The organism is Anaerostipes hominis (ex Lee et al. 2021) (assembly GCF_002270485.1).
GTDB classification, from domain to species: domain Bacteria; phylum Bacillota; class Clostridia; order Lachnospirales; family Lachnospiraceae; genus Anaerostipes; species Anaerostipes hominis.
In genome coordinates this window covers 1-110339 of the sequence record NZ_NQOG01000009.1, presented here as the reverse complement: position 1 = coordinate 110339, position 110339 = coordinate 1, and the positions used below count along the sequence as shown (strand labels likewise).

Here is a 110339-nt window from a genome sequence, read left to right as displayed (position 1 = left end):
CTACGATTTCGCTATCCCTTCTTCTCGCCCACACCTCACGATGCAAACCTTGGGAGTCGCTTACAAGTTCGTCGGTAGCTACGCCTATGTGGACTTGCACCACAGAACACGGACATGCCCGTCATACTTAAAAAAACCGCATATATATGCGGTTTTCAAAACTGCACCAGGCAGGAGTCGAACCTGCGACCAACAACTTCGGAGGCTGTCACTCTATCCACTGAGTTACTGATGCAAAGTAGTATATTAAATGTCCGTGTTATATATTACAACAATTCCAAATCATTTGCAATCATATTTTTGAAATTTTAGGACATTTTCTACATTAAATCCGGCATTCCTGACTTTTCCGTTGAGCCTGTTTTCTTTATCATAATGCTCCGCCATGTGCAGTGAGGTACGGTCCAAATTTCCATTGACCTCCGCAGAGCGCATCATACTGACTAAAAGGACCGGGAACGTCCTCCCCTGTTCCTCCATCGCCTCTGAGAAAGGAAATTCAGGGAGTGAACCAATGAGACTCCTTCATCTTTCTTTTGATTTATATTTATATTTCGGCATATATAATTTCCCTCCTCAAGCATCATCTCACGGCAAAAGTCCAAAATACCAGCCGAAGATCTCATTTCCCCAACAAATGGCTGCCCAGATGCCCACACATAAAAACGGTCCGAATGCAAAATGATCTTTGCCTCCTTTTTTCTTTCCGGCCAGCAGGTAGATTCCGTACAGCCCTCCGGCTAACATAGAAAAGAAAAATGCGGCGCCGGTAAGCTTTGCCCCCAGCAGGATTCCCGCTGCGGCCATCAGCTTAATATCACCGCCCCCGAAAGCTCCAGGGATCAGTACCGTAAGCAGCAGCATCGGAACGCTGACCGCAAAACATCCGGTCACCCTCACAGGCAGAGAAACTTCCGGAAACACAAAAAGAGACACGGCTCCAAGACACGCTAACGCCAGTACAAAGCCATTGGGAATTTCCATTGTGTCAATATCTACAAATGTCACTGCAGTCAAAAGAGCCCCAGTCATTAATAAAAAAACTGTTTTAAAAAGGTAGATGCCTGCTCCCGTCTCATCCAAAGGAACGGCTGCCGCACACTGAACAGCTAAAATTCCTCCCAGTAATTCTACAAAGAGGCAGCGGACCGGGATCTTTGATTTACATTTTCTGCATCTGCCTTTAAGGAGAATATAACTGAATACTGGTATCATATCGTATAGTTTTAGATTGGTCCTGCAGGACGGACAAAAACTTCTGCCGCCGACAAAAGAAATCTTCCTGGGCACCCTATAGATCAAGACATTCACAAAAGAAAAGACGGATGCTCCGATCCAGAAGAATATAAAATATACAAGTCCCATGTTTCCCCCTTTTGCAAAAGAAAAGGATACCCCAGAAATAAAAATACTTTTGGGACACCCTTTTACTTAAATCTCTTATGAATCCCCTATCATCCGGCTCAATCGCTACACTTTCCTGACTGGTTTTCCCTTCATTTCTTTGTAGCTTACGATGTAGCCATCCTCAATATATACAAGTTCTGTCACTTTTACATCCCGTCTGTCATAGGCAATGGTGTCGATCCTTCCATAACTCCTGGCAGTTTTTAAAATGTCCTTTTCCACATCCCCGGAGAACACCTGGCGTTTTCCCGCGTCAGGAACTTCTTCCCCTTTTGCATATTCTATGAACTTGTGATTTTTAAACCTTCTTCGTGTGCACAGGTTATACCGTCCGAAATGTAATAGAAACACTATCATATTTGCTTGCCTTTACCTCTGAAAGTTTCTCAACGAACGGGCAGCAGCAGCTGTACCAGCGGCAGAAAAGTAACCATCAATTCCACATGGGTCATTCCGCTTCCGTATTTTTCTCATGCAATCACTCCTGCCATTTTGTCGCCCAGATCCACTGCTCCGGCTCGCCAGTGTTTAGCTTTAAAGAATACCTGGTCGTTATATGATATTCCTGCTTTCTGGAACTTGCACTTACTTTTGTCACAAGTACAGCCTGGTCAAGGGATTCATCCTTTTAAACTCCCAGTAGACCGTAACCTTTATGTCTCCCAGTGTATCTTTCGCCGATTGGATCATCTCAATATCCAGAGTGCGGAAAGCTTCTTTTTTGCCGTAGCCTTCTTCTTTCTCATTGTAGTAGACCCGCTTATCGTTTTTCATCCTTTTAGTTCATGCCGTTATAATAGCCATTGATCGTGCGCTCGATTTTAGCATAAAAATCTTTTATATTTGCTTCTGAAAGCTGCGTCGGATCTACAGTAAAATTGCTGATCGTAACTTTCCTGCCTTCTTCAGTTCCCGATGTCCTGTAATTCTGAGTTCCCTGTCTTTCCACCGTCAGAGGGATACCGATCCCCACATTGCCTTCTGTCTGATCCGCAGAAATAAGGATGGCAAAAATAACCAGTGCCGCCATGAGCTCTACCAATGTATACCCTCTGTTGCTTTCAGCCTGTTTTTTATAGAAGCTCTCCTTGCTTTCTTTTCTGCTGTCTGTTTCTTTTATGATACAATATAAATCTAAGAAATTCAACGATTCCATGAAAGATGGGTTAGACATATCAGGACGTTTTATTATATACTGGTAGAATTGACAAAGCTAAGAAAGGATGATTTTATGTACACATCAAAAATCGTTGTAAGATACGCGGAAACAGACCAGATGGGGATTGCTCATCACAGTAATTATCCAGTCTGGTTTGAGGTTGCAAGAACCGATTTTATCAAAGCCTCAGGAATCAGCTACACAGACGTGGAGAAAGCCGGCATTATCACACCTCTTACCGGCCTTACGGTCAGGTATAAACAGGCCGCTTTTTATGAAGACGAACTTTCCATCCGGATAAAACTGACAAGGCTTACACCGGTGCGCCTGGAATTCTCCTATGAAGTCATTCGGGAAAATCCCCGCGCCCTGATCGCCACCGGCACCACCTCTCACGGGATGGTCGGCAAAAATCTGGTGCCGGTCAATGTAAAAAAAGAACATCCCGAGATCTACCGGATGTTTGAGGAAAGTCTGGACAAATAGAGTTCAGGCCATACTTCTGTCCTCCTGTTCAGACAAAAAGAATTTCATTTTGGCCGGCTGTGGACAGTGAAAATTTGGGTATGTTCCCTGCACCGGTTCATACCCTGATGTTCATAAAATTTAAAATTACAGCTTGTGTCTGTAAACAGATAAATACTTTGAATCTCTTCATTTTTCATACAGGTTTATACATCCAAAAATCTTGATAACCTGAAGTCTGGCTGCAGAGGCAGCTGTACAGAAAAACTCTTGCCAATTTAGATGCTGTCTCTGTCCATGTATTCTCTTATCCTGATTTGTTCTTTCATTTGATTGCTCCTATTCTAATTAAACTTATTGGTATATAATTACCTTAAAGTATTCAGTAAGCGTGAAGTCAAGGAGGAAATATCATAAATCGCCGCTCAATAAAAATGACAACTTCACAGTTTGCAAAAATCTACGCAATCACCAAGCGGACTCTGCACTATTATGATACGATCGGTCTGTTCTCACCACACTCTAAAGGAGATGATTTTGTGATTTCCAGTGCAGACGAATACATCACACAGATGATGATACAGTCAGAAACTAAAGAGAGGTAAGACATGAAATTAATTTTATTTCTTGTAATTATAGGCGTGAAATCCTTAATCACAAAGCTGGCCGCGCTGGGACTTATTTTTTTTATATTTTTGATGAAAGACAGATCTCTATGCTTCGCTCCCGGCAGATGGATCGGGTTTATTCTCAGTCTCTCGAAAAAGCAGATAAAGACATACGCTGTTTTCCTTTACACCGTATCGGCATTGCTGTCGACGGTTTTTATCTGGTATGCCTTGTCTTTGACAGGATTCCGGTACACATCCGCCATTGCAGTCCTTGTATTTTTCTCAGGGTTTGCTGCACGCGGCTTTCAATTTTATAATCTGTGGAACCGTTATATCCTGGATGAATGGAATAAGTATCATCCGTCAGAAGGAAGTTCGACATAGATCCACAGCCAGCCGTCCTTTTTTCTGGCCCTGACAGTTCCCCCCATCTGTTCTGCCAAAAGTTTTACAATGGCAAGGCCCATACCTCCCGGCCGGCTTGTTGATCGGTCTTCCCTGTAAAACCGGACAAACAGGCGATCCGGGTCTGCTGTTACCGTTGTCCGGTTTCCAAATGAAAAAACCGCTTTTTTTGTTTTTACTACCCTGACCACAGCATCGGATTCTGCATAGGCAAGACAGTTACGAATCAAATTCTGAATAATTCTGATGAGCATTTCCTTATCCGCTTTTGCATAAACCAGATCTGTTTCTTTCATCCGGATGGAAAGTTTATGTTCTTCCAGCACCGGAACCATTTCCGCAATACATTCGGCGATCAATGCCCCAAGATTAATCCGTTCACATTTTGGCTCTGATGCTTTATAAGAAAAAAGAGAATACTCAAAAAATTGTTCGATCATCTTCCCCAGTTCATCTGCATGTTTCTGAGCGGTCCGGAGTCTTTCTCTCTGTCCTTCCTCCGTTAGTGTAGCCATGAGCAGCTGCTGGTATCCCTTGATTGCCGTCAGAGGTGTTCTGAGATCGTGGGATAAGTCTGCTATCATTTCCTTCTGCTCCTTTTCCCTGCGCACAGTCTCTTCCCTCAGTTTTTCCTCACTTTTCAGGCATCGGTTGATATTTCCCGCAAGGCTTGTAAGCCCGGAATCTATCAATTCCAGGCTTATCGGCTGTCTCGTATTTTCTTTTCTGCGTTTTTCCAGCTGGCGGTTTATTTTATTGACCTGCTTCCGGAGCAAAATCACATATCCGACCAGAATTACGATCACCGCTGACAATATAAGAACCATCTGTACATCTCCTGTATGTTTATTTGATCTCGGCTCTCCTGAAAATGAGCATGGCCGCCAGGATCATCAGAACGGTAAAACCGACTCCGGTTCCGACACTCTTCAAAAACATTTCCGGTTCTGCGTCCATAGAAAGCCGGGTTAAATTTTTAAAGTGGAACGGCGTCATACTGATCATTTTTTCAAATACTTTAAATACTTTGTTTCCTCCTGCCTGAAGCATTCCGCAGGTCATTGATACCAGATATCCAATCCCGATGACCGGCACCGGCCTGCGAAAAATAAACGCCAGCGGAAGACAAATGCTCAGCTGTCCCGCGTAGACCACACATACCGCCGCCGTGATCCCAAGAATTTTCAATACAGAATATAGTGTGAGCGCATTTCCTGATTCTCTGCAAATCAAAGTGAGAAACACAGACGGGATATACAGCTGATACTGGCTGTCTATAAAAAATGCCGTGATCGTGACTGCGAAATACGGAAGAATCAATAGAAAGAGGATCAAAAAATAAGAAAGTGCTTTCCCCAGAACCAGCTGACTTCTTCCGATGCCTCCGGACACTGCATCGTGAACAGTCTTATTTTCAAAATCCCCGCAAAGAAACATTCCTGCGGCCACTGTTCCCAAAAGGGCCACCATCTGAGGATCTGCCAGGAAGGATGCATTGCCGGCAGCGTTCATGCCAAGAGTGCCGTTCCCGAACAGACGGGCCACGATCAACATGAGGACTGCTCCTGCCCCGGAGATCAAAAAGATCACTTTTAAAGCCAATGACTTTTTCAGCTTTAACATATCAGCCCTTAAAACATTCATCATTCTGACCGCCCCCTATCACAGATATAAAATAATTCTCCAAACTATCACCTTCCACGGAAAATCCTTTCACTGTCAATCCGTTTTGATATAAAGTTTCCACAACCTGCTCCTGCCGTTCCAGGCAATCATACAGCTTTGCAGAGCCGTCCGGCATCACTTTATAATTCGACGTATGAAGGCTCTCTTCTAAAACCGCTGCCAGCCTGGATGTCTCCGCACACCGGATTCTGATGTGACGCTTACACTTTTCATCCAGTTCTTCCTGGTTCAGCGTTTTTACGACTTTTCCCTCATGGATAATAATATAATCTGTTACCGTCTGGTAGAGTTCCGGCAGATTGTGGCTGGAAATCAGGATCGTTATATGATTTTCCCGGCACAGTTTTATCAGAAGACGGCGGATTTCCACCACACCAAGCGGGTCCAGCCCATTGACGGGTTCATCTAAGATGAGCAGTTCCGGACTGCCGATCAGTGCATCTGCGATGCCGAGTCTCTGCTTCATACCCAGGGAAAAATCTTTTGCTTTTTTCTTCCCTGCCTTTGAAAGGCCTACCAGTTTGAGCAGTTCATCTTCATTTTCCTCGTTTGGTATTCCCTTTAAGACTCTGCGGACTCTCAGGTTCTCTTTGGCATTCATGTTTCCGATAATGCCCGGATATTCGATCATACAGCCAATCCGTTTCCGCTCCTCCTGCAGGGCTTTTTCACCCCCGCGCCCAAACAAAGAAATGCTTCCTTCTGAGGGGAAGCTGAGTCCTGTCGCAAGACGCATCAGTGTGGTCTTCCCGGCTCCGTTCCGGCCGATCAGCCCATAAATTTTCCCGGGCTCAAGTTTTACTGAGACCCGGTCAAGCGCACGGAAACTGCCGAAATCTTTCGTCAGATTTTCTGTCTCCAATACATAATTCATGTTTCTCACCTGTCCTTTCCTTTTGTAAGTACAGTATAGCTGTCAATCGTAAAGAAAAGGTTAAGTTCATACTATCAATGGTAAAGAATTTGTCGGTTTATTCCTTGTACATCCGATATCCGATGCCCCACACCGTCTCAATATACTGTTCTAAGGGATTCGCATTTTTTAATTTGTTCCTTAAATTGCTTATATGGGTCTTTACTGCATTATCATCCCCCAAATATTCATCTTCCCATACAGTCTCGTATAAATTTGCTTTTGTGTAGACCTTCTTCGGATACTCCATCAGCAGTTGAAGGATTGCATATTCCTTTGCGGTAAGTTTCACATCCTGGCCTTCCAGCAGTACACTTTTTGCATCTTTCGACAGTATCAGATCTTTGTATTGAAGCGTCTGTTCTTTGACTTTGGAAGAACTTTGCCGTCTTAAATTCGACAGGACCCTGGCCTCTACCTCTCCCATATCAAAAGGCTTCGTAATATAGTCGTCGGCCCCCAGCTTTAAGAGATCGATCTTTGTTCCCACCAGGTCCTTTGCCGAAATGACGATCACCGGAATATCCGAAAATTCCCTCAGTTCCCTCAAAACCTGATCTCCGCTTTTATAGGGAAGCATCAGATCCAGGAGCACCAGGTCATAGCAGTGTTCTTTCAGTTTTCTAAGCCCGTCCGTTCCGGAAAAAGCTGACTCTGGCTGATAGCCGGACTCTAAGAGAAACTCCGACAGCATCCGGCTGACATCCTGATTGTCCTCTATGATCAATATTGATCCCATCATTCCTCCTTCATCCCTGCCGCATATACAAGCTGTTCCAAGAGGATCAGCCTCATCAGCTGATGTGGAAATGTCATTGCACTGAAACTCAGCTTAAATGTCCCCCTCCTCTGGACCGCACTGCAAAGTCCCAGAGATCCTCCGATAACGAATACAACCTCTGCATCCCTCTGCCTGTTCCATTTCTCCCACTTGTGCCTGAGTTCGTCTGAAGTCATTTGTTTTCCGTCAATACAAAGCGGGATCACAATGCTTCCTTCCGGAATCCGGTTTAAGATCCTCTTGCCCTCGATCTCCCGGATGCGCTCCTCCTCCTTCTCACTGGCTCCGTCAGGTGTTTTTTCATCTTTCAGTTCAATGATCTCCAGACGGCAGCTCCTGTTCAGTTCTTTCACACAGCGCTCGATCAGTTTTCTTAAATATGGCTCCTTAATCTTCCCCACACAGATAATCTTTACGTTCATTTTGGGGCTCCTGCGGCCTTTGTCACATCCACCCACTTCACGGCTTTTGCACATTGAAAGAGTTCTTCCGGTTTGAGCTCAATCGCAGAATTTGCGCTGCCGCAGGCAGGAAAAACAGTTTCAAACTTTCCCAGCGACTCATCCAAAAATACTTCTGTATGCTCCGGATTTGCAAATGGGCAGACACCGCCCTTTTCATGTCCGGTAAGCTTTTTTACATCGTCTCCTCTCAGCATCTTTGCCTTTAACCCGAACATATTTTTAAATTTTTTATTGTCGATCTTTACGTCTCCGGCGGTTACCACAAGGATACAGCACCCATCCGGCCCGTAAAAGGATAACGTCTTGGCGATCCTCGCTTCTTCCACACCCAGTGCTTTGGCCGCTAGCTCTACTGTGGCACTGGAAGCTTCAAAATCCTTCATTCTGTCAGCCATATTAAATTCTTTTAAATAACTCCTGACCTCTGTTACAGACATGTCAATCATCCTTTCTCTTCCTGAATACTTACTCTTCACTATTTTAAGCTTTCTTTATTCAGTTGACAAGTTTTGCTTTCCGTGATCCGTGCATCCAGACTTTTCCCGAAACAAAAGAAGACAGCCAGGTTTGTTTCTCCCGGCTGTCCACTCCTCCATCTTCTTTTTCTTAAACAGACAGACTGCTGCTCCCGTCAATCGTATCACGCATCCAAAAATCCACGGCGTCTTATGTTTATTCCCAGTCTTTGCAACACGGTGTCTTTATCTTTATAAGAACTTTGGATACAGCGAAAAGACGGGCTTTTCAAAACCGAATGCAGAAAATCGAGAAAATCTCTTTAATTTATTAATCGTCTCTGCCGCCGCCGAATAAAATCACCAGACGCAGCAGACTCAAAATAGCTGCAGCCGCAGATGCTACATAGGTCAATGCAGCCGCAGATAATACTTTTCTTGTATCTTCCACTTCATCATCATACATCATCGCAGAGTCTTTCAAAACTCTCAGCGCACGGCTGGATGCGTTGAACTCTACCGGAAGAGTTACTAACTGGAAGATCACGGCCAGCGAGAACAGGAGTATCCCGATATTCAGGAGTGTCTGATTGGCCCCCATGATGATACCCAGGATAATAAAAACCCATGAAAGATTAGAGCCAATATTAGCTACAGGTACTAGACTTCCGCGGAGTTTGAGCGGTGCATACGCCTCTTTGTCCTGCATAGCATGACCGCACTCATGAGCGGCGACACCGATTGCCGCTACCGATGTGGCATTATACGTAGCGTCGGACAATCTTAATACTTTACTTCTTGGATCATAGTGGTCGGTCAGGTTACCGGACACACGTTCCACTACTACATCATAGATTCCCGCATAATTCAAAATTTTCGTAGCTGCCTGTGCTCCTGTCAGCCCTGAGTGACTGCGGACCCTTGAGTACCTCCTAAAAGCCGAATTCATCTTGGCAGATGCCGCAAGCGTAATAATAACACCTATTATAATCAAAATATAAGTCGGATCAAAAAATCCATACATCGGAAACATAAGTCATCCCTTCCTCTTCAAAAAGTTTATCTTTTCTTTACAGTAACATGCATTATATCTTCAAGCTGTTATAAAATCAATAGATTTTATAGTTATTTTAGAAAAAATCACAGGATGTTCACAAAGAAAATTCGTCCTGTCTTCTTTCATATAATCCTGAAATATTAAGGTTATTAGTATCTCATAGGAGATCAAAATCCATACAAAGTTTACTTTCTGATTTTTAAATTCTGAGTTGGACGCTGTACAGATCTCATAACCGCTTGGCCTTTTATCCTTTTTCCAGCTGATCCTTAATTTTTTCCCTTTTATATTCTTAATGCTGAATGAAGGACGCTTCGGTGCCGCTTTGACCGTAATATTTTTAGAAGCACTGCTATAAATGCCCGATTCAGGAACAGATACTTTGATCACAGCCCTGCCGGTTCCCCTGATGGCACCTTCCCGGATCTGCATGATATATCATCTTCTTAATTATATCATAAAAAGACCCTTCATCATGACATAAATGCATAATGAAAGGTCTCTGTTCGGTCTGTACAGTCTATTCGTTCCAGTTATGCCAGACATCCTGGACGTCATCATCTTCTTCCAGCAGATCCAGCGTCTTCTGCAGATTCTTGATATCATCCTCAGAAACCAGCTCTACCATGGTGTTCGGGATCATGGTGACTTCCGCACTGGCCATCTCGATGGACTCCGCTTCCAGAGCCTCCCTGACTTTAGAAAAATCATCCGGGTCCGTAACGATCTCATAGCTGTCTTCCTCTGCGGCAAAATCCTCTGCTCCCGCATCCAGCGCAGTCATCATGAGATCGTCCTCATCCATCTGACAATCCTCTTTTGCGATAATGATCTGGCCCTTTTTCTCAAAATTGTAGGAGACACAGCCCGGTGTCCCGATGCTTCCGTTTCCTTTGGTAAAGGCACTCCGGACATTGGAGGCAGTCCTGTTTTTGTTGTCTGTCAGAGCCTCTACGATGATCGCAACTCCGCTCGGGCCGTATCCTTCATATGTAATAGCCTCATAGTTGACGGCGTTTGCATCGCCCGCAGCTTTTTTGATGCTTCGGTCAATGGTGTCATTGGGCATATTGTTGGCCTTTGCCTTAGCGATAATATCACGGAGCCGGCTGTTATTTTCCGGGTCCGCACCGCCTTCTTTCACCGCCACAGCAATCTCTCTTCCGAGTTTGGTAAAGATCTTGCCTTTTTTCGCGTCATTTTTTTCTTTCTTGTGTTTAATGTTTGCAAATTTACTATGTCCTGACATAACTGTATTTACTCCTTCTCTGAATCATTTTCTTCTTTTTTTGTATGCTTTTTCTCCACTTTTACCTGTTTGATCACGTTGTCGTGAATATCCACGGATTTAAAAGACCATCCTTCATAAATGATCTCCACTTCTTCTCCCTGTTCCGGAAGATGGCCCAACTGGTCTACCAAAAATCCGCTCAGCGTTTCAATCTCTTCTACTTCAAACTCGATGCCGAGCACTTCCTCGATCTTTTCAAGTCTCGTGCTTCCCCGCATCAGGAAAATATCGGCCCAACCAAGCTTTGTGATCTCCCTGTCTTCCACATCATACTCATCCAGGATATTTCCAACGATCACTTCCAGCATATCTTCCATTGAAACAATGCCTTCTGTCTGACTGTATTCATCCACAACGATCGCCATATGGATCTTTTTTGTCTGCATTTCCTGAAACAACACAGACAGATTCATGGTCTGGTGTACATAGAACGGCTCCCTGGCAATCTCATAGAGCTCCAGATCTTTATTATTTATAAAGGCGTCGATCACATCCTTGAGATACAGGACACCGATGATATGATCGATATCCTCCTCATAGAGAGGAAATCTTGAATATGGCTCATCCAGCATAAAATGCAGGGCTTCTTCCAGAGACATGGTGCAGTCGATCCCATCGATTTTCTTTCTGGAAGTCATGACATCGGTTACATCTTTGTCCCCGAACTCAAAAATATTGGTGATCATCTTGGCTTCATCTTCCAAAATGGCCCCCTGCTCATGCCCCTGGTTGACAATGTTCATGATCTCTTCCTCATATTCATTGTCATTATCGTCATCCGCTTCCCGCTCTGTCTGATCGTTTTGCTTACCCTTGGGCTTATTTTTGCTTTTCGTTCCAATTATGTAGCCGAAGACGGCACCTAATACCAACGTAAGCAGCGGTATCAGGATCATCGCGGCACTTAAATCTTCCATATACATCTCCTTTATTCATCAGTCGTAATAAAATATACCATTTTACGAAGAAAAGGTCAATCTGTCCATCTATGTATCAAGACTTAAACTGATCTTTAATGCCCTGTCAACTTTCTCCAATATAAAACTGTTCAGATGACAGACCTTTTCTCTCAGCCGGCTTTTATCGATCGTCCTGATCTGTTCCAGCAAGATAACCGAATCTTTTTCCAGCTGGCATTTCCTGCAGTCCACCGGCACATGGGTCGGAAGTTTTGCCTTGTTCATCTTGCTCGTGATCGCTGCACAGATGACCGTGGGGCTGTATCGGTTGCCCGCGTCGTTCTGCAAAATAATGACCGGGCGGACGCCTCCTTGTTCTGAGCCGACAACAGGCCTCAAATCCGCATAAAAAATATCTCCTCGCTTAATTACCATAAGCCTAATCACTCTCCATCTCTTTCATAATAGTTTATGAAGAGTATTGACATTTCTTTCAGAAGTATTCAACTTAATCCTATTTTCCAAACGATTTTCGTCCGGCTTTAGAATACCTCAGTCTTCCAGATAGTCCACTGCCTCTTTTGCCTTTCCATCCTGGAAGTATACTCTGGGAACCCTTTTTCCGATCCCGCAGACAAATTCATAGTTAAAGGAACCTGCCAGATCTGCCGCCTCTTCCACCGTGATATTTTTATCTCCGTCTGTCCCTACCAGGGTGACCCGGTCCATGACGCTGACGCCTTCGATATCGGTCACGTCCACCATAAACTGATCCATGCAGATCCTTCCAATAATCGGCGCATACTGTCCCCGGATAATGACCCTTCCCCTGGAAGATAAGGCCCTCGGATAGCCGTCAGCGTAACCTACCGGTATCGTCGCGATCCTGGTCTTCCTGTCCGTAACGAACGTTGAGCCGTAACTGACCCCTTCTCCCGGTCCCACTTCCTTTACATGGATCACATGGCTGATCAGGGAAAGTGCCGGCTTTAAATCAATGGCCGACTTATCCACTTCTTCGGATGGGTACAGTCCATAGGTGATGATGCCGGAGCGCACCATATCCATGCGGCATTCACAAAGGTCCATGATGGCTGCGCTGTTGGAGACGTGCTTGACCGGGATCTTGATCCCTTTTTCTTCAATCTTTGAGACAAACTGATCAAACAGTTCCTTCTGGTGTCTGGCTGATGTCTTCTCCTCCTCGTCCGCACATGCAAAATGAGTAAAAATCCCCTGGATCTTAATATTCGGAAGCTTCCGGATACGCTGTACCTGCCCGACAGATTCTTCCGTGGGCTTAAAACCGATCCTGTTCATTCCGGTATCCACTTTGATATGTATCTTGGCTTCCTTCTTCATCGTAACCGCAAATTTAGAGATCGCCTCCGCCATCTCATAAGAAAATACCGTCTGTTCAATTTCGTGCTGGATCAAAGAAGCATACTGATATTCCGAAGTATATCCAAGAATTAAGATCGGTTTTGTGATCCCCTGTTTTCTCAGTGCGATCCCTTCCTCAATGATCGCCACCGCAAAACCGTCGACGCCGATCTTATTCAATGCCTTCGCCACCGGGACTGCCCCGTGTCCGTAGCCGTCGGCCTTGATCACCGGCATGATCTTTGTATCCGGCCCCACAATTTTCTTTATCTCGCTGATATTTTGGCAGATCGCATCCAGGTCGATGGCTGCATATACTCTATAATATTGATTCATTGCTGATTCCTCCTAAAACACTGCTGACCGCGTCGATGATGTCTGATGCCAGCATGCTGTCGTATCCCAAAATTTCTGCAGCATGGTCTCCTGCAAGCCCATGGACATAGACGCCCAGAACCGCAGCTTCCAAACATCCCATGCCTCTCCCGAGGAGACTTGCGATCATGCCGCTTAACACGTCTCCGCTCCCCCCTGTGGCCATTCCGTTGTTGCCGCTGCTGTTATAATAAACGGGCCGGTCGGCTGACACTACGAGCGTCGCCGCATCCTTCAGCACAGCAGTGCCGCGGAATCTGTCTGCCAGCCTCTGCCCCGCATCCGTCAAACTTTCTTTCACCTGCTCTGCGGATATTCCAAGAAGCCTTGCAGCTTCCAGGAGATGCGGTGTGAGAACACACCCTGCCGGATAATCGATCTCCATTCCATAACGGCTGACCGTATTCAGGCCGTCGGCATCCAGCAAAAGAGGTTTCTTTCCACACTGTAAAACCTCTTCCAATAATTCTTTGGTCCGCTCTGAGACTCCCATTCCAGGTCCGAATAAGATACAGTCACACCATTCAAGGGCTTTTTTTACATTCTCATATGTTCCGAACAGTACTTCCGGAAGCATAGACTGCAGAATCGGACGGTTGGCTTCACAGGAAATCACCTTTACCAGTCCGCTGCCCATGCGCAGAGCACTCTTTGCCGAAAAAAAAGCAGCCCCTGACATCGTCTCATTTCCTGCTATGATCAGGACTTTTCCGTAGGTGCCCTTGTGAGAATCCGCAAAACGGCCCGGAAGCCTCTTTAGATCTTCCCTGTCGTATGTGAATCCCCCTGCATGCTTCTTTAAAACGGAATCAAAGAAACCGATCTTTTCTACATACAGCCGTCCCGCATATTCTCTTCCCGGATAGAGCAGATGTCCTGCCTTGGGCCCGCCGAACGTCACCGTAGCGTCTGCCCTGACGGCGCATCCAAGGACTTTCCCCGTATCCCCGCTGATGCCGGAGGGAATATCGACTGACATGACTCTGGCTCTGCTTTCATTGATCCTCTCCACAACGGTCCGATATATCCCCGCTATCTCCCTGGAAAGGCCTACGCCGAACATTCCTTCCAAAATCCAGTCATAGCCGTTATAATCTATTTCTTTTTTTTGCTCATACCCAAGACGGGTAAGGATATCATACTGCGTCTTTAAATCTCCGGATGCCTTGGACAGCTCCCCCACGACTGTGAAATCCACAGAATATCCTTCCTCCAGAAGGATTCTGGCCGCAGCCAGCGCATCTCCCCCGTTATTTCCGCATCCTGCCACAGAAAGTATCCTGTCACTTTTTCTGACCGTTTCCATGAGCCTTCGGGCAATTTTTTCGCTGGCCCGCTCCATCAGCACAAGACCCGGCATTCCGATCTGCTGTATGGTCTCTTTATCAACATCCTGCATTTCCTGATTTTTCAAAACATATTTCATAGACACTCTCCTATGACAAAAGCCTGTGCCAGCCCCCCTGTGTTCGTAACCGACACATGAAATTTCGTAATCTGCATATCCGATGCCAGCTTTTCGGCTCTGCCTGTCAGTTTCACATAAGGCGCTCCTTTTGAATCCCGGAACACTCCGATCTCATAGGGCTCCAATCCGAAGAAGCCGGTTCCAAATACTTTGGAAACGGCTTCTTTAACTGCAAAATTACCAGCAAGAGTCGTACTGTTTAAACCTGCGTATGCCAGTTCCTCTTCTGAAAAAATCCGGCTTAGGCGGTTCTTTCTCTCCACCATCTTCTGTACCCGCCCGATTTCTATCAGGTCAGTTCCTATACCGACAATCATGGCGTTCCTCCCGTCTTTACTCCGCGCCCTCGCCGTCTTCCCTGCTGTGAATATTGTAAGTCAGCGTCATGAGACTTTCTGCCAGATGGACATTCTCCACGGTCACACTGTCTGGCAGCGTGAGATCCACAGGAGCAAAGTTCCAAAATCCTTTGATGCCCCAGGACACAAGATCTTTGGCAATCTTCGGCGCCTGGTCCTGCGGAAGCGTGAGGGCTGCGATCTTGATCTCATGATTCTTTATAAACTCTTCCATATCGTCAATATCGTGCACTTCTACTCCGTGCACCGTGATGCCGATCAGCTTCGGATTTACATCGAACAGTGCGATCACCTGAAAACCAATGCTGTTATTGTTGAAATCCTGATAATTGGCCAATGCCTGCCCCAGATTTCCGGCACCGACAATGATCATCTGATTGCTCTTGTCAAGCCCCAGGATCTTGCCGATCTCCACGTAAAGGTTTTCTACATTGTAACCGTATCCCTGCTGCCCGAAACCTCCAAAGTTATTCAGGTCCTGTCGGATCTGGGATGCAGTTACTTTCATTCTCTCGCTCAGCTCTTTGGATGAGATCCTCGTAATATTTTTTGCTTTCAAAGCCCCCAAATAACGGTAATATCTAGGTAATCTCTTTATAACTGCCGGTGATATATTCTTATCCATTGATGACATTATTACCCTCCCACTTATTTTATTAACTACTCAAATTAAATAAATTATATAAGATTGTCTAATAACTGTCAAACTTTTCGGTGCGTTTTTTCAGAAATTATGTTATGCTTAAAAGGAATTTTTACAGCTTAGAAATTTTGAAGGAGTGCACTATGGTTTTATCTTGTCAGAATATACATAAAACATTTGTCGACCAGGAAGTCCTGAAAGGAATTTCCTTTCATATCAATGAGAAGGACCGGCTCGCCGTCATCGGCTTAAACGGCGCCGGAAAGTCCACCCTGCTCAAGATCATCATGGATCAGATGACACCCGACGAAGGGGAGATCCACAAAAAGAAGGACGCCGATATCGGCTATCTCGCACAGCATCAGGACCATACTTCTTCCCGCACCATTTATGAAGAGCTTTTGACCATAAAACAAGATGTGATCGAACTGGACAAAAAACTCCGCTCTCTGGAGCATATGATGAAGCATTTAAGCGGCGCAGAGCTCGAAGAAAAGATGGAGGAATACACCAGGACCACTCATTTATTTGAACAGAAAAACGGTTTTGCCTATGAAAGTGAGATCGCAGGAATCTTAAAAGGACTCGGGTTTAAAGAGGAAGACTTTCAAAAAATGATTGAGACACTGTCCGGAGGACAAAAGACAAGGGTAGCTCTCGGAAAACTTCTGCTGATGAAGCCCGAGATTCTTCTCCTGGATGAGCCTACCAATCATCTGGATGTTGAGTCAATCCAATGGCTGGAAAACTATTTAAGCCACTATGAGGGCGCTGTCATCCTGGTCTCCCATGACCGGTATTTCCTGGACAAGATCGTCAACAAGGTGATGGAGATCGAGGCGGGGCATGCGATGCTCTTTGACGGCAACTACACTTCTTTTATTAAGAAAAGGGATCAGGTAAAGGCGATCCGCTTAAAGGAGTACGAAAACCAGCAGCAGGAGATCCGGCACCAGAAGGCGGTCATCGAAAAACTAAAGCAGTTTAACCGGGAAAAATCCATCCGCCGGGCCGAGAGCCGTGAAAAGATGCTGAACAAAATTGATGTCATCGAAAAGCCTGTGGAGATCGACGGGAAAATGCGCTTTGCTATCGAACCGTCGGTTGTCAGCGGAAACGATGTCTTAACGGTGGAACATCTGGAAAAAAGTTTCGGGCCGCATACGCTGTTTTCCGATATAAATTTTGAAATATTCCGCGGCGAGCGCGTGGCATTGATCGGCGCCAATGGAACCGGAAAGACTACGATGTTGAAAATCATCTGCAAACAAATGCCTAAAAACAAAGGACTGATCAGGCTCGGTTCCCAAGTATCCATCGGATATTACGACCAGGCACAGGACAACCTGCATCCGGATAAGACAATCTTCGAGGAGATATCTGATTCCTTTCCGGAACTGACCAACACAAAAATCAGAAATACACTGGCCGCTTTCCTTTTTAAGGGAGAAGATGTATTTAAACTTGTTTCTTCCTTAAGCGGTGGGGAAAAGGGGCGGGTATCTCTTGCGAAACTTATGTTATCCCATGCCAATTTCCTGATTCTTGACGAGCCTACCAACCACTTGGACATTCACTCCAAGGAAATCCTGGAATCCGCCCTGACCCAATACACAGGCACGGTTCTTTACGTATCCCATGACCGGTATTTCATAAACAAAACGGCTACAAGAATTCTTGAACTCTCTCCGAAAGACGGTCTTCACTCTTATCCGGGTGACTACCAGCACTATCTTTTAGAAAAGGAAAAGGAAGGCACGAAAGAGGTACAGGATGCTGAAACTGAGTCTGTATCCGATACGAAGCTGATCTGGCAGAAGCAAAAGGAGAAAGACGCAAAACGGCGGAAAAGAGAAAACCGCCTGAAAAAAATAGAACAGGAAATCGAGGAACTGGAGGCGGAAAACACAAAACTTGACGAAGAAATGTGCCTGCCGGAGAACGCAGTCAATACAAAGAAACTGCTGGAACTCTCCACTGGAAAAGCCCGGAATGAGGAACATCTGGAAACCCTTTATGAAGAATGGGAGACCTTGTCAGAAGAAACCGAGTGAAAATGCCATGGTATTTTTACAAATATTTGTTATAATAGACTAAGTACCATTTTTAGGAGGTAACAAGATGAAATTAATATCGTTTGCTGTGCCATGCTATAATTCCCAGGAATATATGAGACACTGCATAGATACATTGTTGACCGGAGGTGACAAAGTTGAGATCCTCATCATCGACGATGGTTCCACGGACAATACCGGCATGATCGCCGATGAATATGAAAACAAATATCCCGGTATCTGCCGGGCGATCCATCAAAAGAACAAAGGCCACGGCGGTGCGGTAAACACTGGTATCGCTCATGCCAAAGGGATTTATTTTAAGGTCGTGGACAGTGATGACTGGGTCAGCGAACATGCTTATGAAGAAATCTTCAATCAATTAGAGACATTTTACCGTCAGGGAACCATCATAGACATGTTTATGTCCAACTATGTCTATGAGAAACAGGGTGTAAAGAGAAAAACCGTGATTCATTACCGCCATACGATCCCGGTTGAACAGATTTTTACATGGGACGATGTAAAGCGTTTTCCTCTGAGCCAGTACATTCTCATGCACTCCGTCATTTACCGTACTTCTCTTCTCCATGAGTGCCGCCTGTGCCTGCCGGAACATACTTTTTATGTAGACAACCTTTACGTTTTCAAACCACTTCCATATGTGAAGACCATTTACTATCTGGATGTAAATTTTTACCGCTACTTCATCGGAAGGGACGACCAGTCTGTCAACGAAGCCAATATGATCAAACGGATCGACCAGCAGTTTTTTGTCACCAAAGCCATGATCGATTATATGAGCAGCTTTGAACTGGTGAACAAGCCGTTATACCGCTACATGAAACACTATCTGAGTATCATCATGACTGTGTCATCTGTCATTGCCATCAAATCCGGCATACCGGAGCATCTTCAGATGAAAAAAGAACTCTGGAAGTACCTGAAATCAAAAAATACAAAACTGTACCGCCAGATCCGGGGCTCTCTTGTTGGAAATGCAGTCAATCTCCCGGGCTATGGAGGCCGGAAAGTTGTCATCGCAGCTTACAAAGCAGCCCGGAAGTTCATTGGATTTAATTAAACGGACATGTCTGCCGGCGCAGACATCCCCAATCAGATCAGATAAAAATGACATTGGAAACAATAAAACCAATGTCATTTTTTATTCCATAAGAAAATTATAATGTGAAATCCAAAACCCTCCACTATATCACCATACTTCTGATCTGTGTTATTCTAAAGCTATGAATGGAGGTTTTTTCATGAAAACTTATAAAACATCTGAGGTTGCAAAACTCATAGGAATTCATCCCAATACCGTCCGGCTGTACGAAAAAGCGGGACTGATCCCAAAACCGGAGCGGCAGAACAATGGATACCGCATTTTTACCGATCTCCATATCGAACAGTTCCGACTGGCCCGTCTGGCTTTTCAAATGGAGGTACTGCAGAACGGGCTGAGGAAAAAGGCTGTCCAGATCGTAAAAACAGCGGCATCCTGTGATTTTTCCAAGGCTCTGGTACTGGCAGAAGAATACCTGGCACAGATCAGAAAGGAACACGCCAATGCCGAAGAGGCAGTTGAAATTGTAACAGAGATTTTAGCCGGAGAATCACAGGAACATACTCATCCCATGAAACGCAGGGAAGTATCCCGGTATCTCGGCATTTCTATGGATGCTCTGAGAAATTGGGAAATGAACGGCCTTTTGACTGTAAAACGCAGGCAAAATGGCTATCGCATATATACGAGTCAGGATATACAGAGGCTCAAAATCATTCGCTCCCTGCGGTGTGCAAATTATTCTTTGGAGTCTATTCTGCGTCTGCTCGGCCGCCTGTCAAAAAATCCCGGGATTGATATCAAAGAAGTTTTGGATACTCCCAATAAGGATGACGAAATTATTGCTGTGTGCGACAAACTGGTTACTTCTCTACGGACTGCCGAGAATAATGCCCTGGAAATGATATGCAAACTGAAAAGAATGAAAAAACAATTTTCTTAAACCCTCCACTTTACCACCAATGTTTCCGTTGGTGGTATTCTTTTTTTATACAAAAAAAGGAGGTATCCTTCATGAATGAAGTGATAAAATCAGAAAAATTATGTAAAACCTATAACAAAACGCCTGCGGTAAACAATATCAGTTTATCCGTAAAGCGCGGAACGGTTTTCGGCCTGATCGGGGCCAATGGTGCAGGCAAGAGCACAACGATTGAATGCATTTTAGGTACAAAGACGGCAGACAGCGGAGAAATATCCATTCTTGGAATGAATCCGCAGACATCCAGAAAGCAGCTGTTTCAAAAGGTAGGAGTCCAATTTCAGGAGGCAACTTATCAGGATAATATCACCGTTTCGGAACTTTGTGAAGTCACCGCTGCCCTCTATAAGGAATCCGCAGATCCAGAAAAATTACTGCAAAAGTTTGGAATTGCCGGCAAAGCAAAAAGCCAGATCAAAGATTTATCCGGCGGCGAAAGGCAGAGACTTTTTGTTATACTTGCACTCATACCCAATCCTGAAGTTGTCTTCTTGGACGAGCTGACGACCGGGCTGGACGCTAGGGCCAGACGACAAGTGTGGAATATACTCTCCTCACTCAAGGAAAATGGACTGACGATTTTCCTGACGTCCCATTTTATGGATGAGATCGAGAACCTGTGTGACTGTATCTGTATTTTAAAAAAAGGAAAAATCATATTTTACGGTACGGTGGCGGAGGCAGTTGAATCGAGTCCTTTTGATCATTTTGAAGACGCTTATCTTTGGTATACAGACGAGGAGGAATGAATCCATGAAAACTTTTAAGACAATGCTGAAAACAGAATTAAAATTATCTCTGAGAGGAATGGATATGTTTATATTTGCGATCTGTGTGCCTCTTGTGGTACTGGCAGTTATAGGAATTATTTATGGAGACAGGCCCGCATTCGGCGGTGCCGGATACTCTTTCCTGGAACAGTCGTTCGGAGCCGTCACCACCATATCCATCTGTGCGGGAGGTGTGATGGGACTGCCGCTGGTCGTCTCTGATTATCGGAGCAAGGGTATATTAAAGCGCTACAAGGTTACGCCGGTCAGCCCTTCCATGATCTTAGCGGTACAGGTGACAATTTATACTTTATATGCGGCTGTTTCTCTGGTCCTTCTCTATACCGAAGCAGTCGTTTTCTTTGGATATCAGTTCCGCGGATCTTTTGTGAGTTTTCTGGGATGTTATCTCCTGGTCATTGTGTCTATGTTCAGTATCGGCATGTTGGTAGGCGGTATTGCTCCGAATACTAAGATAGCGAGTGTCGCTGCGAGTCTGCTGTACTTTCCGATGCTGATTTTTTCAGGCGCAACGCTGCCCTATGAAATCATGCCCAAAGTGCTGCAGAAAGCTGCAGACATCATGCCGCTGACCCAGGGAATCAAGCTGCTGAAAGCCGCTTCTCTGGGAGAAGAATTTGGCAGTGTTATTGTTCCGGTTGTCACCATCGTCTGCATCACAGTAATCTGTACCTCTGCCGCCCTCAAATTCTTTCAGTGGGAATAGCCTGCGCAAAATGTCATGTCTTTTCTGTATTTTGGGCGTATCTTATACTATAACACTTATTAGGAGACAGTATTTTATGAAGCTTATATCACAGATAATCCATGCGGATATCGCCCATAAACATGGCTTCCTGGGGAAGAATATAGGGATTGCCTTCCTGGATACCGGTATCTATCCCCATAAAGAATTTTATCCGGCCGATCAGCGGATCGCCGGATTCATAGATTATGTACACCACAGATCATATCCTTATGACGACAATGGACACGGAACCCATATCACGGGTATTGCCGCATCTGCAAGCTGCGGCATTGCACCTGCAGCACATATCATTTCCCTCAAAGTTCTGGATGCTCTGGGCAACGGAAATCAGCGCACTTTCCTAAACGGACTGTCCTGGATTCACCATTTTCACAAGCAGTATGGAATCCGGATTGTAAACATATCCATCGGCACTCCTGCCTCCGGAAGCGATGAAGCTGCCAATGCGATTGTGAAGCAGGTCAATCAGCTGTGGGATGACGGGCTGGTCGTCTGCATCGCCAGCGGAAATAATGGCCCCAGGGATAATACCATCACCGCACCGGGCAACAGCCGTAAGATCATTACCGTAGGTTCCAGTGACGATGCCAGCCGTCCCATGGGCTCTCAGCGCTTTGCAAAGAATTATTCCAGCAGGGGGCCTACCTCTTCCTGTGTCATGAAGCCGGACGTAGTAGCTCCCGGAACAAATATTTATTCCTGCGGCCTGAACGGAGGACACAGCATCAAGAGCGGCACTTCTATGGCAACACCGGCAGTTTCCGGAGCCATCGCCCTGCTTTTGGAGCGGTATCCGTATTATACGAACAAAGATGTAAAAATGAAACTGCGGTACAATTGTGACAAACTTTCCACTCCGAGAAATCATCAGGGATGGGGACAGATCAACGTTCAGAAACTTCTGGATCTATAAAAGAAACTCCATCATTACCTGATTGCTTAAAAACAGGGCCTGTTGTGGGATCCAAATTCTTTCGGCATCCTGTTTTAACAGACCTTTTCCAGAGAGTTCTTGGATAGGTTTCCGGTAAACATCCAGGATACCTGTCCCGAACCGCTTGGAAAATTCCATTTTTGAGATCCCCTTTGTCATCCGAAGTCCCAAAAACATATACTCTTCCATCTCTTCTTTTTTGGACAGCTCGTTCTCTTTTTCAAATATGCCGCTGAAATCTGATAATGACAAATACTCTTCCATATCTGCCGGATTTGCAAAGCGTTTTTTCCCAAAATAAGAAGATGCCGCCAGACCAAATCCCAGGTATGGTTTTCCTGTCCAGTACCCGCAGTTATGCCTGCATTCATATCCCGGTCTGGCATAGTTGGACAGTTCATACCTTTCATAGCCTAAGGTATGAAGGATCGCTTCCGTCCTTTCGTACATGGCAGCGTCTTCATCTTCCGTCGGCAGGAGATCATCCAGCCCCTTCTTTTCATAGAAAGGTGTCCCTGCTTCGATGATCAGGCTGTAAACCGAGAAATGTTCCGGCTCAAGTTCTGCAGTTTTTAACAGGGTCTGCTCCATCGTTTCCATTGTCTGCATAGGGATCGCATTCATCAGATCCACATTGATATTTTGGAATCCGCAGTCCCGGGCTTCATAAAATCCCGAGACAAAATCCTCAAATGTATGAATCCGGCCCAGCATATTTAATTCTTCTTTCCTGGCACTCTGAAGTCCGAAACTGATCCTGTTGATCCCACAGCTTTGGTAGATCGAAAGTTTTTCTCTTGTGACAGTGCCGGGATTGGCTTCGATCGTGCACTCCATAGTTTCTGCACAGGAAAAAGAATCTCTGACCGTATTCATCAAAGATTCTATCTGCACTGCCGGAATCAGAGATGGAGTTCCTCCTCCGATGAATACCGTGCTCACTGACGGACTTTGGAGGCGTCTTCCCCAATACAGGATTTCCTGCTGAAGCTTTCGTATATAGATACTGATGTCATCATCTCCGGCCGGAAACGAACAGAAATCACAATAATTGCATTTTCTTTTGCAGAACGGTATATGAAGGTACAGTTCGAGTTCTCTAGTCTTCATCTAATTTCAGCACACTCATGAATGCTTCCTGCGGAATTTCTACATTTCCCACCTGCCGCATCCGTTTCTTTCCCTGTTTCTGTTTCTCCAGAAGTTTCCGCTTTCTGGAAATATCTCCGCCATAGCATTTGGCCAGCACATCTTTCCGCATGGCTTTTACTGTCTCCCTGGCAATGATCTTGCTGCCCACTGCCGCCTGTATCGGGATCTCAAATAAATGCCTTGGTATTTCTTCCTTCAGCTTGGAACACATTTTTCTTCCCCTCTCGTAAGCTGTCTCGGCATGAACGATGAAGGACAGTGCATCCACTTCTTCTTTGTTGATCAGGATATCCAGTTTCACGAGCTCTGATCTCTGATATCCCTTCATCTCATAATCCAGAGATGCATATCCCCTGGACCGTGATTTCAGGGCATCGAAAAAGTCATAAATGATTTCGTTAAGTGGAAGTTCATACCTTAAAACAGCCCGTCCCTCCTCGATATATTCCATTCCAATATAAACGCCTCTGCGTTCCTGGCATAGCCCCATGATCGCTCCCACATAATCGGATGTGACCATGATCTCAGCAGATACGATCGGTTCTTCCATATAATCGATCTGAGACGGGTCCGGAAGGTTGGAAGGATTGGTCAGTTCGGCCATCGTACCGTCCGTCTTATATACCCGGTAAACAACGCCCGGTGCAGTAGTCACCAGATCCAGATTGTATTCCCGTTCCAAACGTTCCTGAATGATCTCCAGGTGCAAAAGCCCCAGGAATCCACAGCGGAATCCGAATCCAAGTGCCACCGATGTCTCCGGCTCAAACTGTAGTGAGGCATCATTCAGCTGTAACTTTTCCAGGGCATCCCGAAGGTCCGGATACTTGGCTCCGTCGGTCGGATAAAGCCCGCAGAATACCATTGGATTTACTTTTTTATAACCTGGAAGCGGCTCGCTGCATGGATTGTCTGCATCCGTGATCGTATCTCCGACCGTGGTATCCTGGACATTCTTAAGACTGGCCGTCACATATCCTACCATGCCGGCGCTGAGTTCTTCCGACGGGATGAACTGTCCCGCGCCGAAGATGCCGACTTCCACTACCTCAGCCACGGCGCCGGATGCCATCATCTTCATCTTTGTTCCTGGCCGGATAGTGCCCTCTTTGATTCTTGCAAAAATAATAACTCCTTTGTAGGCATCATAAATACTGTCAAAGATCAGTCCCTGCAGCGGTCCCTCAGGATCACCGGACGGCGCCGGAATCTTCATTACGATCTGTTCCAGCACATCCTCGATGTTGATTCCGTTTTTTGCCGAAATCAGTGGTGCATCCTCAGCTTCAATGCCAATGACATCTTCAATTTCTGTCTTTACTCTCTCCGGATCTGCGCTCGGAAGATCGATCTTATTGATGACCGGCATGATTTCCAGGTCATGGTCCAGGGCAAGATAAACATTTGCCAAAGTCTGCGCCTCGATGCCCTGCGCGGCATCTACCACAAGAACAGCTCCTTCGCAGGCCGCCAGGCTCCTGGAAACTTCATAGTTGAAATCCACATGCCCCGGCGTGTCTATCAGGTTGAAAATATACTCCTCACCGTTCTCTGCCTTGTATACAATACGGACCGCCTGTGATTTAATCGTGATCCCGCGTTCCCTCTCCAGGTCCATATTGTCCAGCACCTGTTCCTGCATCTCTCTGTCAGTCAGGGTGCCTGTTTTTTGAATGATACGGTCTGCCAATGTGGACTTACCGTGATCTATATGCGCAATAATACAAAAATTGCGGATTTTACTCTGATCGATTGCCATAGTTTCCTCCTGTTGCAAATAAACATATTCGATTCAGTATAGCAAAAAAAAGGCTGAAAGTCCATTTCAACCTTTTTCTTTGCTTATATTTATGTAGGTCCTCTAAGGGTATAACACATCATTTAAAATTTCTGCCAGCGGTTTCATTGCATTTTTAGCCTGCTTTACTGTATTGTTTTGAGCACCCAACTCAATCAGAAGACTCCTTCCCCTGTAATGCAGATTATAACGGTATCCCTTGATGTAAATCTTCCTGGTAAGACCCGGATATTTTTTCATTGCCTCCGCCTGAAGCTGCAGGCTGAACGCCAGATTCGTCTTCTTGTTCGGATTTTTCAGGTATTTGATATCTCCATTTTTGGCAGTCCGGCTGATGCCGTTAAAAAACATAAACTGAGCCATTTCCACCCCATTTTGTTTTGAAACCAGTTTTGTACTCTCTTTCACTCCGTCCCGGTGCAGATCGATCACCACCTGGATACTCGGATATTTTTTAAGATATCTCTCAACAGAGGCCGCCGCATAATAATATGCTTTCGACCGGTCTTCCTTTCCGTTTTTTACATCGTAAATCCCTCTGTCATGTATCACATTGATCCCATATTGTTCTTTCAGGAGTTTTGTTAGAACATCTCCGGCTCCTATGACAGTGTCTGACTTTTCTCCTTTCCTGCTGTCCTTATAAGCTTCACTGCCGTGAGTGTGAAAGATCAAAATCTGGGGCTGCTTTGATTTCTTCAGGGAAAGGTCCTTATTTAAAAGAACCTTTCCATTGATCTCACTGTTCGTCACCATCGTAGTGCTGTCTACCTGATAAATATATTTTCTTAAATAATTCGGATCGTTCCACTTTTTACTGTTGAACACGGTCTTCTTCGCCGGAACTTCATCTACCCGGACTCCGCTCTGTTCATTATCCTCCAGATCATAGAACTGATTTTTTACTAAATCGGAACTTTTAACCTCGGAATAATTTTCACTGTAACAGATAGACGGCACAATGTCATTCCGGTAGGTCGTTATGATTTTATTCAGCACTGATCCGTAAATCGGCTGGCCGCCGCTGTGATAGGACGGAATCAGCTCATTTACTGCTTTTAGATAATAATTCTGGACAGCCGTGGACACCATGTCCGGATGTCCGGAAAAAAAACGGATTCCCATGATAAGGAAGACGGCAAACAAGACGCATCCCGCTGCTCTTCTCTTTTTTCCCATATCATCATTTTATTCAGCTTTTATATGATTATGCAGTAAATGATTAATTCCCTCTGAAATTGTGTAACTGATTCTCTTAATGGATTCGTCAATATTTTTCGGTGTCACATGCATGGAAGTAAAATCCTCGTCAAGCATTTCCAAAATATCTCCGTTATCCGACTCATTCCCCACAATATCACTGATGATAGCGGGAACAGAGATGACCGTCGGAACACCTATGGCAAGGACCGGGATTCCGACTGTTCTCTCTGTGATCTCATTTCTGTGATTTCCCACCCCGGACCCCGGTGCAATTCCGGTATCACTGATCTGGATCGTCTTATTCAGCCTGGAAGAACTCCTGGCTGCCAGGGCATCCACGGCGATCAACAGATCCGGCTGGATCTTGGCTGCCAGGGCCTCCAGCACTTCTGAAGTTTCAATACCGGTCTGTGCCATAACTCCCGGTGCGATCGCACTGAGTTCCATCGCATCTTTTAGATAACCTTCTCTTTTCAGATGCCGGGTAATCCAGAGATTATTTACAACCTTAGGTCCGAGAGAATCGGCCGTAACCTCAGAATTTCCAAGGCCTGCCACAAACACCTTTGCATTTCTTGGAATCATTTCTTTTAAGTTCAAATACAAAGCCTCGCTCATCTCTTTGTGGTAGCTGCCGTCGTTTGCCGACAAGTCCTTTGCCTCAATCGTTATATACTGACCCATAGGTTTTCCAAGTACCTGTTCGCCCTCTTTGTCTTTGATCGTGATCCTCGTCTCTTTGATCTGATTGGAGGCATCGATTCTGGTTTTCATGGAAACCCCTTTTAATCTGGATTCTTCCTCTGCTTCTTCTTTCAGTTCTAACGCTAAGTCTGTTCTGTTCTGCATCCTTATTCTCCTTTCTTCCTGTCCTTAGTATGAAAAGAATCCAAAAAAAATATGTAAAAACAGGAACTTTTGCATTGACAGATCGGACAGACTTCTATAAAATAGAGAAGTATGTTTATAGAAGCTATTACCGTGTCTCGCTTCGAAGTAAACACCGAACGAAAAGATAAGTACAATTATTATATGGAGGTGCCCACATTGGCAAATATCAAATCTGCAAAGAAGAGAATTCTTGTAATCAACACAAAGACAGAAAGAAACAAAGCGATTAAAACAAAAGTAAAAACATATATCAAAAACGTAGAAGCAGCTGTTGCCGCAGGAGACAAAACTGCTGCAAACGAAGCGTTAACAGCATGTATCTCAGAGATCAACAAAGCAGCATCCAAAGGAATTTTCCACAAGAACACTGCTGCAAGAAAGGTTTCCCGCCTGACAAAAGCTGTCAATTCTGTAGCTTAATTTTCAAAATGAATCTATAAAAAAAGAGCTAACCGTCAGCTCTTTTTTTATTACTTATTTATTACTTACTGAATTCTACGAGCAGCAGTTCCACTCCGATCCTGTCCGTGATTTTTCCGGTCTTGATCCCTTCATCTGTGACTGCACATTTTTTTATCATCGCATATAATTCTTCTCTTTTAAACAAGCGCACCTGCTGCTTCAGTTTTCCCACTACAAACGGAGGCACTTTCAGTTCTTTCGCCATCTCCCCCTGGGATTTGCCGGCTTCCAGAAGCGACTGGGTCTGTAAAAGCTGGTTGCACTGTCTCACCAGCAGAGCCAGTATCCCGAAAGGGGATTCCTTAAGTTCGATCAAATCATAATAGAGCTTTAAAACGGTATCCCGCTGTTTTTTTGCGATGGCTTCCAGCATGACAAAGATCTGATTGGTCGTCTGGGCTGTGGTCAGGGCCTCCAGATCTTCTGAACCGATGACCTCTCTGCCCTTCGTATAGGCAATCAATTTCTCCAGCTCATTTTTTATTGTAAACATATCCTGCCCGGTCTTATAAAGAAACAGCTGAATATCTTTCTGAGTCATTTTTTTCTGTTCTTTTTTCAGCATCTGGGCAACCCACAGGATCAGGTCTTTTTCCTTCGGCGTCTCAAAAGATACCGCACAGCCTTCTTTATTGATATACTTATAGATTTTTGACCTCTTGTCCACTTCATCTTCAATGATTAAAAGAATCGTAGTCTCCGGGATTTCCTTGAGCGCACTCAAAAAATCATCGTTGCTTTTCTTCCCAAGTTCTGTCTGATCCAGTACCAGGAGGCGGTAATCATTAAAAAAGGGCATTGTCTGTATCAGTTCTAAAATTTCCGGAAGGTCCGTCTTTTTTCCTTCAAAATAGGAGTAATTCATCGTATCCCCGGATGGAATCAGCGCCTCTTTTAACTTGTCCCGCGTCTGGGCTGCCAGATACTTTTCTTTTCCATAAAACAAATATAGGTTCTGATACTTCTGTTCTTTTATATGCTGTAAAACTCTTTTCATTGTCAAAGCCTCTCTCTTCCATTATATTTTCTGCACAGAGCTGTGAGCTCTAAAATCGGGGACTGCTCTGCATCTTCTTTGCGGAAAGCCAGGTAAAGCGTCCTCTCGGCTTTCCCGGGGTCCAGATGAAAAATCAGCAGCTTTCCTCTTTTTGCCTCCTCTTCCACCGCTTTCAGCGGCATGACCGCGATGCCCATTCCCATACTGACGGAACGTTTGATGATCTCCTTATCATGTATTTTTGCAGCCACATGCAGCTTGCTCAGATCAACACCCTGTTCTTCTAAAAAACGGTCTTCATCTTCCTCCGTATCATCTGTGAGTTCTCTTAAAATAAAAGGTTCGCTGAGCAATTCCTGAAACGAATAGCCATTTTCAAGCAGATTCCGGTACTTTTCGTGATTCGGCGTGATCACTGCCTGCTGATCGGTCCCATAAGGGATAAAAACAAGTTCCGGCACATCCTCATGTTTTCCCAGAAATCCCAGATCAGCTTCTTTTTTGAGAAGCATCTTAACCGTATCCGCACTGTTCTTCTGGACGAGAGAGATGTCCACCTCCCTGTGCAGCTGCTTAAAATCCTTTAAGATATCAGGCAGAACATACTGCAGGGCAATCGAATCTCCAACAAGCACGAGAGAGAGCCTCTCTCCTTTCGGACGGATAAATTCCTCATATACTTCATCTCTTAAATCCAGTATTTTTGTGGCATACTCGTACAATCTTTTTCCATCTGCCGTGACTTCCACCCGCTTCGTCGTCCGGTCAAACAGACGGCAGGAAAGTTCCTGTTCCATTGAAACCACATGGGCACTGACCGTGGGCTGGGAAAGAAACATGATCTTTGCCGCCTTAGAAAAACTCTGATACTTTACTACATTTACAAAAGCTTCAATCTGCCGAAATTCCATGCCTTTTCCTCCCTGTTCCATAATATTCCATCAGTCTCACATAATCCTGCGGTGTATCCGTATCCATTATGCATCCGGGATCATCCTCCACTGTGACCAAAACCGTAGATTCCAGGTAATGGAGTAATGCCCGCCTGAGACCTCCCCCTTCTCTGAATCTTAAAAGATATGGAAAACACTCCCTCGAAATCACCGGAGGATGAATCCTCTGCCCGTTTCTGGACGGAATAACTACTGAGGCCTCTGAGGCCTCGAACCATGTAAAAAGCACCTGATATGTCTCTTCAGCGATCATAGGCATATCCCCCGGCACCACTACGGCGCCGTCAAAGGCCAGAGCCCTGGCAATCCCCATCTGTACGGATTCCATCATATCTCCGTGCTCAAAATTGTCATTATGTATGATCTCTGTCCCGCTCATAGAGGCCAGTTCTTCTTCAATCTCATCTGCGCGGTATCCTGCCACCACAATAACCTTGCTGACACCGGCGTCCAAAAGGCTTTTGACCGTACCTCTTATAATGGTTCCGTTTCCAAATGGAAGCAGCGGTTTAAACGCCCCCATCCTCCTCGATAATCCTGCACATGGGACAATACCTGCGATTTTCTTCTTTTTTATCATTGTTTTATTATATCAAGTTTGGAATTTAAATACCACCGCTTTCTTTCCATGGAAAACCAGAGCATTCCTGATCTGGAAGTCTCATAGATACTGCACCCCGAATCGTTCAGCCTTCTGACCGTCTCCCGGTGGGGATGCCCGTATCGGTTCTTTTTCCCCGCGGAAACGATGGCAATCTTTGGCCTGAGCTGACGGAGCAGCTCCTCTCCTGTGCCGTTTTTAGATCCGTGATGTCCCACCTTCAATATGTCGGCATGCTGTATCCCGCTCCGCACAAGCATCTCTTCCCCTTCGTTCTCCAAATCTCCTGTCAGAAGAACACTCAAGTCCTGTACCTTCAGCCGGAACACAAGGGATGCGGAATTTTTCTCCAGCCCGGTATCCGGCTTGGGATGCAGACATTCCATAGACCAGTCAGTCCCCGAAAACTTACTCCCCATCGACAAGTAACCGACCGGAACGTGATATTGTTCGGCTTCCTTTTCTATTTCCATATATGCATTATCTTTCTTTACCCGGGGCAGATAAAGTCGCTTGATCATCCCCGACGGCAGAAGTTCTTTGATGCCCGAATAATGGTCAGAATCCAGGTGGGTGATGACTGCTGCTCTGATCGCCTGATATCCCTGTGATTTTACATACGGTGCTATGATATATCGTCCCACATCCTGTTTGGAGGAACTCCCGCCGTCCACCAGGATCATGTCCTGCCGGTTTAACGACAGGGCAATACAGTCTCCCTGGCCCACATCCAGAAAAGAAATTTTATCCTGCCCTTTCTGTACGTCCAATGCCAAAAAACAGCCGCATGCCAGCAGGCAGGCATACTTAAGATAAGACCTTTTTTTCAACGTTTTATACATCAAGCAGAGCCCAGTATAAAATAAAATAATCCACAAAAAAGAAGGTTTTCCAAGGACAAGGTTTTGAACCGGCAGGCGGCGGGACAGCTTTGTTCCCGCCACAATCAGAGAAAACAATACGGATGCGGGGACCGAAAACAGGAAAACCGGCAGAAAAGCACTCAGGAATCCTGCCGTGAACCCTGCTGTCACGAGAGGGAGCATCAGAAAATTAAAAATAAAAGAAAAAGGATAACATTCATACTGAAAATATAAAAGAATCGGCATCATAATGATCTGGACCACAATACAGAAGACAAACCGGTTTATCTGTCTGTCTTTGAAAGTTTTCTGTTTTCGTGCCGGCAGCACTTCTCTGTAAATACCGGCAGAGACGACAGCCCCCATGGACATTAAAAATCCGGCATCCATGCATCTGAACGGACTTTCCAGCAAAAGCAGAAACCCCGCCGTGCCGCCGGATGACAGCAGATCATAAGAGCGTCCGCATATCTGGGACAGCACGAAGAAAAAGAACATGAGCAGGGCTCTTTTTGATGAACCGGACATTCCGGTCATGACACAGTAGGAAAAAGCAAACATCAGTCCGGCTGCACCTGACAGACAGAGAGAAACCCCTGCCCCTCTCAGTCTGCGGTAAATCCCTGCGCCTGCCAGCGAGATGTGCAGCCCGGAAATCGCCAGAATATGGACGATTCCGCTTTGGGTGAAAGTGTCTTTCAAATCTTCCGAAATATCTGTCTTGTCGCCCAGAATCATCGCCTCAAATATCGGCCGTATCTCCTCGCCATACTGGGAGGAAAGATGTTCCGACATGCGGTTGCGTATAGAAAACAACCTGCTCTTCCAAAAATTCTTCTCCTGCCCCAAAGTCTCCTTCTTATCCGGAAACATCGTAAATCCGATATTCCTGGAGAGATAGTAGATCCTCATATCGTTCTCTCCCAGATTGGACGGCCCTTCGTGAGCCAAAAGTTTCCCCGTCAGCACCACTTTATTTCCCGGCAGTATATGATCGAAATCGTCGTCATACACCATCACGTCCCCATCCAGATAAAGATCCCGGTCCGGCAGATATACATGGGATAGAAGCAGAAATTCTTTCTTCCTTGTCTTTCCTTTCCACTCTGCGGTACCCGCCGCTCTTACCTGTTCAGAGCCTTTTAACGCTTTTTCCTGCCGGGTGAACCTTTCGTTCTGATAAAGAAACATAAGGGCTCCCAACATAAAACCTGCAAAGGAAAATAAAACAGCCCTTCTCCATTCATACATTTGTTTCTTAAAAAAGAGCACAAATATCCCTGAAAAGAGAAGCGCTGCGAAAACCATCCGAACATCATTACATGCTGTGATTTCTCCAAGCCAACAGCCTGCAAATACTGCAAGAAATGGTCTGTTATTCATTTGTTTTACTCCATCGGAAGTTCACCGAACAGGAAGCTGTCCCGGTTCAGCCCACCAATCAGCTTACCGTCCGTATCGATGATCGGACGCCCGGAGACGGTGAATTCCACATAACCGACTCCCTTCAGCTGTGTCAGCGTATAGACGATGGCAGCTTTGCAGATGACATCTTCATTCGGTTCAATCTTCTTATACCCAACCGAAAAATCCACATAGGCAATATTGTTGGAAACGATCACATTGCTGATATTGATATCTTCCGGAATGGCTGTCCTATACTTGCTGTTCCTGCCGACCTTGGACATCTCGTCCAAAAGTTCCTCTGCCCCCAGCTGACTGTTCATTTGGACATCGATATCTTTATCCTTCCTGATCAGCTTCGTGCAGCTTTTGTTTGTGTAGTAAATTCCTGTCCCGTCTTTTGACTGTGTATCCTCTTCATCTTTCTTTGAACAGCCCGCACAGAAAACGAGCACACTGGAAAGGGTCAGAAGGATACATAATAAAATCGTTCGTTTTCTCACCGCCGTATCCCTCCTTATGCCTGATATTTGAGCGGAATCCGGACCGTAAATGTAGTGCCCTCTCCCTCTTTGCTGTACAACTTAATCTCACCGTTATGGACAAGAACTGCATTTTTGGTAATAGCAAGTCCCAGACCGGTTCCCCCGGTCTCTCTGGATCTGGCCTTGTCTACCCGGTAGAACCGCTCAAACACCTGTCCCTGACAGTCTTCCGGGATGCCGACGCCTGAATCCGCTACCTTCACATAAAAATATTTGTGGTCGGCATTTAAAGATACCCTTACCCATCCGTCGTCCTGGTTATACTTGATTGCATTCTCAATCAGGTTGGAAAGCGCCAGGGTCAGCTTCACCTCATCGATCTCGGCCGTAACCGGACGGAAAGATTCCAGAATCAGCTCAATATTCCTCTGTCCCGCGATCGGTTTCAGCCGCTTCATGATCATCTCCAGCAGTTCATTGATATTGACGCTGGAAATCTCCAGCTTGGCTGCCTTCTTATCCAGTTTGACCAGAGATAAAAGGTCCGATATGATGACATTCTCCCGGTCGATTTCGGCCACAATATCATTCATGAATTCGCGGTAGAGTTCCGCCGGCACAGTCTCTCCCTGCTGAAGAAGTGAATCGGCCAGGACTTTCATGGAAGTCATAGGCGTCTTCAGTTCATGGGAAACGTTAGAGACAAATTCCTGGCGTGAATTTTCGAGAACCTGTGCCTTGGCAAGAATCTCATTCATGGCCGTAACCATGTTTTTAACTTCGGTGCATCCTACTACACTGATCGTCTCATCCTCATGTCCGGAAGAGATAAAATCCAGATCCTTCTGGATCTTACGGTAATCCTTCGTCAGCCAGTAGCTCAACAGCGCCCCGGCAGACATGCCGCATATGATAAACGCAACCACCAGCATATTCCTCTGCTGCTTCATCTCATTGGAGACAGCTACAATATCGCTCTTCGGAATCGTTGCGATGACGCTTCCCAGTACCTTCTTTTTCCGGTTTCCTTTGTTCACGATCGGAATCATGATCTCTACGTTGTTGCCCACCTCGGAGACAATACGTTGTTTGTTTCCTTTCATGACCTTCAGCAGTTCGTCAGAGATATAAAACTTATCCTGATAATCTGTCATTGTGTCTTTTACTATTTTATAATTACTCTTTACGACGATAATCCGTCCATGCAGGCTCGCCGCCAGCTCATTGGTCTGGTTGGAAATGGAGTTGGAACTGTCATCGATCAAAAAATCCACTCCGACAACCTGCCATGCCAGCCACTGACACTGGCTTTCAATCCCGTCGATCTTCTGCTGTTCTGCCTTTTCGCTGTATGAGTCGTTTAAAAGCTTGCTGAACAGCACCACCACGAATACCGTAATCACCAGCACTGACATAAAAATGAGGAACTGCATACTTTTAAAGTAGGAAAATCTGTCCTTCTTATGCCTGGAAATAATAACCTACCCCCCATTTTGTATGTACATAGTCAGGAACTCCCGGATTTACCTCGATCTTTTCGCGCAGACGCCTGATATGGACATCCACGGTCCTGGCATCACCCGGATAGTCATACCCCCAAACAGTGTTCAGCAGGTCTTCTCTGCTGTATACTTTGTTCGGATGGAATACGAGCAGTTCCAGCAAGTCAAACTCTTTCGCCGTCAAGTTAACCTCTTTGCCGTTGATATGGACTCTCCGGCTGTCACAGTCAATCTTTAATCCGCGGCTTTCTATCACCTTAGGCGTCTCTGCCGGAGCCGTGTGGCTGACACTTCTCCTTAAAATGGCTTTGATCCGCGCTTTTACTTCCAGAATATTGAATGGCTTGGTCACATAATCATCCGCGCCGTACTCAAGTCCGAGGATCTTATCCATGTCGTCGCCTTTTGCTGTCAGCATGATAATGGGTACGGTCGAAAACTCCCTGATGGCCTGACACACTTCATATCCCGTAAGCTTAGGAAGCATCACATCCAAAAGTATGATATCGTATTGATTTTCCTTTGCAAGGCCCAGGGCTTCCTCTCCGTCATAGGCACAGTCTACCTCCATCTCATCCTGCTCAAGGCTGAACTTGATTCCTTTTACTATCAATTTTTCGTCATCAACAACCAGTACCTTCTTCATATTTTCACCTCAAACTAAACTGTTATCATGTCTTTGATTTTACGGTAGATGCCCTGTTTAATCCCCCGAATCTTCATAATATCTTCCGGCTTTTCAAAGCCTCCGTTTTCTTCTCTGTAAGAAATAATGTCGGAAGCTTTGGCCTCTCCGATCCCTGTAAGGGTCATCAGTTCTTCCCTGGATGCACTGTTTAGATTCACCCTTTTGTCCTGAGCCCCGGAAACTCCGGTCTGTGAAGATGTATCCCTCTTCTTCCCGGCTTCCTTTTTCGAGGGCACATAGATCTGCTGCCCGTCTTTGATCCGTTCTGCCTGATTGACGTCTTCGGCTGAGGCATCCTTCGTGAATCCTCCTGCCAAAGCGATGGCAGAGACAATCCTTGCATCCTCCGGAAGTTCATAAACTCCAGGTTTCTTCACGCTGCCGCAGACATAGACGCAGATCTTCTCCTTCTCGGAAGCTTCTTCGGTTTTTCGGGGCTCGGACCCATCTTTTATCTGCATTCCGGACTTCTGTGTACATCCCGCCGCGCAGAATGCCAGTAACAGTATACCGGTCATGCATAACTTTTTTGCTCTATACAATCTAAGGACCTCCTTAACTGTACAAAGCGCCATCTATCCATGCGTAAAATCTCTATTGCTATTGTAACTAATCTGTCTCATTTTTACAAGGACATCTTTCAGGGGAACCTTATGATTTCCATTTAAAAATTAAGATGCCGGCAACAAACAATACGACGCCCGCAAGCTTCATCCACTGAAACCCTGTTTTTTCAACGCCGAACAGTCCGAAAACCTCGATTAAGTACGAAACGATCAGCTGTGCAGCCACGATCAGCATGGCAGATTTTGCCGGTCCGAGCAAACCGATGCTCTTGATAACTGTAAAGGTGATGCCCGCACCCATGACTCCTCCCAGAAGCACGTATTTGGGCGACACTTTCATGAGGCTTAGAAAGCTCTGGTCCCTTTCCGCAAAGCTCCAGACGGCAAGGCAGGTCAGCAGTCCGGTAAACTGCACGAAAGAACTGGCTGTCCACAATCCGGTCTGCTTTGAAACTTCGGTGTTAAACACACCCTGAATACTCATCAGGGCTCCTGATACTAATGCTATTATAAATCCAATCATAAAAAAACCTCCAAAGATTTGTTACCCATAGTTTATCCCTGGAAGTTTTTGATTATACATTTAAAAAGAGGCTCTGAGCTTTTCAGTCATCAGATCTACATGTTCCTTTTCGATGACAAGCGGCGGTACAAACCTCAAAACATTGTTTCCCGCAGAGATAAGGATCAGTCCGTTGGACAGAGCCTTCGATACAATCTGCCCAGCCTGTTTTTCTGACGAAAACTCCAGTCCCTGCATCAGTCCGGCGCCTCTGTGGGCAGTGATGAAACTGAATTCATTTTTAAGTTCTTCGAGTTTATCCCACAGATAGCCGCCCACTTCCCTGACATGTGCGACCAAATCAAGCTTTTCAAACTGCTCAAAGACAGCATTTACCGCTGCTCCCGCCAGAGGATTCCCCCCATAAGTCGTTCCGTGGTCTCCGGGCACTAAAACCCCGTCTGCTTTCTCACCTACTACAAACGCGCCCACAGGAATACCGCATCCAAGAGCCTTGGCAAGGGTCAGTATATCCGGTTTTACTCCATAGATATCATGGGCAAACATTGAACCGCACCGTCCCATGCCGCACTGGATCTCATCAAAGATCAGCAGAAGGTCATGCTCATCACAGAGTTTCCTTAAACCCTTTAAAAATTCAGGATCGGCAGGATAAATACCTCCTTCTCCCTGGACCACCTCGCAGATGATGCCGCAGGTCTTGTCCGTCACCTTGGAAGCCACATCGGAAAGATTATTGAATTCGGCAAACACCGCACGAAATTCCTTCGGCACAAAGCCTTCCTGATACTTTTCATTGCCTGTCACAGACAGGGCCCCCTGGCTTCTGCCGTGGAAGGACTGCTTCATTGCAATGAATTCATATTCCTTGTCCGGGTCCTCCTGATATTTGTATTTCCGTGCGACTTTCAGCGCGCCCTCGATGGCCTCCGTGCCGCTGTTAGTGAAAAATACTCTTTTCATCTTTGTGGCTTCTACGATTTTTTTTGCCGCTTCAATCGACGGCACATTGTAATACAGGTTCGACGTATGGATCAGTTTATCGATCTGGGCTTTCAGAGCATCATTGTATTCTCTGTTTCCGTACCCCAATGCGAAAACAGCGATCCCTGCCCCAAAGTCCAGATATTCTTTCCCGTCGGTATCATATAGGTTTACACCGTCCCCGCGGTCTAAAACCACTGGAAACCGGTTGTAAGTCTTTAATATGTATGCTTCTCCGTCTTCTATAAAATGATTCATGCTCTCCTCCTAAAAAATCGGATCTTTTAAGATCGCTGTTCCGATACCTTTTTGTGTAAAGAACTCAAGCAGCAGGCAGTGGTCCAGGCGTCCGTCCAGAATATGCACTCTTGCAACACCGTTTTCGATGGCCTCTATACAGTTTTTAAGCTTCGGAAGCATGCCCCCGCCAACGACTCCTTTGTCGACGAATTCATGCGCCTGGGTCAAATCCATCTCGGAGATCAGTGTGCTCTTATCTTCAGGGTCAATGAAGACTCCCTCAATATCCGTAAGGAAAACCAGCTTCTCTGCGTTCAAAGCAGAAGCAATGGCACAGGCCGTATCATCCGCATTAATGTTATAGCCGGCGTAATCCTCCCCAAGTCCGATGGGAGAGATAACCGGAACAAAATCATCCTCAATGAGCGCCTCTAAAAGGTCCGTATTGACTTCTGTTACATTTCCCACATAGCCGAGATCTTTTCCCGGGACTTCCTTTTTTTCTACCCTCATCATCTCCGCATCTTTTCCGGAAAGTCCGACGGCTTTGATGCCCTGCTGTGCCATCATGGCAACCAGCTCCTGGTTCACCTTGAACAGCACCATCTCTGCGATCTCCATCGTATCTTTGTCTGTGACACGGAGGCCATTGTAAAATTCAGGTTCCTTTCCTGAAAGCTTCACCCACTTGCTGATCTCTTTGCCGCCGCCGTGTACGATGATCGGCTTCATACCGATCAATTTTAAAAGGGCTACGTCCCGGATCACATTTTTCTGTAGTTCTGCGTCCAGCATGGCGCTTCCGCCGTATTTGACAACCACATATTTCCCGCTGAAATAACGGATATAAGGCAGAGCTTCAATCAATACCTTTGCTTTCAATGATTCTTCCTCCAACATCTTTTCGTCCATAGTTCCTCTCCTTAACTCCTGTAATCTGCGTTGATAGATACATATTCATGGGTCAGGTCACAGCCCCACGCCGTGGCTGTCACTTCTCCGTTATGGATATCAATGACGGCTGTCACTGCATCTTCGGCTAAAATTTCCGTGGCTTTTTCTTCAGAATAATCCGCAGCGACCCCATCTTTTACAATAGTAAGACTTCCTTTTTTGCTCTCTAATGAGATATCCACTTTCAGCGGATTAAATGCCGCTCCGGAATATCCCATGGCACAGAGGATTCTTCCCCAGTTTGCGTCTTTTCCATAAATGGCCGCCTTTGTGAGACTGGATGTGACCACTGCCTTGCTCAGAGTCTTGGCACAGTCCTTATCCGGTGCATGGTGTACCTGAACTTCAAATAACTTTGTACAGCCCTCACCGTCTCCGGCAATCTTTTTGGCAAGCTCCCGGTTCACATAAAACAGTGCCTCTTTGAATGCCTCGTAGTCTGCATTTTTCTCCGTGATCTTTGCATTCCCCGCCATTCCGTTTGCCAGCACGAACACGGTATCATTAGTGGAAGTATCACCATCTACAGAGATCATATTAAAGGTATCCTCGATCAGCTCCCTTTGAAGTTCCAGGAGCAAAGCCTTGTCAATGGCTGCGTCTGTGGTGATAAAACCAAGCATGGTTCCCATATTGGGATGGATCATGCCGGAGCCTTTGCAGATACCTCCAACGGTCACCTCCGCACCTGAAAGTTCCACAGAAACTGCTGCCTCTTTTGTCTTCGTATCGGTAGTAAGAATCGCCTCCGCCGCATCCCGGCTGCTCTGTCGGTCATGCTTCAGCTCCGGAACCAAAAGCCTTACACCCTTTTCAATGGCTTCCATCGGAAGCTGCTGACCGATCACTCCGGTAGAGCTCACCAGAACTTCTTCTTTTAAAACACCAAGCTCTGACGCTGCCATTTCCGCTGTCTTTACCGTGTTGTCATAACCTTTTTCACCGGTACAGGCATTTGCGATCCCTGTATTGACAACCACTGCCCGGACCGTCTCCTGCTCATTTACCAGTTTCTGTCCCCATAGTACCGGAGCTGCCTTCACAACATTTCTCGTAAATGTCCCTGCCACAGCCGCCGGTTCTTCGCTCAAAATCATAGCCATATCTTTATTTGTTTTTCCGGGTTTTATTCCAGCCCGCAGTCCTGCTGCCAAAAAACCTTTCGGGGACGTCACCCCTCCGTCTAATATCTTCATAGTTTATCTCCTTTCTCATCTCTACGGGAACATCGGGACCAGATTAAGTCCCTCTGTCTCATCGAGTCCGAACATCAGGTTCATATTCTGGACCGCCTGACCGGCCGCTCCTTTAACGAGATTATCCATGGCACCCATCATGATCACGCGGTTCGTTCTCGGATCAATCTTAAAATTCAGATCTACATAGTTGCTTCCCTCTACCCATCGGGTCTCCGGACATACGCCCTGGGGAAGCACTCTGACAAATGTTTCTTCTTTATAATAGGAATCGTAAATATTTTTTATCTGCTCATATGTAGCTTCTTCATTTAAGGAAGCGTAGGCTGTCACCAGGATTCCCCGGTTCATCGGAACCAGGTGCGGAGTGAAATTCAGTACCACCGGCTGTCCGCACGCATAGCCGAGCTGATCCTCGATCTCCGGCGTGTGCCTGTGGGACGCCACTCCATAGGCTTTGATGTTTTCATTGACTTCACAGTACAGGTTGTTGACCTTTGCGCCCCTTCCCGCCCCGGAGGTTCCGGACTTGGCGTCGATGATGACGGTATTCATATCGATCAGTCCCTCTTTTGCCAGCGGATAAATGGATAAAATAGAACAAGTCGGATAACAGCCCGGGTTGGCGATCAGTCTGGCTTTCTTTACATCTTCTCTGTTGATCTCACACAGGCCGTAAACGGCCTCCCTGATAAATTCTCTGCTGGGATGCTTGATTCCATACCACTCTTCATAGCGGTCCGCATCCTTGATCCTGAAGTCTGCGCTTAAATCGATGATCTTTGTCTTAGATAAAACTTTCTCCGACACCAGGGAACTGCACAGCCCCTGAGGGGTAGCCGTAAAGATCACGTCCGCTTCTTCGGCCAGTTCATCCATATTGTCATCCATACAGCCTGCATCCACGATCTCGAACATATTATGGAAGACCTCATAGTACTTTTTGTCTATGTAGCTTCTGGAGCCATACCATACGATTTCTGCATCCTTGTGCTGCATCAGCAGACGGACTAGTTCCTGTCCGGCATAACCCGTAGATCCTATAATTCCTGCTTTTATCATAAAATTCTCCTCTTTTCCTGCGTTTACGAATTGTTTATAATTATACATCTCTGTAATGTAATATGCAACACCTTTTTTACCGATAAATCAGAGTTTTTAAATCTTTTCCCCACAAAGACATTACGAATATTTATTCATTTATTCATGTATATATTCATTTATTTTGAAATTTTATGCATTATTATTTGAAAAAGTCCTTGCATCTTCTCCTGTTATCCCGTATATTATTGGATAGAACACAGATAAAAAACTGATGGTACGAACTATATGAGGAGGAACAAGAATGAAAGAAAAAGTTGTTTTGGCATACTCCGGCGGGCTGGACACCACCGCGATTATCCCCTGGTTGAAGGAAAACTATGATTATGAAGTCATCTGCTGCTGTGTGGATGTCGGACAGGGAAATGAATTAGACGGTCTGGAAGAGCGCGCAAAGCTTTCCGGAGCCACAAAGTTATATATAGAAGATGTAGTTGACGAGTTTGTGGATGATTATGTGATCCCGACAGTAAAGGCCGATGCGGTTTACGAAAACAAATATTTATTAGGTACATCGTTCGCCCGTCCGGTCATCGCAAAAAAACTTGTGGAAGTTGCGAGAAAAGAAGGTGCCGTTGCGATCTGCCACGGCGCTACGGGAAAAGGAAACGACCAGATCCGCTTTGAGTTATCTATCATGGCGCTGGCTCCGGACATCAAGATCATCGCCCCATGGCGTGAACTGGACACATGGAAGATGGAATCCCGCGAAGATGAGATCCAGTACTGCAAGGACCACGGCATTGACCTTCCGTTCTCTGCAGAAAACAGCTACAGCCGTGACCGGAACTTATGGCACATCAGCCATGAGGGACTGGAATTAGAAGATCCGGCTGTGGAGCCTGATTACAATCACTTATTAGTATTAGGAAACTCACCGGAGCAGGCTCCGGAAGAGGGAGAATACGTGACCATCACCTTTGAATCCGGAGCTCCGGTTGCGGTAAACGGTGAGAAGATGAAGGCATCCGACATTATCCGCAAGTTAAATGAACTCGGCGGCAAACACGGCATCGGCATCATCGACATTGTGGAAAACCGTGTGGTTGGTATGAAATCCCGCGGTGTCTATGAGACTCCGGGAGGAACCATTTTAATGGAAGCCCACCAGCAGTTGGAAGAAGTAGTCTTAGACCGTGACACCATGGCGTTCAAAAAAATCGTAGCAGGCAAGTTTGCCGATCTTGTCTATGAAGGAAAATGGTTCTGTCCTCTGAGAGAAGGATTACAGTCTTTCATCGAGACAGTCGATAAAGACGTGACCGGAGAAGTAAAATTCAAGCTTTACAAAGGAAACATCATCAAAGCGGGTACTTCCTCTCCTCATACCCTTTACAGCGAATCACTTGCAAGCTTTACAACAGGTGACCTGTACGACCACCACGACGCAGAAGGATTCATCCGTCTGTTCGGCCTGTCAATGAAAGTAAGAGCCTTAAAAGACCAGGGCCTTGCCGATTAATTTTAAAACAAAAAAGCAGGTATTATACAAAAAACTGCCGGCCAGCTGAAAATATACAGCTGACCGGCAGTTTTTTATTTCTCAGGCGGATAAGGCGGGCTTGACCGCTTTGTCCTTAATCCGTCACATTTCCATTTCCGCTGACCGGTATTGCCTTTCCTAAGTATTTTGGTTTTGGCTTTACTGCCGTGTATCCAAAATCCTTGACCCTTGCAATAGCCTCCCGGAATTTTCTTGCTTTGTCTCCTTTATAAACAGCCTTATCACAGGCGATCCCTTTCACCTCAAGTCCCAGCGCCCCGGCATCATAAACGGCACGGTACAGATGATACTTCTGTGTGACTACAATAATACTTTTCACCCTGAAAACATCTTTTGCCCGGTACATCGTCTCATAAGTAGAAAATCCTGCATGATCCTTAAAAATATGTTCGGACGGCACTCCCTTCTCTATGGCGTATGTCTTCATGGTGCTGACCTCATCATACCCCCCTGCTCCATGGTCTCCGCTCATAATGATCCGGTCCGCAAGTCCCTGTTTGTAAGCCTGAATCCCTAAATCAACACGTTCTTTCAGCATCAGGCTCATGCTGCCGTCTTTTCTCACTTTCGCCCCCAACACGACGACTGCATCCGCTTTTCTGCTTTTTTGCGAAGCAAGTTTCTGCAATGATTGTATTTCTTTTCCCGACCGGCGGACGACAAACCAGTTGATCCCTCCTGCGCTCAGAAGCCCCGCAAAGATGAGAATTAACAATAGTTTCACCCACCGTCTTTTCTTCTGTTTCATATTGCTCCCCCCTGCTGCACCTTTAAAGTTTCAGCTTCGCCAATGCATCCGCAAAGGCGTTATTGATCGGCTCCTGCGCTTCTTTCTGCTGCTTTTTCAGATACCGGTTCACTTCCTTTTTGCTGACTCCGGCACCCTCTTTTTTCTTCCGCTCTTTGAACGCACTGAGTTTTTCTTTGTGTCCGCACACACAGACAAACTTCTGGGCATCTCCTTCTCCGACCATCTCCATCTTTTTATGACAGACAGGGCATCTGGCGTTGGTTGTCCTTGAAAGTGTCTTTCTGCATCCGCATTCCCGATCCTGGCAGACTAAGAACGTACCGTGCTTTCCTTTCACTTTCAGCATGAATTTCCCGCACTCCGGACACTTATGGCGGGTAAGGTTTTCATGGCGGAACGTCCCGTCGGCATGTTTGATCTCTTCGATGATCTGTCTGGTGTACCCGCCAATCTCTCCCATGAATTTTCTGTCGCTTTCCCTGCCCTCGGCGATTGCCGTAAGCCTTTGTTCCCACTGAGCCGTGAGCTCTGCCTTTCTCAAATCTTCCGGGACCAGTTTTAAAAGCTGTTTTGCCTTGGCAGTCACAGTAACTTCATTGCCGTTCTTTTCGAGAAGAAATCCTGAAAACAGTTTCTCAATGATATCCGCTCTGGTAGCCACCGTGCCCAGGCCCTGCCGCTCCATTTTGGAAATCAGGGTTCCTTCCGTATACCGTGAAGGCGGACTGGTCGTCCCTTCTGTGATCTTTAAAGAGTCCACTTTGACATTCGTTCCCTCTTTAAAAATTTTAAGTATTTTCTGAGGCAGAGCCTCATTTTTTCCGTCCTCTTCCTGATAAATATCTTTCCATCCGGCTTTGACCATGACGGTTCCTTTTGCCTCAAACATCTCTCCCTGTATCTTTCCGGAAACAGACGTCTGCTCATATTCACAGGCCGGTGACAAAACGGCGAGAAAACGTTTTACTACCAGATCAAAAATTTTCCGCTCCTCAAAGCTCATATCACTCAGATATGCCGGCTGTTCTGTTGGAATGATGGCATGATGGTCTGATACCCTGCCGTCATTGATAAACGAAGCCGAGGCCTTGACCTGTTTTGTCATGAGCTTTGCGGTCCACTGCTTGTACGGGCCTACGCTCACGGCTTTCAGCCGTTCTTTTATGGTGTCTGCCATGTCGGTGGTCAGATATCTGGAATCCGTCCTCGGATAAGTCAATACCTTGTGGTGCTCATACAAACTCTGCATCAGATTCAGCGTCTGTTTGGCAGAAAATCCGAACCTTTTGTTTGCATCGGTCTGAAGGTCCGTCAGGTTATAGAGGGCAGGCGCATAGGCTTTCTTCGGCTTTTTTGATACTTTCTGAACAAGGAGGGGCGCTCCGTCCGCGGCTGTTTTTACCTTTTCTATTCTTTCCCTGTCAAAACTCTGGCTGCTTCCTGACCTGTGATCTTTCCACGTAAATGTCAAGCCTTGGCTGACAGCTTTAAGTCCATAATAGTTTTTCGGCCGGAAACTGCGGATCTCCTCTTCTCTTTCAGCAATCATGGCAAGCGTAGGAGTCTGTACTCTGCCGCAGGATAATTGGGCGTTATACTTGCAGGTCAGCGCCCTCGTGGCATTGATCCCTACCAGCCAGTCTGCCTCTGCCCTTGCCACAGCCGCGTGATACAGGTTTTCATATTCTTTTCCCGGTTTCAGCTTTAAAAATCCCTCCCGGATAGCTTTGTCCGTGACCGATGAAATCCACAGCCGCTTTACAGGCTTTTTATTTCCCGCTTTCAAGAGAATCCACCGGGCCACCAGTTCACCCTCGCGCCCCGCATCTGTCGCAATGATAATATCCGACACATCCTCCCTGAAGATCAGCTTTTTGACAGACTGAAACTGTCTGGACGTCTTCCCGATCACCACGAGTTTCCACTGTTTTGGCATCATCGGAAGTGTATCCATGCTCCACTGCTTATACTGGTTCCCATACTGCTCCGGATCTGCCAGAGTCACCAGATGACCCAGTGCCCAGGTCACGATGTACTGATCCCCCTCCATAAAGGAAGATCCCTTCTGCCTGCATCCCAAAACCCTGGCGATATCCCTTGCCACCGAAGGTTTCTCTGCAATTACTAATTGTTTTTTCATTTTCCATCCTCATTTCTATCGCCGGCTGCCGACCGCACGGTCCAGCAAAACCCGGATCTTTCCCAGATACCGCCGGCTCTGTTTCTTCTCTTCGTCGGTTAAGCCGCTGTTTTCCATATCGGCTTCCATATTTCTGCGTCCCATTTCAAAATAATCTTCGGCTGTTTTTCCGTCCTTATTTACGGCAGACGGATCTGCACCTGCATCCAAAAGACTCCGGATGATATCTACCGAGTTTTGATTCACGTTTCCATTTGCCATATAGCAGGCAAACATCAGCGGCGTTGTCCCGTCTTTATCCTGATAAGCCGCATCTGCCCCGACCTTCAAAAGCTGACCGAGCAGCTTTCGGTCTCCGAAGGAGATGGCCTCATAAAGCGGAGTCCTGCGTCTAAAGACAATATCATTTTCTGCAGAATAATCCGCATTCACTTCTGCCCCCTGCCCAGTCAGAAATTCCACCATGCCGTACATCCGGTTCCGGTCGAGAACATCGATCGCCATGAGCAAAGGTGCATTGGATGCGGATTGATCCGGGTCGTTCAGATCAAAGCCCTGCTTTACCATCCGTCTGATTTCTTTCTTGTTATTATAGAAAATATTGTATTGGATCGTTCCATTTTTATATACAGTTTTTTTGGCTGTCTTTTTTCCTGATGTATATAAAACCCCCGTCAGAAAACATCCCACTAATAAGACAAACAGCAGGACAGCTGCCAATTTTTTATGTACTGTCGGTATTTTTTTCATAAGAATCACCTCGCAGCTACCATTATATAAAACTCTTTCTGGCTAATTCTTATGAAAATACTTATGATTTTATTATAGTTTAATAAGAAATCGATTCACTGCAATCCAATCTTGCCTATATTCTCCTGACAATAATATCATAAAAAGAACCTGATGTCTTCCAAAAAAATGATCAGAAAAAGGCAAAAACAGCCTCCTTCTGATCGCAAGAAAGACTCAAAGGATTTTGTAATGAGGTTTTTCTTCATGAAACAGTTTATACCTTAAAAAATCATCCATGACAATCGCAACGCTGGATGCAAAAAACCAGAGCACCGAGTACAGAAGACAGATCTGCCCTTTAAAATTATATGGCAGCTCAGAGTAATCCCAAATGTCCCAGCCAAGCCAAACGTTGACGATCAGCCCCGTGACCAGTTCAAGCCCTGTGATGATAAACGTAGAAAGAACCATCTGGCTTATAAAGCTCATCTTGATCTTTACGCTCTCGTTTAAAAGCCCGATACATAAAAAACAGGCTCCTCCGCACAGGAACATCGTATAATGAGAATATCCCCTCACTAAAACTTCCAGGAAGAAATATCCCATTCCTCCCAAAACAAATAAAATTAAATGCTTTTCTATTTTTAATCTTCGTTCCATTCTATTCACCCGTTTTTTAAATATTGTGTGCGATGCCGGGTTTGGATATACGCTCTTTTTCCAATAAAAATATAGTAAATATTGCATTTATAGTGTAAAATATTATGGTTAGAATTTATCAAAAGACAAAATAATAAGAAATGAGGAAATACATATGGCACAATTATGGGGTGGCAGATTCACCAAAGAAACCGACCAGCTGGTTTACAACTTCAATGCATCCATCGGATTTGACCAGAAATTTTACCGCCAGGATATAGAGGGCAGCATTGCACACGTTACTATGCTTGAAAGTATCGGTGTTCTCACAGCGGCTGAGAGAGACCTGATCATCGGCGGTTTAAACGGTATCCTCTCGGACATCGAGTCAGGAGCCATTGAGATCACAAGTGAGTATGAAGACATTCACAGTTTTGTGGAAGCCAACTTAATCGACCGCATCGGCGATGCCGGAAAGAAGCTTCACACCGGAAGAAGCCGAAACGATCAGGTAGCTCTGGACATGAAACTTTACACCAGAGATGAAATCACCTCTCTCAAGGAACTTTTAAAGGACCTGATGGAGAATCTGCATCAGATTATGAAAGATAATCTTGATACATTTATGCCCGGCTTTACACATCTGCAGAAGGCACAGCCGGTAACACTTGCTCATCACGTGGGCGCTTATATGGAGATGTTTAAAAGGGACTACTCCCGCCTTACAGATATTTATGAGAGAATGAACTACTGTCCATTAGGCTCAGGAGCACTGGCCGGGACAACCTATCCGCTGGACAGAAAAATGACCGCAGATCTTCTGGACTTTTACGGGCCGACCTTGAACAGCATGGATTCTGTTTCCGACCGGGATTATATCATAGAACTATTATCTGCTCTTTCAACTGTTATGATGCATTTAAGCCGGTTCAGCGAAGAGATCATCATATGGAATTCCAATGAATACCAATTTGTGTCCATCGATGACGGATTCAGTACCGGAAGCAGCATTATGCCGCAGAAGAAAAACCCGGATATCGCAGAGCTGGTACGCGGAAAGACCGGCCGTGTCTATGCGGCTCTTAATTCCATCCTCACGACTATGAAGGGAATTCCGCTGGCCTATAACAAAGACATGCAGGAAGATAAAGAATATACTTTCGATGCCATTGACACGGTGAAAGGGTGTTTAAGCCTGTTCACAGGAATGATAAAAACGATGACGTTTCACAGAGACCGCATGGAAAGCAGCGCAAAGAACGGCTTTACTAATGCCACCGATGCTGCGGATTATCTCGTAAATCACGGGGTTCCGTTCCGGGACGCTCACGGTATCGTAGGTCAGCTGGTGCTTTTATGTATTGAAAAAGGCATTTCCCTGGATGAGCTCTCTCTTGAGGAATATCAGGAGATCAGCCCTGCCTTTGAGGAAGATATTTATGATGCGATCAGCATGAAGACCTGCGTAGAAAAGCGAAATACCATCGGAGCTCCGGGACAGGATGCGATGAAAAAAGTAATCAAAATAAACGAAGCATATTTAAAGGAATTGTAAATGAAAAAGAAATGTTTGCTGTCTCTTATGCTGTTCTCTCTCATTTTTTTGTGGGGATGCGGACTCGAGCTGAACAGCCGCATGGAACTGAATAAAGATTTTTCCGGACACAGGCTCATGACCTGTACGGTCAGTTCTGCCGATCTGGCAAGATATTTTTCCGGTTCCAAAAAAGATTTAGACAAGGTCATACGGGATGCCTGCCCGAAAGCCCTTGTCTATAAGCAGACCACGGAAAAAGACGACACGGTCTACACCTTCCGCATGGACTTTTCTTCCCTGAAAGATTACAGAAAAAAAGTCGAGTCCCTGCTGAATTTTGCCCCGGAGATCAGTTACAGCTATGCAGATTCTCCGTTTGCAAAGGGACTTCGCTATTCAGAAAATTTCTCCACGAAAGATCTGATGTCCTGGCTCTATACAGCTCTCTATGAGAAGGGGTATGTGGATCAGAAATCTGTCAATGACCTGTGGAACCTGAAGAGCACAGAATTTACGTTCGCAGGAAAAAAGTACGAGACCGATGAAAAGATCAGTATTAACGAAATGACTTATGTACCTGTCTCCTCCATTGATATAAAAACCCGGGAGACAAGCAGCAGAAAACTCAAAAGGACTATTTCCATCCGGCTCCCGAAAGAAACGCTGGAAAAGCACTCTTCTGCCATCAGCAGCTATTTTTCCGGCTCCTCCTATGAAAAACGCTGGAAAAATGAAAAAGACGGAAAGACTCTGGTCATCACCTTTACCAAAGACAATTTTTCCGATCTGTGCGCCGTCACACGAAAGGTGCTGCACACATCAGATACGGGAGGCACGTACCGGGTGGAGACAAAGAGCGGCAGCCCGTTTAAATTTCTCCTGGATTATGAAGAGACATTAGATTTTAAAAACTTTGCAGACGAAACCGGAAAGGTTCCCGTCACCTACACTCATATTTCCAATGCCGCCTATTCCGGCAGCGGCGAACAGACTCTGATCGACGGAAAAACAGGCAAAAAGAAAGTAAATTTCTCATCTTCCTTTGGACAGCCGGTGAGAAAATATGAGATTGCAGAAGTCTACAAGAATAAAAACGATATCCGAAGGAGTTTCAGCCTTATTTTCTCTTCTGTCTGCAACAAACGGGAACTTGCAAAACTCAAAGAAGCCTTTATGGGCAGTACTGTCTCCAATGTTTCACTGGACAAAGAAGATGATTATCGCCTTTCTTTCACACAGAAGGGTACCGTGAACCAGTGTGATGCAGACTTGAAAAAGATCTGGAAGGGCAGTTCTTCTTCCTATGAGACAAAGAAGTCCCTTTTCCGCGGGCAGACATCCGGCTATACCGGAAAATTCAGACTGCATCTGAACAATAAGAAAGCCAAAGGCACTTTCACTTTTGCCTCCGTGAGCAAAGATTCCTCTGCCGATATTTCTGTGACCGCAGATCATTACAAAAACATAAAAATGGCACAGAACGTAGCGGATAAACCGGTCTCTGCCCTGATGGAGGGAGACGAAACAGTTGCTTCTATCCATAAGGTAGAACTCACAGGCGATTCTTTTACTTTAAACTATGAAGGAAGCACCTCGGATCATTTCGTATTAAATGTACTGAAATTCCTTCTGCCTCTAATCCTTCTGCTCGTTGCCGGAATCCTTATTTATATCAAACAGAATTCGGTCCTCTGCTGGCTGAAAAGAACAAAGGAAAAATTACAGGAACAGATAAAGAAATTTCAGAGGTGAATATACAATGAAACGTGATTCATATGAGAGCATCGAAAGTACAAAAAAAGGATTTGAAGAAAGTTTTAAGACAGGAACCTTTTACAATAAACAGACCCAGGACCAAAAGCATCTGGAGTTGATCCTAAATTTCCTGAATATAAGCCCTGGAATGAATGTTCTTGATCTCGGCACTGGGACAGGCTATCTGGCTTTTCCCATTGCCGGGAATTATCCTGCGGCAGAAGTTGCCGGAGATTACCGATGCTTTTCATGAAATCCACAGGGTATTGAAACCAAACGGAAATATGCAGATAAAAAAAGACGGACATATCAAGTTCTATACAAAAGAGGAGTGGCTTAAACTCGGCGAATTGACAGGTTTTCATTATACAGACGGCTTTGAAAGTCATATACGGTTTCCTAAGAAAAAGAAGGATGCCCCTGAATTCGATCAAATAGTACACAGGTTTGATCCGCAGGTCACTGCCGGCTATGATATAGAAATTACAAAAGATGAAATCTGGATCACCGAAAAGGTAAACAATCTTTTGTTTCATAAAATCAAAAATGAGGAAGAATATCTGTAATCCGCAGATATTCTCCCTCTCTTATTGTGTATCATACTGGCTTTACACTGTACTCTGTTCCTGATCCGTTCCTTTCATCTCCACTACATTGACATCCAGTTTGTTGTAAGGAATTTCAATGCCTTCCCGGTCAAAGGCATCTTTGATATGTTCCAGCAAAGACCACTTGGTGGACACGTAGACCTCCGTGGACACCCATGCTCTCAGTCCCATGATGACGGAACTGTCGGCCAGATCGCTGACAAACACCTGAATGTTCTCATCCTGTGTCATGTGCTCTTTTTTTGCCACATGAAGCATCGTCTCTTTTACTTTCTGAATATCACTGTCATAGGCGATTCCAATCTTTAAATCGATCAGCCTGCTGTCCTGCTTTGTGTTATTAATCAAATTGCTGTTGCTCAGTGTTCCGTTTGGGATCACGATGACCCGATTGTCCACGGTCTTGAGCTTTGTGTAGAAAATGTCCATGGATGCCACTTCACCTTCACAGCCCGTACCGTCCACCACAATATAATCTCCCACCTGAAATGGTTTCAGAATCAGAAGAAGCACTCCGCCCGCAATATTGGAGAGACTCCCCTGCAGGGCCAGACCTACGGCAACACCGGCTGATCCGAACAGAGCCACAATGGACGTCCCCTTCACTCCCAAACGCTCTACTGCCATGAAAATGACAATGCACCTCAGGGCAATTTTCAGGAAGGAACAGCTGAAGGTTACAACTCCAAGATCTACTTTCCGCTTCTCCATTCCTTTCCGGAACAGGGAAACCAGCCATTTGCTCAGCTTAAACCCGACACCGATAATAATCAGTGCCACTAATATATTCAGTGCAAAATCTAAAATCTGATCTGTATAATGATTCAATACGACATTCCAATTCACGCTTGATGCTATCATCTTATGTTCTTCTCCTGTTATTTATAAGTATTTTTTATATCTTCCGCTTTAAAACAGAAGAAACACGCAGTGCGTGTTTCTCTATGTACTCTATTTTACGGTAACTTTACATGTCTTCTTCGTGGATGTGCCCGGAATCCATGCGGTGATCGTTGCTGTACCCTTTTTCTTCTTTTTCTTCACAACGCCTTTGGAAGAAACGGTTGCAATCTTTTTATTGCTTGTTTTGTACTTCAGCTTGTCGTTGGATCTCTTATTATAAATAACACCCTTTAGAGGGTAACTCTTTACCTTGATCAACGTCAGTCTGCTGGCATTCAGCTTGATGCTTCTGGAACCCAATGACACTGATACTTTACACTTTTTAGAAAGGTTTGTTCCCTTGACCGTAGCTGTGACATAACAGGTTCCCGTTTTAACTCCGGTGATCACCCCTCTGGATGAAACCGTGGCAATCTTTTTATTTGATGATGAGAATGTGACGGTATCACCACTTCTCTTATTGCCGATTGTAGCTGTGAGCGTTGCGGTCGCTCTGGTCTTGACATTAAGACTTGTCCTATTGATGGACAAGGTTCTTGGTTTTGAAACAGAGGATGATGAACTGCTGCTGCCATTTAACACTTCTTTTCCGTTTTTATCATAATAGCGGAAATACTTCATCTCACTCTTTGAAACAACCCTGTCTGCTTTGGCATAAGTTTTCTTTCCTTCTGTCCATTTCCAATTCTGTTCCAATAAGGTGACACTGTTTCCTGAAACATTCTGTACTATGGCCCAGTGTGTGTCTTTTGCCGCAATATCCCCTACTTTTGGCGTAGAAACCTTTTTAAAATTTCCACCCTTTTCGTCCTCAACAGGTGTTCTTCCTGGTAAAAGATTGTACGGTGTAAATCCACATCTGATTTGGTAATACTTCTTTATCAGTGCCGCGCATGAGTAGGTCTTGTCATCACCGTCCCATTTGCCCGGGCGGTACACAGCATTTACGCCCTGAAACTCATCGACGACCTGTCCTGTCTTTTTTACTTCTACAACTGTCATAGCAGCCTTTAATTTCCCTCCTGCCGGAAAAGCAACTGCCAGACCCAGTACCAGTCCTAAAATCCCCCATCTTATCCTTTTCTTGCTCATCTGTCTCTCCCTTTGTCCCCGTAAAATGTTTTTACATTTAAACAACCTTATTATAATATAAATTGTGAACAAATACAATTGTTTTTGTAACATTTGTAACATCTCAATCGAGGAAATTTGTGGAAGAAAAAACCAGCCATAAAAATGAATGGCTGGTTCTGAAACATATAAATTATTTTTTTGCGATAAATCCCTTGGCTTTTAAAGTCTCTGCACAGAGAACAGCTCCGCCGGCCGCTCCGCGGACCGTATTATGGGATAATCCTACAAATTTATAATCATAGACAGTATCTTCTCTGAGACGTCCGATTGATACGCCCATTCCATTTTCATAGTCCACATCCATGCTTACCTGAGGACGGTTGTCGTCTTCTAAGTATTGGATCATCTGTTTCGGCGCACTTGGAAGACTTAATTCCTGAGGAATTCCCTTAAAGTTTATAAGCTTTTCGATCAGCTGGTCTTTTGTAGGATTCTTCTTAAACTTCACAAATACTGCCGCGGTATGTCCGTTTAATACCGGAACACGGATACACTGAGTCGTGATGACCGGAGACTCTGCCTTCACGATTTCTCCGTTTTCAATGTGTCCCCAGAGACGAAGCGGCTCCTGCTCGCTCTTCTCTTCTTCTCCGCCGATAAACGGGATGATATTTCCTACCATCTCAGGCCAGTCTGTAAAATTCTTTCCTGCTCCGGAAATCGCCTGATATGTAGTCGCTACTACTTCATACGGTTCAAATTCCTTCCATGCGGTGAGGACCGGTGCATAGCTCTGGATAGAACAGTTAGGCTTTACGGCAACGAAACCTCTCCTTGTGCCGAGACGTTTCTTCTGGCTTTCAATGACATCAAAATGTTCCGGGTTGATTTCCGGCACGACCATCGGTACGTCCGGCGTCCAGCGGTGTGCACTGTTATTGGATACTACCGGGGTCTCCGTCTTTGCATAGTCTTCTTCGATCTTCTTGATCTCTTCTTTTGACATATCCACCGCACTGAAAACAAAGTCTACTTCAGATGCTACTTCTTCCACTTCGTTTACATTTTTTACAACAAGCTTCTTCACTGTCTCCGGCATCGGGGTGTCCATTTTCCAGCGCGCACCCACTGCCTCTTCATAAGTTTTTCCGGCGGATCTCGGGCTGGCCGCCAACGTAGTCACCTCAAACCAGGGATGATTTTCCAGAAGGGAAATAAATCTCTGACCTACCATTCCGGTAGCGCCAAGAATTCCGACTCTCAATTTTTCTCTCATATTTTTCACCTCTATAATACTCTTAAACGAATGACACCATCGATCTGCTTCATTTTTGAAAGTACTTTCTCTGAAGGGCGCTTCTCCACATCAAAGATAGAATAAGCATAATCTTTTTTGGACTTGTTGAGCATGTTTTCAATATTATATCCTTCTTCTGCCAGAGCTGATGTAAGCTGTCCGATCATGTTCGGAAGGTTCTTGTGGTGAACCGTAATCCTGCATTCTGCCTCGATATCTCCCAAATCACAGTTTGGATAGTTGACAGAGTTTACAATGTTTCCTTTTTCCAGGTAGTTCATCAGCTGGTCGACTGCCATCTCCGCACAGTTTTCTTCAGATTCCTCAGTGGAAGCCCCAAGATGAGGGATCGTAATCACGCCGTCTGCCGCTGCCACCGCCGGTCTCGGGAAGTCTGTCACATAATGTTTAATCTTTTTGGATGCGAGTCCGTCCAGTACCGCCTGATCGTCCACCAGCTCACCTCTTGCAAAGTTTAGGATGGTCGCTCCGTCTTTCATCTTCTGGACAGCTTCTTTTCCGATCATACCCTTTGTGCTCTCCATGTACGGAACGTGGATGGTCAGAAAATCGCATTTCTCATAGATTTCGTCTAAGGAACTGCTGTGGTTTACCATTCTTGACAGGCTCCATGCAGAACGAACAGATACATACGGATCATATCCGTAGACATTCATGCCGAGACGATTGCAGATATTCGCAACCAGAACACCGATGGCTCCGAGCCCGATTACACCGATGCTCTTTCCTTTTAGCTCATTTCCAGCAAATGCTTTTTTCTTCTTCTCGATCATCTTTGCAAGATCTGCCTCTTTTGCATTCTCTTTTACCCAGTTCACACCACCGATGATGTCTCTGGAAGCTAAAAGAAGACCTGCAACTACTAATTCTTTCACACCATTTGCATTGGCACCCGGCGTATTAAAAACGGTGATTCCTTTTTCTGCATATTCATTCAATGGAATATTGTTGACTCCTGCTCCTGCACGTGCCACTGCAAGCATGGAATCCGGCACTTCCAGATCATGCATAGATGCACTGCGGACTAAAACTGCGTCTGCAGCATTAAGATCATCAATTACCTCGAACTCGCTTGTAAATAAATCCAATCCCCGGTTTGAAATCGGGTTTAAGCATTTTACTGTATACATTCTCAACACCCCTTATTTGTTTTCTTCTTCAAATTTTTTCATGAACTCAACTAACTTCTCTACGCCTTCTGTCGGCATTGCATTGTAAATACTTGCCCTCATTCCGCCGACTGTGCGGTGTCCCTTTAAGTTTTCAAATCCGGCTTCCTTTGCTTCTTTGACAAACTTGGCATCCATTTCATCATTACCTGTGACAAACGGAACGTTCATGAGAGAACGGTCTTCTTTTACAACAGTTCCTTTAAACATTTCACTCTGGTCTAAGAAATCATAGAGGATCTTTGCTTTCTCTTCATTGTGCTTTTTCATTGCTTCAAGTCCGCCCTGTTTTTTCAGCCACTGAAATACTTTTCCGCAGATATAAATTCCGTAGCACGGAGGCGTATTATATAAGGATTTTGCATCTGCATGAGTCTTCCACTTTAACATGGTCGGTGTTCCCGGAAGCACATCGTCCGTGATCAGGTCTTCTCGGATGACTGCAACTACAACTCCCGCAGGTCCTACATTTTTCTGTACTCCAAAGTAGATTACTCCAAAGTCTTCCACATTTACCGGCTCAGACAAGATGCAGGAAGACATATCTGCAACCAGAATCTTTCCTTTTGTATCCGGCACCTGCTGATACTTGGTTCCATAAATCGTATTATTATAGCATACATACACGTAGTCTGCATTTTCAGAAATGTTCAGATCAGAACAATCCGGAATATATGTAAAAGTCTTGTCTTCGGATGAAGCGATAATGTTCGCTTTTCCATAACGGCTTGCTTCCTGATACGCTTTCTTTGCCCACTGGCCTGTGATGATAAAGTCTGCCTCTTTGTTTCTCATCAGGTTCATCGGGATCGCAGAAAACTGTGAAGAAGCTCCGCCCTGTAAAAATAATACTTTATAGTTGTCAGGAATGTTCATTAATTCTCTTAAGTCAGCTTCCGCCGTCTCGATAATGTCAGAGAACATTTTGGATCTGTGGCTCATCTCCATTACAGACATGCCGCAGCCTTTATAGTCCAGCATCTCCTCTGCCGCTTCCTTTAACACTTCTTCCGGCAGCACTGCCGGACCTGCTGAAAAGTTATACACTCTTGTCATTTTCATAATCCTCCAAATTTACTTTGTTGTTTTTTCCAAGTCTTCTTTTGTATATGCCTCCTGAATTGCGGCTCCTGGATTCACCATCGGCCAGACTTTATCGTCCAGATCCACATGACAGTCCAGAACAACCGGTCTTCCTGCTTCGAGTGCTTCCTCGAATGCAAACTCAAACTCTTCAAGAGTCGTCACCCGTTTCGCCAGCGCACCCATGCCTTCCGCAACCTTCACAAAATCCACTGGATCCTCGAAGGTCGTGTAAGAATAATGCTCTGAATAAAACAGGTTCTGCCACTGGCGTACCATTCCGAGCACACTGTTGTTGATAATGACCTCAATGATCGGAATATTATATCTGGTCGCCGTTGCAAGTTCATTTAAATTCATACGGAAACATCCGTCTCCTGCGATATTAATAACAGTCTTTTCAGGGCTGCCCACTTTCGCTCCGATGCTGGCTCCCAGACCGTATCCCATAGTCCCCAGGCCTCCCGATGTCAGGAACGTCCTCGGCTTTTTATATTTATAGAACTGTGCAGCCCACATCTGGTGCTGGCCCACTTCGGTAACGATCACGGCATCTCCTTTTGTCCTCTCGTAGATTACCTCCACAATCTGAGGGCCGGAAAGCTTCGATTTGTCATAGATCAGCGGATAATTCACTTTATCCACCATGACATTCTTCACCCAGGTGTTATGATTCTGCTGGCCGAGCCTGCGGTTTACCATGGTGAGTACAGCCTTGATATCACCAATAATATGGGTATGTGCCATGATATTTTTATTGATCTCCGCAGGATCGATATCGATCTGCAGGATCTTTGCATTCTTTGCGAAAGAATCCGGATTGCCCAATACTCTGTCGCTGAATCTGGTTCCGATGGCAATCAGCAGATCACAGGCCGAGACTCCCAGATTGGAAGTTTTGGTCCCATGCATACCGAGCATACCGGTATACAGGGCATCTGTCCCGTCAAAAGCGCCTTTGCCCATCAGCGTATCGGCAACCGGAGCGTGAACTTTTTCCACGAACTCCCTGAGTTCTTCCGATGCGTCCGAGAGCACGGCTCCGCCGCCCACGAGGATGAACGGTTTTTTGGACGATTCGATCAGTTTAATGGCCTGCCGGATATCCATTTCTTTGATATTATCAATCTTTCTCTTGATTTCTTTTGGCTTCTGTGCTTTATAATTAGTGACTGCTGCCGTCACATCTTTCGGAATGTCGATAAGGACCGGTCCTTTTCTTCCGGTCTGGGCAATCCTGAACGCCCTTCGGATCGTGTCTGCAAGGTCTTCCACATTCTTTACAATAAAGTTATGCTTTGTGATGGGAAGAGTGATCCCCGTGATGTCCACTTCCTGAAAGCTGTCCTTTCCGAGAAGACTGACTCCTACATTACATGTAATCGCCACCACAGGGATAGAATCCATATATGCGGTTGCAATCCCTGTGACAATATTTGTCGCCCCCGGACCGGAAGTTGCAAAACACACGCCTACCTTTCCGGTGGATCTGGCATAACCGTCTGCCGCATGGGAAGCGCCCTGCTCATGTCCGGTAAGAATATGGGTAAAGCAGTCCTGCTGCTTGTATAATTCATCATAGATGTTTAAGATGGCACCGCCAGGATAGCCGAAAACCGTATTGACCCCCTGCTCTTTCAAGCACTCTAAAACAATCTGTGATCCCGTCAATTGCTTCATAAGAATACCTCTCTATTTGTCCTGGTTGATTTCTAAGATGGCACCGCGGTTTCCTGAAGTAACAAGAGACGCATATCTTGCCAGATATCCGGTTGTGATCTTCGGTTCTCTCGGTACCCAGTTTTCTCTTCGTCTCTGCATCTCTTCATCAGATACTTTTACATTCAGTGAATTTGCATTGATGTCGATGGAGATCGTATCCCCTTCTTCCACAAGGGCGATCGGTCCGCCGACCGCTGCCTCCGGAGAAACGTGTCCGATGCATGCGCCTCTGGAAGCCCCTGAAAAACGTCCGTCTGTGATCAGAGCCACGCTGGAGCCGAGTCCCATGCCCATGATCGCTGAAGTCGGATTGAGCATCTCCCGCATTCCCGGTCCGCCCTTCGGTCCCTCATAGCGGATGACAACCACATCCCCCTCTTTGATCGCACCGCCTTTGATCGCGTCAATGGCATCTTCCTCACAGTCAAACACTCTGGCCGGCCCTTCCATCTTTAACATTTCCGGAGCCACGGCAGAACGTTTTACCACACCGGAATCCGGTGCAAGATTTCCTTTGAGCACTGCAATTCCGCCTGTTTCGCTGTAAGGGTTCTCCACCGGTCGGATCACTTCGGGATCACGGTTGATGCATCCCTCAATGTTTTCTGCCACTGTTTTTCCCGTTGCGGTGATCAGGTCTGTATGTAACAGTTCCTTCTTATTTAATTCATTCATAACTGCATAAACGCCGCCAGCCTCATTTAAATCTTCTATATAAGTATGGCCTGCCGGAGCTAAATGGCAGAGATTCGGCGTCTTCGCACTGATTTCGTTTGCCAGTTCCAGATTCAGTTCCACACCTGCTTCATGGGCGATGGCCGGCAAATGGAGCATGCTGTTTGTGCTGCACCCCAGTGCCATATCAACAGTCAGCGCATTCAAAAATGCCTTTTCCGTCATAATGTCTCTCGGACGGATATTCTTTTCAAGCAGCTCCATGACTTTCATTCCTGCATGCTTAGCGAGCTTGATCCTCTCTGAATATACTGCCGGGATGGTTCCGTTTCCTTTCAGTCCCATACCCAACACTTCAGTAAGGCAGTTCATAGAGTTTGCCGTGTACATCCCGGAACAGGAACCGCAGGTCGGACATGCCTTGTTTTCAAATTCGTCCAGTTCTTCCTTCGAGATAGAACCGGCAGCATATGAGCCCACCGCCTCAAACATGCTGGACAGACTGGTTTTCTGTCCCTTTACACGTCCTGCGAGCATTGGTCCGCCACTGACGAACACTGTGGGTACATTGACGCGTGCCGCTGCCATCAAGAGTCCCGGAACATTTTTGTCGCAGTTCGGGACCATGACTAAGGCGTCAAACTGATGGGCCAGTGCCATTGCCTCTGTGGAATCCGCGATCAAATCTCTTGTCACAAGAGAATATTTCATTCCGATATGCCCCATGGCAATTCCGTCACAGACTGCGATCGCCGGAAAGACGACCGGGGTTCCGCCTGCCATAGCTACTCCCATCTTTACTGCTTCTACGATCTTATCCAGGTTCATGTGTCCCGGCACGATCTCATTGTATGAGCTGACGATACCGACTAACGGCTTTTCCATCTCTTCTTTGGTATAGCCCAATGCGTTAAACAACGATCTCTGAGGAGCAAAATTCTCTCCATTTGTATAAGTATTACTCATATCGCACTTCCTCCTAAATATTATCTATGCCTCCGGGATTCCGGAGGCTTTTTATATGCCTTTGGCACTTTATATCATGTTGTCTTATATTCTTTCGATGATCAGATCTCCCATCGCTTTGGTTCCCACTTGGATCATTCCGTCGGACATGATATCCACGGTTCGGTATCCGTCTTCCAACACTTTCTTCACTGCCTTTTCGATCATGTCAGCTTCTGCATCCAGATCGAACGAATATCTGAGCATCATGGCTGCCGACAGGACCGTAGCAATCGGGTTGGCAATATCTTTTCCTGCGATATCAGGGGCAGAACCATGGCTCGGCTCATATAATCCGAATTTACCCTCCCCAAGGCTGGCCGATGAAAGCATCCCGATGGACCCGGTAATCATACTGGCCTCGTCTGATAAAATATCGCCGAACATGTTCTCTGTGAGGATCACATCAAACTGTTTCGGGTCATTGACCAGCTGCATGGCACAGTTGTCAACCAACATGTGCTCGTAAGTTACATCGTCATAGTCCTCTGCGACCTCTTCCACTACCTGTCTCCAGAGTCTTGAAGAGTCCAATACATTGGCCTTGTCAACACTGATAACATGTTTCTTTCTCTTGCGGGCGATATCGAAGGCTTTGACTGCAATCCTTCTGATCTCATTTTCATTGTATGTCAGAGAATCCTTCGCTACCCGGATGCCGTCTACCACGTCGGTGCTTCTCTCGCCAAAATAAAGTCCCCCTGTCAGTTCTCTCATGATCACCATGTCAAAACCGTCGCCGATGATCTCGTCTCTTAACGGACAGGCTTTCTTTAACTCTTCATATAAATAAGCCGGACGGATGTTTGCAAACAGACCTAATCCTTTTCTCAGGGCAAGAAGCCCTGCCTCCGGACGAAGCTCAGCAGGCAGCCGGTACCACGGCGATGTGGTGGTATTGCCTCCGATAGACCCCATCAAGACTGCATCGCTGTTTCCCGCAGTTTCCAGTGTTTCCTCTGTAAGAGGCTTTCCATAGACGTCAATGGATGCCCCTCCCATTAAAATCTGTTTATATGTAAACTTATGTCCCGACTTCTCTGCCGCTGCATCCAGAACTCTCACAGCCTGTTCTACGATCTCAGGGCCGATCCCATCTCCTTTGATAACTGCTACATTAAAATTCATAGTCTTCTCCTCTTCCTTATAATATCACTGATATCATCTCCGCTGCCAAAGCTGCCGCACAGCTTAAACAGGCTACTGTGACGATGTTCATTTCTCTGTATGAAAGTATCACCGCTGCCGCAAAACCTGTGATTGATGATCCAAAACTCTTTGTAGCTGAAAACACTGCCGGTATGACCATAGCAGCCAAAACGGCATATGGCACATAAAAAAGAAATGATCGAAAAAAACGATTGGTTATCTTTTTCTGAAAGACCGTCAGCGGAATCATTCTTACAAGATATGTAGTCACTGCCATTGCAATGATATACAAAAACAATCTCCAAAGACTCATTCATCTTCCTCCTTCACCGGAAAAAATACAGCTCCTGCCCCCGCTGCAATCAGCGTGCAGAGAATAATGGAAAATCCACTGGAAATGAAAGAAAACAGTTTTACATAATGAAATAATAAACTAAAACATACAGATACAATGATAACTGCCACTATATTTTTATTATGCTTTGACGGCGGAATAATGATCGCAATCAGCATTCCGTAGATGGCAATCCCCAGTGCGTTCATCACCATCTGAGGCAGCAGCCCGCTTGCAGTGGCCCCCAGAAAGGTACCCAGCGTCCATGCGAGCCATGAAAAACTCATGAGTCCATAAAAGTATTTTGGACCTATCTCGCCTTTCCGGCCGCAGGCCATGGCAAAAATCTCATCGGTCACTCCGAATGCCATCAAAAATCTGTTCCAAAGTTTTGTCCTCGATTCAAGCTTCTGTCCAATCGCAATGGACATGATAGAATATCTTAGGTTGATGATAACCTGAGACAGGACCAGCTCGATCAGAGTTCCCCCTGCGGTAATGGAAATCAGCCCTGCAAACTGGCCTGCTGATGTAAGGCAGGTGGCAGATATGAGCGTTACCGCCCAGACAGGAACACCCTTGGCACTCCCGGCGATTCCAAAAGCAAAAGAAACTGCCAGATACGCAAGCGCTATCGGAATCGAATCCAAAGCTCCCCGGCGAAAGCTGTTCTCTACTTTCATTTTCTTCTCCTGTCGCTATTTCATTGATTGTTCTTCTTCTATAATATAGAGGGTTCCCTCTCCCTCCCGAAGCGAACTTATATAATAGAATACCATATTTTAATATAGATTGAAAATAGTTTTTTCATTGAATATGTGATTCTCTGGACCTTTTTGTTGTTTTAACATGATTTATAACAAATTATTTGAATTAGCCCATAATTTTCTTTCATAATTTACCATTCCCTATTACACTATTGTTTCAGACAGAAAAATATATTATAATGGCAGAAAAAGAATAAAAAAGGAAAAGGGGAATACATATGAATCGAAAGACACTTCTTTGCGCTGGCCTCTCCGCCATGATGCTTGCCGCAAGCATTCATCCGGCTTCTGCTATCAGTGCAGGGAGCATTTTTAAAGTACAGTATACTCACAACAAAAAAACCTATACAAAGAAAGCTCTGAATGCCCGGTACAATAACACCGTTATTAAGACAAATATGCCCGGATTTTTGGACGGTTCCACGTCCATGTACTCTGCCTACTGGATTTTTGGCAAGTGCAAATCTTTAGGTACCTCTTATAAATATACAAGCAAGACAAAGAAAATTACTTTTAAAAGAGGCAATAAGACAGTCGTCATGACCCTAGACAGCAAAAAAGCCACTTTAAACGGTAAATCTTTTACACTTCCCGCTGCCCCAAGAAAAGTCCGCTATGTGGCAAAAAAGAAAAATTATATTATGGTGCCGGGACAGACTGTTGCCGGAAAGCTCGGCATTTCCTATACCTGGAACAATCGGCTCTTATCCGGCGTGATGAAAGCTTCTTCCTCATCTGGCCAAGGATCAGCTCCACCCACATCCACAGCTCCGTCTACCGGCGGGGTAGTTGCACCGAAAACAAAAGTCACCGCAAGCAGCAGCAATTATTCAATCCGCCTGAAAAAACCTGCCGGCTTGTCTTCATCTGCGGTCACCTCTGAGGATGATTATTGGAACAAACGGCTAGTATTAAATATCAACGGCAATTATAAAACCCATTTTTCCTCTTCTTCCAACCGGAATATAAAGGATAGTCTGACCTATTCCGTATCCTATACCGGAGGAAAGACCAAGATCTATCTGAAAACAAGCTCCATCAAAGGCTTTAGCATCACACAGGATTCCAGTTATATCTATGTGAAGTATGCGGCTCCGAAATCTATGTTTTCGAGAGTTATCGTTGTGGATGCAGGACATGGAGGAAGCGATACGGGCGCCACAGGAAACGGACTTAAGGAAAAAAATATGACCCTCTCCATTGTACAGAAAACGAAGTATTATTTTGATCGGAATGCCAATTATAAAGTTTATTACACGAGACTTTCTGACTGGTATCCAACTCTGTCAGAGCGGTATCAGATGGCAAATAACGTAGGGGCAGACCGGTTTGTCAGTGTCCATATCAATGATGTAGGAAAGATCAGTTATTCAGCCAAAGGTACTGAGACCCTCTACAATCCAAAAGGCGGAAAGGCTCCTTCTCCTTACAGCAGCCTGACCGGCAAAGCACTGGCAAAGGACGTTCACAAAAAACTGAGAAGCGCAACAGGATTTACAGACCGAGGATTAAAACAAAGAGTTCCTGGTGTCAACGGGGTTGCTGTTCTGACTTACTCCAAAACCGCAGCAACGCTCGGAGAGGTGGGGTTCATATCCAATCCTACGGAGGCTTCCTCCATGAAAAACAATTATACAAAGATCGGAAAAGCATTTTATGATGGAATCCTGGCCTCATTTTAGCTGCACAGAACGCCAGTGATCATGACCTCAGCTGAAATCCCATGATATTTCTTTTGGAGAATCCCCCAAAAAGTAAAGTATTATGGGATTTTTTATATATTCATTGCATTTTTATTACGATTATGTTACAATTTACGCGAAAGGACGGAAAAGTATGAATAATTTAAAAAAATCTATTGCTTATTTATCAATTATGATGCTAACAGCAACTACGATCCCTGCATCCACCGTACAAGCTGCCTCAGTACCAAAAGCAGGCAAATATTATACCTTAAAGATTGCAGGAAAAAAGCAGAAAAAGAAATGCCGGAATGTCAAAATCAACGGCACAATTGTAAAGACCTATGCTCCTGGATTTTCACGGGCTAATACTTCTATGTACTCAGCATACTGGCTGTTTGAAAAACAAAAGAGCCTGGGGGTGTCTTACAGCTACTCATCCAAAACAAAAAAAGTAACCCTGAAACGGGGAAGCAAATCTGTGGTCATGACTCTTGACAGCATGTATGCTTATGTAAACGGCAAGAAGACCAAGATGCCTACACCGGCAAGAAAGGTATATTCTTATGCACGTAAAAAGAATTATATCTATGTGCCTGGTGCATTCTGTATCACAAAACTCGGACACAGTTATAAGTGGAGCTCCTCACAGAAAAGCGGTCTCATAACAACGAAGAGTCTGTCTTCCTCATCTTCTGGAAGCAGTTCAGGCTCCTCTTGCTCAGGCACTTCAAGTATCACGCCCGGAACAAGGATCACTGCTTCTGCCTCAAATTACAGTGTGAGGATAAAGAAACCAAGCGGACTTTCATCTTCGGCTATCTCGACATCAGATGATTACAGCAACCGCAGACTGATCATCAAGGTAAAGGGCAACTATAAAACACACTTTAGCTCCAGTTCCAACCGCTACATAAAAACGGACAAGTACTTCCGTTCCTATACTGTCACATACAGCGGCGGCTATACGAATATCTATATCCGTCCGAGAAAAGATGTGATTAAGGCTTATGCAGTCTCACAGACATCTGATTATATCTATGTAAAGTATGATTCACCGAAGAAGATATACAGCCGCATTGTTGTATTGGATGCGGGACACGGAGGGTCTGATTCCGGAGCTACCGGAAACGGGCTCAGGGAAAAAGATCTGACACTCAAAATCGTCCAGTCTGCCAAATCATATTTTAACAAGAATTCCGGATATAAAGTCTACTACACACGGCTGTCCGACTGGTATCCGTCTTTGTCATACCGCTCAGATCTGGCAAACAATGTAGGGGCTGACCGTTTTATCAGTGTCCACATAAACTCAGCGACTCCTTCCGCCCACGGAACAGAGACTCTCTATAACTCCAAAGGTTATAAGTCATCCTCAGGTCTTACCAGTTATAACTGGTCAAACAAGATCCATGCATATGTGCGGCCTGCCACAGGCTTTACGAACCGGGGACTTAAAAACCGGACAGGACTGGCTGTCCTGAGAAACACAAAGACTGCTTCCAGTCTTACAGAAATCGGTTTCATCTCCAACGAGGCAGAAGCAAAAAAAATGAAAAGCAATACCGGTACCTATGGAAAAGCCGTATACAACGCTATCGTAAACTCTTTTTCCACGTATCCGAGCAAACGATAAGAAATTTATCTGTTACAGGAGGCCGGAACAACTCAATGCCAAGTTGTTCCGGCCTTTTATGTTAACTTCCGAAGCGATTCGTAACCTCATACTCGTCACAGGGTCATTTGTAATATGGGACAACCAGGTACATACCTTCCTTGATCTCGCCGTCATAGATATGATTGGTCTCGCATACTTCTTCCACATATTCACCGACAGAGCTGTATTCCTCCGATATACGGCTTTTTGCTATATTCCAAAGACTGTCTCCCTTTTTAATCCGGATACTGGTAAAATACTTCTTTCTGCCGTCGGCAGCTCCCGCCACCTGCCGGCTCTCTGCCATAACGGCGCCAGCGATACCCAAAATCGTAACAATAAATAAGACTGTGATCAAAACTTTTATCTTCAGTGTTTTCATAACGCATCCTCCTATCGAACATTTGTTTATAATTCTATTATAAAGAACGCGCGTTCGTTTGTCAACGTCTTTCCGAAAATTTGTTCGGGAACACTTGTTTCAATCTGTAATATATGGTAAGATAATAGCAAGAAAATAAAGGAGGCACATTATGAGCAAACAAAAGCTGAGCCCAAAACAAGAACAAATCTTAGAATATATAAAATCTCAGATACTGGAAAAGGGTTATCCGCCCGCAGTCCGTGAGATTTGTGCCGCTGTCAGTCTGAAGTCCACCTCTTCTGTCCATTCCCACTTGGAGTCTTTAGAGCGCAAGGGCTATATCCGAAGAGATCCGACAAAACCAAGGGCCATTGAGATCATTGACGATGACTTCCAGCTCACGAGGCGCGAGGTTGTGAACATTCCTATAGTAGGAACCGTGACCGCAGGAGAACCGATCATCGCCACTGAGAACATCGAAGACTACTTTCCCATGCTTCCTGAGTTTATCGGCTCCAAAAGCACCTTTATGCTCCATGTGAAAGGCGACAGCATGATCAATATCGGCATCTATGACGGTGACATGGTGATCGTCGAGGAAACTCCTTCCGCTGAAAATAACGACATCGTGGTAGCTCTTATAGAAGATTCCGCCACAGTCAAACGATTCTTCAAAGAAGACGGGCATTACCGACTTCAGCCGGAAAACGATTTTATGGACCCGATCATCGTAGATGAAGTTTCTATTTTAGGAAAGGTCATCGGCCTTTACCGCAGCATGTCATAATCTGACATCCAGACTATACATAATCTTAACAAAAAAGAAGAAAAGCACCTCGGCTTTTCTTCTTTTTTCCTGTCCATCCTTCTCTACAGTTTCTTTTTCTTTCCGATCAGCAGAGCTTACTTTGGTTTGCTCCTGAGGCAGATTTAAAATAACTTGTAAACCCCATTGCATTCACAAGATCCAGGTTTATCAAAGTCTCACCTATGAAAAAAACTGCCGAACAGCCAAATATCTCAGCTCATGCGGCAGTTTGTCCTAAGTTATAACTGAAAACGGTCCGCCCGCTTCTTGCCTTCTGGCAGAGTGCTATTCTCCCTCTTCCAAAGAGACTTCCACTCCGTCCTTCCAGATTCTCTCGAGATCATAAAACAGACGGTTTTCCTGATCAAAAATATGGATCACGATATCACCGAAGTCTATCAAAACCCAAGTTCCGTTCTGATATCCTTCCATCTGTTTCATCTCATATCCCGCTTTCTGCAAAGCATCCTGTACATTGTCGACAATGGCCTGCACCTGATTCTTATTTTTTCCGTTGGCTATGATAAAATAATCGGCAATGACGGAGATCGAGCGGATGTCTAAGACCTTGATCTCCTCCGCCAGCTTTTCTTCTAACGCTTTATAAGCAATTTTTGTCATTTCTAAAGACTGATTCATGTGTGATCACCCTCCTTGTAGTATTCATGAGTCTCTGTCGTCCTTGGATCAATCGCCTGATCCCTGCTTTTCAGATACTGCATGGTATTTTCAATTATTTTGAGAAGACATTGGTTGATATCCGAAAATGCAAGCCGCCTGGCCTCGGAAAGACCCGGTATGTCCTTTCTGCCCGGCTCTATATAGTCGGCGATAAATATAATCTTATCTAAAAGGCTCATTCCTGGCTTTCCGGTTGTATGACATTCCACCGCAGATGCAATCTCTGCATCCTCATTGCCGTAGCAGTCCCTTGCTATATACGGTGCCAGTGCAGAATGAAGAAGCTGCGGACTTTCTTTCATTTCTCTTGTCAATATGATCCCATATTGACTGCAGAGTTTCATCTGCCGTTCTATGGGATACCCTTTCGCACAGTCGTGGAGCAGCCCTGCCCTGAATGCCTTTTGAATGTCCGCTCCCAGAGCCATTGCCATCGCAGATGCGGTGTAGGCCACACCTAGCGTATGTGTATAACGGCTCTCTTTCAGGTTTCCCGACAGCTTTTTCTTTATCTCATTGAGTTCCATACAAATCATTTCTTTCTATATAAAGTCTGACCTCTTCCGGCACAAAATACCGGATGCTCTGTCCTCTGGATGCCCTTTTCCTGATCTCATTCGATGAGATCTCCAAATCCGGACTGTCCAAATGATAAATACGTCCCTGATACTTATCCTGAATGTATTCAATCTGCGCATCCAATGCACTCCTGGAATCATTCCTGGATGCAACCAAAATCGTTGCCATTGACAAGATCTGGCCTGGATCTTTCCACGATTCAATCTGATACAGAGAATCTGCACCCATGATAAAATAGTAGTCTGCATCAGGATGCAGTCTGGTGAGCTTTCTCAGTGTATCTACTGTATAAGTATATCCTTCCCTGTCCAGTTCAATGTCAGAAAATTCAAAACCGGGATGGTTCTCTATGGCCATCCTGACCATATTGACACGGTCCTCGATCTCTACATTTTTGGATATTTTTTTGTAGGCCGGATTTTTGGTCGGGACGATCAGCACCTTATCCAATCCAAAATCCTCAAGGGCAGTCTGCCCGAGAATCAGGTGTCCGTGATGGATTGGGTTGAATGTCCCGCCAAGAATTCCTATCTTCTTCATAATCCCTCCGAAAAGCCCTTCTCCTTATATTATTTCGGCAGCTGGATCTTCTTGTGATCCCTGGACTCTTTATATAACACGATCTTCTTCCCGATGACCTGTACTACTTCAGATCTGGTACGCTCGGCCAGTGTCTGCGCCACTTCCTTCGGGTCATCCATGCAGTTTTGAAGAACTGCGATCTTTATCAGTTCCCTGGCATCTATGGCTTCTCTGACTCCCTCGATCAATTCCGGGGATATGCTGTCTTTCCCAATCCTGAATATAGGATCAATCTTCATCGCCAGGCTTTTCAAATAAGCTCTCTGTTTACTCGTCATTGCTTCTCCTTACTTGTAATAATCAAATTCTAAATCATATAATTTTACGGTATCTCCTTCTTCGATTCCCAGGGCTTCCAGTTCTTCAAGAACACCGTTTCGTTTCAGGAATTTCTGGAAAAAATCGAATCCGCGCTCTGACTCCAGGTTTGTGTAGCCGAGCATTCGCTCTACCTTCGGACCTTCCACCGTGAAGACTCCTTCTTCCGGATTTGCTACGGTGATTCCTCCCTCTTCATCCTCAAAGCTTAAGTCGTATTCCTGCTCGAATTCCATTGCCCCTTCCGGAAGCTCGTCCAGAAGCTTTCTTACATGCCACAAAAGCTCCTTGACACCTTCTCCGGTGACAGCCGAGATCGGAAATACTTCGATACCGTTCTCTGCAAATTCTTCCTTCAGCAGATCCATCACGGTTTCCCGGTCTTCTTCGGTCATGGCATCGATCTTATTAGCCGCGATGACCTGCGGTCTCTTTAAGATCTCCGGATTGTATTTTTCCAGTTCGCCGTTGATGGCCCTGATATCCGCAATTGGATCTCTGCCTTCCACAGAAGCCGCATCCACCAGGTGGATTGTGACCTTCGTCCTGTCGATGTGGCGGAGAAACTCAAATCCCAGGCCAACTCCCTCAGACGCTCCCTCAATGATCCCCGGAATATCCGCGATGACAAACCCTTTTCCTCCGGCCAGATCAACGACACCCAGATTAGGATTCAGTGTGGTAAAATGATAGTTTGCGATCTTCGGCCTTGCATTGGTCACCCTGGATAAGAACGTAGATTTCCCCACATTTGGAAAACCTATCAGTCCCACATCGGCGATCACCTTCAGTTCCAGGATCACCTCAAGTTCCTGGCATTTGCCTCCCGGCTGCGCATATTTGGGTGCCTGCATCACAGCCGTAGCATAATGCTGATTGCCCTTCCCTCCGCGGCCTCCCTTTAAAAGCACTACCGGTTCTTTTTTATTTGACATATCAAGGATTACTTTCCCTGTTTCTTTCTCTTTTATGATCGTTCCGGGCGGGACCTTCAGCACAACATCCTGTCCGTCGGCACCATGACAGCGTCTCTTTCCGCCCTCTTCGCCGTCTCCTGCTTTATATTTTCGTTTATGACGGTAATCAGCCAGGGTATTCATCCCTTCATCCACAGCGAAGATCACGTCGCCGCCGCGTCCTCCGTCACCGCCGTCCGGACCGCCGTTAGGCACATAGAGCTCTCTTCGGAAACTCACATGGCCGTTGCCGCCTTTTCCTGATCTGATATATATATTTGCTCTGTCTGCAAACATCGGCTTTTCCTTTCTGATTTTCAAAAAAACGGCTCCAAATTGTGAAATTTGAAGCCGTTAAACATTCAACTGTCTGCCTGTACAAACACTAGCCGACAACTATGCAACTGGGTGTACAGAACACTGTTTCTTATCTCTGCCTTTTCTCTCGAAACGCACGATACCATCTGTCAATGCAAATAAAGTATCATCACCACCGCGTCCTACGTTGACTCCCGGATGGATCTTTGTTCCTCTCTGGCGGTAAAGAATATTTCCAGCTTTTACAAATTGTCCGTCAGCTCTTTTCGCACCTAATCTCTTAGATTCAGAATCTCTTCCGTTCTTTGTGGAACCCATTCCCTTTTTATGAGCGAAAAATTGAAGGTTCATTTTCATCATTGTCTTACACCTCCTCAAATACTACGTGAATATATGGACGATACTCCGATTCAATGTTGGTTATCCCAAGAACCAGAGAATCCAATAAAATCTGTCCTTCTTCAGAACATGTCCCTGAAACTCTGAACTCAATCACTGCATCGTCTTCCGATGTGTGACATGTGCCGGCATCCTCTGTCAACTGTTCAAAAGAATTCAGGAAGTTAATGACCAGTGCAGATACCGCGGCACAGACAATATCCTGTCCTTCCTCCGCATATCCGGCATGGTCCTTTGCCTGAAAGCCTGCAGGCTTTCCCTGATGGTCCCGGTAGAATGTGATCTGTGTCATTCTCTCGGTCCTTTATTATCCAACAATGTTATCGATCTTCACTTGTGTGAATAATTGTCTGTGACCATTTTTCTTATGGTATCCGGTTTTTCTCTTATACTTGTAAACAATGACTTTTTTGTCTTTGCCTTCGCTTACAACTGAAGCTTCAACCTTTGCACCATCTACGTTCGGTGTTCCTACCTTTACAGTATCTCCACCAACTAATAAAACATTATCAAAAGTAATCTTTGCTCCGACTTCTGCGTCAAGCTTCTCAACTTTGATCACATCACCTTCGCTTACTTTGTACTGTTTTCCTCCTGTTGCAATAATGGCGTACATCTATGGCACCTCCTATAATCAAACTCGCCAGCTTTGGTGATCCTTATGGATTCTTATACCTCGCTGTGCGGCATACTGTTACAGTATAGCAACTTATTTTTTCCATGTCAAGCAATAATCTTACAGGAAATCTTCTTTTTCTATGGGTCTTCTGACCTTCTTTCTCGTGATCTCCATCAGTCCAAGCTTCGTCATGTCTACGGCCACCGCTTTCTTGGAATCCCTGTTCAGCACAGACTGCATATAGGAAAGGAGCCTGTCCTCTTCTTCTTTTTCTTTCATATCGATAAAATCCACGAGGATAATCCCGGATAAATTTCTGAGCCTGATCTGTCTGGCCGTCTCTCTTGCCGCCTCCCGGTTTATCTTTATAATATGGCCTTCCTTCTGTCCCCGCCCGATCGATTTTCCTGTATTTACGTCGACCACTGTCATGGCCTCTGTGCGCTCGATGATCAGAAACCCTCCCGATCTGAGCCACACTCTCGTATGAAAAACTGCCTCCAGTGCATGAGAAAGCCGGTATCCCCTCTCAATAGACTGATCCTGTCTGTCCATCCGGCGGACCTGATATCCATTCTCCTCTGCCTCCCTGCAGATCACCTCATCATCGGAGATGATACGTTCCACACGGGAAGGAGAAAGTCCAAATACATAACGGGACGAGAAATTCTGATTTGTGGCCAGAAGCTTGCAAGGCTTCATATACTGCTGTTTCTCCTGGATCTGAACATATCTCTCAGCCAGACTTGCTGCTTCTCTCCCGATCTTTTCTTTATCCGCATTTGCAGCCTCTGTCCTCACAATAAATCCATACTCTCCGGTGACAAAAGCAGAGACGAACCTCTTTAAGTCTTCCTTTTTTTCTTTATCCCGGATTTTCCCTGATATACCCACGAACGACTTATCAGAGGACAGCACAAGATATTCTCCGGTCAGTTCAATGTTCTCTGTGGCTAACGGTTCCTTCTTGTCTGTGCCGTCTTTTTTTACCTGGATGAGGATTTCTTTTTCGTTTTTGAGTTTTCCCGGTTTTCTTCGTTCGTCCAGAGGATAAAAGCAGAGCCTGCCCTTGTCGATCTCAACGAAAGCTCCGTGGATGTTTCCTACGATATTCTTCACCCTGGCTTTGTAAATATTTCCGACCAGACTGCCTTCCTCTACCGGTTCGGATGAAAACTCCGCGAATTCTCCGTCCTCAAGCCATGCGCTGACGATATGCCTTCCGAGCCTTGTTATGATTACTTCATTCATATATTATTCTGCGTCCGGTATACTCGGAATATTCACGGAAGGGTCCAGATCTTTTTCGTAATCCACTCCGTCCATATCAAAGCCAAACATCTGGTAAAAGTCTTCCCAGTATCCCTCGATATCGGCATATTCCTTAACATTTTTCGTATTGATCTTCTCCCAGCGCCGTTCCACTTCTGCCTGTACTTCCGGCTTTAACTCCCAGTCATCCAGACGGATCAGTCCCTGACCGTCTGTCTCTGCCTGTCCGAACACAGCCTTTTCTCCAAACAGCCTGGTGATCTGTTCGATACATCCTTCGTGGAGGCCTCTTTCTTTCATGATACTGTAAAGCACTGCCATATACAGGGGAACGATCGGAATTGCAGAGCTTGCCTGAGTGACGAGACCCTTGTTGACCGAAATATATGCCCTGATGCCTCTTTCTTTAAATTCTTCATTGATCTCACCTGCGGTCTTGTGCAGATGTTTCTTTGCAGCACCGATGGTTCCCTCAAAATAGATGGGATAAGTGAGCTCCGGCCCGATATAAGAGTAGGCGAAAGTAACAGTGTCTTCTTCAATGGCATCTGCATCTGTGAGTGCCCGAATCCATGCCTTCCAGTCCTCTCCGCCCATTACCTTCACCGTCGCTTCCACTTCTTCCTCTGTGGCAGCCTCAATGGTTTTCTCTCCGATGGTGTTGTCTTTCAGATTCAGGTTCTTATTTGTAAAATCTTCTCCGGTCGTCTTTAGCACAGACTGGTACACGGTGCCGTCCTCGGCAGTTCTTCTCGGTGCGGCCAGACTGTAAATGACGGCGTCGACTTTCCCTAAATCCTTCTTGATCAGATCGATCACCTTCTCCTTGACTTCCCTGGAGAATGCATCTCCGTTGACTGTCTTGGCATATAGATCCTCATTGGCTGCCGCATGTTCAAATGCAGCCGTATTATACCAGCCCGCCGTGGCAGTCCTCTTTCCAGCCGCCTGTCTCTCAAACATGACACCTACCGTAGCTGCTTTGCATCCGAATGCCGCGTTGATCCTTGATGCCAGCCCGTATCCGGTGGACGCTCCGATGACCAGGACTTTCTTTGGCCCGTTCTTGACTTCGCTGTGCTTCTTTACATATGTAATCTGATTCTCAACATTTTTTCTGCAGCCCTCTGGATGTGCAGTAAGGCACAAAAAATCCCGGACTTTTGGACTTATTTTCATGTATATCTCCTTTTTTTCAAGTTCAATCATTACTGAAAATTATAATCGTTCCTTTTTCCACTGTCAAGTTTCCCCAAGGTTCGGGGCTTTCATCACCTTCCAAAGCGTATCCATCAGCACTTCTAAATCGACAGGTTTGGCCACATGAGCGTTCATCCCCTGCCTGTAAACTTGACCGTGTTGCTCAGAAGGTTGATGGGGATCTGATTGATGCAGAGCAGATCTCCGTAAAAATCTCTTTACTTTTTCCTTCACTTCCGGAAGGTCTTCCCTGTGTACCCCCTGAAATGCCATCTCCTGGCTGATCTCCCTGGCATGCTTCTCGGAACAGCCTGATGTTTCATAGAATGAGGAGTTGCGGAATACCGGATAAATCCGGCCTTCTTTATAAATATATACACACTCCGCCTGGAATCATCTCCAGAGCCTCTTGGGCCTCACGCCTTATCTTCCCCATCCACAGCACTGCCTTTGCTACTGCTTTCCACATTGGACAGGAATAAAAGTTCTTATCCCGGCACCAACTCTGTCCATATATATTAATCAATTTTACCATATAAGGTGAAAAAGTACAATGATCACAGACGGATCAAGTGCTGAGCGTTTTTTATTTTTCAGAAAAAAAACTGCTGTATCAGTGGTATGAACACTAATACAACAGTTTTATGTTTATGTATACCTATTTAAAAATTCTTCTTACTGCCACGATCTTTCTGTATTTCGCATTCTTGGAGATCTTGATCCCACCTCTGGGATACGGTGCAGAGTTGCTTGCATGGACAATTTTATTATTTCCCATATAAATTGCCACATGTCCGCTGTAACAGATGATATCACCCGGCTTCGCCTTCTTGATTCCGCCTTTTACTTTCTTTCCTGCTTTTCTCATTCCGTAGGAAGAGTGCGGAAGTCTTTTGCCGAATTTTCTGTAAACAGACATTACATATCCGGAGCAGTCAGCTCCTCTCGTCAAACTGGTTCCGCCATATTTATATTTATTACCGACAAAGCGTTTTGCATAATTCACAACTTTCTGCCCTTTATTGGAAGCAGCTTCTGTCTCTCTAGTCCCGCCGATTGCAGAACATCCCACAACTGTGAGCATTATGACTACTATTGCTTTTACTACCAAACGTTTCATGTGTTCTCCTAATCAATCAATACAAATACTACAATAATGTTTCATGTATTTCTTTCACTGTTGCTATTGTAGCTTATATGTAATGAAATTGTCAAGAGTTTTTTAACATTTGTGTAACAATTATATTTTATTCTTTAATATATCGACAAATCTCTTCACATATCTTAGTTCTTCGTCGGTGATCTCATGCTGGCTGAACCTACCTTTTTCCGTGATTTTACGCACTTTTTCGAGGGTCAGGACATATTTTTCGTCCAGCTTCTTACCATCTGTCAGGGAATTTATTAAATTTTGATAAATTATGACTTTTTCCTTGTTGGTACTTTTTCTCCAATTCCTGTACCGGATAATTTCCCCCGCAATCTTAATAATTGTAACAATTATGAAAAAAGATAAAAGCAGCGCAGCCAGGCTCTGAAGAACCATATTTTTCTTCAAAAGAGACTCTCTTCCTTCTTCTGTGTATGAAACCTCCTCCTCTGTCTGATCCTGTTCGGACAGCAGATTCCGGGTGTTGGTCACTTCCACCGGGACCCACCCCACATTCTCTACGTATATTTCGGGCCAAGCGTGAGCATAGAAATCCGTGACCTGGGCTGTACGATCTCTCTTAAACTTCTGTTCATCGATCCGATATCCCTCCACATATCTGGACGGGATCCCCGCAGAGCGGAACATCATGACCGCAGCGGAAGCATACTGCGTACAGTAGCCTTTTTTATTCTCATTCAGAAAATACCAGATGGGATCTTTTCCCTCCGGTGTAGTTCCGGACTCGCTTGTATATCGATAATTTTCTCTCAAAAGTGTCTGGATCATCTCGGTCTTTTTCCGCATGGAGACCACCTGTAGCAGTTCCGGAAATTTCTTTGTAAGCTTCTTCTTTAATTCTCCGGGGACCTTCAAATACTGTCTCCTGACATATTTATTGTAGGAATCCATTGCCTCAAAATACTCCCTTTCCAAAGTCACATCCCCGGTCTGGCCATCCAGAAGGGCATCTGTGATCCTTCCGTCTGCCTTCAGCATACTGTCCAAGGATACAGGATAATATGTGAGAGTTTCCTTTTCCCTTTTTCCGGTCCTTTTCATATTGTAATCTCCGTAGTACCTCCCCTTTTCCGGAGAGATACTACTGAAATAAGGCCAAAGGTAATATTCATCCGTAAATTTCTGATAGCGGATCTCTGCTTTTTCCGGCTTTTTCTGAAGACCTGTATCTAAAAGTTCAAGACTGAGCTCAGGAATCTTGAGATCAAAAAACTGGTAAGGCAGATCCAGACTGTTCTCTCCCAGGATCACCTTTGCGTCTCTCTTTTCTTTTTTCCACATGCCTTTCTCATAAACACCGCTTGTGAATCCCTTCAGATACAGCGTCTCCGGTTTTGAAAGCTTCACTTGAAACAGCTTTGTTCCCCTCGGCGACACGGAACCGATCTTCCCAATATCTCCGCTTCCGATCCCTCCTGCCACCTGATAATCTTTGCCCTGTGACAGCGTCCTTACGAATTCCAGTGCCGTCTCCTTGACCGGATTGCTGTCTGCAGGCTCCCCGGCAGTTCCGGATACTGCGACAGCCCCCAGGAGAAGGCATACGGATATTAACGATGCGCTGAATGTCTTTTTGCGTGTCCAGAGTACATAGCCGGTCAAGCCGCATAAAAACAGCAGAAACGGTCCCGTGATGGAATACGGAGTCAGGATCAGCAGGCAGGCTTCGACTGCAGATACCACTGCCGCAAAGCTCTTCGTCTTCTTCGTCAGATGATGAAAGATCACACTGCCCACCAGGAATAAAAGCAGGATAAACAGGATGCTGTCCCGCCGCGTATACTCAGGCCGGATATCCACGTAATAATAAAACCCCATATCAAACACTTGATTTACTGCATCGGCCATCCGGTTGCTGATCAGCTGAAATCCATTGACAAGAGAGCTCCTTAAAAAAAATGAAGCCGCTGCCGCAAAGCCAACTGCGCCGAAGACAGCTTTCGGATACCTTTCTAACAGAACGCAGAGCACTGTCAGGATCGCCACGCCGGCACAGAGCAGATAATATTGAAAGGCTCTCGTAAAAAACCCGACAAAAACACTGTCTGTCAAGCCAAGAAATATCATGCTCAGAAATATATATTTCATATATGGTTCAATTTTTTCCTTCATAATAAAAAGACCCCTTGCAATCTGCTTCAAAATAATTCCAGATCATAGATTCCCTGCTCCAGCCTGCTCCTGTCGACTGCATTCGTCTCCGATTCTGTTTCTACATAAATCAGATCAGTCTCTGTCTCTCTCATATAGATATGAATTCCCTCATGCTCCCTGTTTTCAAAGTCCCCGCCGAAGTCTGACGCAAACATCTCCCCAAACAATTCTTCATACTGCTGATACCGTTCCAGGTAGTATTCCTTTGTCCCCCAGTATATTGTCTGCGGCATTCCCTGCTCCAAAAAAAACTTTGAGACAGAGAAAAATACAGTAAAAAAATCATCATATGCTTCTCCCCACTCCGGCAGGCTTAGAAAGATAAAGAGCTTTTCCTCCCTTTCTTCCTCCATGTCCTTCACCATCAGCAGATTTTTTCCTGCGAGCAGTTTCCAGTGAATCCTGGAACCCTTGTCTCCAGGGCGGTATTCCTTGAGTCCGTCATATTCATACGGGTCCATGGTCTTTGCCTCCACCGCCTGATCTGACATCCGGCCCAGCGGATACGCATCCGGCATGATAAGCACCACGGCTTTGGCTTTTACAAATTTATCTGCCCAGAACAGGCCCGTCATATCCCGCATTTTTATCTTAGCCACCGTTATGTGCACTTCGTCACAGTGATCAAATCTGAGCGGGATCAAAAAGCCCTCCGACTCCTTTCCGGAATACTCAAATCTCTCTTTTATGACTTTTTTCCGTCCCATGAGCCAATAGCGAACCTGATAGGTAATCTGGCACTCTGCTGTATCCAGACACCGGATTCCTTTAAAGATACCCTTTAATTGAATCTCTTCCTTCCTTGAGGCAGCTTTCCGGTCAAGAGACACTTCAATCCTCAGCTTCGATGCCTTCCTCCGCACGTTCCACCAGGATATTAACACCAAAACAAATAAGGATGCCAGAAGGCATCCTCCGATGATATTTTGATATAAGATAACATAAATCACACTTAGGATGATAATTCCAATGATCATGGATGCTCCTTATCTGCTCTTTGATACCGGGATCTCTTCGGCTATGGACTTAAGAATATCCCTGACCGTCCTGCGTTTGATCCTCGCCTCTTTGCTTTTCATGACACGGTGGGCGGATGTGGCATAAAAAATCTGCTTAATATCATCCGGCACCATATAATCTCTGTCATCGAGATATGCATTTGCTTTGGCCATCTGAAGAAGAGAGATCGTTCCCCTCGGACTGATCCCCATGCTAAGATCGGGATGGTTTCTGGTGGCACATGCAATATCGACAATATACCGGTACAGATCCTCATGGACATATACCCGCTCCGCCTGCTGTTTCATCAGTATGAGATCCGTCACCTGTATGATCTCTTCCAGAGAGTCGATGGCAACATTGACTCTTTCCTGCTTGAGCATCGCCACCTCACTCTCCCTGTCCGGGTATCCCATGGAAATCCGGATCATAAAACGGTCAAGCTGGGCCTCAGGGAGTGAATGGGTCCCCACCGCTCCCAGAGGGTTTTGTGTGGCAATGACCACATATGGATCGGGAAGTTCTCTCGTCACCCCATCTACAGTGATTCTTCCTTCCTCCATGGCCTCCAGGAGAGCCGACTGGGTCTTGGGCGAAGTCCGGTTAATCTCATCTGCCAGGAGGAGGTTGGTGATGGCCGCCCCCTTTTGATATTCAAAGGATTCACTGCCCTGCTTATAGACAGAAAACCCGGCAATATCCGCAGGCATCACATCCGGCGTAAACTGTATCCTCTGGTAATCCAGACCCAGAACCTTAGAAAATGCAATTGCCAGCGTAGTCTTTCCCACGCCCGGAATATCCTCAATCAAAATATGGCCGTTGGCCAAGATCGCAGTCATGACCTGCCTTGTGATATGGTCTTTTCCAATAATCACTTTTCCTATTTCTTCAATTGCCCTTGTGGCCAAATTGCTCATCTTATCACCTCTAAGCCTTCTTTTTTACATTCCACACAATGGAAGCCATGGCCACAGCCAGGGCTCCGGCCGCAACCGCCAGGCCTAAAAACCCGTTTCCTAATGCTCCCGCCGTCAGGTATCCGACTACAGCACAGACTGCCACGATAAACGCATAGGGCATCTGTGTTGCAACATGGTCAATATGGCGGCATCCGGCTCCCGCGGAGGCCAGAATCGTTGTATCGGAGATCGGAGAGATGTGGTCTCCGCATACGGCCCCGGATAAAATAGACCCCACCAGCAGTGTCAGCGCAGAAATGTCATTCCCCACGACAGCCACGGAGATAGGGATCAGGATTCCAAATGTCCCCCAGGAAGTTCCTGTGGCAAAGGACAGGCCCAGAGCAGCCAAAAAGAACAGGGCCGGCAGCACAGCCGCTGCGGACGTATTTCCACTGATAATTCCGCTGACAAACTGTCCGATCCTTAAATATTCTTCTCCGCATATACCGGATAGAGTCCATGCCAGACAAAGGATCATGATCGCTGACGTCATCGACTTAAATCCCTGGCTGAAACTCCCGCAGAAATCCACGAAGGCGACGACCTTTCTCGGAATATACAGAAGAAATGTAAAGATCAGCGTCGAAAAAGACCCCAATACAAGACTTCTTCCGCTGCTGCATTCGGACAGCGCCGTTATGATATCTTTTCCCTCAAAAAATCCTCCCGTATAAAGCATAAATCCAATACAGGAAACGATCAGAAACACGATGGGCAGGATCAGATCCTTTACCTGTCCTCTTCCCACCACAGGCACATCCGCGTCATGCTTCTGGTCATGGGTCTCGTTCCCCTTTTCCTCCTCATACTGTTTCATCTTGGAAAAATCCACGTTGATGATGATCAGAAAGATGAGGAACACCAAAGTCAGGAGAGCATAATAATTAAACGGGATCGCCCTGACAAACAAAGAGAATCCGTCAATCTTGCTTCCCTCTGGAAGCGAGGAGCCCACAGCCGCAGCCCAGCTGGAGATCGGGGCAATGATACAGATCGGCGCTGCGGTGGCGTCGATCACATACGCAAGCTTGGCCCTCGTGACCTTATATTTGTCTGTGATTGGCTTCATGACGGTTCCAACCGTCAGACAGTTGAAATAATCGTCCACGAAGATCACAGTTCCAAGAAGAGACGTGGCAAACATGGCCTGTCTCTTTGACTTGATTGCCTTTAATGCCCATTTCCCATAGGCCCTTGAGGCCCCGGATTTGGTGATCAGGGCTACTAAAATACCCAGCATCACAAGAAAAATCAGGATGTCACAGTTGCCCCCGATTTTTCCAGTCATAATTTCAAATATGGTATTCATTGCTTCCACAGGCTTGAAATGCTCAAACATCAAAGCCCCGGAAGCAATCCCCACCATCAGGGAAAGATAAACCTCTTTTGTGATCAATGCCAGTCCAATGGCAATGACGGGCGGTACCAACGCCCAAATAGTTCCGACCATTTATGCTGCTCCTTAGTTCTCCTCTTTATAGTAATTGATCAGGCATCCCTTCAGGATGATCTCTCTCTCATCATCTGTAAGTTCTCCCAAGGACAGCTCAAATTCAAGAAGCTCCCCGTCCTTCACAACAAAGGCCTGGATCTTGCCTGCTTTCTTCTCCACTGCCTCTCTGATACCCGGCAGGAATAAGTAGTCCTTGTTCTTAAACGGTAGCGCTCCTTCTTCGATTGTCAGCGGAAGCATTCCCCAGTTGATCAGATTAGAGCGGTAGCGCTTAGTAGCATATCCGTTGGCAATGTTTGCCCATCCGCCCAATACCTTCTGGCAGGATGCCGCCTGTTCTCTGGCAGAGCCGTCACCCGGCTTCACTGCGAAGATGGTACTTCCGATCCCAAGATTGCCTTCTCCGGTTCCCGGATACTTTTTATTTACAGCCTCCATGACAGGCTTTAATTCTTCTACTACATCCAGAGGACAGGTTCCCGCCTCAATGGCTTTCTGGCCTTTCTGAATCTCCTTTGCAAGTCCCACATATGCAGGATCTTTTCTGGACAGCGTAAACTCTGCCAGCCCAAGAGGATTAGAGCGGTAGGAAGAAGTCTCCCCTGACGGGATCAGCTCATCGGTTGTGGTGACTGGATCGTGGATCTCAGACACAACCTTTAATAAGAGATTCTCAGGGAGTGCAGACATCTTAGGCCAATCCTTGATATTTGGTCCAAACTGTACTTCCACGGAAGGATCCGCCACACCCTTGCTGTCAAACACACGGTTCTCATAAATTGTTTTGTCAAAGAAGTACTTTGGTACATTAAAATCAGAATCCAGATCTGTGGCTGGAGTCAGGTATCCCTTGTTTGCCGCAGTGGCTGCGATGGATCTAGCATCCATCAATGCCACGGATGCGATCTGCCCACTCTGTAACTTGGAGCCCTCTCTGTTCGGGAAGTTCCTTGTAGAGTGACGGATACTAAACGCATTGTTGGCAGGTGTGTCTCCGGCTCCAAAGCACGGTCCGCAGAAGGCTGTTTTTACAACGGCTCCTGTGGCCATGAGATCTGCCACCGCTCCGTTCTTTACAAGCTCCATGAAGACCGGCGTACTTGCAGGGTAAACACTCAGGGTAAACTCATCAGAACCGATGCTGGCTCCCTTTAAGATATGAGCTGCCTCACAGATATTCTCATATCCGCCGCCGGCACATCCCGCGATGATTCCCTGATCTACATACAGTTTTCCGTCTTTAATCTTATCCTGAAGCGAGTAATCTACAGCTCCATCTAGGCTTACCATGGCGCGTTTTTCCACTTCTGCCAATACATCACTTAAGTTTGCATTGACTTCATCAATTGTATAAGTATTGCTCGGATGGAATGGCATGGCGATCATCGGTTTGATCTTGGATAAATCCACTTCCACCATTCCGTCATAGTATGCAACGGCTCCAGGATTTAATTCTTTGTAGTCCTTTTCCCTGCCGTGGATCTCGTAAAATTCCTTAATAGTATCATCTGTCTTCCATATAGAAGAAAGACAGGTTGTCTCTGTGGTCATAACGTCAATGCCGATCCTGAAATCCGCTGACAGGTTCGCCACGCCAGGCCCTACAAATTCCATTACCTTGTTGTTCACATATCCGCACTCAAATACGGCGCCGATGATGGCCAGAGCCACATCCTGAGGCCCTACCCCTTTTTCAGGTTTTCCGGTGAGATAAACACCGACAACGGAAGGCATGTTAATATCATAAGTACGGTTCAGCAGCTGCTTTACAAGTTCCGGCCCGCCTTCGCCCATAGCCATGGTTCCCAGTGCACCATATCTTGTATGGCTGTCAGAACCAAGGATCATCTTTCCTCCGCCTGCGAGCATTTCCCTTGCAAACTGATGGATGACTGCCTGATGAGGAGGTACGTACATGCCGCCGTAGCGCTTTGCGGCAGTCAGGCCGAACATGTGGTCATCCTCATTGATCGTTCCGCCAACGGCACAGAGGCTGTTATGGCAGTTTGTGAGCACATAAGGGACCGGGAACTTTTCAATCCCTGACGCTCTTGCGGTCTGGATGATCCCCACAAAAGTAATGTCATGGGATGTCAATGTATCAAATTTAATCATCAGCTTGTCCATGCTGCCGGACGTGTTATGATCGTTAAGAATTCCATATGCGATGGTGTTTTGTTTCGCTTCTTCTTTTGTCGGGACAGACCCAACAAGCTGGTTTAATCGTTCTGCGTTTTTTTCATCTACAAGTTCGGTGCCGTCTACTAAAAATGCACCTTTTTCATACAAATTAATCATACTTTCCTCCTGAATCTTTTTAGGAGATTATATCATAAGATGCTGTTTTAGGAAAGAAAAATAAGCTGGCACCATTAAAAACTTTATATCTGGCATTTTCATCAATGCCACTTTTTTATTAAGATAAATGAAACGGATTTGAGCAATCTTAATTGAGGAGGAATGATCGTTATGAATCAAACGAAAAAACTTGTATATACCGCTCTTTTCACGGCTTTGTGCTGTGTGGGGACCATGGTCATCCAGATCCCAACCCCTGCCACCCACGGCTATATTCATCTGGGTGATGCCTTTGTCATCTTAAGCGGTGTTATTTTGGGAAAGAAGTACGGCTCTCTGGCCGCCGGTATCGGCTCTGCCTTTGCGGATATCTTTTCAGGCTATGCTTACTATGCGCCGACTACCTTCGTTGTAAAGTTCATGGTGGCGCTCTGTGCAGCCGTACTGTATAAAGCCCTCACCAGTCACGGAGTGAAAGAACTGATCGCCATGATCCCGTGCGGACTGGCCGACATCTTATTTGTGGTGGCAGGATACTTCCTCCACTCCTATTTTACGGAGGGGATCGGACCAGCACTTTTAAGCGTGCCTTCCAATGCCATCCAGGGCTGTTCCGGCCTGATTGTGGCAGCCATTCTGCTGCCAATCCTGACGGCAGTTCCGGATATTAAAAAAGCGAAATTGTGCATGAACCACGAGTAGTCTAAAAGAACTGCTGCCCTTGGATATTTCTCCCCGGGGCAACAGTTCTTTTATGCTCTGTATTCTTATTTCTTATCGTATAAAAATTCTTCTGGCAGGTTTACCTGAAATGCTTCACCCAGATCCCTGAAATTCTGCGGTGTGATGGTCTTAAACTTATCAGGTCTTACAGACAGCACTTTTATGAGAATCTCTGCTGCCTTTTCCACGGTGTGCATCAGACCGAAGGTGTTGTCAAAATCCTCTCCGGAACAAAAGATGCCGTGATGAGCCCATATGATAGCGTTGTACTTATTCATCAGCCTGCTGGATTCCACCGCAATCTCTCTTCCTCCCGGAACCATCCATCCAACAGTTCCGATCCCATCTGGAAATATAACCGGACACTCGGTCATCATTTCCCACAGTTCTCTTGTAAATACCTTGTCATCAATGGGGAGGATAAAGGTCAGTGCAATCACATTAGGTGTGTGGGAATGATAGATCACCCGGTGTGCGCCGCCTGTAGCTTCTTTTTTCACCTCGTGGTTCATCAGATGGGAAGGCAGTTCACTGGTGGGCACTCCGCCTCCTTCCAGTCCCCAGACGATCCGGTAATTTTCTCCCCTGCTGTCAATCTCGATGATGGCAATGTTTGACGCCGGTGCAAGTTCCACATTACGGAAATATTTTCCGGAACCCGTCACCAAAAAATACTCACCAGCCAGTCCCGGAACTTCTGTTTTGATCGGAGTAAACTCCCGTTCCAGTTGAAATGCCTCCTTAACTTCTGATACTTCCTCCGGCTTCATACGGTAGGTTGCATTTCCACCGTTCCTCTCGTGCCACCCTTGTAAAAAGCCGTCTGTGCACATTCTGATAAATCCTTTGATAAACTCTGCTTCTAATATATTCATGTTCCGCCTCCTCTAATTGCGCTGTAACAGGATATTGTTTTCGTAAGCTTTTACTTCCTGAAACCAGTCCTCTTTTGCAGGTACCCCGTTGATCTCACAGAAGTAATTCCATACGTCCCCTGCCGGGTACAGCTTTAATTCCTCCTGCATCACCATAAGCTCTGTAAATTCCCTGTTCTCCTGGAGAGACTTAAGCTTCTCATTAGGTCTAAGCATGGCTGTGAGCAGGGCTTTCTGCATATTTCTCATGCCGACCACCCAGGCTGAGATACGGTTGATGCTGGCATCAAAGAAGTCCAGCGCAAGGAGCACATGTTCTGTCCCGTTCATGACGATTTCTTTTGCGATCTCCTTTGTCTCATCATCCAGGAGAACCACATGATCGCTGTCCCAGCGCACCGGCCTGGTCACATGAAGTGCCACCTTGTCTGAAAACAAAAGCATGGATGAGATTTTGTCAGAGACTACCTCTGTAGGATGGTAATGTCCATTGTCCAGCAGGCAGAGGATATCATTCTTAGCCGCATAGTTCATATAAAACTCATGGGAACCTACGGTATAGCTTTCCATGCCGATGCCAAACACCTTGGATTCCACTGCCACATTGACTTTTTCCTTGTCATAGCCTGCCGCCAGGATCTGGTCAAGGGAGTCCTTCAGTCTTGCCCTGGGTGCCTTTCTGTCTGCAGGAACATCCTTAAATCCATCAGGGATCCAGATGTTCATTGTACATGGAGTTCCCAGCTCCTCTGCAAAATATTCGGAGATCCTCAAGCAAGCCTGGCCGTGGCGGATCCAGAACTGCCTGATCTCTTCATTTTCACTGGAAAGAGTCGCTTCCTCCGCTTTTGGATGAGAAAAAAAAGTAGGGTTAAAATCCAGGCCCAGGCCTCTTTCCTTTGCAAATTCCACCCATTTTTTAAAGTGCTTCGGTTCCAGGGCATCCCTGTCCACAAATCCATCTTCAAACACAGCGTAGCTGGCGTGCAGGTTCAGCCTGTGTTTTCCCGGGATCAGGCTCAACGCCTTGTCAATATCTTCCATCAGCTCTTTTGGTGTCCTCGCTTTTCCCGGATAGTTTCCCGTAGCCTGAATCCCTCCGGATAACGCTCCCTCTCCTTCAAAACCGGCCACATCGTCTCCCTGCCAGCAGTGCATAGAGATCGGTACATTTTTTAAATATTCCAGTACCTGATCTGTGTCCACCCCGATGTTTCTATAACTTTCTTTTGCCGCCTCATATCTTTCTTCTACTGTCATGATGCTTTTCCTCCTATATTTTCCGGTTCATAAATTTCTATTTCAAATGACTGCGCCACACAGTTTCTTGCTTCTTTCAAATCCTTAAAACATCCGGCGTATCTCATCTGTAAGAGCAGGCTTCCTATGGCTGTTGCCTCTGACGGTCCTGCATATACGGTACACCCGGTATATTTTGCTGTCAGCTCATTGAGGTATCCGGCGTTTGCGCCTCCGCCCACTACATAAATCTTTTCATACGTTTTACCTGTCAGGCTCTCGATCTCCCTGATCGTCCTGGCATAACATTCTGCCAGACTGTGATAGATCACTGCCGCTGTCTCCCACTCGCTCTTCGGCACCTGCTGTGAGGTCTTTATGCAGTAATCCTTCACCGCCTTTATCATGCTGTCCGGTGCCAGAAAAGACTCATCGTTGCAGTCCACAATGGATGGGATCGTCTGCTTGGACGCCATCTCACAGAGATAGGAAAACGAATATTCCGTGTCAAACTCCTTCTTAACAGACTGTATCATCCACAGGCCCATGATATTTTTTAAATAGCGAAACCGGAAGTCAACGCCTCCCTCATTGGTCAGGTTGGCCTTCATACTTTCTAAGGAACAATCCGCTTTTTTTAGCTCGGTTCCCATCAGAGACCATGTGCCGGAGCTGATATATAAAGCCTGGTCATCTTCTGTTGGTATAGCTGCCACCGCAGACCCGGTATCATGGGTTGCCGGAAGCACCACCTGGCAGTCAAATCCGATCTCCTCCTGGATCTCCTCGGTGAAGTTTCCGACAAAAGTTCCGGGAACCGCTATTTCCTGAAAGATTTCTTCCGGAAAACCAAGACGCTTTATCAAAGAAGAATCCCAATCCTTTGTCTCCGGATCCACCAGTTGCGTTGTGGTGGCATTGGTGTACTCCGTCTTCTTGACTCCTGTCAGAAGAAAGTTAAAGTAGTCCGGGATCATAAGAAGGCTTTTGGCCTGATCAAGACGTTTTGGTTCCTTCTCCCTGTCCGCTGTCAGCTGGTAAATTGTATTAAAGATCTGCTTCTGTATCCCGGTTCTCTCATACAGCTCCTTAAGAGAGATCTCTTCATACACTTTTGTATCCATTCCCTGCATCCTGCTGTCACGGTACCCGTAGGATTTCCCTATAGGACAGTCATTTTCATCCAGCAAAACATAGTCCACTGCCCAAGTGTCGATTCCCATACAGACAGGGATCTTTCCAAGCTCCCTGCATTTTTTAAGTCCCTGCTTGATCTCGTAAAACAGGGCGTCTGTGTTCCAGCAGAGGGAGCCGTCTATATTTTCCATGCCATTTGGAAACCGGTAGATCTCGTCAAACTTAATCTTTCCGTTTTCCAGAGTTCCTAAAATATGCCTTCCGCTGGAGGCCCCGATGTCCACTGCCAAAAAATATTTCTTCATTATCTCTGCCTCCTGATCAATCTAAATGGAATACCAGCTGGAGGTCTTTGCTCACCGGACTGTTGTCAGGATTTGTCTCCATGATATCCGCCATAAAATCCCACCACTTCCGGTTGATCTGCGTGTCTGCTCCCTGGTTCCATTTCTCTTCATCTTCGATTTCTATGTATCCGTACAAAACATTGGTTTCCGGGTCCAGATAGATAGAATAATTGCTTCCGCCATACTCATGGATCATAGCTTTCATCTCCGGCCACAGCTGATTGTGCCTCTTTTCATATTCCTCCGCCTGCCCTTCATAGAGCTTCATTTTGAATCCTTTGTATCGTTTCATTCTTTACCTCCTGCTGTTCTTTGACTTCCGTTAATCCATACTTCAGATAGGTGGCAATGCCTCCCAGCACAAAGTAACAGACCGTGATCGGAAAAGAGATTGTTTTCCATGTTTCTACACCGATGCCTCCTGCAAATACCAAAACTGTCACAACTGCCAGAGCGGCTAGAACTGCATAGGACAGGAGCGCTGCCGCTTTCTGGACTTCAGGTTTCTTCGGCACATATTCGATGATATTTTCATCTTCCTCTTCCATTAATTCCTCAAGTGCCGCCCGCACCTTCTGGTCTTCTTCCTTCTGGGCCGTATAGTCCTCCCTGGCTCCCATGGAACAGGCCAGAATGATATAACTTACCATGGCAAGAAGATACGTGGGCAGGAATAAAAGATAAGAGTGGATCACTCCGGTCAAGGTCATCACCACCACAAATGCCAGTGAGATCAGCCATGCAAAGAGACCTGCATAATTAATCTTCCATCCTTTAAATGTAGCCCAGTATCTGGTGCCGCCCAGTTTCGGAAGGATCCAGTGTTCCGTAAAAATCACTGCCCCGATGGCCGGAATCACAAGCACAATGATGTTGACAATCGCCATAATGTTCATGGTAATCGGGAAGCATGCCGCAAAGGTCATAACTGCGCCGATCACATAGGTGAGCTTTTTCAGTGGTATCTTGTTAAATATAGTTTCAAATGCGAGACTTGCACGATAAATATTCGGATTGGCAGTGGTCCACCCTGCCACAATGACTGCCAGCAGGCCGGTTGCCCCCAAAACGGCTCCTGTGATGGCTCCTGAATCCAGGATAAGCAGAGATTTGTTCAATATGACAGAAGCTGTTGCTCCCATGATTCCCGCACTTCCCCATGCAAAAAAATGTCCTATAAACATTCCGTAAGAGGTAATAAATCCGTATTTTGAAGTCTTTGCGTAGCGGAACAATGCCATATCGTTCAGTCCGCCATGGTAAGCCAGATTGCACATCCAGGCAAATCCAATGACATGGATGATACCCAGCTTCTGTCCTCCCGGAATGACTGCCCCGTTCCACACACTGGTGTTTAGAAGATTCATAAAGTCGGTAAAGCTCTGTACTGGCGCCCCGTTGGTCACCTTGATCAGTTCAGGGACAACCACGAAGATTCCTGCGGCAAAAATAATGATCATCCACGGCACACAGACCGATGAGAATTTGGCCACCGCCTCAAATCCGTTTGCCGCCACTAAAGTTACAATGATGCCCAGCACAATGACCACCAGAATAAATTTGATATCCGTCGGATACCACTGGGTCTGCAGCCTGATCCCAAAGATCTCTCTCACTGCAGAGGCCGATACGGTCAGCATGGATGCCGCCATGGCGATGGATGCCAGCCCCCAGACAAAGTTGTAAACCTTCTGCATGTAAGGTCCCATGACCTTTTTTAAGTAAGAATATAGGGTAACTCTTGTGTCAGTCCCAATCGGTGCACAGATCAGTGCGTATGTCAGCGTTGCCAGAATGTTGCCGATAAACAGTCCGATAAAAATGTCTGTGGCCTTGACACCCCAGGTCACCAGTGTAGCGCCGATGACAAACTCTGTAGCCGCGATGTGTTCTCCGCCATAAATCCCAAAGAAATTCCCAAGTCCGGAAATGTTCTTTTTGGAAATGGGCCGGTCTTCCGGCGGGACAGCCGATGCCTTCCTTCGATACTCTGCGTTCATATGTTTCTCCTCCTTTTGATTTCGTTCTTTTCTTCGATACATTAAGTATAAGAAAAACCACGCCCAAAAGTTAGGACGTGGTTTGACGAAAAAGGTGTCTTTATTTGACTGTACAAGAGGAACTTTCCTATGGAACAAAAAAATATCCCGAATACGTTTGTTTGTATTCGGGATATTCCAATGATCTTTTTCTTACAACCACTCATAATTCGACCAAAGACTTAAAATTTTTATCGTCTGTTCCTCTTCATGAACTTGATATACAAGACGATATTTTATATTAATGCGCCGGGAAATCAAGCCATCAAAATTCCCCATGAGTTTTTCATACGGAGGCGGATTCTCAAATGGATCCGAAGAAATTTTTGTATTTTACCACTCTTCATCCTCCTTATATTCTTCACAATCTTCAAGAGAAGTCTGCATTCCAGCTTGTAGGTGTTCTCTCATCCCTGGAATCCTATTTAAATACAGGGTTTCCTCAATCGCTTTTCGATCCTGCTCTTCAATTAAAACTGCATTTTGCCCTTTGCTATTTACAATACTCATCATCATCCCCCATTCCCTCTTTCTTCTACTTAAATACATTATAGCGTACGTCAAACATAAACTACTTTACTTTTAAATCCGTATTTGATCTCCGTTTTGGTGAGTCAGGCGGTATTCTCTGGGGGACATATGATATTTTTCTTTAAACTTCCTGTAAAAATAGCTGCTGTTCTCATAACCTACAGCCGCCACGATATCTGCGATGGACAGATTCGTCTCGGACAGTAGTGTCATGGCTTTCTGGAACTTCTTTCTCTGCACCAGTTCCTGGAACGTGTGTCCGAAATTCTGTTTGATCATCCGGCTCAGCACAGACAGGGACTGGTTCAAATCCTCTGAAAGCTTAGAAAGATTCGCCTCCTTGTAATGCTGGTCTATGTAACTCAGTGTTGTCTGGAGTACGATCTCCTTGTAATTTTGGGGAGATGTATAGTCCAGCTTGTCTATATGGTTCAGGATGTGAAGGAACACAAGCCCCATGGACAGCTGGTTGATCTTTTCTTCATTTTTGCCCAGGTTTTTTAAGGAATAGACGATGTTCTCCATAAGATTCTCAATCTCTAAGATACCGGAAAGCTTAAACAGCAGATATTTTTCAGAAAAGGAATTTTGTCTGAGCGTATCCACAAGAAAATCAGCTAACACATTATTTCCCTGGAGCATCTGCAGCGGAATATCAAAGAACTCCGGCAGAGCGATAAAGTTGATCCCCAGATCCTCTCTGGATGCGCAACAGATGCTGTGGCGGACATGCTGGTTCAGAATGAGGAAATCTCCCTCCTCCATGACCACTTCCTTACCGCCGATAAAATGAGTGATCCTTCCCTGACACACATACATCATCTCTATATAATTATGATTGTGCTCCGGAAAATCAGTGAATCTTGTGTGTGTCCTCACCTGGATCAGGCGCCCGTTCTTCAAAAGCTTTTCGGCCTCTACCTCAAATGTCTTTTTCGTAGTATATAAGGTTCTGCTTACATCTCGCCCATCCAGAATCCTCTGTTCTTCTTCTGTTATGACTTCCAATTGGCTGATCAGGCATTTCCTCACCAAAACACCCCTTTCTCGCTTGGCCGACGCTTTTTTTATTTCAGACGGTACATATGATTCAAAGGACCACTGCCTCTTCCAAGGTCCAGTCCATCAAGCAACGCGCCGGTGATATATTCTTTCGCATTCTGAATGCTTGTCTCCATATCGCATCCCATGGCAAGGTTGCACGCAATGGCAGAGGATAAAGTACAGCCTGTCCCGTGGGTATTTTGATTGTCCACTCTTGTACCCCGGAACGTCTTTACCCTTCCATGACAAAACAGATAATCGTTGGCATCCTCCACCGAATGCCCTCCCTTCATCAGGATCGCTCCGTCAAAGTATTCCCCGATCTTTGCAGCTGCCTCCTGCATATCCTCTTTTGTCTGGATGCGCACTCCGGAAAGCACCTCCGCCTCCGGCACATTTGGCGTGATGATATCCGCCAGAGGGAACAAAGTTTCTTTCAATGTGCCGATGGCATCTTCACTGAGCAGCCGACTTCCGCTGGTAGACACCATAACCGGATCCAGTACAATGTTCTTTGCTCCATATTCCTTCAGCTTTTCGGCAGCTGCCTGGATCAGTTCCTTTTTCGATAACATTCCGATCTTAACTGCATCCGGGAAAATATCTGTAAATATACAGTCCATCTGCTGCTCCAGAAACTCTTTTGAAACATTATAAATTCCTGCAACTTTAGTAGTGTTTTGCGCGGTCAGCGCCGCTATGGCTGACATTCCATAAACTCCATGGGCCGCCATAGTCTTTAGATCAGCCTGAATCCCTGCCCCGCCGCTGCAGTCAGATCCCGCAATGGTTAATACTGTCTTCATCGTACCCTCATCTCCTCTGCTTTCTTTCGCAATTCTTCCGTCTCTTTTTTAATGTTCTCGGCGCCGAAAATGGCGGAGACAACTGCGATCCCGTCCACATGGCTGCCCTTTAGCTCCATTAAATTATCTTTTTTGATCCCTCCGATAGCTACGACCGGTATATCTACTGCATCACATACCTTTTTTATCTCCTCGAATTTTACCACCTTGGCATCGGTCTTTGTAGGCGTGGCTTTCACGGCTCCAAGCCCCAGATAATCTGCCCCGTCGGCCTGCGCCTTTAATGCCTCTTTTACATTGTGGACCGATACTCCTATGATCTTATCCGGCCCCAGAAGCTTCCTGGCATTCCGGCACGCCATATCCTCCTGCCCTACATGGACTCCGTCGGCTCCGCATTTAAGTGCGATCTCTACTTCATCATTGATGACAAACGGCACTCCGTACTGCCTGGACAGCTCCGCCATCTCCCCGGCTTCTTTTAAGAACGCATCATAATCCAGCTCTTTCTCCCTGAGCTGGAGAAATGTAACACCTCCGTCCAGCGCATCTTTTACCTGTTCCATCAATGTCTGCTTGCCCACCCATGCCGAATCTGTCACCGCATAGAGGGCCATTGCCTCAGATTCTACTCTCAACGTCCGCACCCCTTTCCAGTTCATCCGCCGTCAGGCTGCTCATGACATCGATCAAATGCATCCTCAGGGAAGAAGTGCCTTCGCATTTTGCTCTGGCCTTCTCTCCGCAGTATCCCATGGCACACACAGCCGCAGCCGTGGCCTCCAAAACCTTGTCCTGATTGGACCCCACAAATCCTGCGATGACTCCGTCAAGCATGCATCCGGTTCCGGTGATCTTTGCCATCATCGGATCACCATTTCTTAAAATAAAAGCTTTATGCTCATCTGCTGCTATATCTGTGGCTCCTGTGATCACAACAACTGCACCGGTCTGTGCAGACAAACGCTTTGCCATGTCCGCTGCTTCCCAAAGGTTTTCTTCCGTCACGGCATCTGCTTCGCTGGCGTCCACACCAGGCGTTGCCCCGCTGCCTTCAAATACCGTCTTGATCTCAGAAATATTTCCCCGGATCACGCTGAACCGGACCTCTTTTAAAAGTCTCTTTACCGTCTCCGTTCTCATAGAGGATGCGCCTGCTCCCACCGGATCAAGGATAACCGGATGTCCCAGTTCATTGGCCCTCTTTCCGGCCAGCACCATTGCCTCAACGGTCCTCGCATTCAGCGTCCCGATATTGATCACAAGTGAGGTACAGATACTCGTGATCTCCTCCACCTCGCTCTTGTCATCCGCCATGATCGGCGAACCGCCGGACGCCAGCACCATGTTGGCCACATCATTGACCGTCACATAGTTGGTTATACAGTGAACAAGAGACGGTTGCTTTTGTACATTATGTAATATGTCTTCAAACATAAAAATTCCTCCTGATAATGATTTCTGAAATAAAGCAGACAAAATCCCTGTATCTCTGATTATACCTTACCGCGCTACGCGCGTCCACCCGCAGGGAATGAAATACGGTGTGCCCTTTGGATATACTATAATTCAGAAACACAGGGATCATTTTTTCGGTTTTGCTATCGGATTTTTACTTTGATTTTCGCATAGGACCGGGAACCGTCTTTGGCTCTGGCATAGATTGTGACTGTCTTTCCTCTGCCTGCCTTCTTCACCTTTACCACGCCCTTTTTGGATACCGTGGCGTACTTGCTCTTACTCGTCTTCCATGTAACCGACTTCTTTTTGCCCACAGTCTTTACTTTTGCTTTGAGGCGGTATTTCCCTCCAGCTTTAAGAGTCAGCTTCTTCTTATTCAGTTTTACAACAGTCTTCTTAAATACTGCGGATACTGTTACATTTCCCGTGATGCAGAAGGAATAACTGCTTCCTTTCACCTTTTTACCTGCCGCTTTCATAGTAGAAGGCTTATAGCAGTAATATTTTGCGGCTTTCGGCTTTACCATCACCTTCTGCCCCGGCAGGTATTCTCCCTTTCCAGAGATGGTTCCATGCTTTGTTTTCGCTTTCACCGTCACAAGCCCGGATGTTACAGGATAAGAATATACCGTACAGCTGTCGTCATAATCGTCGTCTTCATCGCTCTGTGCTTTAGCCTGAACCGGCGTCTTCATGCTGTTTAAATTTTTATAATCGAAATCTTCCTGTTCCGTCACAGGCATGAAAAGAAACCGTGAGCCGACAGTTGTCCCTATGATATCTTCTTTAAAGAATGCCTGATAATCCATGGCTTCAAAACGGTCTTTGGAAACAGAATACCGGAACACATTTCCGCAGCCGTCTGTACTAAGGCCCACATAGGCAAGACCATCTCTGCATACACCCACACTCGCCGTATATATCTCTTCGCTTTTATTTTTCGGTATCAGAGAAGCTGATTTTTTCACCCACTTCCTGCTCTTGTCACTATAAACCAAATTCTTGGGGATCTCCCCTTTCTTCCCGCTGCTGCCCAGGGTGAGGATCAGCTGGTTTCCTGACTGGACAGCAACACTCTGATACCGCCCTTCCGGAAGTCCGGGGGCTTTGGACCACTGTTTTTTCTCCTTGTCGTAGCCAAAGACGCTCTTTTCCATAGCTCCGGTCTTTTTATTCCGGCCTCCGATCACATAAATCTTCCCATTATAGGCTGCCAGAGCTGACCCCTCCAGTTTGGCCCCGCCTGTTTTCGACACATAGGAGTCAACTCTCGACCATGATTTCGTCTGAAATGAGTAACTCACAAGAGACCTCTTTGTCTCATATCCCAAGTCCGCCTCGGCTATCGCATAGACAGCCCTGTCACAGTAGACCGGTGCTGAATCCAGACTGAGATCTGCCCGGTCCAGTTCTCCCTTTTTTATGCCTGCAAATGCTTTTTCCCGTGCCATAGAGGCTACTCTGGAAAACTCCTGTTCCTCCTCATCCATCACATAAAGATTCAGCTCTTTGTCCAGATAATACAGCTTCCTGCCATCGGAGACTGCATCCCCTCCATTTGTAATATCCTCGGTTGAAAAGACTTTTTTCGGCCCGTTCTTACCTTTTATAAAGTAGAATGATCCGGTGACAGATTTTCCGCTGCCGGTAAGAATCTCGACTTTGCCGACCCGGTTTACTAACTGTCTGTTTTCCAGAACAATCTTTGTATCACTCCAGGATGCTGTCTTTTCTGTCTTTCCGTTGATCTTTACGGTACCGCCTGCTCCGAATCCTTTCCCTGAGAGAACAACTCTGCCCCCGGAAACTGCTGCCCCGGTGAGGATTGCATTCTGATCAGACAGCTTCCTGCCATCCAGAACTCCCCTGGTGATCACAGGCAGATCCTTGACTGTTCTTGTCATTCCAAGGACTGTTTCCCTGTTGGAAAGTGCATCCTTCTTGCCATAGTACCAGGAAGTGTTCGCCACAGCACCGCTCACCAGAGGCGCAGCCATGGATGTTCCGCTGGAAAAATCATATTTTCCGAAATTCCGGCTTAATACACCTGCCTTGCTGACTGCAGTGTCATCCAGAAGGATCGTGAAATCCTGCTTCTCTAACACGACCAGGGTAATACCAACCGCACGCTTTTCATTCTTTGTCGTGCTGCGGGTTGGATAGGAGAGATGTCCCCATGTGTCCGACTCGCCGTTGGCTGCCATCATAGGGATCGTTCCCGTCGTCATGCTTATGACGACATCTTCCGGCGTCAGCGGATCTTCAATCTGACCTTCTTCATCGAGCTTATAGTCCTTTGCGATGACCAGCCCGGCCCCGCCTTCCACTGCCAGACTGCTGGAGGCCTTCAGCATCGTGCTCAGATAAGAGTCTGTAGCGCCCTTGGCACTGTCATAAGGAAGATATACTGTATAAATATCTCCGGGCACTGCATCCTTCACTGAGATCTTCGCTGACTTTCCGGCGGATTCTTTTCCAAAATAATCACTGTCCGCAGATACCGTCACCGTACCTTTTCCGATGCTGCCTGCTCCCTCTGTCCTTATCTCTGAGACATCACCGTCATTAAAGTTTTTATAAAACTGGCAGTTGGAGTTTCTCTCGCCGTCACTGTAAATCGAAGGATTAAAACAGTCTTCATTGACTGTGGACAAAATCTGATTCCCCGGTGCCGCCATATGTACAGACTCTTTCCCATAGTTTGAATAGGAAGCCAGTCCGTCTTTATCATTGGATGCCGCAACCGATATCACGTAATCGCTGTCGATGCCTGACGGAATAGATGCGGTCCCTTCATTGTCCTTACTGTCGTTTCCGGCGGCACAGACTGTCACCGCCCCTTTCTTTCCCACCAGCTCGATCAGATATTTCATCAATTCCTGTTCTTCAGCCTCATCTATTCCCCAGGAATTGTTTATGGCCGCCACATTGACACCTTCCATCTGCTGCTTATAAATGTAATAGTAGGCATCAATCACGTCAGATATTTCACCGTCTCCGTCTTCATCCAACACCTTCAGTGCCATCAGCTTAATATCACTGCTCTGGCTGATGCCCGCAATACCCTTGCCGTTGCCTGCCTGAGCAGCAATGATGCCGGCACAGTGGGTCCCATGTCCGTAATCGTCGGAAGGGTCTGCATCATGGTTGGCAAAATCATAGCCATGTCTGCCGGCGATCACATCTGACCTGTTTGTCCACAGCCTGTCCCTGAGATCCTCATGTTCGAGGTCGATCCCTGTGTCAACCACCGCCACAACCGTTTCTTTGCCTTTGGACCCGGATGTCTTGTCATAAAACTGGTCATAGCCGACATCCTTCCCGGCACTGCCGCCATTCTGACCGCTGTTTTTATTTGCCCACTGAAAATCAAAACAGGGATCGCTGCCTCCCAAAAGCCTGATCTTATAATTGGGCTGTGCCGCAATCACCTGCGGCTCCTTCTTCAGCTGGCTGACCAGATCATCTGTGCTCTTTCCAGAAGTCACTCTGGCAATAGAAACTGCAGAGTCCCGGGAAGCGCTCCTTGTCTTCCCTTTTACATCCGCCGAAAAATTCCAGGCCTGCTTTACCTTGATTCCGGAGGAAAAAGGAACGGATCTGCTCCTCTGCCCTGATACTGTGGTCCGGTACATGACCAGTGCTTCTCCCTCCGCATATCCTGCTTCCTGTCTGCCGGAAAGCAACTTTTTCATCTCTGTCACCTGGTCTTTTCCGGAAGCCGCACTAACCGCGGCGGGAGCCGATGTTCCCAAAAGAACCGCCGACATCAGCCATGCTGCCCATCTTTTAAAATACCTCATACGCTCTCCTTCCCCCTGCTTATATCTTATTGTTAGAGTATAACACACCTTCTCATTACGTTTGTTACAATTTACTTACAATTCTTTAACCCCCGTTTTCTCCCAGAAAAAAGTAACAGGCAAATAAAAAGATTTTCTTTTTCCGGCACACATTGGAAGAGACCGAATAATATAAACTGTAAATAAAATCAAGGAGGAAACAACATGAGTGATTTAGCTGCAACAGGTTGCGGAACATCATGCAATTCAGGATTCGGAGGAAACAACTGTCTTCTTCTTATTCTCTTATTATGCTGCTGCGGAGGCGACTGCGGATTCGGAAGAGGAGACGGATGCGAATGTGGATGTGATTCTATCATTTGGATCATCATCTTACTGTGCTGCTGCGGAGGCGGATTCGGCGGCGGCAGTGGCTGCGGATGCGGATGCTAATCTGATATGTCCTGATAAACCATGGGCAGCGGGTAATCAACCTGCTGCCCTTTTTGTGTGCCGCGGAGCGTTTTTATTTCATAGGGAAGGTCGTAGAACTTTCCTGTGAAATGAAAAAAGTGTCCGGAAGTGATCCCCCGGACACTGAAATATCTATTATTTAAAGCAGCATAAAAGGGCAACGATCAAAATCAGTATGCTGCCGCCTTCCATACTCTGCTTTTTCATGATTCCATTTCCCTGTCTTGAAAATCCCATTTTTCCTTTTCTTCTGAGACATTCCTCATCCAGTTCGTAAACGGTATTTTCTTCTTCTACAAAAATTTCACTCATAATTTTCTTCACCTCCTAATAATATAGGATATGAGAATAAAACCTAAGGTTGTGACAAAATGGATCAAAAACAAACCCACTGGGAGCACTTTTTCCGTGACGACTCGTCCAATATGCTGGAAGACGCGCTCCCTTATCTCCCTCCCAATCTGAAAAAATCTGCAGCTCTTTACATCAAACTCCATGAACTCCAAAACATCATGGAAGACTTTGACGATGAGGATACTCTCTCCGCATGCGGGCTGGACCAGAACAATGCCTCTCTGGAAATGATGCTTACCGCGATGAGAATGCGGGCGCCTAAGGAAACCTCAAAACAAATCGATCAGATACTCCAGATGATGAAAATGGCAAAAATGTACCAGTCCTATCAGGATTTTCTTCAGGCAAATCCGAATGCCAATGCTTCACCCGGCAATTCTTCAGCCGATTCTGACATGATGGCAAAACTAATGCCGCTGTTTATGTCCCAGTCTCAGCCTGAGAAGCAGGAAGCAGCAAACGCACCCAACAGTGACCTGTTAAATCAAATCAATCAAATTCTGAAAAAGTGAGGTATCCCGCATGGATGAACAATGGAAAATGAATCGCGCGGTTCAGAGCATCGACTCAAAGAAAATAGAAATTATGGAACTTCTCGTGAACCAATGCCGGGGCAAAAACCTGGAAGACATCCTGCCGGATCTTATGGCAGCCTCCAGCCGCCTGGCAGAACAGGGCATCGCATTTACCAACGAAGAAACGGGCATCATCATCGACGCTCTCTCGGAAACTATGACCGGTCAGGAAAAACAGAGACTTGAAATGCTGAGAAATATGATACTTTAAAAAAATTTCCGGATACTTTTAAAAAGTATTCCGGAAATTTTTTTATATTTATTCTTCGTATCTTATCCGTTCAACCAGAGAGTCCTTCTGCAACTTCCTGCTCATAAATGCGGACAGAATGATCTGCAGCATCAGAAGGATGCCTGACATCGCAAGTATCTCAGCCATGGGAAAATGATAGTCATTAAGACCGATCATTCCGGTATTCTTACATTTCAGGAACAGAATATATCCGGCGGCATTTCCAAAGGTCAGTGATATCAGCAGCGTACCCACCGTAAAGATCAGCCCTTCCATCTGGAGCATTCTGGCCAGCTGTACATTGGTCATCCCCAGTGCCTGAAGGATTCCAAGTTCTTTTTTCCGCGTAACAATGCTTGTAATCAATGTATTCGCCATATTCATAAATCCAATGATCCCAATGACAAACAGTAGGGCGTATAAAGAGTCCCTGAGAAACCCAATGCTAAGATCCGCAGTACGGTATGCATCATCGTAAGAGAGCAAGTCATAAAACTCGCTGCCTCCTGTAAGTTTCCTCAGCTGTTTTTCCACTGCCAGCTTTTTTTCCGGACGGCAGGAAACATAAATTTCGCTGGTCAGATCCCCTTTCACATGGAACTTCTTGAATGTCTCCTCTGTCATAGCCCAACTGGCATCTAAATGCGAATTTGAAGAACCGGCAATTTTTAACGTAAGAGGTACTTTCCTCTTTCCATCCAGCAGATCCATAGATATCTTTTCCCCGATGCGATACCCATTTTCATCGAGAAAGTAATCCCAAAGATAGACGGTTCCATTTTCTTTTACCATCTGCTCATAGTCCGCACTTCCGCGCTCTAATTCGCTTTTTACAAATGCATCAAAATCCTCTTTGGATAAAATCTGAATGACCGAAGTTCCTTCTTCTCCATTTACCCGGACTTTTACTGCGGCCCATTTACCAGTCTCTACCTTTGTAACACCATTGATATTTTTGATCTTATCTACTACCGAAGCATTCATGAGCCCCTGTTCCTGAACCCGGTTCAGATTTCTCTCCGGATAGGTCTTATCATCCAGCTTCGTATCCAGTGTCAGATAGAAATCTCCTTTTTTCACATCTTTTTCAGCCTCATAGGCCGGGTCCATATTGCCGCACAGATTGGCGATGGTCACGAACATTACACAGCTTAACCCCATAGTAAAGATCGTCATCAATGTCCGTTTCCGGTTGCTCGACAAATTTGCCCTGGTAAGACCGATCAAATTTACCTGCCTGTATCCTTTCCGCTTCTGTTTCTTTTTCCCGGTGTTCTCCTGATACCGTACCGCTTCCACCGGAGACACTTTGGCTGCAATCTGCATCGGATGCTTCATGGAAAGACAGACGGTAATCAGCGAAAGTATCCCTGCTCCGGCCAAAACAGGTATGCTAAACAGCTGAGTATCTGCGATCACTTCGTTGATGGCTTCGTTTACACTGCTAAACCCGGCGATCTTTGCGAAAAACAGCTCTGTTCCAAAATAACCTGCAATCAGTCCAACAGGAATGCTGATGCCGGACAATATCATGCCTTCCCGGAAGATCATCTGCTTCATCTGCTTCTTTGTCATTCCGATGGCCCGCAGTTTCCCGTATTCCTGTACCTTCTGTATCATACCGACATAAAAAATATTATAGATGACAACGATGCTGAATAAGATGACAACCGCCGCGATAAATACTCCTGCAGCCACGGTTTCTACCCCTGGGTCCGTATCCCACATAATAAATATCGTATTCAGGGAAACATTTTTTTCAGGGATGGAAAGTTTCTCTGCAAGGTGATTGATACTCTCCTTCAGTCCGTTTTCTGTGACTTTATCTGCCTTATTCATCTTCACACAGACCGTATAGGATCTTTGGTCCACAGGGACAGCCTTTTCAAAAAATTCTTTTGATACTACGGCCCCGTATGCCTGTTTCAGGTCATTCATTTCACTGTCAGGTAGAAATCCGGTAATTGTAAATTTTTTTCTCAGTACGTCTCCTTCCCCATTGATCCGGTAAGGAACCGTGACCGTGTCTCCAATCTTAGGTTTCTTTTTCATGAGGTTCTCAAAAAATGATTTCTGGGCCATGATCTCGTTTTCCCCAGTGGGAATTCTGCTCTGGCTGGTCATCTTTAAGTTCGACATTGCACGGGCATTCTGGTCATAGTAGGAAAGCACGCCGCTGGCTTTCCCCAACTCTACCGTGGCTACAGAGGACATGGAGCCTGTCTTTTCAATTTCGCCTCTGACGGAAATCTCCTGCTTTTTTTCTTCACTGATCCCGGTAAATGCGGCATGAAAATCTCCATAGAGTATCGAGCTGTTTTGGCTGTTCGCTTTCAGTAATCCATTACAGCTTAAACCGATGATCGTTAAGAGAGCCGTCGTCAGCATGATGGAAATCCCAATGAGGATACTTCTGCTTCTGGTCTGCATCAGATTCTTTTTCGATAACTGTGTTACTGCCTTCATTTAATCCACCACCTTGCCGTCTTCGATCAGGATAATTCGGTCAGCCATCTGTGCAATCTCCTCATCATGGGTGATCATGACTAAAGTCTGTCCGTATTTCTTAGCTGTCATTTTCAGCAGGGAAATCACTTCATCTCCGGTCTTGGTATCCAGATTTCCGGTCGGCTCATCTGCCAGAATAATATCAGGCTTTGACGCAATAGCTCTGGCGATGGCAACCCGCTGCTGCTGGCCGCCGGAAAGCGTGTTGGGAAGATTGTGCTTCTTCTCCTCGATACCCAGTGTACACAAAAGCTCATTGATGAATACCTTATTCACGCTTCTTCCATCCAGTCCGATGGGAAGAACGATGTTCTCCCAGACGTTTAAAGAAGAAATTAAGTTGAAGGACTGAAAAATAAATCCGATCTTTCTGCGCCGGAAAACAGCAATCTCTTCCTCCTTCATGGAACTGATGTCTTTATCTCCAATCAGGATCTTTCCTTCCGTAGGGCAGTCCAGCCCTCCCAGCATATGAAGAAGAGTACTTTTTCCGGAACCGCTCTTTCCCACAATCGCAGCAAATTCACCCTGGTAGATTTGAAGGGATGTGTGGTCGATGGCCCGCACCTCGTTTTCTCCGCTGCCGTAATATTTACATAAATCCTTTGTCTCTAAAATGACTGTATTCTGCATTTTTTCATACCTCCTGTTCTTACTGTCTATAATAAAGGCCCCCTCTTACATTCAGCTTTCAATCCAAAAGAAAAAGCCTTACAGATTTGTAAGACTTCTTTTATTTATAATTGATCTTATGCTGCTGTTGCATAATCCATAATAAATATTTTGCTGGCCACCTTTTCTAGCGTTCAAGAGCATGAGCACTAATCATTCCTCTTAGTATTAACACCCTCCTTGATATTAACACTGTACATCTTTTTCATATGCTTTACAATGTTTAGTTGAAATTTTTTTCTTAATCAGAAAATCAAATGTCCCCATACGTTATCGTAAAGTTGCTCTTTGGTAAATACCTGTCCCTTGTAAGAATAGAGAAAATAGAGTAGGTCAAATTCTTTAGCAGTTATATATACTGACTTTCCTTTTTCACTAATAAAAGTTCTAGTAAAAGGGTCTATATAAAATCTATTTATTTGCTTTTTAATAAGGACAGGAGTTGTTCCTCATCATTATTAAATGTAATTATTAGTATTTTCCCATGATACCACTTCCTCTTAAAAATAGGCCGATAACCCATAGACTATATTCTTGGATTATCGGTTCTGCATCTTTGTGTCTGGCTCTGTAACAGTTATTTGTTGTTTTTTTACATTAATTATACTTATATCTATTCTATTCCTCACGACTGCAAAATACTTCAATAGCCATATGAAAGAAATTTGCCAGATCGCCCTGTCCAAAGCGGTTAATAAAATTCGTAAATCTTTCGTCTGTTATGTAGAGATTACCTAAGCACGATAATATTTGTTTATTGCACTCATAGAAATGTTCTGTAATATACTCCTGCCATTTGTGAACTATCTTTTGAACCTCTGGGCAATCAACGGGTTTATCTTCATACATGGCTAATCTTTCAAATATATCTTGAGCCACTAAATAAAATGATTCCATTTTTTCATTTTGTAGCATTTTTGCTTTTCTTGAGAATGTAGCTTCATATTCTTTGAAAATTTCTGTATTTCCCCAACGTTCCAATACTTCATCTCTGAACTGTTCTTGCATTGCTATAATCTTTGAGTTTGAAAATTCAGTAAAAGAAATATCATTGGCACCGTTTATTTCTTTTTTAACAAGTGCAATCAAAGTGTCTATTCGTTCCTTTTGTGCTTCTAAAATTTTCAAATGTTTTTCTAATGCTTCGGATCGGATATAATTAGGAGAGGAAATCAGTTCTTTTATTTCTTTTAAGGCAAAACCCACCTCTCTAAAAAATAAGATTTCTTGAAGTTTGTATAAATCATCCTCTGTATATAACCGATACTTTGCTTCTGTTACGATAGATGGTTTTAGCAGACCAATTTTATCATAATAGCAAAGAGTTCGGGCTGTAATTCCAGTTAAACAGACAACTTCATGAACGGTCTTTGGTTTATTGTTCATTCCAAAAATCCTCCGTAGCTTCTAAAATTTCATTTGCGGATAATAAAGTAGCTTCTACAATATTTTTGCCTGTTTTATTTAGGTAGTGTTTAACTAAGTGGTAACCGCAAGCATAGCCAGCACAATAAGGCAAACCAACCTGTGGATAATTCTGAAGTTTAGCCATTTCATCACCATATAAATAGGCATTAAGATTTTCAAGACCTTGAACATTCAAACCCTCATAAATTATGGGTTTAATGTACTCATTCAAAGTTTGTATGTCCGTTTTTGTTACCCAAGGTCCTGCCTTTTCTTCCCCATACAAATAAGTGGCGAAATTTTCTGCCAGTCCCTCACTTACCATCATCTCTCCAAGTGTAATATCATTTTTCCATTTAATAAATTGAAAACGGATATTATGATTAGTTTCATGTGCCAAGGCTACAGGAAGATGTTCCAGAGTGTATTTGTTAGGAACTAGCCATGAAAAAATATATCCTGGAATCCCACCGTCGCCACAATATCCCTCGTTGAGCATAATATATGGACTTTCTGCATTGGCAAGCAAAATAGTGAACAGATAATCGTTGACAGGCAATGTTACTCCTTGTGCAACAAAACAATTCAATGATTTTCGGATTGACTCCTCACATACTTTCCACAATTTATTGTCTGAAATAAGTTCAATATTTTGCTCCTGGGTTTCATCGACTTTGGTTGGTGAAATGTGACCAAGCATACCACTTGCCATAATAACATCATAACCATTGGGCGTTGTTGCTTTCATTGGAACACTATAACAGGCCCATTTCTTTTCAAAAGGCATCATCAATTCGTAGCGATAAATATCGTTTTTTTTGTCCATTGGTGCTTCCATAATTTTTTTGTAGACACTATCTGAACGTATAGCAGTTACATTCATAATTGCACCCCTTTCTTTTTTTACATAATACACTATGACGTAACGTCAAAGTCAATGGAAAATAATTTTTTCTATTGTTTAATTACAGTCACTGCTTTTAAATTCATTGCATTACAATCTTCCAGTTTCTACCTGTCTTAGCAAGCACATTTTCAGATACATAGAATGGACACCATTTTAGAAGAAGTTCTTAGAGTAGATAGCAGTTATCAAAAAGTAAACGAACAAACACATCGTAAAGTCAAAATGATTGAATAAGCTGAATTTGAACCCTAAGAGCCTGCAATATATCATGGGTCATTCAAATATCAATATCACGCTGAACCTGTACGCTCATGCGTCTATTGACGGTGTGAAATCAGAATTGTTACGTTTGATAGCGTAAAGAATTTACCACTTTTCAAAGCCAAAACATGAGGATATATAAGAAGAAATGTGAAGTATCCACCGATAGAAATAATGCCCGAATAGCCGATAAAATAAGGCTATACGGACATTTAAGAAGATTTAAAAAGATATTCAGAAATTTATTTTAAGTTATAATAAACTTAAATGTATCTTAAAGATACTTCCCTGTTTCCCCGCAGAAACAGAAATAGACCCTCCCTGAGCCTCCAGGATACTTCTGGTAAGATAAAGGCCGACTCCGGAGCCGTCCTCTTTTTTTACCTGCGGTGCTGTTCCCCGGTAGAACCGCTGAAAGATTTTGGAATAGTCTCTGCTGTCAATTCCGATCCCCTGATCCTCAATTTCAATCCTCAAAAAACTGGTCCGTCTCATCATACGGATCTGGATGCAGGTATCCCTTCCGCTGTATTTCACTGCATTTTCCAAAATATTTGCAATCGCTTCCCTGGTCCAGTGAGGATCATGGGGGATTGCCATATCGGCGATCCCGTCGCTGTTTTTCACCACTTCCATCTCGATATTCTTCTCCTGAGCCTTCCCATAAACACTGCTGACTGCCTGGGCGACGGTATCCATGATTGGTGCATGGATCTTTTTGACTGAAATCATGCCTGTTTCCATCCTGGAAATATTGATCAGAGCTTTTGTGAGGCTGTCCAGCCGCCGTGTCTGTCCCACTGCCTGACCGAGAAACTCTTTTTGTTCTTCCTTTGACAGTTCTTCTTCCTCTAAAAGTTCCAGACACATTTTTAAAGATGTCACAGGCGTTTTCAGCTGATGGGATATATCAGTGACCAAGGACTTTGTAGTTTCTTTTTCATCCTGTATTCTCTTCTCCTGCACTTCCAAACGTTTTCCAAGAGAATTTAGTCTGCTGAAAAGCTGACTTTTCATACCTTCTTCCTCTTTATAAGGAACCTGATAATTTCCTGTATAAAATTGTTCAATGACACTGCCGAATTGTTCAAACTCCTGTTCTCTCCGCCTGCTGGTCTCTCTCGTCCAGATATATGCAGCTGCTGTAATCAGAAGGTAAGCGCCTAAAAGGGCTCCTCCGGTATGGACAATATACTGCACCATCCGGCTTTGATACCTTGCTTTCGTCTCTTCTTCAAAACCTGCCCTGACAAAAAACTGTTTTCCCTTTTTCTCCAGAGCTTTTTCGTCATCTTCCTGAAATATATGATACAGTATCTCTTCCTTAGTCTTTCCCTCTTCCAGCATTCCTGCCGTTTCCTGCAGCTGCTTTTCTTCCCGGATCAGCCTTCTATCTTCTGAAAATAATGCGTATCCAAATATACATAATAAAATAGCTGCCGTACAAACGGAAAACTTGACCCAGCCGATCTTTTCCCTCTTTCCAATCAATTTCCGGTACACTCCTTATCCCACAAATATCCGATCCCCCGTATATTTTTAATATACTCCGGGTCAGACGGATCGGGCTCAATCTTTTCCCTGAGTCTTCTGATGTTGACTGCCACCGTGTTTTCATCAGCAAACTCGCCATCCATGTCAAACATCTGCTCTAAAAGCTGACCTTTAGAAAACACCTGCCTTGGATGGGAGATAAACAAAAGCAGCAGTTTCCATTCATTTTTGGTAAGACTTCTCTCTTCTCCCGATACCATGACCTTCATCTCTGTCTTATGGACACATACTTTTCCGGATTCTATCTTTTCCTCTTTTACGTCCATCCGGGCAAATACTGCGTGAACCTTGGATATGAGAACGGCAAGACTGAATGGTTTTACCACATAGTCATCCGCTCCGGCCTCGTACCCCATGACAATATCTATTTCTTGATCCATGGCTGTCAAAAACATGAAACGCACATTACTTCTTTGACGGATGTCCCGGCAAAAATCCAGTCCGCTGCCATCCTCAAGTGTTATATCGCAGATGACCAAATCAAACGTATTCTTATTCCACAGTCTCATGCCCTCCCGGATATCCGGACAGGCAGAGATTTGGTATCCTTCCTTTTCCAGTTTAAAACAAATTCCGCGTCTCAAGCTCTCATCGTCTTCCAGCAGCAGGATTCTACCTTTCATCATATCCTCAGTCCTCCGTCTATGTATTCCTGTCAGTCTAATTCATACTGCATAAAATTTTTATTTTTCCGGAATCCTCCATCTGTTCTTTTTTGCCCTTTGCTTATCGCTCCCATATATAAAAAATGTAATTACATTTATAAAAACAAGATAGACTATGAATAACTTCATGAAAACTCCTTTCCCTCTTCCAATTAAAAAGGTAAAAATCTTATTTCATTTCATTATAACATAGTCCGATTTTCTGTGTTAAAACTTTCTTTTTTTGTCTTTTCACAGCATTGTCCTGACAACCATTCCTCATATGCTTCCACGCCGGCTTTTAACTGTTTCAGTCTATCTTCAAGCCGTCTTCTCGGACAGGCCAGATTCATACGCAGAAAACTGCGATGAATCTTCGATCACACTCATACAGTCAACCCAAAAAAAGGTAGCTTTTGTATGGACAGCAGCTTAATTATAATGTTCTGTCCATTTTGGCTTTTTATCCGGAGATGCTTTTCTTTAAGGTTTTTCTCTGACGTATGTCCCGGCCGCAGCCCGCTAAAGATAAAACAAAGACTCCCACAAGCAAGAGTGTAAAACCTTTTTCAATCGTATCTCTCCTTTCTTTTTTAAACCCCAGCTTTCATTTTTACCTTTCGGAGGGCTGCTCGTTTTTGGAACCGTTGATTTGACAAAATACAATGCCCTCAAGCTCCAGACCCTGTCCCAACAGGAACACCGGGGCGGCAGCTTAACGCAGTGGTTTCAATGCCAGGTGACGGATTTAAATATCACTACTGCCTACAATCTCATCTATAATGCATCTTTGCTTGTGGATGAAGGATTAGGATACGCCGTCGGTCTTGACAAAATCATCAACACCTCCCACAGCAGCCTTTGTTTCCGCTCCCCTCTGGCACCAAAGCTGGAAGAAGAAATGAGCATCCTTTGGAAGAAACATCAGATCTTCTCCAGACCAGCCGAAAAATTTTTAACCTACTGAAAGAACATTTAAACGGTATCTGAATCACATACTTTTTCTTAATATAGTAACGATATCATCATGTGTCAGAACCTTATATCCTCCTTCCATGACAAAGGTTCCGTCTGCAATCCCAGAAAGCATTTCTTCTGTCACACCGAGTTCCCGGATGTTCATGACAAGACCCAGCTCTTTCATGTAGGATTCCATGCAGAAAAGGCCTTCTTCTGCAATCTGTTCATCCGTCTTGCCGTCCGGATTTACATCCCATACATTTACGGCATAACGTTTGAACTTTTGAAGGCCGTAAGGCATAAGAAAACGGTAGTATGGCAAAGATACGGCTGATAATGTCATTCCATGGGTCGCATTCGTATATGCGCCGATGGACTGTCCGATCATGTGCACTTCCCAGTCGGTCGTTTTCCCTTTTGCAACAAAAGTATTTAAGGCCCATGTGGCAATCCACATAATATTGCTTCTGGCCTCATAGTCGGCAGGATTTTTTATGGCAATCCGTGAGCTGTGGATCAGAGATTTTAAAAGCCCTTCCATGATATAATCAGAGGTACTGTCATCCTCCCCTGAGAAATACTGCTCTAAAATATGAGACATGATGTCAAAGAATCCTGCTGTCATCTGATACTTCGGCAAAGTGAATGTAAATGTGGGATTTAGAATCGAAAACTTTGGAAATACATTTTCTCCGAAAACATGGCCGATCTTTAACTTCGTCTCATGATTGGTGATGACAGACCCGCCGTTCATCTCTGAACCTGTTCCGACCATCGTCAGGACGCAGCCCACCGGAATGATCTCATTGTCCACGTCCTCCATACGCAGATAGTATTTATCCCATGGATCTTCTTCACAATGAACTGAGATAGACACTGCCTTGGCATAATCACAGACAGACCCGCCGCCTACGGCCAGGATGAAGTCCACTTTATGTTCTCTGGCAATCTCTACGCCCTCATAAAGCTTTTCTACCGTAGGATTGGGCATAACACCTCCATCCTCAAATACATTTTTCCCGTTTGCCTTAAGAATCTCCATCACCTTATCATAGATCCCGTTTTTCTTGATGGAACCGCCCCCATAGGCAAGCTGTACATTTTTGCCGTACTTCGGAAGTTCTTCATTTAAATAATTTAAGGAATCCTCTCCAAAATACAATTTCGTTGGATTTGAATAACTGAAATTTCCTAACATTTTCTTCCTCCTTCTTCTGTCTCTCACAGTCCTGCCGGCTGTACAAGCTTTTGTGCAAAGTCCTTCATTGCCTCAGATATTTTCAGCATCTGCGGACAGACTGCTTCACAGCTTTTACATCCGATACATGCATCCGGACGTTTATCTTCCGGCATGGCACCTACAGCCATCTGTGTGATGATCGTCATATTGAAACGGCTCTCATTGTATAAAGACATCAGCGTTGGAATATCCAATTTTTTCGGACAGTGTGATGTACAGTAGCGGCAGGCAGTGCATGGAAGAATATCCAGCATGCTGTCGGTAACTTCCATCAAAACCTTTATTTCTTCCTCTGTCAGCGGCTTTTCCTGTGCAAATGTAGCCGCATTTTCCATCAACTGTTCCATATCGGACATGCCGGAAAGGATCATGGTCACTCCCGGGATTGACTGTAAAAACCGGAATCCCCAGGCCGGAATTTTCTCATCCGGACGGCAGGCCTTCAGCTTCTCGCTGTTTTCATCAGAGAGTGACGCCAGCTTTCCTCCTCTTAACGGCTCCATAACCCAGATCGGCATCTTGTATTCATTGAGCAGTTCCACCTTAGCTTTTGCATCCTGGAGTTTCCAGTCCAGATAATTCAGCTGGATCTGGCAGAATTCCAAATCATCGCCGTATGTATCCAGGAATCGTTTTAATGTGTCATATCGTCCATGACAGGAAAATCCCAGATGTCTGATTCTTCCGGCTTCTTTCTGCTTTCTCAGGTATTCCATAATGCCGTATTTTTCATCCATATAGGGATCTATATTTTTTTCATATACGTTATGAAACAGGTAAAAATCAAAATAATCTGTTCCGCATTTTTTCAGCTGTTCTTCAAAAATGCTCTCCACCTTATCCATGTTTGACAAATCATACCCTGGAAACTTGTCGGCTAAATAATAGCTCTCCCGTGGGTACCTGCCTAATACTTTACCCATGACAATCTCTGACTGTCCGTCGTGATAGCCATACGCGGTATCAAAATAATTGATCCCATGGTCCAGCGCATAATCTACCATCTTTACAGTCTGCTCTTCATCAATCTGTCCATCCGAACCACCCTTCATAATCGGAAGACGCATTGCTCCCAGTCCCAGGGCAGAAAGCTTCTTGTCTTTAAAATCTTTATAAATCATACGAATCCTCCTTGAATATTTCACATCGAGTTAATTATTTATGTATCCCATATATAAAGAATACTCCTTGTAGTTAACTCCAAGTCAAGAAAAATTTTGTGAAAAGATGAATACAAGAAAAAGACAGCGGCTGTTTTTTACGGCAGCCGCCCTTGCTTCATTGGAACGGCGAATGTTCTTCTTCGTTTTCTCTGCGCTGTCCCCATATACTTCCATAACGCGGCGCATACGGTAATCAGAAGGGGCATAAATAAAGATACGAATGCCATTCTTATAATTACGCAATACATAGTCGGCAGCTCTGCCTAAAATGACGCAGCTTCCGTTATCCGCAATCGGTGCTGCTTCAAATATGAGGGTAGAAACTGCCCCGTAACCGTAGCAAGAGCAGCGCCTTTCATACCCCAGTGCAGGCCAAAAATAAATACAGGATCTAAAATGATGTTTATAATTGCGCCAAGCAGCATAGAAGCCATAGACTAAGAAGGGCTTCCGTCTGCACGAATGACGGCATTCATCATATGATAATACTTGCTGTAAATATTATCCGTTTCCATAAAGGCAAGCAGGCGTTCTTCCTGCTCTGGTGTGAGGATAACTTTCGGCTCTGTATCATTTTCCAGAGCGTTCATAAGATACTGTCTTCCTTTTTCTGTACCTCGCTTGATATTCTTGAGTTTTCATTACCATCCCATGCAACGGAAATGGTTCGATAGGCAGGGCATTTATCTACGTTCTTTGCCATGTCGTTATTCCTCCTGCAATAGTTCTTTCATCAACTGTAATGCTGACTGTCTGCGCTTATAGATTCCGTTTCTTGTCACGTTCATCAATTCAGCAATATCAGTATCTGAAAGTTCTTCAAAGCAGGATAGAAGAAGGACATTTCGTTTTATTTCTGGTAATTTCTCCAATGCTATAGAAAGCTCGCTTTTCTGTACTAAGACTTCAATACCACAGACAACAAAACATATTTTCTCTATCAGGTTAATGTATCTTTTTTGTCGTTCTTTGGTTCTCTCATAATAATCTCCATTCCGCCGCCAAGTCGGCGGCACAAATAGTAATGAAAGTCTTTCACTTTTCCACATTGCTGATAAAATAGTTTTTAAAGAAGCTATACTACAAAGCACGGTGAGGTAAGTCG

General features: G+C 45.3%; 118 protein-coding genes, 1 tRNA gene and 2 pseudogenes. 24 read left to right on the top strand and 97 right to left on the bottom strand.

The window, feature by feature from the left end:
* Positions 1-162 precede the first annotated feature (162 nt).
* From CI597_RS10305 to CI597_RS10280, 6 genes are all read right to left on the bottom strand, one after another.
* Positions 163-235: transfer RNA gene (locus CI597_RS10305), tRNA-Arg, on the bottom strand.
* A gap of 47 nt (positions 236-282) precedes the next feature.
* On the bottom strand, positions 283-516 hold the full coding sequence (locus CI597_RS19470) for a type II secretion system F family protein (RefSeq protein ID WP_369882344.1): 234 nt from the start codon (positions 514-516) through the stop codon (positions 283-285).
* A gap of 72 nt (positions 517-588) precedes the next feature.
* Positions 589-1365: a prepilin peptidase gene (locus CI597_RS10295; RefSeq protein WP_024727267.1), complete on the bottom strand. Its 777-nt coding sequence runs from the start codon at positions 1363-1365 to the stop codon at positions 589-591.
* Positions 1366-1470: 105 nt separating this feature from the next.
* Positions 1471-1764, bottom strand: coding sequence for a hypothetical protein (locus CI597_RS10290; protein ID WP_235824599.1), 294 nt, complete (start codon positions 1762-1764; stop codon positions 1471-1473).
* A gap of 237 nt (positions 1765-2001) precedes the next feature.
* Positions 2002-2181 (bottom strand): hypothetical protein, encoded by a 180-nt coding sequence (locus tag CI597_RS18550; RefSeq protein WP_024727266.1) that lies wholly within the window; start codon positions 2179-2181, stop codon positions 2002-2004.
* Positions 2182-2185: 4 nt separating this feature from the next.
* Positions 2186-2581: a prepilin-type N-terminal cleavage/methylation domain-containing protein gene (locus tag CI597_RS10280; protein WP_081723810.1), complete on the bottom strand. Its 396-nt coding sequence runs from the start codon at positions 2579-2581 to the stop codon at positions 2186-2188.
* 57 nt (positions 2582-2638) lie between these two features.
* Between CI597_RS10280 and CI597_RS10275 the strand changes: the two genes are divergently transcribed.
* From CI597_RS10275 to CI597_RS10265, 3 genes are all read left to right on the top strand, one after another.
* Entirely contained in the window at positions 2639-3052 is a 414-nt protein-coding gene (locus tag CI597_RS10275) for an acyl-CoA thioesterase (RefSeq protein WP_024727264.1), read from the top strand.
* A gap of 413 nt (positions 3053-3465) precedes the next feature.
* Complete coding sequence (locus tag CI597_RS19035; protein ID WP_198959578.1) at positions 3466-3636, top strand: MerR family DNA-binding transcriptional regulator; 171 nt, start codon at positions 3466-3468, stop codon at positions 3634-3636.
* 3 nt (positions 3637-3639) lie between these two features.
* Complete coding sequence (locus CI597_RS10265; protein ID WP_024727263.1) at positions 3640-4026, top strand: hypothetical protein; 387 nt, start codon at positions 3640-3642, stop codon at positions 4024-4026.
* Here CI597_RS10265 and CI597_RS10260 read toward each other — a convergent pair.
* From CI597_RS10260 to CI597_RS10190, 15 genes are all read right to left on the bottom strand, one after another.
* The gene (locus tag CI597_RS10260) at positions 3999-4874 is read right to left on the bottom strand and encodes a sensor histidine kinase (RefSeq protein WP_024727262.1); all 876 of its coding nucleotides are present in this window, start codon (positions 4872-4874) and stop codon (positions 3999-4001) included. The two genes, CI597_RS10265 and CI597_RS10260, sit on opposite strands and share 28 nt — an antisense overlap.
* A 19-nt stretch (positions 4875-4893) precedes the next feature.
* Positions 4894-5694, bottom strand: coding sequence for a hypothetical protein (locus CI597_RS10255; RefSeq protein ID WP_024727261.1), 801 nt, complete (start codon positions 5692-5694; stop codon positions 4894-4896).
* On the bottom strand, positions 5672-6607 hold the full coding sequence (locus CI597_RS10250) for an ABC transporter ATP-binding protein (RefSeq protein ID WP_024727260.1): 936 nt from the start codon (positions 6605-6607) through the stop codon (positions 5672-5674). The genes CI597_RS10255 and CI597_RS10250 overlap by 23 nt, the downstream gene beginning before the upstream one ends.
* A gap of 97 nt (positions 6608-6704) precedes the next feature.
* Complete coding sequence (locus CI597_RS10245) at positions 6705-7385, bottom strand: response regulator transcription factor (RefSeq protein WP_024727259.1); 681 nt, start codon at positions 7383-7385, stop codon at positions 6705-6707.
* Entirely contained in the window at positions 7385-7849 is a 465-nt protein-coding gene (gene rlmH / locus CI597_RS10240; RefSeq protein ID WP_024727258.1) for a 23S rRNA (pseudouridine(1915)-N(3))-methyltransferase RlmH, read from the bottom strand. The genes CI597_RS10245 and rlmH overlap by 1 nt, the downstream gene beginning before the upstream one ends.
* Positions 7846-8328, bottom strand: a complete 483-nt coding sequence (locus CI597_RS10235) for a YbaK/EbsC family protein (protein WP_024727257.1) — start codon at positions 8326-8328, stop codon at positions 7846-7848. Before CI597_RS10235 ends, rlmH begins: the two co-directional genes overlap by 4 nt.
* 349 nt (positions 8329-8677) lie before the next feature.
* On the bottom strand, positions 8678-9379 hold the full coding sequence (locus CI597_RS10230) for a zinc metallopeptidase (protein ID WP_024727256.1): 702 nt from the start codon (positions 9377-9379) through the stop codon (positions 8678-8680).
* Positions 9380-9439: 60 nt separating this feature from the next.
* The gene (locus tag CI597_RS18540; protein ID WP_024727255.1) at positions 9440-9835 is read right to left on the bottom strand and encodes a hypothetical protein; all 396 of its coding nucleotides are present in this window, start codon (positions 9833-9835) and stop codon (positions 9440-9442) included.
* 88 nt (positions 9836-9923) lie between these two features.
* Positions 9924-10652, bottom strand: a complete 729-nt coding sequence (locus tag CI597_RS10220; RefSeq protein WP_024727254.1) for a YebC/PmpR family DNA-binding transcriptional regulator — start codon at positions 10650-10652, stop codon at positions 9924-9926.
* A gap of 8 nt (positions 10653-10660) precedes the next feature.
* Positions 10661-11611 (bottom strand): hemolysin family protein, encoded by a 951-nt coding sequence (locus tag CI597_RS10215; protein WP_024727253.1) that lies wholly within the window; start codon positions 11609-11611, stop codon positions 10661-10663.
* 69 nt (positions 11612-11680) lie between these two features.
* On the bottom strand, positions 11681-12028 hold the full coding sequence (locus CI597_RS10210) for a type II toxin-antitoxin system PemK/MazF family toxin (RefSeq protein WP_024727252.1): 348 nt from the start codon (positions 12026-12028) through the stop codon (positions 11681-11683).
* A gap of 117 nt (positions 12029-12145) precedes the next feature.
* Complete coding sequence (gene alr / locus CI597_RS10205) at positions 12146-13312, bottom strand: alanine racemase (RefSeq protein ID WP_024727251.1); 1167 nt, start codon at positions 13310-13312, stop codon at positions 12146-12148.
* Complete coding sequence (locus CI597_RS10200) at positions 13296-14777, bottom strand: bifunctional ADP-dependent NAD(P)H-hydrate dehydratase/NAD(P)H-hydrate epimerase (RefSeq protein ID WP_024727250.1); 1482 nt, start codon at positions 14775-14777, stop codon at positions 13296-13298. Before CI597_RS10200 ends, alr begins: the two co-directional genes overlap by 17 nt.
* On the bottom strand, positions 14774-15136 hold the full coding sequence (gene acpS, locus CI597_RS10195) for a holo-ACP synthase (protein WP_024727249.1): 363 nt from the start codon (positions 15134-15136) through the stop codon (positions 14774-14776). The genes CI597_RS10200 and acpS overlap by 4 nt, the downstream gene beginning before the upstream one ends.
* Positions 15137-15152: 16 nt before the next feature.
* The gene (locus tag CI597_RS10190; RefSeq protein WP_024727248.1) at positions 15153-15812 is read right to left on the bottom strand and encodes a redox-sensing transcriptional repressor Rex; all 660 of its coding nucleotides are present in this window, start codon (positions 15810-15812) and stop codon (positions 15153-15155) included.
* A 152-nt stretch (positions 15813-15964) separates the two neighbouring features.
* Between CI597_RS10190 and CI597_RS10185 the strand changes: the two genes are divergently transcribed.
* The 6 genes from CI597_RS10185 to CI597_RS10160 all read left to right on the top strand — a co-directional run bounded on the left by CI597_RS10185 (position 15965) and on the right by CI597_RS10160 (position 22375).
* Positions 15965-17875, top strand: a complete 1911-nt coding sequence (locus CI597_RS10185; RefSeq protein ID WP_024727247.1) for an ABC-F family ATP-binding cassette domain-containing protein — start codon at positions 15965-15967, stop codon at positions 17873-17875.
* 67 nt (positions 17876-17942) lie between these two features.
* The gene (locus CI597_RS10180; protein ID WP_024727246.1) at positions 17943-18959 is read left to right on the top strand and encodes a glycosyltransferase family 2 protein; all 1017 of its coding nucleotides are present in this window, start codon (positions 17943-17945) and stop codon (positions 18957-18959) included.
* Between the two features lie 181 nt (positions 18960-19140).
* Positions 19141-19884: a MerR family transcriptional regulator gene (locus CI597_RS10175; protein WP_024727245.1), complete on the top strand. Its 744-nt coding sequence runs from the start codon at positions 19141-19143 to the stop codon at positions 19882-19884.
* A 71-nt stretch (positions 19885-19955) separates the two neighbouring features.
* A complete protein-coding gene (locus CI597_RS10170) occupies positions 19956-20672 on the top strand; it encodes an ABC transporter ATP-binding protein (RefSeq protein WP_024727244.1) in 717 nt (238 codons plus the stop codon).
* A gap of 4 nt (positions 20673-20676) precedes the next feature.
* A complete protein-coding gene (locus CI597_RS10165) occupies positions 20677-21420 on the top strand; it encodes an ABC transporter permease (RefSeq protein ID WP_024727243.1) in 744 nt (247 codons plus the stop codon).
* A 76-nt stretch (positions 21421-21496) separates the two neighbouring features.
* Positions 21497-22375 carry a S8 family peptidase gene (locus CI597_RS10160; protein ID WP_024727242.1) on the top strand — a complete coding sequence of 293 codons (879 nt, stop codon included), beginning with the start codon at positions 21497-21499 and terminating at the stop codon, positions 22373-22375.
* Here CI597_RS10160 and hemW read toward each other — a convergent pair.
* From hemW to gpr, 4 genes are all read right to left on the bottom strand, one after another.
* Positions 22370-23506 carry a radical SAM family heme chaperone HemW gene (hemW, locus tag CI597_RS10155; RefSeq protein WP_024727241.1) on the bottom strand — a complete coding sequence of 379 codons (1137 nt, stop codon included), beginning with the start codon at positions 23504-23506 and terminating at the stop codon, positions 22370-22372. The genes CI597_RS10160 and hemW overlap by 6 nt on opposite strands.
* Positions 23496-25307 carry a translation elongation factor 4 gene (lepA, locus tag CI597_RS10150; protein ID WP_024727240.1) on the bottom strand — a complete coding sequence of 604 codons (1812 nt, stop codon included), beginning with the start codon at positions 25305-25307 and terminating at the stop codon, positions 23496-23498. The genes hemW and lepA overlap by 11 nt, the downstream gene beginning before the upstream one ends.
* Positions 25308-25409: 102 nt before the next feature.
* Complete coding sequence (spoIIP, locus tag CI597_RS10145) at positions 25410-26525, bottom strand: stage II sporulation protein P (protein WP_024727239.1); 1116 nt, start codon at positions 26523-26525, stop codon at positions 25410-25412.
* A gap of 9 nt (positions 26526-26534) precedes the next feature.
* Complete coding sequence (gene gpr / locus CI597_RS10140) at positions 26535-27398, bottom strand: GPR endopeptidase (protein WP_024727238.1); 864 nt, start codon at positions 27396-27398, stop codon at positions 26535-26537.
* Positions 27399-27596: 198 nt separating this feature from the next.
* On the opposite strand from gpr, the gene rpsT reads away from it, so the two are divergent.
* Positions 27597-27860, top strand: coding sequence for a 30S ribosomal protein S20 (rpsT, locus tag CI597_RS10135; RefSeq protein WP_009289501.1), 264 nt, complete (start codon positions 27597-27599; stop codon positions 27858-27860).
* A gap of 61 nt (positions 27861-27921) precedes the next feature.
* Here rpsT and holA read toward each other — a convergent pair whose 3' ends face one another.
* From holA to argC, 13 genes are all read right to left on the bottom strand, one after another.
* Entirely contained in the window at positions 27922-28899 is a 978-nt protein-coding gene (gene holA, locus CI597_RS10130) for a DNA polymerase III subunit delta (RefSeq protein WP_095142939.1), read from the bottom strand.
* Positions 28900-28901: 2 nt separating this feature from the next.
* The gene (locus CI597_RS10125; RefSeq protein ID WP_024727237.1) at positions 28902-29810 is read right to left on the bottom strand and encodes a selenium metabolism-associated LysR family transcriptional regulator; all 909 of its coding nucleotides are present in this window, start codon (positions 29808-29810) and stop codon (positions 28902-28904) included.
* Positions 29791-30432 (bottom strand): nucleotidyltransferase family protein, encoded by a 642-nt coding sequence (locus CI597_RS10120; protein ID WP_024727236.1) that lies wholly within the window; start codon positions 30430-30432, stop codon positions 29791-29793. Before CI597_RS10120 ends, CI597_RS10125 begins: the two co-directional genes overlap by 20 nt.
* Positions 30429-32699, bottom strand: a complete 2271-nt coding sequence (locus CI597_RS10115; RefSeq protein WP_024727235.1) for a DNA internalization-related competence protein ComEC/Rec2 — start codon at positions 32697-32699, stop codon at positions 30429-30431. The genes CI597_RS10120 and CI597_RS10115 overlap by 4 nt, the downstream gene beginning before the upstream one ends.
* A gap of 5 nt (positions 32700-32704) precedes the next feature.
* Positions 32705-33223: a GerMN domain-containing protein gene (locus tag CI597_RS10110; RefSeq protein WP_024727234.1), complete on the bottom strand. Its 519-nt coding sequence runs from the start codon at positions 33221-33223 to the stop codon at positions 32705-32707.
* Positions 33224-33237: 14 nt separating this feature from the next.
* On the bottom strand, positions 33238-34638 hold the full coding sequence (locus tag CI597_RS10105) for a sensor histidine kinase (protein WP_024727233.1): 1401 nt from the start codon (positions 34636-34638) through the stop codon (positions 33238-33240).
* 28 nt (positions 34639-34666) lie between these two features.
* On the bottom strand, positions 34667-35353 hold the full coding sequence (locus tag CI597_RS10100; protein WP_024727232.1) for a response regulator transcription factor: 687 nt from the start codon (positions 35351-35353) through the stop codon (positions 34667-34669).
* Between the two features lie 14 nt (positions 35354-35367).
* Positions 35368-35937 carry a helix-hairpin-helix domain-containing protein gene (locus tag CI597_RS10095; RefSeq protein ID WP_024727231.1) on the bottom strand — a complete coding sequence of 190 codons (570 nt, stop codon included), beginning with the start codon at positions 35935-35937 and terminating at the stop codon, positions 35368-35370.
* A 109-nt stretch (positions 35938-36046) separates the two neighbouring features.
* Complete coding sequence (locus CI597_RS10090) at positions 36047-36484, bottom strand: DMT family transporter (protein WP_024727230.1); 438 nt, start codon at positions 36482-36484, stop codon at positions 36047-36049.
* A gap of 60 nt (positions 36485-36544) precedes the next feature.
* A complete protein-coding gene (locus tag CI597_RS10085) occupies positions 36545-37726 on the bottom strand; it encodes an aspartate aminotransferase family protein (RefSeq protein ID WP_024727229.1) in 1182 nt (393 codons plus the stop codon).
* A 9-nt stretch (positions 37727-37735) separates the two neighbouring features.
* On the bottom strand, positions 37736-38620 hold the full coding sequence (argB, locus tag CI597_RS10080; RefSeq protein WP_024727228.1) for an acetylglutamate kinase: 885 nt from the start codon (positions 38618-38620) through the stop codon (positions 37736-37738).
* An 11-nt stretch (positions 38621-38631) separates the two neighbouring features.
* Entirely contained in the window at positions 38632-39858 is a 1227-nt protein-coding gene (argJ, locus tag CI597_RS10075) for a bifunctional ornithine acetyltransferase/N-acetylglutamate synthase (protein WP_024727227.1), read from the bottom strand.
* Between the two features lie 21 nt (positions 39859-39879).
* Positions 39880-40920: an N-acetyl-gamma-glutamyl-phosphate reductase gene (argC, locus tag CI597_RS10070; protein ID WP_024727226.1), complete on the bottom strand. Its 1041-nt coding sequence runs from the start codon at positions 40918-40920 to the stop codon at positions 39880-39882.
* A 283-nt stretch (positions 40921-41203) separates the two neighbouring features.
* On the opposite strand from argC, the gene CI597_RS10065 reads away from it, so the two are divergent.
* On the top strand, positions 41204-42421 hold the full coding sequence (locus CI597_RS10065; RefSeq protein ID WP_024727225.1) for an argininosuccinate synthase: 1218 nt from the start codon (positions 41204-41206) through the stop codon (positions 42419-42421).
* A gap of 115 nt (positions 42422-42536) precedes the next feature.
* On the opposite strand, the gene CI597_RS10060 is transcribed toward CI597_RS10065, so the two are convergent.
* The 4 genes from CI597_RS10060 to CI597_RS10045 form a co-directional block, all read right to left on the bottom strand.
* A complete protein-coding gene (locus tag CI597_RS10060) occupies positions 42537-43211 on the bottom strand; it encodes a SanA/YdcF family protein (RefSeq protein ID WP_024727224.1) in 675 nt (224 codons plus the stop codon).
* Positions 43212-43233: 22 nt separating this feature from the next.
* Complete coding sequence (locus CI597_RS10055; protein ID WP_024727223.1) at positions 43234-45354, bottom strand: DNA topoisomerase III; 2121 nt, start codon at positions 45352-45354, stop codon at positions 43234-43236.
* A 15-nt stretch (positions 45355-45369) separates the two neighbouring features.
* Positions 45370-46104, bottom strand: coding sequence for an ankyrin repeat domain-containing protein (locus CI597_RS10050; protein WP_024727222.1), 735 nt, complete (start codon positions 46102-46104; stop codon positions 45370-45372).
* Positions 46105-46320: 216 nt separating this feature from the next.
* The gene (locus CI597_RS10045) at positions 46321-46746 is read right to left on the bottom strand and encodes a putative ABC transporter permease (RefSeq protein WP_024727221.1); all 426 of its coding nucleotides are present in this window, start codon (positions 46744-46746) and stop codon (positions 46321-46323) included.
* 154 nt (positions 46747-46900) lie between these two features.
* On the opposite strand from CI597_RS10045, the gene argH reads away from it, so the two are divergent.
* From argH to CI597_RS18530, 4 genes are read left to right on the top strand one after another with little or no spacing between them, the layout of a single operon-like run.
* Positions 46901-48280 (top strand): argininosuccinate lyase, encoded by a 1380-nt coding sequence (argH, locus tag CI597_RS10040; RefSeq protein WP_024727220.1) that lies wholly within the window; start codon positions 46901-46903, stop codon positions 48278-48280.
* Positions 48281-50014 carry a hypothetical protein gene (locus CI597_RS10035; protein WP_024727219.1) on the top strand — a complete coding sequence of 578 codons (1734 nt, stop codon included), beginning with the start codon at positions 48281-48283 and terminating at the stop codon, positions 50012-50014.
* A gap of 7 nt (positions 50015-50021) precedes the next feature.
* Positions 50022-50270: an SAM-dependent methyltransferase gene (locus CI597_RS18535; RefSeq protein WP_024727218.1), complete on the top strand. Its 249-nt coding sequence runs from the start codon at positions 50022-50024 to the stop codon at positions 50268-50270.
* A complete protein-coding gene (locus CI597_RS18530; protein ID WP_235824596.1) occupies positions 50242-50583 on the top strand; it encodes a class I SAM-dependent methyltransferase in 342 nt (113 codons plus the stop codon). Before CI597_RS18535 ends, CI597_RS18530 begins: the two co-directional genes overlap by 29 nt.
* 42 nt (positions 50584-50625) lie before the next feature.
* Here CI597_RS18530 and CI597_RS10020 read toward each other — a convergent pair whose 3' ends face one another.
* From CI597_RS10020 to CI597_RS09975, 10 genes are all read right to left on the bottom strand, one after another.
* A complete protein-coding gene (locus CI597_RS10020; RefSeq protein WP_024727216.1) occupies positions 50626-51486 on the bottom strand; it encodes a mechanosensitive ion channel family protein in 861 nt (286 codons plus the stop codon).
* A 90-nt stretch (positions 51487-51576) separates the two neighbouring features.
* Positions 51577-52620: an Ig-like domain-containing protein gene (locus CI597_RS10015; protein ID WP_024727215.1), complete on the bottom strand. Its 1044-nt coding sequence runs from the start codon at positions 52618-52620 to the stop codon at positions 51577-51579.
* Between the two features lie 172 nt (positions 52621-52792).
* A complete protein-coding gene (asd, locus tag CI597_RS10010; RefSeq protein ID WP_024727214.1) occupies positions 52793-53878 on the bottom strand; it encodes an aspartate-semialdehyde dehydrogenase in 1086 nt (361 codons plus the stop codon).
* A gap of 11 nt (positions 53879-53889) precedes the next feature.
* A complete protein-coding gene (locus CI597_RS10005) occupies positions 53890-55050 on the bottom strand; it encodes a phosphoglycerate dehydrogenase (RefSeq protein WP_024727213.1) in 1161 nt (386 codons plus the stop codon).
* A 12-nt stretch (positions 55051-55062) separates the two neighbouring features.
* Entirely contained in the window at positions 55063-56145 is a 1083-nt protein-coding gene (gene serC, locus CI597_RS10000) for a 3-phosphoserine/phosphohydroxythreonine transaminase (RefSeq protein ID WP_024727212.1), read from the bottom strand.
* An 18-nt stretch (positions 56146-56163) separates the two neighbouring features.
* Positions 56164-57852 (bottom strand): biosynthetic-type acetolactate synthase large subunit, encoded by a 1689-nt coding sequence (ilvB, locus tag CI597_RS09995; protein WP_024727211.1) that lies wholly within the window; start codon positions 57850-57852, stop codon positions 56164-56166.
* A gap of 12 nt (positions 57853-57864) precedes the next feature.
* Positions 57865-59535, bottom strand: coding sequence for a dihydroxy-acid dehydratase (gene ilvD / locus CI597_RS09990; protein WP_024727210.1), 1671 nt, complete (start codon positions 59533-59535; stop codon positions 57865-57867).
* An 84-nt stretch (positions 59536-59619) separates the two neighbouring features.
* Positions 59620-60702, bottom strand: coding sequence for a 3-isopropylmalate dehydrogenase (leuB, locus tag CI597_RS09985; protein ID WP_024727209.1), 1083 nt, complete (start codon positions 60700-60702; stop codon positions 59620-59622).
* Positions 60703-60718: 16 nt separating this feature from the next.
* The gene (locus CI597_RS09980) at positions 60719-61036 is read right to left on the bottom strand and encodes an AzlD domain-containing protein (RefSeq protein ID WP_024727208.1); all 318 of its coding nucleotides are present in this window, start codon (positions 61034-61036) and stop codon (positions 60719-60721) included.
* Positions 61033-61740 (bottom strand): AzlC family ABC transporter permease, encoded by a 708-nt coding sequence (locus tag CI597_RS09975; protein WP_024727207.1) that lies wholly within the window; start codon positions 61738-61740, stop codon positions 61033-61035. The genes CI597_RS09980 and CI597_RS09975 overlap by 4 nt, the downstream gene beginning before the upstream one ends.
* 302 nt (positions 61741-62042) lie before the next feature.
* On the opposite strand from CI597_RS09975, the gene CI597_RS09970 reads away from it, so the two are divergent.
* Together CI597_RS09970 and CI597_RS09965 are read left to right on the top strand one after the other, a co-directional pair.
* Positions 62043-63506, top strand: a complete 1464-nt coding sequence (locus CI597_RS09970; RefSeq protein WP_024727206.1) for an N-acetylmuramoyl-L-alanine amidase — start codon at positions 62043-62045, stop codon at positions 63504-63506.
* Positions 63507-63660: 154 nt separating this feature from the next.
* On the top strand, positions 63661-65142 hold the full coding sequence (locus tag CI597_RS09965; protein ID WP_024727205.1) for an N-acetylmuramoyl-L-alanine amidase: 1482 nt from the start codon (positions 63661-63663) through the stop codon (positions 65140-65142).
* Between the two features lie 103 nt (positions 65143-65245).
* Here CI597_RS09965 and CI597_RS09960 read toward each other — a convergent pair whose 3' ends face one another.
* On the bottom strand, positions 65246-65545 hold the full coding sequence (locus CI597_RS09960) for a LysM peptidoglycan-binding domain-containing protein (protein ID WP_024727204.1): 300 nt from the start codon (positions 65543-65545) through the stop codon (positions 65246-65248).
* Positions 65546-65696: 151 nt separating this feature from the next.
* On the opposite strand from CI597_RS09960, the gene lexA reads away from it, so the two are divergent.
* Positions 65697-66314, top strand: coding sequence for a transcriptional repressor LexA (gene lexA, locus CI597_RS09955; RefSeq protein WP_024727203.1), 618 nt, complete (start codon positions 65697-65699; stop codon positions 66312-66314).
* A 306-nt stretch (positions 66315-66620) separates the two neighbouring features.
* On the opposite strand, the gene rsfS is transcribed toward lexA, so the two are convergent.
* From rsfS to CI597_RS09870, 17 genes are all read right to left on the bottom strand, one after another.
* Positions 66621-66974, bottom strand: a complete 354-nt coding sequence (gene rsfS, locus CI597_RS09950; protein WP_024727202.1) for a ribosome silencing factor — start codon at positions 66972-66974, stop codon at positions 66621-66623.
* The gene (gene yqeK / locus CI597_RS09945; RefSeq protein WP_024727201.1) at positions 66971-67543 is read right to left on the bottom strand and encodes a bis(5'-nucleosyl)-tetraphosphatase (symmetrical) YqeK; all 573 of its coding nucleotides are present in this window, start codon (positions 67541-67543) and stop codon (positions 66971-66973) included. Before yqeK ends, rsfS begins: the two co-directional genes overlap by 4 nt.
* Complete coding sequence (gene nadD, locus CI597_RS09940) at positions 67530-68135, bottom strand: nicotinate-nucleotide adenylyltransferase (protein WP_024727200.1); 606 nt, start codon at positions 68133-68135, stop codon at positions 67530-67532. The genes yqeK and nadD overlap by 14 nt, the downstream gene beginning before the upstream one ends.
* A 29-nt stretch (positions 68136-68164) precedes the next feature.
* Positions 68165-68455: a ribosome assembly RNA-binding protein YhbY gene (gene yhbY, locus CI597_RS09935; protein ID WP_024727199.1), complete on the bottom strand. Its 291-nt coding sequence runs from the start codon at positions 68453-68455 to the stop codon at positions 68165-68167.
* A gap of 9 nt (positions 68456-68464) precedes the next feature.
* Positions 68465-69748, bottom strand: a complete 1284-nt coding sequence (gene obgE, locus CI597_RS09930; RefSeq protein WP_024727198.1) for a GTPase ObgE — start codon at positions 69746-69748, stop codon at positions 68465-68467.
* 99 nt (positions 69749-69847) lie between these two features.
* Positions 69848-70129, bottom strand: coding sequence for a 50S ribosomal protein L27 (gene rpmA, locus CI597_RS09925; RefSeq protein WP_006566702.1), 282 nt, complete (start codon positions 70127-70129; stop codon positions 69848-69850).
* 4 nt (positions 70130-70133) lie between these two features.
* On the bottom strand, positions 70134-70460 hold the full coding sequence (locus CI597_RS09920) for a ribosomal-processing cysteine protease Prp (RefSeq protein WP_024727197.1): 327 nt from the start codon (positions 70458-70460) through the stop codon (positions 70134-70136).
* Positions 70461-70475: 15 nt separating this feature from the next.
* Positions 70476-70784 (bottom strand): 50S ribosomal protein L21, encoded by a 309-nt coding sequence (rplU, locus tag CI597_RS09915; RefSeq protein ID WP_024727196.1) that lies wholly within the window; start codon positions 70782-70784, stop codon positions 70476-70478.
* Between the two features lie 120 nt (positions 70785-70904).
* Positions 70905-72038 carry a ribonuclease E/G gene (locus tag CI597_RS09910; RefSeq protein ID WP_024727195.1) on the bottom strand — a complete coding sequence of 378 codons (1134 nt, stop codon included), beginning with the start codon at positions 72036-72038 and terminating at the stop codon, positions 70905-70907.
* 3 nt (positions 72039-72041) lie between these two features.
* Positions 72042-73238 carry an enoyl-ACP reductase FabV gene (gene fabV, locus CI597_RS09905; protein WP_024727194.1) on the bottom strand — a complete coding sequence of 399 codons (1197 nt, stop codon included), beginning with the start codon at positions 73236-73238 and terminating at the stop codon, positions 72042-72044.
* Positions 73239-73301: 63 nt separating this feature from the next.
* The gene (locus tag CI597_RS09900; protein WP_024727193.1) at positions 73302-73532 is read right to left on the bottom strand and encodes a hypothetical protein; all 231 of its coding nucleotides are present in this window, start codon (positions 73530-73532) and stop codon (positions 73302-73304) included.
* Between the two features lie 385 nt (positions 73533-73917).
* Entirely contained in the window at positions 73918-74379 is a 462-nt protein-coding gene (locus CI597_RS09895) for a C40 family peptidase (RefSeq protein WP_024727192.1), read from the bottom strand.
* A gap of 120 nt (positions 74380-74499) precedes the next feature.
* The gene (locus tag CI597_RS09890) at positions 74500-76542 is read right to left on the bottom strand and encodes a transglutaminase-like domain-containing protein (protein WP_143266080.1); all 2043 of its coding nucleotides are present in this window, start codon (positions 76540-76542) and stop codon (positions 74500-74502) included.
* Positions 76543-76568: 26 nt separating this feature from the next.
* The gene (locus CI597_RS09885; RefSeq protein WP_024727190.1) at positions 76569-77561 is read right to left on the bottom strand and encodes a DUF58 domain-containing protein; all 993 of its coding nucleotides are present in this window, start codon (positions 77559-77561) and stop codon (positions 76569-76571) included.
* A gap of 9 nt (positions 77562-77570) precedes the next feature.
* Positions 77571-78503 carry an AAA family ATPase gene (locus CI597_RS09880; protein WP_024727189.1) on the bottom strand — a complete coding sequence of 311 codons (933 nt, stop codon included), beginning with the start codon at positions 78501-78503 and terminating at the stop codon, positions 77571-77573.
* 10 nt (positions 78504-78513) lie between these two features.
* Complete coding sequence (locus tag CI597_RS09875) at positions 78514-79998, bottom strand: Na+/H+ antiporter NhaC family protein (RefSeq protein ID WP_024727188.1); 1485 nt, start codon at positions 79996-79998, stop codon at positions 78514-78516.
* A 12-nt stretch (positions 79999-80010) separates the two neighbouring features.
* Positions 80011-82299, bottom strand: a complete 2289-nt coding sequence (locus CI597_RS09870; RefSeq protein ID WP_024727187.1) for a hydratase — start codon at positions 82297-82299, stop codon at positions 80011-80013.
* 171 nt (positions 82300-82470) lie between these two features.
* Between CI597_RS09870 and CI597_RS09865 the strand changes: the two genes are divergently transcribed.
* Entirely contained in the window at positions 82471-83001 is a 531-nt protein-coding gene (locus CI597_RS09865) for an ECF transporter S component (protein WP_024727186.1), read from the top strand.
* Between the two features lie 65 nt (positions 83002-83066).
* Here the strand turns inward: CI597_RS09865 and rhaD are convergent, their stop codons facing one another.
* The 12 genes from rhaD to CI597_RS09805 all read right to left on the bottom strand — a co-directional run bounded on the left by rhaD (position 83067) and on the right by CI597_RS09805 (position 96304).
* Entirely contained in the window at positions 83067-83897 is an 831-nt protein-coding gene (gene rhaD / locus CI597_RS09860) for a rhamnulose-1-phosphate aldolase (protein ID WP_024727185.1), read from the bottom strand.
* 12 nt (positions 83898-83909) lie between these two features.
* Positions 83910-85157, bottom strand: coding sequence for an L-rhamnose isomerase (locus CI597_RS09855; protein WP_024727184.1), 1248 nt, complete (start codon positions 85155-85157; stop codon positions 83910-83912).
* Positions 85154-86578 (bottom strand): rhamnulokinase, encoded by a 1425-nt coding sequence (gene rhaB, locus CI597_RS09850; RefSeq protein WP_024727183.1) that lies wholly within the window; start codon positions 86576-86578, stop codon positions 85154-85156. The genes CI597_RS09855 and rhaB overlap by 4 nt, the downstream gene beginning before the upstream one ends.
* 16 nt (positions 86579-86594) lie before the next feature.
* On the bottom strand, positions 86595-86912 hold the full coding sequence (gene rhaM, locus CI597_RS09845) for an L-rhamnose mutarotase (protein ID WP_024727182.1): 318 nt from the start codon (positions 86910-86912) through the stop codon (positions 86595-86597).
* Positions 86875-88620, bottom strand: coding sequence for a purine-cytosine permease family protein (locus tag CI597_RS09840; RefSeq protein WP_024727181.1), 1746 nt, complete (start codon positions 88618-88620; stop codon positions 86875-86877). Before CI597_RS09840 ends, rhaM begins: the two co-directional genes overlap by 38 nt.
* A gap of 192 nt (positions 88621-88812) precedes the next feature.
* Positions 88813-88983, bottom strand: coding sequence for a Txe/YoeB family addiction module toxin (locus CI597_RS19465; protein WP_369882343.1), 171 nt, complete (start codon positions 88981-88983; stop codon positions 88813-88815).
* A gap of 9 nt (positions 88984-88992) precedes the next feature.
* Positions 88993-89175 (bottom strand): type II toxin-antitoxin system Phd/YefM family antitoxin, encoded by a 183-nt coding sequence (locus CI597_RS09830; RefSeq protein ID WP_024727180.1) that lies wholly within the window; start codon positions 89173-89175, stop codon positions 88993-88995.
* Positions 89176-89241: 66 nt separating this feature from the next.
* A complete protein-coding gene (locus CI597_RS09825) occupies positions 89242-90222 on the bottom strand; it encodes an AraC family transcriptional regulator (protein WP_024727179.1) in 981 nt (326 codons plus the stop codon).
* 35 nt (positions 90223-90257) lie between these two features.
* The gene (thiD, locus tag CI597_RS09820) at positions 90258-91040 is read right to left on the bottom strand and encodes a bifunctional hydroxymethylpyrimidine kinase/phosphomethylpyrimidine kinase (RefSeq protein ID WP_024727178.1); all 783 of its coding nucleotides are present in this window, start codon (positions 91038-91040) and stop codon (positions 90258-90260) included.
* Positions 91037-91657, bottom strand: coding sequence for a thiamine phosphate synthase (gene thiE / locus CI597_RS09815; protein ID WP_186992438.1), 621 nt, complete (start codon positions 91655-91657; stop codon positions 91037-91039). Before thiE ends, thiD begins: the two co-directional genes overlap by 4 nt.
* A gap of 4 nt (positions 91658-91661) precedes the next feature.
* A complete protein-coding gene (thiM, locus tag CI597_RS09810; protein ID WP_024727176.1) occupies positions 91662-92477 on the bottom strand; it encodes a hydroxyethylthiazole kinase in 816 nt (271 codons plus the stop codon).
* Positions 92478-92641: 164 nt separating this feature from the next.
* Positions 92642-96304, bottom strand: a complete 3663-nt coding sequence (locus CI597_RS09805) for a S8 family serine peptidase (RefSeq protein ID WP_024727175.1) — start codon at positions 96302-96304, stop codon at positions 92642-92644.
* 204 nt (positions 96305-96508) lie between these two features.
* Here CI597_RS09805 and CI597_RS09800 point away from each other — a divergent pair, with 204 nt between their 5' ends.
* Entirely contained in the window at positions 96509-96736 is a 228-nt protein-coding gene (locus CI597_RS09800; RefSeq protein WP_024727174.1) for a hypothetical protein, read from the top strand.
* A 156-nt stretch (positions 96737-96892) separates the two neighbouring features.
* On the opposite strand, the gene CI597_RS18150 is transcribed toward CI597_RS09800, so the two are convergent.
* A complete protein-coding gene (locus CI597_RS18150) occupies positions 96893-97069 on the bottom strand; it encodes a hypothetical protein (RefSeq protein ID WP_186992435.1) in 177 nt (58 codons plus the stop codon).
* Positions 97070-97128: 59 nt separating this feature from the next.
* On the opposite strand from CI597_RS18150, the gene CI597_RS09795 reads away from it, so the two are divergent.
* Positions 97129-97623 carry a hypothetical protein gene (locus tag CI597_RS09795; protein WP_024727173.1) on the top strand — a complete coding sequence of 165 codons (495 nt, stop codon included), beginning with the start codon at positions 97129-97131 and terminating at the stop codon, positions 97621-97623.
* A 10-nt stretch (positions 97624-97633) separates the two neighbouring features.
* Positions 97634-97897, top strand: coding sequence for a hypothetical protein (locus tag CI597_RS09790; protein ID WP_034549159.1), 264 nt, complete (start codon positions 97634-97636; stop codon positions 97895-97897).
* Positions 97898-97945: 48 nt separating this feature from the next.
* Here the strand turns inward: CI597_RS09790 and CI597_RS09785 are convergent, their stop codons facing one another.
* The 5 genes from CI597_RS09785 to CI597_RS09765 form a co-directional block, all read right to left on the bottom strand.
* On the bottom strand, positions 97946-100384 hold the full coding sequence (locus CI597_RS09785) for an ABC transporter permease (protein WP_024727172.1): 2439 nt from the start codon (positions 100382-100384) through the stop codon (positions 97946-97948).
* On the bottom strand, positions 100385-101059 hold the full coding sequence (locus tag CI597_RS09780; RefSeq protein WP_024727171.1) for an ABC transporter ATP-binding protein: 675 nt from the start codon (positions 101057-101059) through the stop codon (positions 100385-100387).
* A gap of 284 nt (positions 101060-101343) precedes the next feature.
* Positions 101344-101478: a winged helix-turn-helix domain-containing protein gene (locus CI597_RS18525; RefSeq protein ID WP_268876117.1), complete on the bottom strand. Its 135-nt coding sequence runs from the start codon at positions 101476-101478 to the stop codon at positions 101344-101346.
* A gap of 238 nt (positions 101479-101716) precedes the next feature.
* Complete coding sequence (locus tag CI597_RS09770) at positions 101717-102484, bottom strand: MerR family transcriptional regulator (RefSeq protein ID WP_095142938.1); 768 nt, start codon at positions 102482-102484, stop codon at positions 101717-101719.
* Positions 102474-103388, bottom strand: a complete 915-nt coding sequence (locus CI597_RS09765) for a DUF2268 domain-containing protein (protein ID WP_095142937.1) — start codon at positions 103386-103388, stop codon at positions 102474-102476. Before CI597_RS09765 ends, CI597_RS09770 begins: the two co-directional genes overlap by 11 nt.
* A 262-nt stretch (positions 103389-103650) precedes the next feature.
* Between CI597_RS09765 and CI597_RS19745 the strand changes: the two are divergent.
* Positions 103651-103773 (top strand): annotated as a pseudogene (locus tag CI597_RS19745) (site-specific integrase); the annotation flags it as partial.
* A gap of 152 nt (positions 103774-103925) precedes the next feature.
* On the opposite strand, the gene CI597_RS09760 reads toward CI597_RS19745, so the two are convergent.
* Genes CI597_RS09760 through CI597_RS19460 form a run of 3 tightly spaced genes read right to left on the bottom strand, consistent with a single transcriptional unit; the run spans position 103926 to position 106021 of the window.
* Positions 103926-105164, bottom strand: coding sequence for a sensor histidine kinase (locus tag CI597_RS09760; protein ID WP_235824595.1), 1239 nt, complete (start codon positions 105162-105164; stop codon positions 103926-103928).
* Positions 105161-105853, bottom strand: coding sequence for a response regulator transcription factor (locus CI597_RS09755; RefSeq protein ID WP_330607081.1), 693 nt, complete (start codon positions 105851-105853; stop codon positions 105161-105163). The genes CI597_RS09760 and CI597_RS09755 overlap by 4 nt, the downstream gene beginning before the upstream one ends.
* A 57-nt stretch (positions 105854-105910) precedes the next feature.
* Positions 105911-106021, bottom strand: coding sequence for a DUF1294 domain-containing protein (locus tag CI597_RS19460; protein WP_034549215.1), 111 nt, complete (start codon positions 106019-106021; stop codon positions 105911-105913).
* Between the two features lie 502 nt (positions 106022-106523).
* Between CI597_RS19460 and CI597_RS09745 the strand changes: the two genes are divergently transcribed.
* Positions 106524-106838, top strand: coding sequence for a LysR family transcriptional regulator (locus tag CI597_RS09745; RefSeq protein WP_186992434.1), 315 nt, complete (start codon positions 106524-106526; stop codon positions 106836-106838).
* Positions 106839-106862: 24 nt separating this feature from the next.
* Here CI597_RS09745 and CI597_RS09740 read toward each other — a convergent pair whose 3' ends face one another.
* From CI597_RS09740 to CI597_RS09720, 6 genes and pseudogenes are all read right to left on the bottom strand, one after another.
* A complete protein-coding gene (locus CI597_RS09740) occupies positions 106863-108029 on the bottom strand; it encodes an iron-containing alcohol dehydrogenase (RefSeq protein ID WP_095142936.1) in 1167 nt (388 codons plus the stop codon).
* Positions 108030-108052: 23 nt separating this feature from the next.
* Complete coding sequence (locus CI597_RS09735; RefSeq protein WP_095142935.1) at positions 108053-109192, bottom strand: aldo/keto reductase; 1140 nt, start codon at positions 109190-109192, stop codon at positions 108053-108055.
* An 84-nt stretch (positions 109193-109276) separates the two neighbouring features.
* On the bottom strand, positions 109277-109528 hold the full coding sequence (locus CI597_RS19455) for an AAA family ATPase (protein ID WP_369882342.1): 252 nt from the start codon (positions 109526-109528) through the stop codon (positions 109277-109279).
* A complete protein-coding gene (locus CI597_RS19000; RefSeq protein ID WP_270430821.1) occupies positions 109498-109659 on the bottom strand; it encodes a polysaccharide biosynthesis C-terminal domain-containing protein in 162 nt (53 codons plus the stop codon). The genes CI597_RS19455 and CI597_RS19000 overlap by 31 nt, the downstream gene beginning before the upstream one ends.
* A gap of 57 nt (positions 109660-109716) precedes the next feature.
* A pseudogene (locus tag CI597_RS17965) lies at positions 109717-109827 on the bottom strand (site-specific integrase); the annotation flags it as partial.
* 114 nt (positions 109828-109941) lie between these two features.
* Positions 109942-110339: RNA polymerase sigma factor (locus tag CI597_RS09720; RefSeq protein ID WP_328514489.1), on the bottom strand; the 398-nt coding region annotated here is incomplete at its 5' end.

Bases quoted from the DNA above. Each gene is read 5' to 3' on its own strand.
- CI597_RS10105 (WP_024727233.1), bottom strand. From the start codon at position 34,638: ATGCAGTTCCTCATTTTTATGTCAGTGCTGGTGATTACGGTATTCGTG.
- rpmA (WP_006566702.1), bottom strand. From the start codon at position 70,129: ATGATGAAAATGAACCTTCAATTTTTCGCTCATAAAAAGGGAATGGGT.
- CI597_RS18535 (WP_024727218.1), top strand. From the start codon at position 50,022: ATGAAACGTGATTCATATGAGAGCATCGAAAGTACAAAAAAAGGATTT.
- CI597_RS10115 (WP_024727235.1), bottom strand. From the start codon at position 32,699: ATGAATAACAGACCATTTCTTGCAGTATTTGCAGGCTGTTGGCTTGGA.
- ilvB (WP_024727211.1), bottom strand. From the start codon at position 57,852: ATGAAGCAATTGACGGGATCACAGATTGTTTTAGAGTGCTTGAAAGAG.
- CI597_RS10170 (WP_024727244.1), top strand. From the start codon at position 19,956: ATGAATGAAGTGATAAAATCAGAAAAATTATGTAAAACCTATAACAAA.
- CI597_RS09970 (WP_024727206.1), top strand. From the start codon at position 62,043: ATGAATCGAAAGACACTTCTTTGCGCTGGCCTCTCCGCCATGATGCTT.
- acpS (WP_024727249.1), bottom strand. From the start codon at position 15,136: ATGATTGTCGGTATAGGAACTGACCTGATAGAAATCGGGCGGGTACAG.
- CI597_RS09975 (WP_024727207.1), bottom strand. From the start codon at position 61,740: ATGAAAGTAGAGAACAGCTTTCGCCGGGGAGCTTTGGATTCGATTCCG.
- CI597_RS09805 (WP_024727175.1), bottom strand. From the start codon at position 96,304: ATGAGGTATTTTAAAAGATGGGCAGCATGGCTGATGTCGGCGGTTCTT.
- CI597_RS09740 (WP_095142936.1), bottom strand. From the start codon at position 108,029: ATGTTAGGAAATTTCAGTTATTCAAATCCAACGAAATTGTATTTTGGA.
- CI597_RS09830 (WP_024727180.1), bottom strand. From the start codon at position 89,175: ATGATGATGAGTATTGTAAATAGCAAAGGGCAAAATGCAGTTTTAATT.
- serC (WP_024727212.1), bottom strand. From the start codon at position 56,145: ATGACAAGAGTGTATAACTTTTCAGCAGGTCCGGCAGTGCTGCCGGAA.
- CI597_RS10190 (WP_024727248.1), bottom strand. From the start codon at position 15,812: ATGTCATCAATGGATAAGAATATATCACCGGCAGTTATAAAGAGATTA.
- CI597_RS09980 (WP_024727208.1), bottom strand. From the start codon at position 61,036: ATGAGTCTTTGGAGATTGTTTTTGTATATCATTGCAATGGCAGTGACT.
- CI597_RS10290 (WP_235824599.1), bottom strand. From the start codon at position 1,764: ATGATAGTGTTTCTATTACATTTCGGACGGTATAACCTGTGCACACGA.
- CI597_RS19035 (WP_198959578.1), top strand. From the start codon at position 3,466: ATGACAACTTCACAGTTTGCAAAAATCTACGCAATCACCAAGCGGACT.
- CI597_RS09910 (WP_024727195.1), bottom strand. From the start codon at position 72,038: ATGAATGAAGTAATCATAACAAGGCTCGGAAGGCATATCGTCAGCGCA.
- CI597_RS09840 (WP_024727181.1), bottom strand. From the start codon at position 88,620: ATGAACGCAGAGTATCGAAGGAAGGCATCGGCTGTCCCGCCGGAAGAC.
- CI597_RS10265 (WP_024727263.1), top strand. From the start codon at position 3,640: ATGAAATTAATTTTATTTCTTGTAATTATAGGCGTGAAATCCTTAATC.
- CI597_RS09880 (WP_024727189.1), bottom strand. From the start codon at position 78,503: ATGAGCAATTTGGCCACAAGGGCAATTGAAGAAATAGGAAAAGTGATT.
- CI597_RS09790 (WP_034549159.1), top strand. From the start codon at position 97,634: ATGGATGAACAATGGAAAATGAATCGCGCGGTTCAGAGCATCGACTCA.
- alr (WP_024727251.1), bottom strand. From the start codon at position 13,312: ATGAATCAATATTATAGAGTATATGCAGCCATCGACCTGGATGCGATC.
- CI597_RS10200 (WP_024727250.1), bottom strand. From the start codon at position 14,777: ATGAAATATGTTTTGAAAAATCAGGAAATGCAGGATGTTGATAAAGAG.
- ilvD (WP_024727210.1), bottom strand. From the start codon at position 59,535: ATGAGTAATACTTATACAAATGGAGAGAATTTTGCTCCTCAGAGATCG.
- CI597_RS10090 (WP_024727230.1), bottom strand. From the start codon at position 36,484: ATGATTGGATTTATAATAGCATTAGTATCAGGAGCCCTGATGAGTATT.
- argJ (WP_024727227.1), bottom strand. From the start codon at position 39,858: ATGAAGATATTAGACGGAGGGGTGACGTCCCCGAAAGGTTTTTTGGCA.
- CI597_RS10005 (WP_024727213.1), bottom strand. From the start codon at position 55,050: ATGTATACAGTAAAATGCTTAAACCCGATTTCAAACCGGGGATTGGAT.
- CI597_RS10125 (WP_024727237.1), bottom strand. From the start codon at position 29,810: ATGGAATTTCGGCAGATTGAAGCTTTTGTAAATGTAGTAAAGTATCAG.
- CI597_RS19460 (WP_034549215.1), bottom strand. From the start codon at position 106,021: ATGAAGTTATTCATAGTCTATCTTGTTTTTATAAATGTAATTACATTT.
- argB (WP_024727228.1), bottom strand. From the start codon at position 38,620: ATGGACGAAAAGATGTTGGAGGAAGAATCATTGAAAGCAAAGGTATTG.
- CI597_RS09800 (WP_024727174.1), top strand. From the start codon at position 96,509: ATGAGTGATTTAGCTGCAACAGGTTGCGGAACATCATGCAATTCAGGA.
- rhaB (WP_024727183.1), bottom strand. From the start codon at position 86,578: ATGAAGAAATATTTTTTGGCAGTGGACATCGGGGCCTCCAGCGGAAGG.
- CI597_RS09770 (WP_095142938.1), bottom strand. From the start codon at position 102,484: ATGAACAATAAACCAAAGACCGTTCATGAAGTTGTCTGTTTAACTGGA.
- CI597_RS10060 (WP_024727224.1), bottom strand. From the start codon at position 43,211: ATGAAACAGAAGAAAAGACGGTGGGTGAAACTATTGTTAATTCTCATC.
- thiE (WP_186992438.1), bottom strand. From the start codon at position 91,657: ATGGCCCTCTATGCGGTGACAGATTCGGCATGGGTGGGCAAGCAGACA.
- holA (WP_095142939.1), bottom strand. From the start codon at position 28,899: ATGAAAAGAGTTTTACAGCATATAAAAGAACAGAAGTATCAGAACCTA.
- gpr (WP_024727238.1), bottom strand. From the start codon at position 27,398: ATGCAGAACAGAACAGACTTAGCGTTAGAACTGAAAGAAGAAGCAGAG.
- argH (WP_024727220.1), top strand. From the start codon at position 46,901: ATGGCACAATTATGGGGTGGCAGATTCACCAAAGAAACCGACCAGCTG.
- CI597_RS18550 (WP_024727266.1), bottom strand. From the start codon at position 2,181: ATGAAAAACGATAAGCGGGTCTACTACAATGAGAAAGAAGAAGGCTAC.
- CI597_RS10295 (WP_024727267.1), bottom strand. From the start codon at position 1,365: ATGGGACTTGTATATTTTATATTCTTCTGGATCGGAGCATCCGTCTTT.
- CI597_RS10185 (WP_024727247.1), top strand. From the start codon at position 15,965: ATGGTTTTATCTTGTCAGAATATACATAAAACATTTGTCGACCAGGAA.
- CI597_RS10280 (WP_081723810.1), bottom strand. From the start codon at position 2,581: ATGTCTAACCCATCTTTCATGGAATCGTTGAATTTCTTAGATTTATAT.
- thiD (WP_024727178.1), bottom strand. From the start codon at position 91,040: ATGAAGACAGTATTAACCATTGCGGGATCTGACTGCAGCGGCGGGGCA.
- CI597_RS09855 (WP_024727184.1), bottom strand. From the start codon at position 85,157: ATGACAGTAGAAGAAAGATATGAGGCGGCAAAAGAAAGTTATAGAAAC.
- yhbY (WP_024727199.1), bottom strand. From the start codon at position 68,455: ATGACGAGTAAACAGAGAGCTTATTTGAAAAGCCTGGCGATGAAGATT.
- CI597_RS09965 (WP_024727205.1), top strand. From the start codon at position 63,661: ATGAATAATTTAAAAAAATCTATTGCTTATTTATCAATTATGATGCTA.
- CI597_RS10180 (WP_024727246.1), top strand. From the start codon at position 17,943: ATGAAATTAATATCGTTTGCTGTGCCATGCTATAATTCCCAGGAATAT.
- lexA (WP_024727203.1), top strand. From the start codon at position 65,697: ATGAGCAAACAAAAGCTGAGCCCAAAACAAGAACAAATCTTAGAATAT.
- CI597_RS09785 (WP_024727172.1), bottom strand. From the start codon at position 100,384: ATGAAGGCAGTAACACAGTTATCGAAAAAGAATCTGATGCAGACCAGA.
- CI597_RS10275 (WP_024727264.1), top strand. From the start codon at position 2,639: ATGTACACATCAAAAATCGTTGTAAGATACGCGGAAACAGACCAGATG.
- CI597_RS10100 (WP_024727232.1), bottom strand. From the start codon at position 35,353: ATGAAGAAGGTACTGGTTGTTGATGACGAAAAATTGATAGTAAAAGGA.
- CI597_RS09885 (WP_024727190.1), bottom strand. From the start codon at position 77,561: ATGATCATTGGAATTATCATCCTAAGTGTGATTTATGTTATCTTATAT.
- CI597_RS10020 (WP_024727216.1), bottom strand. From the start codon at position 51,486: ATGATAGCATCAAGCGTGAATTGGAATGTCGTATTGAATCATTATACA.
- CI597_RS09900 (WP_024727193.1), bottom strand. From the start codon at position 73,532: ATGGCATTTCAGGGGGTACACAGGGAAGACCTTCCGGAAGTGAAGGAA.
- CI597_RS10260 (WP_024727262.1), bottom strand. From the start codon at position 4,874: ATGGTTCTTATATTGTCAGCGGTGATCGTAATTCTGGTCGGATATGTG.
- rlmH (WP_024727258.1), bottom strand. From the start codon at position 7,849: ATGAACGTAAAGATTATCTGTGTGGGGAAGATTAAGGAGCCATATTTA.
- hemW (WP_024727241.1), bottom strand. From the start codon at position 23,506: ATGAAGACTAGAGAACTCGAACTGTACCTTCATATACCGTTCTGCAAA.
- CI597_RS09875 (WP_024727188.1), bottom strand. From the start codon at position 79,998: ATGGTCGGAACTATTTGGGCGTTGGTACCGCCCGTCATTGCCATTGGA.
- CI597_RS09765 (WP_095142937.1), bottom strand. From the start codon at position 103,388: ATGAATGTAACTGCTATACGTTCAGATAGTGTCTACAAAAAAATTATG.
- CI597_RS09895 (WP_024727192.1), bottom strand. From the start codon at position 74,379: ATGAAACGTTTGGTAGTAAAAGCAATAGTAGTCATAATGCTCACAGTT.
- CI597_RS09865 (WP_024727186.1), top strand. From the start codon at position 82,471: ATGAATCAAACGAAAAAACTTGTATATACCGCTCTTTTCACGGCTTTG.
- CI597_RS10255 (WP_024727261.1), bottom strand. From the start codon at position 5,694: ATGATGAATGTTTTAAGGGCTGATATGTTAAAGCTGAAAAAGTCATTG.
- CI597_RS10035 (WP_024727219.1), top strand. From the start codon at position 48,281: ATGAAAAAGAAATGTTTGCTGTCTCTTATGCTGTTCTCTCTCATTTTT.
- thiM (WP_024727176.1), bottom strand. From the start codon at position 92,477: ATGTTTGAAGACATATTACATAATGTACAAAAGCAACCGTCTCTTGTT.
- CI597_RS10160 (WP_024727242.1), top strand. From the start codon at position 21,497: ATGAAGCTTATATCACAGATAATCCATGCGGATATCGCCCATAAACAT.
- CI597_RS19000 (WP_270430821.1), bottom strand. From the start codon at position 109,659: ATGCTGCTTGGCGCAATTATAAACATCATTTTAGATCCTGTATTTATT.
- CI597_RS09795 (WP_024727173.1), top strand. From the start codon at position 97,129: ATGGATCAAAAACAAACCCACTGGGAGCACTTTTTCCGTGACGACTCG.
- CI597_RS10085 (WP_024727229.1), bottom strand. From the start codon at position 37,726: ATGAATCATTTTATAGAAGACGGAGAAGCATACATATTAAAGACTTAC.
- CI597_RS10220 (WP_024727254.1), bottom strand. From the start codon at position 10,652: ATGTCAGGACATAGTAAATTTGCAAACATTAAACACAAGAAAGAAAAA.
- CI597_RS10235 (WP_024727257.1), bottom strand. From the start codon at position 8,328: ATGTCTGTAACAGAGGTCAGGAGTTATTTAAAAGAATTTAATATGGCT.
- CI597_RS10250 (WP_024727260.1), bottom strand. From the start codon at position 6,607: ATGAATTATGTATTGGAGACAGAAAATCTGACGAAAGATTTCGGCAGT.
- argC (WP_024727226.1), bottom strand. From the start codon at position 40,920: ATGATAAAAGCAGGAATTATAGGATCTACGGGTTATGCCGGACAGGAA.
- lepA (WP_024727240.1), bottom strand. From the start codon at position 25,307: ATGGCAATCGATCAGAGTAAAATCCGCAATTTTTGTATTATTGCGCAT.
- CI597_RS10120 (WP_024727236.1), bottom strand. From the start codon at position 30,432: ATGATAAAAAAGAAGAAAATCGCAGGTATTGTCCCATGTGCAGGATTA.
- CI597_RS18540 (WP_024727255.1), bottom strand. From the start codon at position 9,835: ATGCAGATCCGGGAAGGTGCCATCAGGGGAACCGGCAGGGCTGTGATC.
- asd (WP_024727214.1), bottom strand. From the start codon at position 53,878: ATGAGAGAAAAATTGAGAGTCGGAATTCTTGGCGCTACCGGAATGGTA.
- CI597_RS10245 (WP_024727259.1), bottom strand. From the start codon at position 7,385: ATGGGATCAATATTGATCATAGAGGACAATCAGGATGTCAGCCGGATG.
- spoIIP (WP_024727239.1), bottom strand. From the start codon at position 26,525: ATGGGAAAAAAGAGAAGAGCAGCGGGATGCGTCTTGTTTGCCGTCTTC.
- CI597_RS10175 (WP_024727245.1), top strand. From the start codon at position 19,141: ATGAAAACTTATAAAACATCTGAGGTTGCAAAACTCATAGGAATTCAT.
- obgE (WP_024727198.1), bottom strand. From the start codon at position 69,748: ATGTTTGCAGACAGAGCAAATATATATATCAGATCAGGAAAAGGCGGC.
- leuB (WP_024727209.1), bottom strand. From the start codon at position 60,702: ATGAATTTTAATGTAGCAGTTATCAAAGGAGATGGGATCGGCCCTGAG.
- yqeK (WP_024727201.1), bottom strand. From the start codon at position 67,543: ATGGAACTCAATGAGATAAAGAAAAAGCTGTCGGGAAACCTGAAAGAG.
- fabV (WP_024727194.1), bottom strand. From the start codon at position 73,238: ATGAAAATAAGTCCAAAAGTCCGGGATTTTTTGTGCCTTACTGCACAT.
- CI597_RS09780 (WP_024727171.1), bottom strand. From the start codon at position 101,059: ATGCAGAATACAGTCATTTTAGAGACAAAGGATTTATGTAAATATTAC.
- CI597_RS10230 (WP_024727256.1), bottom strand. From the start codon at position 9,379: ATGTTTCCGATGTATGGATTTTTTGATCCGACTTATATTTTGATTATA.
- CI597_RS09960 (WP_024727204.1), bottom strand. From the start codon at position 65,545: ATGAAAACACTGAAGATAAAAGTTTTGATCACAGTCTTATTTATTGTT.
- CI597_RS10165 (WP_024727243.1), top strand. From the start codon at position 20,677: ATGAAAACTTTTAAGACAATGCTGAAAACAGAATTAAAATTATCTCTG.
- CI597_RS09890 (WP_143266080.1), bottom strand. From the start codon at position 76,542: ATGAAGGAAAAAATTGAACCATATATGAAATATATATTTCTGAGCATG.
- rhaM (WP_024727182.1), bottom strand. From the start codon at position 86,912: ATGAAACGATACAAAGGATTCAAAATGAAGCTCTATGAAGGGCAGGCG.
- nadD (WP_024727200.1), bottom strand. From the start codon at position 68,135: ATGAAGAAGATAGGAATTCTTGGCGGGACATTCAACCCAATCCATCAC.
- CI597_RS09755 (WP_330607081.1), bottom strand. From the start codon at position 105,853: ATGATGAAAGGTAGAATCCTGCTGCTGGAAGACGATGAGAGCTTGAGA.
- CI597_RS10050 (WP_024727222.1), bottom strand. From the start codon at position 46,104: ATGAAAAAAATACCGACAGTACATAAAAAATTGGCAGCTGTCCTGCTG.
- CI597_RS10215 (WP_024727253.1), bottom strand. From the start codon at position 11,611: ATGGAAGATTTAAGTGCCGCGATGATCCTGATACCGCTGCTTACGTTG.
- CI597_RS10055 (WP_024727223.1), bottom strand. From the start codon at position 45,354: ATGAAAAAACAATTAGTAATTGCAGAGAAACCTTCGGTGGCAAGGGAT.
- CI597_RS18150 (WP_186992435.1), bottom strand. From the start codon at position 97,069: ATGAGTGAAATTTTTGTAGAAGAAGAAAATACCGTTTACGAACTGGAT.
- CI597_RS09870 (WP_024727187.1), bottom strand. From the start codon at position 82,299: ATGATTAATTTGTATGAAAAAGGTGCATTTTTAGTAGACGGCACCGAA.
- rplU (WP_024727196.1), bottom strand. From the start codon at position 70,784: ATGTACGCCATTATTGCAACAGGAGGAAAACAGTACAAAGTAAGCGAA.
- CI597_RS10015 (WP_024727215.1), bottom strand. From the start codon at position 52,620: ATGAGCAAGAAAAGGATAAGATGGGGGATTTTAGGACTGGTACTGGGT.
- CI597_RS10065 (WP_024727225.1), top strand. From the start codon at position 41,204: ATGAAAGAAAAAGTTGTTTTGGCATACTCCGGCGGGCTGGACACCACC.
- CI597_RS09920 (WP_024727197.1), bottom strand. From the start codon at position 70,460: ATGACACAGATCACATTCTACCGGGACCATCAGGGAAAGCCTGCAGGC.
- rsfS (WP_024727202.1), bottom strand. From the start codon at position 66,974: ATGAATCAGTCTTTAGAAATGACAAAAATTGCTTATAAAGCGTTAGAA.
- rhaD (WP_024727185.1), bottom strand. From the start codon at position 83,897: ATGAATATATTAGAAGCAGAGTTTATCAAAGGATTTATCAGAATGTGC.
- CI597_RS09735 (WP_095142935.1), bottom strand. From the start codon at position 109,192: ATGATTTATAAAGATTTTAAAGACAAGAAGCTTTCTGCCCTGGGACTG.
- CI597_RS10045 (WP_024727221.1), bottom strand. From the start codon at position 46,746: ATGGAACGAAGATTAAAAATAGAAAAGCATTTAATTTTATTTGTTTTG.
- CI597_RS10210 (WP_024727252.1), bottom strand. From the start codon at position 12,028: ATGGTAATTAAGCGAGGAGATATTTTTTATGCGGATTTGAGGCCTGTT.